97 protein-coding genes, 1 tRNA gene and 4 pseudogenes (2 of these 102 cut by a window edge) are annotated in these 113,703 nt (G+C 71.2%); 59 read left to right on the top strand and 43 right to left on the bottom strand.

All coding sequences use genetic code 11. The features are described 5' to 3' along the window. The 4 genes in view from ACFPIH_RS06550 to ACFPIH_RS06535 are tightly spaced (at most 33 nt apart) and all read left to right on the top strand, a layout consistent with a single transcriptional unit that may run on beyond the window. Positions 1-83 carry the end of an acetyl/propionyl/methylcrotonyl-CoA carboxylase subunit alpha gene (locus ACFPIH_RS06550; protein ID WP_381182152.1) on the top strand. The gene continues 1,717 nt to the left of window position 1, outside the view, so only the last 83 of its 1,800 coding nucleotides appear in the window; its start codon lies beyond the left edge, outside the window; its stop codon occupies positions 81-83. A 7-nt stretch (positions 84-90) separates the two neighbouring features. Further along, positions 91-1,470, top strand: a complete 1,380-nt coding sequence (locus ACFPIH_RS06545; RefSeq protein ID WP_381182150.1) for a class II 3-deoxy-7-phosphoheptulonate synthase — start codon at positions 91-93, stop codon at positions 1,468-1,470. A 2-nt stretch (positions 1,471-1,472) separates the two neighbouring features. Beyond that, complete coding sequence (locus ACFPIH_RS06540; protein WP_385876355.1) at positions 1,473-1,826, top strand: winged helix-turn-helix transcriptional regulator; 354 nt, start codon at positions 1,473-1,475, stop codon at positions 1,824-1,826. A gap of 33 nt (positions 1,827-1,859) precedes the next feature. Then, positions 1,860-2,831 carry an o-succinylbenzoate synthase gene (locus tag ACFPIH_RS06535; RefSeq protein WP_381182304.1) on the top strand — a complete coding sequence of 324 codons (972 nt, stop codon included), beginning with the start codon at positions 1,860-1,862 and terminating at the stop codon, positions 2,829-2,831. 11 nt (positions 2,832-2,842) lie between these two features. Here the strand turns inward: ACFPIH_RS06535 and ACFPIH_RS06530 are convergent, their stop codons facing one another. Together ACFPIH_RS06530 and ACFPIH_RS06525 are read right to left on the bottom strand one after the other, a co-directional pair. Beyond that, on the bottom strand, positions 2,843-4,246 hold the full coding sequence (locus ACFPIH_RS06530; protein WP_381182146.1) for a nitrosuccinate lyase: 1,404 nt from the start codon (positions 4,244-4,246) through the stop codon (positions 2,843-2,845). Continuing rightward, positions 4,243-6,183 carry an FAD/NAD(P)-binding protein gene (locus ACFPIH_RS06525; RefSeq protein WP_381182144.1) on the bottom strand — a complete coding sequence of 647 codons (1,941 nt, stop codon included), beginning with the start codon at positions 6,181-6,183 and terminating at the stop codon, positions 4,243-4,245. The genes ACFPIH_RS06530 and ACFPIH_RS06525 overlap by 4 nt, the downstream gene beginning before the upstream one ends. A gap of 234 nt (positions 6,184-6,417) precedes the next feature. Here ACFPIH_RS06525 and ACFPIH_RS06520 point away from each other — a divergent pair, with 234 nt between their 5' ends. From ACFPIH_RS06520 to ACFPIH_RS06490, 7 genes are read left to right on the top strand one after another with little or no spacing between them, the layout of a single operon-like run. After that, complete coding sequence (locus ACFPIH_RS06520; protein WP_381182142.1) at positions 6,418-6,975, top strand: NAD(P)H-dependent oxidoreductase; 558 nt, start codon at positions 6,418-6,420, stop codon at positions 6,973-6,975. After that, on the top strand, positions 6,975-8,537 hold the full coding sequence (locus ACFPIH_RS06515; RefSeq protein ID WP_381182140.1) for a class I adenylate-forming enzyme family protein: 1,563 nt from the start codon (positions 6,975-6,977) through the stop codon (positions 8,535-8,537). The genes ACFPIH_RS06520 and ACFPIH_RS06515 overlap by 1 nt, the downstream gene beginning before the upstream one ends. Next, complete coding sequence (gene menD / locus ACFPIH_RS06510; protein ID WP_381182138.1) at positions 8,527-10,242, top strand: 2-succinyl-5-enolpyruvyl-6-hydroxy-3-cyclohexene-1-carboxylic-acid synthase; 1,716 nt, start codon at positions 8,527-8,529, stop codon at positions 10,240-10,242. The genes ACFPIH_RS06515 and menD overlap by 11 nt, the downstream gene beginning before the upstream one ends. Before the next feature lie 17 nt (positions 10,243-10,259). After that, a complete protein-coding gene (locus ACFPIH_RS06505) occupies positions 10,260-11,231 on the top strand; it encodes a 1,4-dihydroxy-2-naphthoyl-CoA synthase (RefSeq protein WP_381182136.1) in 972 nt (323 codons plus the stop codon). 10 nt (positions 11,232-11,241) lie between these two features. Then, on the top strand, positions 11,242-12,420 hold the full coding sequence (locus ACFPIH_RS06500) for an AMP-binding protein (protein ID WP_381182134.1): 1,179 nt from the start codon (positions 11,242-11,244) through the stop codon (positions 12,418-12,420). 1 nt (position 12,421) lies between these two features. Continuing rightward, the gene (locus tag ACFPIH_RS06495; protein WP_381182132.1) at positions 12,422-13,468 is read left to right on the top strand and encodes an oxidoreductase; all 1,047 of its coding nucleotides are present in this window, start codon (positions 12,422-12,424) and stop codon (positions 13,466-13,468) included. Beyond that, positions 13,425-14,609: a chorismate-binding protein gene (locus ACFPIH_RS06490; protein ID WP_381182130.1), complete on the top strand. Its 1,185-nt coding sequence runs from the start codon at positions 13,425-13,427 to the stop codon at positions 14,607-14,609. Before ACFPIH_RS06495 ends, ACFPIH_RS06490 begins: the two co-directional genes overlap by 44 nt. Positions 14,610-14,699: 90 nt before the next feature. Here ACFPIH_RS06490 and ACFPIH_RS06485 read toward each other — a convergent pair whose 3' ends face one another. Beyond that, on the bottom strand, positions 14,700-15,149 hold the full coding sequence (locus tag ACFPIH_RS06485; protein ID WP_381182128.1) for a nitroreductase/quinone reductase family protein: 450 nt from the start codon (positions 15,147-15,149) through the stop codon (positions 14,700-14,702). 38 nt (positions 15,150-15,187) lie between these two features. After that, complete coding sequence (locus tag ACFPIH_RS06480; protein ID WP_381182126.1) at positions 15,188-15,913, bottom strand: response regulator transcription factor; 726 nt, start codon at positions 15,911-15,913, stop codon at positions 15,188-15,190. A gap of 294 nt (positions 15,914-16,207) precedes the next feature. Between ACFPIH_RS06480 and ACFPIH_RS06475 the strand changes: the two genes are divergently transcribed. The 8 genes from ACFPIH_RS06475 (at position 16,208) to ACFPIH_RS06440 (ending at position 24,205) form a co-directional block, all read left to right on the top strand. Beyond that, on the top strand, positions 16,208-17,011 hold the full coding sequence (locus tag ACFPIH_RS06475; protein ID WP_381182124.1) for a methyltransferase domain-containing protein: 804 nt from the start codon (positions 16,208-16,210) through the stop codon (positions 17,009-17,011). After that, the gene (locus ACFPIH_RS06470) at positions 17,008-17,448 is read left to right on the top strand and encodes an ester cyclase (protein WP_381182122.1); all 441 of its coding nucleotides are present in this window, start codon (positions 17,008-17,010) and stop codon (positions 17,446-17,448) included. The genes ACFPIH_RS06475 and ACFPIH_RS06470 overlap by 4 nt, the downstream gene beginning before the upstream one ends. 47 nt (positions 17,449-17,495) lie before the next feature. Further along, complete coding sequence (locus ACFPIH_RS06465) at positions 17,496-19,169, top strand: NAD(P)/FAD-dependent oxidoreductase (protein WP_381182120.1); 1,674 nt, start codon at positions 17,496-17,498, stop codon at positions 19,167-19,169. A gap of 18 nt (positions 19,170-19,187) precedes the next feature. Beyond that, positions 19,188-19,475, top strand: coding sequence for a DUF6059 family protein (locus ACFPIH_RS06460; protein WP_381182118.1), 288 nt, complete (start codon positions 19,188-19,190; stop codon positions 19,473-19,475). Positions 19,476-19,487: 12 nt separating this feature from the next. Continuing rightward, positions 19,488-20,711, top strand: a complete 1,224-nt coding sequence (gene metK / locus ACFPIH_RS06455) for a methionine adenosyltransferase (protein WP_381182116.1) — start codon at positions 19,488-19,490, stop codon at positions 20,709-20,711. Positions 20,712-20,765: 54 nt separating this feature from the next. Continuing rightward, a complete protein-coding gene (locus ACFPIH_RS06450) occupies positions 20,766-21,749 on the top strand; it encodes a carbohydrate kinase family protein (RefSeq protein WP_381182114.1) in 984 nt (327 codons plus the stop codon). 111 nt (positions 21,750-21,860) lie between these two features. Further along, the gene (locus tag ACFPIH_RS06445; RefSeq protein WP_381182112.1) at positions 21,861-22,019 is read left to right on the top strand and encodes a hypothetical protein; all 159 of its coding nucleotides are present in this window, start codon (positions 21,861-21,863) and stop codon (positions 22,017-22,019) included. 311 nt (positions 22,020-22,330) lie between these two features. Beyond that, the gene (locus tag ACFPIH_RS06440; RefSeq protein ID WP_381182302.1) at positions 22,331-24,205 is read left to right on the top strand and encodes an ABC transporter ATP-binding protein; all 1,875 of its coding nucleotides are present in this window, start codon (positions 22,331-22,333) and stop codon (positions 24,203-24,205) included. 20 nt (positions 24,206-24,225) lie between these two features. Here the strand turns inward: ACFPIH_RS06440 and ACFPIH_RS06435 are convergent, their stop codons facing one another. After that, on the bottom strand, positions 24,226-24,402 hold the full coding sequence (locus ACFPIH_RS06435; RefSeq protein WP_381182110.1) for a hypothetical protein: 177 nt from the start codon (positions 24,400-24,402) through the stop codon (positions 24,226-24,228). Between the two features lie 388 nt (positions 24,403-24,790). After that, the gene (locus ACFPIH_RS06430; protein ID WP_381182108.1) at positions 24,791-26,164 is read right to left on the bottom strand and encodes an amidohydrolase; all 1,374 of its coding nucleotides are present in this window, start codon (positions 26,162-26,164) and stop codon (positions 24,791-24,793) included. Between the two features lie 125 nt (positions 26,165-26,289). Here ACFPIH_RS06430 and ACFPIH_RS06425 point away from each other — a divergent pair, with 125 nt between their 5' ends. Continuing rightward, positions 26,290-27,240 carry an endonuclease/exonuclease/phosphatase family protein gene (locus ACFPIH_RS06425; RefSeq protein WP_381182106.1) on the top strand — a complete coding sequence of 317 codons (951 nt, stop codon included), beginning with the start codon at positions 26,290-26,292 and terminating at the stop codon, positions 27,238-27,240. Between the two features lie 9 nt (positions 27,241-27,249). Here ACFPIH_RS06425 and ACFPIH_RS06420 read toward each other — a convergent pair whose 3' ends face one another. The 5 genes from ACFPIH_RS06420 to ACFPIH_RS06400 form a co-directional block, all read right to left on the bottom strand. Next, positions 27,250-29,124, bottom strand: coding sequence for an FUSC family protein (locus tag ACFPIH_RS06420; protein WP_381182104.1), 1,875 nt, complete (start codon positions 29,122-29,124; stop codon positions 27,250-27,252). Positions 29,125-29,653: 529 nt separating this feature from the next. Further along, positions 29,654-30,385 (bottom strand): DUF7873 family protein, encoded by a 732-nt coding sequence (locus ACFPIH_RS06415; RefSeq protein ID WP_381182102.1) that lies wholly within the window; start codon positions 30,383-30,385, stop codon positions 29,654-29,656. A 41-nt stretch (positions 30,386-30,426) separates the two neighbouring features. Continuing rightward, positions 30,427-31,206 carry a nucleotidyltransferase domain-containing protein gene (locus tag ACFPIH_RS06410; RefSeq protein WP_381182100.1) on the bottom strand — a complete coding sequence of 260 codons (780 nt, stop codon included), beginning with the start codon at positions 31,204-31,206 and terminating at the stop codon, positions 30,427-30,429. 94 nt (positions 31,207-31,300) lie between these two features. Next, positions 31,301-32,038: an aspartate/glutamate racemase family protein gene (locus ACFPIH_RS06405; protein ID WP_381182098.1), complete on the bottom strand. Its 738-nt coding sequence runs from the start codon at positions 32,036-32,038 to the stop codon at positions 31,301-31,303. A 5-nt stretch (positions 32,039-32,043) separates the two neighbouring features. Continuing rightward, positions 32,044-33,510 (bottom strand): NCS1 family nucleobase:cation symporter-1, encoded by a 1,467-nt coding sequence (locus ACFPIH_RS06400; RefSeq protein ID WP_381182096.1) that lies wholly within the window; start codon positions 33,508-33,510, stop codon positions 32,044-32,046. A 162-nt stretch (positions 33,511-33,672) separates the two neighbouring features. Between ACFPIH_RS06400 and ACFPIH_RS06395 the strand changes: the two genes are divergently transcribed. Beyond that, the gene (locus ACFPIH_RS06395) at positions 33,673-34,350 is read left to right on the top strand and encodes a GntR family transcriptional regulator (protein ID WP_381182094.1); all 678 of its coding nucleotides are present in this window, start codon (positions 33,673-33,675) and stop codon (positions 34,348-34,350) included. A 12-nt stretch (positions 34,351-34,362) separates the two neighbouring features. Here the strand turns inward: ACFPIH_RS06395 and pip are convergent, their stop codons facing one another. After that, entirely contained in the window at positions 34,363-35,331 is a 969-nt protein-coding gene (gene pip, locus ACFPIH_RS06390) for a prolyl aminopeptidase (protein ID WP_381182092.1), read from the bottom strand. A 102-nt stretch (positions 35,332-35,433) separates the two neighbouring features. Between pip and ACFPIH_RS06385 the strand changes: the two genes are divergently transcribed. Next, complete coding sequence (locus ACFPIH_RS06385; RefSeq protein ID WP_381182090.1) at positions 35,434-35,709, top strand: DUF6343 family protein; 276 nt, start codon at positions 35,434-35,436, stop codon at positions 35,707-35,709. 22 nt (positions 35,710-35,731) lie between these two features. On the opposite strand, the gene ACFPIH_RS06380 is transcribed toward ACFPIH_RS06385, so the two are convergent. From ACFPIH_RS06380 to rpsA, 5 genes are all read right to left on the bottom strand, one after another. Beyond that, positions 35,732-36,112, bottom strand: coding sequence for a tetratricopeptide repeat protein (locus ACFPIH_RS06380; protein ID WP_381182088.1), 381 nt, complete (start codon positions 36,110-36,112; stop codon positions 35,732-35,734). Between the two features lie 62 nt (positions 36,113-36,174). Further along, a complete protein-coding gene (gene coaE, locus ACFPIH_RS06375) occupies positions 36,175-36,795 on the bottom strand; it encodes a dephospho-CoA kinase (protein WP_381182086.1) in 621 nt (206 codons plus the stop codon). 63 nt (positions 36,796-36,858) lie between these two features. Then, positions 36,859-37,797, bottom strand: a complete 939-nt coding sequence (locus ACFPIH_RS06370; protein ID WP_381182084.1) for a PAC2 family protein — start codon at positions 37,795-37,797, stop codon at positions 36,859-36,861. Positions 37,798-37,904: 107 nt separating this feature from the next. Next, a complete protein-coding gene (locus ACFPIH_RS06365) occupies positions 37,905-39,434 on the bottom strand; it encodes a flavin monoamine oxidase family protein (RefSeq protein WP_381182300.1) in 1,530 nt (509 codons plus the stop codon). A 276-nt stretch (positions 39,435-39,710) separates the two neighbouring features. After that, complete coding sequence (gene rpsA / locus ACFPIH_RS06360) at positions 39,711-41,219, bottom strand: 30S ribosomal protein S1 (RefSeq protein ID WP_381182082.1); 1,509 nt, start codon at positions 41,217-41,219, stop codon at positions 39,711-39,713. Positions 41,220-41,604: 385 nt separating this feature from the next. Here rpsA and ACFPIH_RS06355 point away from each other — a divergent pair, with 385 nt between their 5' ends. Next, positions 41,605-42,426 carry a class I SAM-dependent methyltransferase gene (locus ACFPIH_RS06355; RefSeq protein WP_381182298.1) on the top strand — a complete coding sequence of 274 codons (822 nt, stop codon included), beginning with the start codon at positions 41,605-41,607 and terminating at the stop codon, positions 42,424-42,426. A 115-nt stretch (positions 42,427-42,541) separates the two neighbouring features. Then, positions 42,542-45,067, top strand: a complete 2,526-nt coding sequence (hrpB, locus tag ACFPIH_RS06350; RefSeq protein WP_381182296.1) for an ATP-dependent helicase HrpB — start codon at positions 42,542-42,544, stop codon at positions 45,065-45,067. On the opposite strand, the gene pgfA is transcribed toward hrpB, so the two are convergent. The 3 genes from pgfA to ACFPIH_RS06335 form a co-directional block, all read right to left on the bottom strand. Beyond that, the gene (gene pgfA / locus ACFPIH_RS06345) at positions 45,057-46,049 is read right to left on the bottom strand and encodes a cell envelope lipid trafficking protein PgfA (RefSeq protein ID WP_381182080.1); all 993 of its coding nucleotides are present in this window, start codon (positions 46,047-46,049) and stop codon (positions 45,057-45,059) included. The two genes, hrpB and pgfA, sit on opposite strands and share 11 nt — an antisense overlap. Positions 46,050-46,076: 27 nt before the next feature. After that, positions 46,077-46,211 carry an SPW_0924 family protein gene (locus ACFPIH_RS06340; protein WP_381182078.1) on the bottom strand — a complete coding sequence of 45 codons (135 nt, stop codon included), beginning with the start codon at positions 46,209-46,211 and terminating at the stop codon, positions 46,077-46,079. 133 nt (positions 46,212-46,344) lie between these two features. Further along, complete coding sequence (locus ACFPIH_RS06335) at positions 46,345-48,144, bottom strand: lytic transglycosylase domain-containing protein (protein WP_381182076.1); 1,800 nt, start codon at positions 48,142-48,144, stop codon at positions 46,345-46,347. 340 nt (positions 48,145-48,484) lie between these two features. On the opposite strand from ACFPIH_RS06335, the gene ACFPIH_RS06330 reads away from it, so the two are divergent. The 5 genes and pseudogenes from ACFPIH_RS06330 to ACFPIH_RS06310 form a co-directional block, all read left to right on the top strand. Further along, positions 48,485-49,336: a DUF4184 family protein gene (locus ACFPIH_RS06330; protein ID WP_381182074.1), complete on the top strand. Its 852-nt coding sequence runs from the start codon at positions 48,485-48,487 to the stop codon at positions 49,334-49,336. A 342-nt stretch (positions 49,337-49,678) separates the two neighbouring features. Beyond that, positions 49,679-49,882: pseudogene (locus ACFPIH_RS06325) on the top strand (Tn3 family transposase); the annotation flags it as partial. 28 nt (positions 49,883-49,910) lie between these two features. Beyond that, positions 49,911-50,196: pseudogene (locus tag ACFPIH_RS06320) on the top strand (Tn3 family transposase); the annotation flags it as partial. A 121-nt stretch (positions 50,197-50,317) separates the two neighbouring features. After that, a pseudogene (locus tag ACFPIH_RS06315) lies at positions 50,318-50,392 on the top strand (hypothetical protein); the annotation flags it as partial. Between the two features lie 67 nt (positions 50,393-50,459). Then, positions 50,460-50,531: pseudogene (locus ACFPIH_RS06310) on the top strand (hypothetical protein); the annotation flags it as partial. 60 nt (positions 50,532-50,591) lie between these two features. On the opposite strand, the gene ACFPIH_RS06305 reads toward ACFPIH_RS06310, so the two are convergent. Beyond that, positions 50,592-51,497 carry an NADP-dependent oxidoreductase gene (locus ACFPIH_RS06305; RefSeq protein WP_381182072.1) on the bottom strand — a complete coding sequence of 302 codons (906 nt, stop codon included), beginning with the start codon at positions 51,495-51,497 and terminating at the stop codon, positions 50,592-50,594. Between the two features lie 271 nt (positions 51,498-51,768). Between ACFPIH_RS06305 and ACFPIH_RS06300 the strand changes: the two genes are divergently transcribed. Together ACFPIH_RS06300 and ACFPIH_RS06295 are read left to right on the top strand one after the other, a co-directional pair. Next, positions 51,769-52,146, top strand: coding sequence for a winged helix-turn-helix transcriptional regulator (locus ACFPIH_RS06300; protein WP_381182070.1), 378 nt, complete (start codon positions 51,769-51,771; stop codon positions 52,144-52,146). A 114-nt stretch (positions 52,147-52,260) separates the two neighbouring features. Next, entirely contained in the window at positions 52,261-52,743 is a 483-nt protein-coding gene (locus ACFPIH_RS06295) for a resolvase (protein WP_381182069.1), read from the top strand. Between the two features lie 480 nt (positions 52,744-53,223). Here ACFPIH_RS06295 and ACFPIH_RS06290 read toward each other — a convergent pair whose 3' ends face one another. After that, positions 53,224-53,790 (bottom strand): TetR family transcriptional regulator, encoded by a 567-nt coding sequence (locus tag ACFPIH_RS06290; RefSeq protein ID WP_381182067.1) that lies wholly within the window; start codon positions 53,788-53,790, stop codon positions 53,224-53,226. A 129-nt stretch (positions 53,791-53,919) separates the two neighbouring features. Here ACFPIH_RS06290 and ACFPIH_RS06285 point away from each other — a divergent pair, with 129 nt between their 5' ends. Then, a complete protein-coding gene (locus ACFPIH_RS06285) occupies positions 53,920-54,849 on the top strand; it encodes an SDR family oxidoreductase (protein WP_381182065.1) in 930 nt (309 codons plus the stop codon). Positions 54,850-55,106: 257 nt separating this feature from the next. On the opposite strand, the gene polA is transcribed toward ACFPIH_RS06285, so the two are convergent. After that, complete coding sequence (polA, locus tag ACFPIH_RS06280; protein ID WP_381182063.1) at positions 55,107-57,833, bottom strand: DNA polymerase I; 2,727 nt, start codon at positions 57,831-57,833, stop codon at positions 55,107-55,109. Positions 57,834-58,432: 599 nt separating this feature from the next. Between polA and ACFPIH_RS06275 the strand changes: the two genes are divergently transcribed. The 8 genes from ACFPIH_RS06275 to ACFPIH_RS06240 all read left to right on the top strand — a co-directional run bounded on the left by ACFPIH_RS06275 (position 58,433) and on the right by ACFPIH_RS06240 (position 68,149). Next, positions 58,433-60,727: an FdhF/YdeP family oxidoreductase gene (locus ACFPIH_RS06275; RefSeq protein WP_381175165.1), complete on the top strand. Its 2,295-nt coding sequence runs from the start codon at positions 58,433-58,435 to the stop codon at positions 60,725-60,727. A 51-nt stretch (positions 60,728-60,778) separates the two neighbouring features. Next, complete coding sequence (locus ACFPIH_RS06270) at positions 60,779-61,243, top strand: PaaI family thioesterase (RefSeq protein ID WP_381175167.1); 465 nt, start codon at positions 60,779-60,781, stop codon at positions 61,241-61,243. 260 nt (positions 61,244-61,503) lie between these two features. After that, positions 61,504-62,142, top strand: a complete 639-nt coding sequence (locus tag ACFPIH_RS06265) for a Tat pathway signal sequence domain protein (RefSeq protein ID WP_381175169.1) — start codon at positions 61,504-61,506, stop codon at positions 62,140-62,142. Positions 62,143-62,433: 291 nt separating this feature from the next. Next, positions 62,434-63,663, top strand: coding sequence for a branched-chain amino acid ABC transporter substrate-binding protein (locus ACFPIH_RS06260; RefSeq protein ID WP_381175171.1), 1,230 nt, complete (start codon positions 62,434-62,436; stop codon positions 63,661-63,663). Between the two features lie 109 nt (positions 63,664-63,772). Beyond that, on the top strand, positions 63,773-64,705 hold the full coding sequence (locus ACFPIH_RS06255; protein WP_381175173.1) for a branched-chain amino acid ABC transporter permease: 933 nt from the start codon (positions 63,773-63,775) through the stop codon (positions 64,703-64,705). Positions 64,706-64,710: 5 nt separating this feature from the next. Next, positions 64,711-66,534 carry a branched-chain amino acid ABC transporter permease gene (locus ACFPIH_RS06250; protein WP_381175175.1) on the top strand — a complete coding sequence of 608 codons (1,824 nt, stop codon included), beginning with the start codon at positions 64,711-64,713 and terminating at the stop codon, positions 66,532-66,534. Positions 66,535-66,539: 5 nt separating this feature from the next. After that, the gene (locus ACFPIH_RS06245; RefSeq protein WP_381175177.1) at positions 66,540-67,436 is read left to right on the top strand and encodes an ABC transporter ATP-binding protein; all 897 of its coding nucleotides are present in this window, start codon (positions 66,540-66,542) and stop codon (positions 67,434-67,436) included. Then, the gene (locus tag ACFPIH_RS06240; protein WP_381175179.1) at positions 67,433-68,149 is read left to right on the top strand and encodes an ABC transporter ATP-binding protein; all 717 of its coding nucleotides are present in this window, start codon (positions 67,433-67,435) and stop codon (positions 68,147-68,149) included. Before ACFPIH_RS06245 ends, ACFPIH_RS06240 begins: the two co-directional genes overlap by 4 nt. Positions 68,150-68,224: 75 nt before the next feature. Here the strand turns inward: ACFPIH_RS06240 and ACFPIH_RS06235 are convergent, their stop codons facing one another. Then, positions 68,225-68,881, bottom strand: a complete 657-nt coding sequence (locus ACFPIH_RS06235) for an ANTAR domain-containing response regulator (RefSeq protein ID WP_381175182.1) — start codon at positions 68,879-68,881, stop codon at positions 68,225-68,227. A gap of 102 nt (positions 68,882-68,983) precedes the next feature. Between ACFPIH_RS06235 and ACFPIH_RS06230 the strand changes: the two genes are divergently transcribed. Next, a tRNA-Leu gene (locus tag ACFPIH_RS06230) sits at positions 68,984-69,067 on the top strand. A gap of 83 nt (positions 69,068-69,150) precedes the next feature. Next, entirely contained in the window at positions 69,151-69,924 is a 774-nt protein-coding gene (locus tag ACFPIH_RS06225; RefSeq protein WP_381175184.1) for a helix-turn-helix domain-containing protein, read from the top strand. Positions 69,925-69,930: 6 nt separating this feature from the next. Here the strand turns inward: ACFPIH_RS06225 and pyk are convergent, their stop codons facing one another. Beyond that, a complete protein-coding gene (gene pyk, locus ACFPIH_RS06220; protein WP_381175186.1) occupies positions 69,931-71,367 on the bottom strand; it encodes a pyruvate kinase in 1,437 nt (478 codons plus the stop codon). 137 nt (positions 71,368-71,504) lie between these two features. After that, positions 71,505-72,209: an SIMPL domain-containing protein gene (locus ACFPIH_RS06215; protein ID WP_381175188.1), complete on the bottom strand. Its 705-nt coding sequence runs from the start codon at positions 72,207-72,209 to the stop codon at positions 71,505-71,507. A 163-nt stretch (positions 72,210-72,372) separates the two neighbouring features. Here ACFPIH_RS06215 and ACFPIH_RS06210 point away from each other — a divergent pair, with 163 nt between their 5' ends. After that, on the top strand, positions 72,373-74,187 hold the full coding sequence (locus tag ACFPIH_RS06210; protein WP_381175190.1) for a bifunctional metallophosphatase/5'-nucleotidase: 1,815 nt from the start codon (positions 72,373-72,375) through the stop codon (positions 74,185-74,187). Here ACFPIH_RS06210 and ACFPIH_RS06205 read toward each other — a convergent pair. From ACFPIH_RS06205 to ACFPIH_RS06185, 5 genes are all read right to left on the bottom strand, one after another. Next, positions 74,184-74,963 carry an inositol monophosphatase family protein gene (locus tag ACFPIH_RS06205; protein ID WP_381175192.1) on the bottom strand — a complete coding sequence of 260 codons (780 nt, stop codon included), beginning with the start codon at positions 74,961-74,963 and terminating at the stop codon, positions 74,184-74,186. The two genes, ACFPIH_RS06210 and ACFPIH_RS06205, sit on opposite strands and share 4 nt — an antisense overlap. A 60-nt stretch (positions 74,964-75,023) precedes the next feature. Then, entirely contained in the window at positions 75,024-76,445 is a 1,422-nt protein-coding gene (locus ACFPIH_RS06200; protein ID WP_381175194.1) for a lysine N(6)-hydroxylase/L-ornithine N(5)-oxygenase family protein, read from the bottom strand. After that, a complete protein-coding gene (locus ACFPIH_RS06195) occupies positions 76,442-77,818 on the bottom strand; it encodes a pyridoxal phosphate-dependent decarboxylase family protein (RefSeq protein ID WP_381175196.1) in 1,377 nt (458 codons plus the stop codon). The genes ACFPIH_RS06200 and ACFPIH_RS06195 overlap by 4 nt, the downstream gene beginning before the upstream one ends. Positions 77,819-77,939: 121 nt before the next feature. After that, entirely contained in the window at positions 77,940-80,432 is a 2,493-nt protein-coding gene (gene pepN, locus ACFPIH_RS06190; RefSeq protein WP_381175198.1) for an aminopeptidase N, read from the bottom strand. A 113-nt stretch (positions 80,433-80,545) separates the two neighbouring features. Next, positions 80,546-80,890, bottom strand: coding sequence for a chorismate mutase (locus ACFPIH_RS06185; protein ID WP_381175200.1), 345 nt, complete (start codon positions 80,888-80,890; stop codon positions 80,546-80,548). 93 nt (positions 80,891-80,983) lie between these two features. On the opposite strand from ACFPIH_RS06185, the gene ACFPIH_RS06180 reads away from it, so the two are divergent. Next, the gene (locus tag ACFPIH_RS06180) at positions 80,984-81,880 is read left to right on the top strand and encodes a hypothetical protein (protein WP_381175202.1); all 897 of its coding nucleotides are present in this window, start codon (positions 80,984-80,986) and stop codon (positions 81,878-81,880) included. 3 nt (positions 81,881-81,883) lie between these two features. Here the strand turns inward: ACFPIH_RS06180 and ACFPIH_RS06175 are convergent, their stop codons facing one another. The 3 genes from ACFPIH_RS06175 to ACFPIH_RS06165 form a co-directional block, all read right to left on the bottom strand. Next, positions 81,884-83,134 (bottom strand): serine hydrolase domain-containing protein, encoded by a 1,251-nt coding sequence (locus ACFPIH_RS06175; protein ID WP_381175204.1) that lies wholly within the window; start codon positions 83,132-83,134, stop codon positions 81,884-81,886. 73 nt (positions 83,135-83,207) lie between these two features. Beyond that, the gene (locus ACFPIH_RS06170) at positions 83,208-84,113 is read right to left on the bottom strand and encodes an SDR family oxidoreductase (protein WP_381175206.1); all 906 of its coding nucleotides are present in this window, start codon (positions 84,111-84,113) and stop codon (positions 83,208-83,210) included. A 1-nt stretch (position 84,114) separates the two neighbouring features. Next, entirely contained in the window at positions 84,115-84,855 is a 741-nt protein-coding gene (locus tag ACFPIH_RS06165; RefSeq protein ID WP_381175208.1) for an SDR family oxidoreductase, read from the bottom strand. A gap of 54 nt (positions 84,856-84,909) precedes the next feature. On the opposite strand from ACFPIH_RS06165, the gene ACFPIH_RS06160 reads away from it, so the two are divergent. From ACFPIH_RS06160 to ACFPIH_RS06140, 5 genes are read left to right on the top strand one after another with little or no spacing between them, the layout of a single operon-like run. After that, entirely contained in the window at positions 84,910-85,683 is a 774-nt protein-coding gene (locus tag ACFPIH_RS06160; RefSeq protein WP_381175210.1) for an enoyl-CoA hydratase family protein, read from the top strand. After that, positions 85,684-86,496 (top strand): CoA transferase subunit A, encoded by an 813-nt coding sequence (locus tag ACFPIH_RS06155; protein ID WP_381175212.1) that lies wholly within the window; start codon positions 85,684-85,686, stop codon positions 86,494-86,496. After that, on the top strand, positions 86,493-87,212 hold the full coding sequence (locus ACFPIH_RS06150) for a CoA-transferase subunit beta (protein WP_381175214.1): 720 nt from the start codon (positions 86,493-86,495) through the stop codon (positions 87,210-87,212). Before ACFPIH_RS06155 ends, ACFPIH_RS06150 begins: the two co-directional genes overlap by 4 nt. Beyond that, positions 87,209-88,276, top strand: coding sequence for an NAD(P)H-dependent flavin oxidoreductase (locus ACFPIH_RS06145; RefSeq protein ID WP_381175216.1), 1,068 nt, complete (start codon positions 87,209-87,211; stop codon positions 88,274-88,276). Before ACFPIH_RS06150 ends, ACFPIH_RS06145 begins: the two co-directional genes overlap by 4 nt. After that, entirely contained in the window at positions 88,273-88,401 is a 129-nt protein-coding gene (locus ACFPIH_RS06140; RefSeq protein WP_381175218.1) for a hypothetical protein, read from the top strand. The genes ACFPIH_RS06145 and ACFPIH_RS06140 overlap by 4 nt, the downstream gene beginning before the upstream one ends. A 24-nt stretch (positions 88,402-88,425) precedes the next feature. Here ACFPIH_RS06140 and ACFPIH_RS06135 read toward each other — a convergent pair whose 3' ends face one another. From ACFPIH_RS06135 to ACFPIH_RS06125, 3 genes are read right to left on the bottom strand one after another with little or no spacing between them, the layout of a single operon-like run. Next, the gene (locus ACFPIH_RS06135) at positions 88,426-89,583 is read right to left on the bottom strand and encodes an acetyl-CoA C-acetyltransferase (RefSeq protein WP_381175220.1); all 1,158 of its coding nucleotides are present in this window, start codon (positions 89,581-89,583) and stop codon (positions 88,426-88,428) included. Between the two features lie 17 nt (positions 89,584-89,600). Continuing rightward, a complete protein-coding gene (locus tag ACFPIH_RS06130) occupies positions 89,601-90,212 on the bottom strand; it encodes a TetR/AcrR family transcriptional regulator (protein ID WP_381175222.1) in 612 nt (203 codons plus the stop codon). Positions 90,213-90,227: 15 nt separating this feature from the next. Continuing rightward, positions 90,228-91,013: an SDR family oxidoreductase gene (locus ACFPIH_RS06125; protein ID WP_381175224.1), complete on the bottom strand. Its 786-nt coding sequence runs from the start codon at positions 91,011-91,013 to the stop codon at positions 90,228-90,230. A gap of 66 nt (positions 91,014-91,079) precedes the next feature. Between ACFPIH_RS06125 and ACFPIH_RS06120 the strand changes: the two genes are divergently transcribed. Beyond that, positions 91,080-92,219 carry an acyl-CoA dehydrogenase family protein gene (locus ACFPIH_RS06120; RefSeq protein WP_381175561.1) on the top strand — a complete coding sequence of 380 codons (1,140 nt, stop codon included), beginning with the start codon at positions 91,080-91,082 and terminating at the stop codon, positions 92,217-92,219. Next, positions 92,219-93,169, top strand: a complete 951-nt coding sequence (locus ACFPIH_RS06115; RefSeq protein WP_381175226.1) for an acyl-CoA dehydrogenase family protein — start codon at positions 92,219-92,221, stop codon at positions 93,167-93,169. The genes ACFPIH_RS06120 and ACFPIH_RS06115 overlap by 1 nt, the downstream gene beginning before the upstream one ends. 2 nt (positions 93,170-93,171) lie before the next feature. On the opposite strand, the gene ACFPIH_RS06110 is transcribed toward ACFPIH_RS06115, so the two are convergent. After that, positions 93,172-93,669: an FBP domain-containing protein gene (locus ACFPIH_RS06110; protein WP_381175228.1), complete on the bottom strand. Its 498-nt coding sequence runs from the start codon at positions 93,667-93,669 to the stop codon at positions 93,172-93,174. Positions 93,670-93,754: 85 nt separating this feature from the next. On the opposite strand from ACFPIH_RS06110, the gene ACFPIH_RS06105 reads away from it, so the two are divergent. Then, positions 93,755-94,324, top strand: coding sequence for a TetR/AcrR family transcriptional regulator (locus ACFPIH_RS06105; RefSeq protein WP_381175230.1), 570 nt, complete (start codon positions 93,755-93,757; stop codon positions 94,322-94,324). Beyond that, positions 94,321-95,490: a GDSL-type esterase/lipase family protein gene (locus ACFPIH_RS06100; protein ID WP_381175232.1), complete on the top strand. Its 1,170-nt coding sequence runs from the start codon at positions 94,321-94,323 to the stop codon at positions 95,488-95,490. The genes ACFPIH_RS06105 and ACFPIH_RS06100 overlap by 4 nt, the downstream gene beginning before the upstream one ends. Here the strand turns inward: ACFPIH_RS06100 and ACFPIH_RS06095 are convergent. After that, positions 95,487-96,212 (bottom strand): vWA domain-containing protein, encoded by a 726-nt coding sequence (locus ACFPIH_RS06095; RefSeq protein ID WP_381175234.1) that lies wholly within the window; start codon positions 96,210-96,212, stop codon positions 95,487-95,489. The genes ACFPIH_RS06100 and ACFPIH_RS06095 overlap by 4 nt on opposite strands. 78 nt (positions 96,213-96,290) lie before the next feature. On the opposite strand from ACFPIH_RS06095, the gene ACFPIH_RS06090 reads away from it, so the two are divergent. Continuing rightward, positions 96,291-97,094: a chitosanase gene (locus ACFPIH_RS06090; RefSeq protein ID WP_381175236.1), complete on the top strand. Its 804-nt coding sequence runs from the start codon at positions 96,291-96,293 to the stop codon at positions 97,092-97,094. Positions 97,095-97,120: 26 nt separating this feature from the next. Here ACFPIH_RS06090 and ACFPIH_RS06085 read toward each other — a convergent pair whose 3' ends face one another. After that, positions 97,121-97,807, bottom strand: a complete 687-nt coding sequence (locus tag ACFPIH_RS06085; protein WP_381175238.1) for an ABC transporter ATP-binding protein — start codon at positions 97,805-97,807, stop codon at positions 97,121-97,123. Positions 97,808-97,974: 167 nt separating this feature from the next. Between ACFPIH_RS06085 and ACFPIH_RS06080 the strand changes: the two genes are divergently transcribed. From ACFPIH_RS06080 to ACFPIH_RS06070, 3 genes are read left to right on the top strand one after another with little or no spacing between them, the layout of a single operon-like run. Continuing rightward, positions 97,975-101,214 (top strand): FtsX-like permease family protein, encoded by a 3,240-nt coding sequence (locus tag ACFPIH_RS06080; protein WP_381175241.1) that lies wholly within the window; start codon positions 97,975-97,977, stop codon positions 101,212-101,214. A 1-nt stretch (position 101,215) separates the two neighbouring features. Then, positions 101,216-103,921, top strand: coding sequence for an ABC transporter permease (locus tag ACFPIH_RS06075; protein WP_381175243.1), 2,706 nt, complete (start codon positions 101,216-101,218; stop codon positions 103,919-103,921). Continuing rightward, positions 103,918-104,874, top strand: coding sequence for an ABC transporter ATP-binding protein (locus tag ACFPIH_RS06070; RefSeq protein ID WP_381175245.1), 957 nt, complete (start codon positions 103,918-103,920; stop codon positions 104,872-104,874). Before ACFPIH_RS06075 ends, ACFPIH_RS06070 begins: the two co-directional genes overlap by 4 nt. A gap of 132 nt (positions 104,875-105,006) precedes the next feature. Here ACFPIH_RS06070 and ACFPIH_RS06065 read toward each other — a convergent pair whose 3' ends face one another. The 3 genes from ACFPIH_RS06065 to ACFPIH_RS06055 form a co-directional block, all read right to left on the bottom strand. After that, positions 105,007-106,470 carry a glutamate synthase subunit beta gene (locus tag ACFPIH_RS06065; RefSeq protein WP_381175247.1) on the bottom strand — a complete coding sequence of 488 codons (1,464 nt, stop codon included), beginning with the start codon at positions 106,468-106,470 and terminating at the stop codon, positions 105,007-105,009. Beyond that, complete coding sequence (gene gltB / locus ACFPIH_RS06060; RefSeq protein WP_381175249.1) at positions 106,463-111,070, bottom strand: glutamate synthase large subunit; 4,608 nt, start codon at positions 111,068-111,070, stop codon at positions 106,463-106,465. Before gltB ends, ACFPIH_RS06065 begins: the two co-directional genes overlap by 8 nt. Positions 111,071-111,442: 372 nt before the next feature. Next, the gene (locus tag ACFPIH_RS06055; protein WP_381175251.1) at positions 111,443-112,174 is read right to left on the bottom strand and encodes a VIT1/CCC1 transporter family protein; all 732 of its coding nucleotides are present in this window, start codon (positions 112,172-112,174) and stop codon (positions 111,443-111,445) included. 270 nt (positions 112,175-112,444) lie between these two features. Here ACFPIH_RS06055 and ACFPIH_RS06050 point away from each other — a divergent pair, with 270 nt between their 5' ends. Together ACFPIH_RS06050 and ACFPIH_RS06045 are read left to right on the top strand one after the other, a co-directional pair. After that, positions 112,445-113,488, top strand: coding sequence for an ADP-ribosylglycohydrolase family protein (locus ACFPIH_RS06050; protein WP_381175253.1), 1,044 nt, complete (start codon positions 112,445-112,447; stop codon positions 113,486-113,488). Further along, positions 113,485-113,703 carry the beginning of an ADP-ribosylglycohydrolase family protein gene (locus ACFPIH_RS06045; RefSeq protein WP_381175255.1) on the top strand. 1,035 nt of this gene lie beyond the right edge of the window, so only the first 219 of its 1,254 coding nucleotides appear in the window; the start codon lies at positions 113,485-113,487; its stop codon lies off the right edge, out of view. The genes ACFPIH_RS06050 and ACFPIH_RS06045 overlap by 4 nt, the downstream gene beginning before the upstream one ends.

Below are 113,703 nucleotides of genomic sequence, written 5' to 3'. Positions count from 1 at the left end.
TCCGCCGGATCGCGGTGGAGACGGGCGCGAGCGTGACCCGCGGCGCCTCCTTGTGCGAGGTCCACGACCCGGACGACAAATGAGGCGGCCATGCCAGTCACAGCAGAGGGCACCCATCGGATGCCGGCGGCTCAGCAGCCCGACTGGCCGGACGCGGACGTGCTGCGTGCGGTGACCTCCGAACTGGCCGCCTGTCCCCCGCTCGTGTTCGCCGGTGAATGCGACCGGCTGCGCCACCGGCTGGCCGCGGTCACCCGCGGCGAGGCCTTCGTGCTGCAGGGCGGCGACTGCGCGGAGACCTTCGACGGGGTGTCCGCCGACCAGGTGCGCGACAAGGTCAAGACCCTGCTGCAGATGTCGGTCGTGCTGACCTACGCCTCCTCGGTTCCGGTGATCAAGGTCGGCCGGATGGCGGGCCAGTACGCCAAGCCGCGCTCCAGCCCGGTCGAGGTACGGGACGGCGTCGAACTGCCCGCCTACCGCGGGGACGCGGTCAACGGGCTCGCCTTCACCCGTGAGGCACGCACCCCGGATCCCCGGCGGCTGAAAGGGATGTACCACGCTTCTACGGCGACCCTGAACCTGATCCGGGCCATCACCACGGGCGGCTACGCCGATCTGCGCCAGGTGCACGAGTGGAACCGGGACTTCGTGGCGAAGTCCCCGGTCGGTGAGCGCTACGAGCGCATCGCCCAGGAGATCGACAACGCGCTCGCCTTCCTGACGGCCTGCGGAGCGAACCCGGCGAAGTTGCACTCCACCGACTTCTTCACCAGCCACGAGGCGCTGCTGCTCGACTACGAGGTCGCGCTCACCCGCGTCGACTCACGCACGGGACTGCTGTACGACACCTCGGGCCACATGGTCTGGATCGGTGAGCGCACCCGCCAACTGGACGGCGCCCACATCGAGTTCGCCGCACAGGTGCACAACCCCGTCGGGGTCAAGCTGGGCCCCTCCGCCACCTCCCGGGACGCCCTCGCCCTGGTCGAGCGGCTGAACCCGGACAACGTGCCGGGCCGGCTGTCCTTCATCGTGCGCATGGGCCGGGACCGGGTCCGCGACGTGCTCCCCGGGCTCGTCGAGTCCGTGAAGGCCGCCGGCGCGCAGGTCGCCTGGATCTGCGACCCGATGCACGGCAACACCTTCAAGGCGTCCTCCACCCACAAGACCCGCCGCTTCGACGACATCCTGGACGAGGTCAAGGGCTTCTTCGAGGTACATCGGTCGCTCGCCACCCACCCCGGCGGCATCCACATCGAACTGACGGGGGACGACGTCACGGAGTGCGTGGGCGGCGGCGACGAGATCCTCGTGGACGATCTGCACCAGCGCTACGAGACGGCCTGCGACCCCCGTCTGAACCGCTATCAGTCGCTCGACCTGGCTTTCCAGGTCGCTGAGCTGTACCGGGACCGGAACGTCTCGGTCCCGCCACGCCCGTCGTTACCGACCTGGGAGCCGACATGACCATGACCATGACTACCGACGACGCTCCCGTACGGGCACGGTGGCTGCTGGAGATCCTGGCCACCAAGTGGACGCCCATCGTCCTCTACCTGCTGAACCAGCAGTCCCCCATGCGCTCGGGCGAGTTACGCCGGTCGGTGCCGGGGGTCAGCCGGAAGGTGCTGACGGCGACGCTGCGCAATCTGGAACGTGACGGCCTGGTGACGCGGGAGAACTACCCCGAAACCCCGCCGAGGGTGGAGTACCGCATCACCGAACTCGGCGAGAGCCTGATACCCATCATCTTCTCCCTGGAGGCCTGGGCCGAGGAGAACATCGCGGAGGTACTCGCTCGCCGCACACCGCACGCCGCGTAGAGAGGACCCGGTCCCTTGGAAACGGCTGATTCCGTGTTCGCCACGGCCCACGTCTATGCCATCCCCATGCGCACCCCGTTCAGGGGAATCACCGTCCGCGAAGGCATGCTGCTGCGCGGCCCGCTCGGGTGGGGCGAGTTCTGCCCCTTTCCCGAGTACGGCGACCACGAGGCCGCGGCCTGGCTCGGCACCGCCGTCGAGCAGGTCACCCTCGGCTGGCCGGAGCCGGTCCGGGACCATGTTCCGGTCAACGCCATCGTGCCGGCGGTCGGCCCGGAGCGTGCCTTCGAGATCGTCGCCCGCTCCGGGTGCCGGACGGCGAAGGTCAAGGTGGCCGACCACCCGGACTCGCTCTCCGAGGACCTCGCCCGGGTGGAAGCCGTCCGCGCCGCTCTCGGACCCGGCGGCAACGTCCGCGTCGACGCCAACGGCCGCTGGGACGTCGACACGGCCGTCGCCCGCATCAGACGGCTCGACCGCGCCGCCGGCGGCCTGGAGTACGTCGAACAGCCCTGCCCGACCGTCGACGAGCTGGCAGCCGTACGCCGCAGGGCCGGTGTGCGTATCGCGGCTGACGAGTCCATCCGACGCGCCGACGACCCGCTGAAGGTGGCCCTCGCCGGCGCCGCCGACATCGCGGTGCTCAAATGCGCCCCGCTCGGCGGCGTGCGCCGTGCCCTCCAGGTGGCCGAGGCCTGCGGACTGCCCTGCGTCGTGTCGTCCGCGCTGGAGACGAGTGTCGGTCTCGCCGCCCAGCTCGCCCTCGCCGGTGCCCTGCCGGAACTCGACTTCGCCTGCGGGCTGGGCACCCTGAGCCTGCTGGACGGCGACAGCGTGTCCCCGGCCGACGCGGTGCGGCCCGTCGACGGCCTGCTTCCGGTTCCTCGTACGCCCCCGGTGCCCGACCCGGTGCGGCTCGACACGTTCCGGCCCGCCGATCCCCGACGGACCGCGTGGTGGCACGACCGTCTGGCCCGGGTGCGGAGTGTGCCGCCGGCGGCTTGAGAGGACCGGGCTCAGCCCAACGCCCGGTCCACCAGCTGCCCCGCGGCTCCCGTGTAGTCCGTCGGATCGCACAGGGCGTCCAGTTCCTCACGCGGGAACAGACCGGCCGACTCCGGCGCCTTCGCCAGTTCCTGCGCCAGCGACGTGCCGTACCGCGCGGCATCCGCCGATGCCGCCGCCAGCATCTTCCTGGCGGCGTCCTTGCCGAGCCGGGGCGCCAGCAGGGCCGTCAGCCGCTCGGAGACGACCTGGCTGCCGGTGATGTCGAGGTTGGCGCGCATCCGGTCCGTGGACACGACGAGCCCTTCGGCCAGTTCGACCGCCGTGTGCGCGGCGCCCCCGGTCAGCCGCAGCGCCTCCCGCAGGAGCTGCCACTCCGCGTGCCACATCCCGCCGGACCGCTCGTCCTCGGACACCAGGCACTGGGTGAGACCGGTCGCGATCACCGGCACCTGGAGCGCCGCGCTGCGGATCAGGGTCGCCAGCACCGGGTTGCGCTTGTGGGGCATGGCGGACGACGCGCCCCGCCCGGCGGCGAACGGCTCCGCCACTTCGGCGATCTCCGTACGCCCCAGGGTCTGCACGTCCACCGCCAGTTTGCCGAGCGCACCCGCGGTGAACGCGAGCGCCGCCGCGAGATCGGCGATCGGCGTGCGCAGGGCGTGCCAGGGCAGCGGCGGACGGGCGAGGCCGGTCTCCGCGGCGAATCCGTCGAGGAGCCGGTCCGCGTACTCCCCTGACCGCACGGCATCCGCGTCGGCCCCGTCGACCTTCGCGTACTCCACATAGCCGGCGAGTGTTCCCGCCGCCCCGCCCAGGGAGACCCACAGCCCGTCCTCCAGCAGCCGGCCGAGCCGGACGTCGGCCTGGAGCAGCAGCTCCCGCCAGCCCGCCGCCTTCAGACCGAACGTGGTCGGCACCGCCTGCAGCGCGAGGGTCCGTCCGGCCATCGGTGTGTCGCGGTGCCGTCGGGCCAGTACCGCGAGGGCGTCGGCCGTGCGCCGCAGATCGCCCCGGATGATGCGCAGGGCCCGCGCCGCGACCAGCATCGCGCCCGTGTCGAAGATGTCCTGGCTGGTCGAGCCGCGGTGCACGTACTCGGCCGCGGCGGGGTCGACGGCCGCGACCAGCCGGGTCAGCGTACGGATGATCCCCACCACGGGGTTCGCCGTCTCCCGGGACTCGACCGCGATGGCCCGTAGGTCGAACCCCTCCGCACGCGCCGCCGCACCGATCGCGGCCGCAGCCGAGGGCGGCACCGTGCCGAGCGCGGCCTGGGTCCGCACGAGCGCGACCTCCGCGTCCAGCATGGCCTGGAGCCATGCGCGATCACTCACCGCGGACTCCACCTCCGTACCGGCCCGTACGGGCGAGAGCAGGCCGGTGTCGCGCTGCGCGTCGAACGACGTGATCATGAACGTATCTCCATGTGGTTGTCCTCGGTCCGGTCGACGGCCGGGGGCACGGCGAGCACGGCGCGGGCGATGGCATCGGCGTCGCCCAGACTCACGGAGTCGACGCCGGGCCGTACCGCGGCCGCCGTGACCCAGTGCACGGACTCCGTGGGCACTCCGTACGCGAACAACCGCCCGTTGACCCGGCCCTGGGCGTCGACCACCCGGCAGGGGCGCCGGGTCACCGCGAGACCGCCGGTCTCGTAGAGGACGGCGCAGCTCCCCTCGATCCGGAAGGGCGTGATGTACCCGTCCTCCAGGAGCTGCCGCAGGAGCGGGTCGGCGGGTCGCCGCACGTCGGGCTCGGGCAGCCGGGCCTCGACCAGTACGCGCGCCTCGATCGGCGGCCCGGCGACCTCGGGCGAGTCGCACACGAACGCCTCCCGCGCGGAATCGACCCGGATCCCGGCCCCCGGGCCGGTCAGGCGCAGCACCCCGGCCTTGACCAGCGCGATCATCTGCCTGATCCGGAAGGCCGGCGGGCCGATCGACAGGAAGGCGTTGAGCGGCGTGTACCACCCGTCGAGCTCGTCGCGGTGGGAGTTGCCGTCGAGACCACCGTGGTCCACGGCGAGCCGGACCTCGTTGCGCAGATCGCGCAGCACATCGAGGGCGGCCTTGAGCGGGTTGCTCACATTGCCGTCCAGGGCGTGCCGTACGTCCTCTTCCAGGTGGTCCGTCAGCCAGGCGTGGAACTCGTCCCGATCGGCGAACCGCCGTCCCTGGTAGGGGCGTGAGACCGTCTCCCAGTCCCAGCGGCTCTCTCCGGGGAAACCGTAGGCGTCCAGGATCTCGACCCTGTGCTCCTCCTGCGCGGCGGCCAGATACAGCTCGGCGAACGCCTCCCGGTCCGCGCTGCGTCCCCATCTCCCGAGGAGGGTGCTGTAGTAGACGCTCTCCACCTCACGGGCGATGAGGGGCCAGATGTCGACCCCGAAGTACACGCGGTCGCCGTCCTCGGCCCGTTTGCGCAGCTCCGCGAGGAACGCCTCGGTGAGCAGCCGGGGAAAGTACCGTCCGTGGGGGCCCTTCTCGTTCTCGCCCCGTGCCTGGTACGGAATGCCTCGCCGCGAGGTGGCGAACAGCCTGGGTTCGCGACCGGACGGCTCGTAGACCAGTTCCTCGCCGTGCGGCACGAACCGGCCGCCGCGTCCGCTCGTGAGCAGGGCCATGTGGTCGAAGAAGCACAGCCCCAGGCCGCGCAGCAGAACGTTCTCGCCGGCCCCGATGAAGTCGAGGTCCAGATCGGCCGGGTTGGCGGGTGGGACGTAGGTGAGACCGTGCCCTTCCGCCTGCGTGGCCAGGAGTCGCTCCTGTCCGCCCGGCTCGGCGCCGACGTGACCCTGCGAGAGAACCACCGCGTCGAGGCCCTCGATCAGCCGGCCGTTCTCCAGCAATACGCTCTGCGCCGCCGCTCCGTCCCGGCCCCCGTTCAGTGCGACGGCACGCGTGGAGTGCGTGATGATGTCGACGTGCGGCGGGGAACCCACGCATATCCGGGCGAACATCTCCCGCAGATAGCTGCCGAAGAAGGCACGGGTCGGATATGAGTTGGGACCCAGGTCCCGCGCTTCGGCAAGGGTGTGTTCGCCCCCGGGAGGCGCCGCCCCGGTGGATTTCCTCAGCTCCTCGGCCCACTCGTACAGGCTGGGGCCGGGTTCCACCGGCCCTTCGAGGGAGACGCTGTCGTCCGTGAACACGGTGATCTGGCAGGCGACGGTGTTCATCAGCAGCAGCCGGGACTGATCGGTGCGCCAGACGGCACCCGCGCCGGCCGGATAGGGATCGACCAGGTACACCCGCACGTTCGAACCCGGTGGCAGATGGCGGGCGTTGGCGCAGAGCCGCTCCAGTACCGACAGGCCGCGCGGTCCGACTCCGACGATGCAGAGCGACAATTGAATTCGGTCAGCAGAAGTCAATGGAGTTCCTCGGAACGGCCAACCCGAAGTGTCATTCCCTCATGCTCAGCAGATTCCGGACGTCCGACAAGTAGGCACTTCCAAGTACCTATGGCAGCGGCGGGCAGGCACTTGAAAGTACCTACTTGCCGAACACTTCGCGCTCACCAATCATCTTGACCAAAACATCCCTCGCGATTCACGACGCCTGTAATTCAGGGAGCCATCTCAATGAAAATCGCGATCATTTACCACAGCTTCACCGGCAATGTGCACCAGCTCGCCCGGGCGGGTGCCGATCACGCCGAGGCGCTCGGCCATGACGTCGCGGTCCACCGCCTGTGCGAGATCGACGAACTGGACCGCGCGACGGAGATCCACAAGGTGGCTCTCGCCGACCTGGCCGACGCCGACATCGTCCTGTGGGGCACGCCGGGGCGCTACGGGAGCATGTCGGCTCCGATGAAGTACTTCATCGACCAGACGCTGGACCTGCACATGGCGGGGCAGCTGGCGAACAAGTTCATGACGACGTTCGTCTCCACCGCCACCAACCACGGCGGGCAGGAGTCCACCGTCCTGTCGCTGAACAACGTGTTCTACCACTGGGGTGCGGTCATCGTGCCGGCCGGAGTGACCCGGCCGGAGCAGCTGACACCGCTCAACCAGAACCCCTACGGGATCTCGTCGGTCTCGGGACGTCAGCCGGACAACGTACCCGAGGAGAACCGGGTGGCCATGCGCTATCTCGTCGACCGCATCGTGTCCATCGCCGGAGGTACCCGCTGATGCTCACGCTCAAGGAACTCCTCAAGCCCAGGTCCACACCGCTCTACCTGTTCGAGAACTTCCGTACGGCGGCGGAGGCGCACCCCGCCTCGATGATCCACCTCGACGCGTTGCAGCCGGCGTTCCCCGAGCTGGGACTGCACGTGACCTACGCCGACGCGGCCGTAGCCGTCGCCCGGTGCGGCGATCAGGTCATCGCGCGGGGCATCGAGCCGGGTGACCATGTCGTCATCTACAAGTCCGCGCTGTTCGACAGCTACCTCCTGGCGGTGGCGGTCTCCTACGCGGGCGCCGTACCCGTCATGATCTCCCCCCACCTGGACGCCGGCACGGTCACCGTGATGGCGGCCCGGCTGAAGCGGCCGTGGCTGATCCACGACGCCGAGACCGTGAAGAAGGCCGCGGACATCTCGTCGGTCGAGGAGTCCCGGAAGCTCGACGCCCGGGACATCAGGGACGTCGTGGTGGAGCGTTCGACGGGCTCGGGACAGAAACCGGGCGTGCTCGACATCGCCTATATGACGCACACCTCGGGGACCACGGGCATCCCCAAGCTCATCGCCCACTCCCCCACCTCGATGGGCTGGCGGGTCACCTGGCAGCGCCGCGTCCTGTCCTTCGTCGACTCCAAGGGCCTGGTCGCCTTCCACATCTCCCCGGTGCACAGCCGGTTCAACATCGGTGTCTCGTCGCTCATGTCCTACGGGCACTCGTTCCTGAACATCGGGGATCCCCAGGAGGACAACGTCGAGGCCGTCCTGCGCAAGTACCGGCCCATCGCCCTGGAGTCGCACCCGAACCACCTCGTGCGGTGGACGTCCATCCTGGACCGCGACCCCTCGGTCTTCGCCAGCGTCAAGTACCTGCACTCGACCTTCGACGCCGTCAACAAGGGCACGATGCTCAAGTACCTCAGTGCGTCGTCCCATCGGATACCGGTCTATCTCCAGGTCTACGGGCAGAGCGAATGCGGTCCCATGGTGCTGCGCGCGCACACCCGGACAACGCTGCGCTTCAGTGACGCCCGCTGGATGGGCATCGGCATGCCGAAGCTCACCCGCGTCCGGGTCGTCGACGGGACGGGCAACCCGCTGCCGCGCGGTGAGCAGGGCGCCATCGAGATGTTCTCCCGCGGTCGCGCGGTCACCTACTACGGCGAGGAGGAGCGCTTCGCGCAGAACCTGCGTGACGGGTGGTGGAACAGCGGTGACCAGGGCGAGCTCGGACGGGCCCGCCAACTCGCCCTGCACGACCGCCAGGTGGACCTGATCGACGACGTCCGCAGCACCCTGGCCATCGAGGACGCGCTCCTTGACAAGCTGTCGTTCCTGAACGAGGTCGTCGTGGTCCGCACACCGGACGGTGACCCGCAGCCCGTGGTCTCGGTCGCCACGGGGCACGAGATGGACTGGGACGCGTGGTGGACCTGTGTGGCCGACCTGCCGAGGCTCGAGGCGCCGGTGGTCCTGCCGTTCGACCGGTTCCCGCGCACCGCCACGATGAAGATCCAGCGCAATCGGCTGGAGCAGCTGCTGCGGACCGAGACCACCCATGTGGGCTGAGTCCACCACCGCACAGGCCTCGGGGCCGTCCGTGATCGCGGCGGTCGTGGTCGACGAGCTGGTCCGGGGCGGGATCGAGACGTTCGTCTACTGCCCCGGATCCAGGAACGGCCCCATCGGGTTCGAGCTGTCCCGGCGGGAAGCCGCGGGAGACCTCAGACTCCATGTCCGTCTGGACGAGCGGTCGGCCGCCTTCCTCGCCCTCGGCATGACGAAGGCGACGGGCCTTCCGACCGCGGTCGTGACGACGTCGGGTACGGCGGTGGCGAATCTGCTGCCCGCCGTGACGGAGGCCCACTACTCGCGGATCCCGCTCGTTCTGGTCACGGCGAACCGCCCGCTCGCCGAGCTCGGTACCGGGGCGTCGCAGACCGTCGAGCAGACCCAACTGCTCGCCTCGCAGGTGCTCCACGTCCAGCACCTCCAGGTCGGGACGGAACCGGACCCGGCCATGAACGGCAGCGTGCGCTCGCAGATCTGCCACACCCTGGCGATCGGACGCGGGCGGCTGCGCGGGCGCCCCGGACCGGTGCAGATCGATGTGCCCCTGTCGTCCGGACTCCCGCCGGCGAGCAGGGTCGTACCGTTCCCGAGCGGTCGTCCGGAGGGGCGGCCGTGGATCCGGACCGCGCCCCGCGACCGCGCGGCGGCGGCACCGCACGCCATCGACCTGACCCGCGGAACGATCCTCGTCGCCGGTGACGGCGCGGACCTCGACGCCGTGCCCGCGACCGTCCCCTGCGTCGTGGAACCGACCGTCGACGCCGGTGGCCGCAGGACCCTGCACCCCTGGGTGCTGGACCACATACGACCGGAACAGGTCGTGGTGTGCGGCCGTCCGACACTGCACCGGCAGGTCGGGGTGCTGCTGGCCCGCCGCGACGTCTCCACGGTCCTCGTCAGCGACGGGGACGACGACTGGGTCTACGCGGCACCGCACATCGACGTGGTGACCGCGCACCCGGTGTTCGGCGGCGCGGTGAGTCCGTCCTGGGCCGAGCAGCTGGAGCACGTGGACCGGACCGTACGCCGCGCGTGGTCGGACACCCTGCGCGACGACGGTCATCGGCGCACCGGTCTGGGCGTCGCGAACGCGGTGCTCGACGCGCTCGAACCGGATGACCTGCTCTGGCTCGGGGCCTCGAATCCGGTCCGGGACGTGTCGCTGACCGGTTGTCCGCCCTTCGGGGTCCGGGCCCTGTCCAACCGCGGGGTGGCCGGTATCGACGGCACCGTCAGCGCCGCGGTGGGCGCCGCGGTCGCCTCCCCCGACCGGACGGTCGTCGCGCTCGTGGGTGATCTCACCTTCGCCCACGACTCGGCCGCCCTGCAGACCGGTGTTCTCGAACAGGTGCCGGACAACCTGATCGTCGTGGTCTCGAACGATGCCGGCGGCGGCATCTTCGAACTGCTGGAACAGGGCCACCCCTTGTACAGGTCGGCTCCCTTCGACAACACCTTCGAGCGCATCTACGGAACTCCGCAGAACGTCGACTTCGCGGCTCTGTGCGGGGCCTACGCGGTCTCCCACCGAACGGTGGACACCGACGAACTCGGCGCCGCGCTGCGGGTGGCCCGCCGCGCGAAGCGACCGGTCGTCCTCGAGGTTCCCGTCACCCGCACGACGCTGCGCGGCATTCACGCGGCCGCACGACAGCGGGTCGGCGCGAGTCTGAACGCCGACGCGTCCGCCCTGATCAGTTGAGCAGCGGAGGTTCGAAGATGTCTGTCACCACCACGGCCCCCACCAGCGCGGCGGCCCCGGTCACCAACCCGTTCGACCCCTCGTGCTGGCGGAACGTCGAGGGCTTCGAGGATCTGCGCGACACGACCTACCACCGCGGTGTCGAACGCGACGCCCGGGGCGCCGTCGTGCGCGACCTTCCCTGGGTGCGGGTCGCCCTGGACCGTCCGCACGTGCGCAACGCGTTCCGCCCCGGGACGGTCGACGAGCTGTACCGCGTCCTGGACCACGCCCGTATGTCCTCCGACGTCGGTGCGGTCGTCCTGACCGGCAACGGCCCCTCCCCCCGGGACGGCGGCTGGGCGTTCTGCTCGGGAGGCGACCAACGCGTCCGGGGGCGCGACGGCTACCGCTACGCCGACGGCGAGACCGCGAAGGACATCGACCCGGCCCGCGCGGGGCGGCTGCACATCCTGGAGGTGCAGCGGCTGATCCGCACCATGCCCAAGGTCGTCATCGCGGCGGTGTCGGGCTGGGCGGCCGGCGGCGGGCACTCACTGCACGTCGTCTGTGATCTCACCATCGCCTCCCGGGAGTTCGGCAGGTTCAAGCAGACGGACGCCACCGTGGGTTCGTTCGACGCCGGCTACGGTTCCGCGCTGCTGGCCCGCCAGGTGGGCCAGAAGTTCGCCCGTGAGATCTTCTTCCTCGCACGCGAGATCGACGCCGACCGCATGCGTGAGATGGGGGCGGTCAACGAGGTCGTCCCCCACGCGGACCTGGAGCGCACGGCGATCGGGTACTGCCGTGACATCACGGCTCAGTCCCCGCAGGCGATCCGGATGCTGAAGTTCGCCTTCAACCTCCCCGACGACGGGATGGTCGGCCAGCAGGTCTTCGCCGGAGAGACGACCCGGCTGGCCTACATGACGGACGAGGCCGCCGAGGGACGCAACGCCTTCCTCGAGAAGCGCGCACCCGACTGGTCCGGCCACCCCTACTTCTTCTGACGGAGGCGCTGTGCCGGCTGTCTCCCTGCGGGCCGTCGTACTGCCCGGCCATCCCGCCCGGGCCGTCGACATCCTCATGCCCGCCATCGAGCGGATGTACGAGAACGGTCCCCCGGTCGCCCCGGTCGCCGACGCCGCAGCGGCGCGGGACCTCCCCGGGACCGTTCCGGACGGCACCGGAGTGGTGCTGTCGACGTCGGGCTCGACCCGTGCTCCCAAGCGGACGGCCCTGCCGCGGAGCGCGCTGCTGGCCTCCTGTTCCGCGTCGCTGGGCCGGCTCGGCGGAGCGGGCGACTGGCTGCTGTGTCTCCCGGTCGGATTCGTGGCCGGATTCCAGGTCGTCTCCCGCGCGGTCGTCGGCGGGACCCGGGTGACGACGCTCGACGGCGGCCGGTTCGACGCCGCGGCCTTCGTGGCCGCCGCCGGCCGTATGGGGCCCGGCAGACGCTACACCGCGCTGGTCCCCACCCAGGTCAAGCGGCTGCTCGCGGACGCCGACGCCAGGGCCGCCCTGTCGGGCTTCGACCAGGTCCTGGTGGGCGGGGCACCGCTGGACCACCACACCGCGGCACAGCTCCGGGACGTCACCCACTTCGTGGCCACGTACGGCATGACGGAGACCGGCGGCGGCTGCGTCTACAACGGGGTGCCCCTCGACGGGGTGCGGGTGCGGATCGTGGACGAGATCGTGCACATCGGCGGCGACACGGTGGCGAGTACCTATCTCGGCGCCACCGAGGAGGAGCAGAGCAGGTTCCACACCGACGGCGGCCGGCGCTGGTACCGCACCTCCGACCGCGGCCGGTGGGACGCCGCCCACCGGCTGGTCCCCCTCGGCCGGACCGACGACCTCATCAACACCGGCGGGGTCAAGATCTCCGCGGGCGAGGTCGAACAGGCCCTGCTCGGCGTCGGCTGGGTCGACAGTGCCGTGGTCATGGGTCTTCCCGATCACGAGTGGGGCGAACTCGTCGCCGCCCATGTCGTCCCCCGGGCGGGGACGTCACCACCGGACGGGGACGTCCTCAGGGACCGGGTACGCCGGCGGCTGGGCCCGGCCGCGATCCCCAAAAGGATCGTCTTCCACGACGACGTCCCCCTGCTGCCGAATTCGAAGATCGACCGATCCGCGGTCCGTGAGCGGCTGAGCGCCGCCGCGTACGCCCGAGCGCGAGGCAGGGAAGAGTGACATGCCAGGAGACCTGTTCTCACCGGTGACCTTCGGCGACATCTCCGCCAACTCCCGGATCGTCATGTGCCCCATGACGCGACGGCGGGCGGACGCCGACGGAACGCCCAACGACCTGATGCGCGAGTACTACCGGCAGCGTGCCTCGGCCGGTCTCATCGTGACGGAGAGCGTCCACCCCTCGCTCATCGGCAAGGCCTACCCCGGCAGTCCGCACCTGATCGACGGACGTGATCTGGCGGCCTGGGCCCGGGTGGTCGAAGCCGTCCACGGTCGAGGAGGGCGCATCGTCCTGCAGTTGATGCACGCCGGCAGCCTGGCCCGGCCCCGGGTCAACGGCGGCAGGACACCCCTGGCGCCCTCGGTACCGCGGGCGATGACGGGCGGCGAGATCGACGCCACCGTCGAGGAGTTCGCACGCGGCGCCGCGATGGCCCTGGAGGCGGGCTTCGACGGTGTGGAGATCCACGGCGGCAACAGCTATCTCCTGCACCAGTTCCTCGGCTCGGGGACGAATCTCCGTACCGACGCCCATGGCGGACCGGCCGAGAACCGCTGCCTGTTCCCCGTCCGCGTCGTCGAGGCCGTCGCGGGAGAGATCGGCCACGGCCGGGTGGGGCTCAGGCTGTCCCCCGGTTTCTCCGCGGACCGCACCGTGCGGGGCGACGGGCTGGACGTGTACAGCGCTCTGCTGTCCCATCCTTCGGTACGGCGTCTCGCCTACCTCCACACGTCCTCGAGCAGCGACCCGGACGCGCTGGCCTGGATCCGTTCCCATTGGACGGGCGGATGGATCCACAACCTGGGCACGGAGCCGGCGTGTTCCTCCCCGGAACTCCTGAGCAGGATCGAAGCCCGGCTCGGCGCGGGGCCGTCCGCCGTGTCCCTGGGACGCCTCTTCATCTCCAACCCGGATCTGCCCGAGCGTCTGCTCCACCGGGCACCCCTGGCCGTTCCGAACCCCAAAACCTTCTACGAGGGCGAGAGCGAGGGATACACCGACTATGAAGGGTGGACCGACACAAGCCGGCAGCCGATCCACACCTGACCGGCATCTCCGGGAAGAGCGTCCCTCGTTTCTTCTGCACGGCCCGAGCAGTTCCGTCGGGCTCACCGGCACGCTGACCCGTTTCACGGACCTGTCCGAGGCGGAGGACGCGGTGCGCAAGGGCGCCCACGGGAATCTCGTCGCGGGCGCGGTGCCGTTCGACCACGGCCCGGGGACCTCGTCGTTCTTCCTGGGGCGGCGCGGTACCGGCCGGCCTGCCCGCTCCGCGCGCGGCGCCCGGAGCGGTGGCCATTTCCTCCCGGACGTCGGATTCAACGACGCCGAGACAGCCAACTACATACGCCTGGTCGAGCGTGTGCTGCCCATGCTCCGCTCGCCGGAGAGTGCCCTGGAGAAGATCGTCGTGGCGCGGGCCGAACGGTACTTCCCCACCGAGTCCGTCGATCCGACGCAGCTGTACGGGCGCATAGTCGACATGTTCCCCGGGGTGCACAGCTATCTCGTCGAGCACCTGGAGAAACCCGGCGTCTACACCCTGGGGGCGAGCCCGGAGCTCTTCATGAGGAAGACCGGCGATGTCGTCACGATGACGCCGCTGGCCGGGACGATTCCGCGCAACCCCCTGCTCCCCGCCGTGGAGGACGAGGAGCGGGCCCGTGCCGAACTGTTCACCGCCAAGTACCTGGCCGAGCATCGTCACCTGGTCGATTTCATGCTGAAGGGTCTGGCGCCCTTCTGCACCGGCCTTGACCGCCCCGACGAACCCGAGTTGCTGGGTGTGCCCGGCGTATGGCACCTGGGAACCCCCATCCGCGGCCGGCTGGTCGATTCCGGGGTACGTGTGGCCGATCTCGTGTCGGCGCTGCACCCGTCACCTGCGGTCTGCGGTGTCCCCCAGGCCGAGTCGCTCCACCTGATCACGAAGAACGAATCGACGCGTGGGTACTACGGGGGACTCGTCGGCTGGGCGGATGCCTACGGTGACTGCGCGTTCTACATGGCGTTGCGGGGTCTCGACTTCGACTCACGGGAGCACGGCAGCCTGAGTCTGCGGGCCGGAGGCGGTGTGGTGGCCGGCAGCCGCCTGGACATCGAGTTCGCGGAGACCACGGCGAAACTCACGACGATGCGTCTGGCGCTCGGTGTGGAGCCGTCTCCGGGTGTCCGTCCACGGGCGTAGGGCACCCGAAAACCACTCCCCCCGCCGGTGCGAACCCGAGCGGGGGGAGTCGGCGACGGTGGCCCCGGAGTACCGGGACCTGGGCGCTCTTCAGTAGGGGACCACGCGGAAGATCGGGATGCCGGGGGCGGCCTGCTCGAAGCTCGCCGGGGACTTGTCGGCGACGACATGGTTCTTCACGAAGATGCCCGTGCCCATCGGCACCTGCTTGGGGAACTCACGGGCGATGGCGGCCCGTTCCTGCGGCGGCACCTCGACCAGCTTGACGCGCTGGGCCTTGCGGCCGCGCACCAGGGTGCCCTGGCCCGCCGCGCGCACGTTCTTCACCCAGTCGGACGCGGGGAACGCCTGGAGGATGTACTGCGTGCCGTCGATCTTCACCGGCGCGACCGGGTTGGTGAACTCCCGGCCGGACACCCGGCCCTTGACCTTCAGCAGGTGCATGGGGCCGACCGGCATACCGATGCCGTGGAACAGCTCCATCATCTTGTTGCCGAACTTCAGGAACGGCGATACCGGGGGGCGTGTGGACGTGGGCATGGTCTCGCTCCGCTTTCTGTTCTCTGTGGTGGATGACGTCAGGCCGTGCTTGCCGTGAGGCGGGGGTGCCAGTTCGGTTTGGGAACACCCGGACGTACGAGGCCGGTGGTGTAGGCCGTCGTGATGATGTCGATGCGGCTCCGGAGTTCCAGCTTGTTCATGAGGCTGTGCACATGGCTCTTGACGGTGGCTCCGCTGAGCATCAGGGCGTCGGCGATCTCCCCGTTGCTCCACCCTCGGAGCATCAGGTGCACCACCTCGACCTCGCGCTCGGTCAGCTTGTCGAACCGCTCCCAGACGGGGGGCTGCCGCTGTCTGCCGAGTGAGCCCTGCTCGCGGTGTTCCGGGTGTGCCGCGGCCACCTGGTAGCCGGACCGCAGCAGTCGGACGGTCGGCAGCAGGGTGGCCGTCGTCGCGAGACTGACCCGGATCCCCGGAACGCGCAGGTGCGCGCCTTTCCAGGTGGCGTGCTTGCGGGACGACACGACGACCAGCACGCGCGGCGCGGGGGCACTGGTGACCACGGCGCGCAGGGCCGGCATGGGATCGGCGTCGCCGTTGAGCACCACGAGATCCGGCTGTCGTTCGGTGATGAGCTGCTTGAGGTCGGCGGAGTGGGAGCCGTGTCCCACCACGGTGAATCCGTCCTCCTGATCGAGGAGGGAGACAAGCCCGATCCTGGAGAACAGATGGCCGCCGGAGACCAGGATCGAAAGGGACCGGTCCGTCGGCGCGTTCTTGGGCGGGCAAATGTCGACCTGCATGGTGGCCCTCTTCCCCCTGCCTGTTTACGTAGCAAGCTACCTAATCATCTCGCGGCGCGGCCTCACGTGTCAACGCGGCCCGGCTGCGGCCGTGTGCACGGCACACCCTCCTGGGACGACCGGGTCAACCGACAAGCGAAGCACGGGCGTGCCCCGGGCGCAGGACAGTGCCCACTTCAGGCCAGCCAATGGGCTTACATTCGCCCACCCCCCTGCTTTCTCTCTGCTTTATCGGCCGTCCGTACGGTCGTTGCGTCATGACGGATTCATGGACATGTCTCTTGGAGCGAATCGATGACAGCCGGAACCGACCAGGTCAAGCCCGCCGATGTGTGGCGCGAAGCCGACGACGCGAAGAAATTCCTTGATCAGGCAGCCATTGAATTAGCCGCCGTCAAGAAAGAGCTCGACGCCCTGCTCCAGGTCGAGGCCGGCAGCCATGTGCTCGACGTCGGCTGCGGTACGGGGGCCGATGTGCGGGCGCTGGCGGTCCGCGTGGGACCCGGCGGCAGGGTCGTGGGCCTCGACTCCAGCGAGCAGCTGATCGGGCGGGGGCGGCCCGCCGGCCCCGGAGCCGCCCCGGTGGAGTTCGTGCACGGCCAGGCCGGGGCGCTCCCCTTCCCCGACGCCGCCTTCGACGTCGCGCGGGCGGAGCGGGTCATCGAGCATGTGCCGGACCCGCAGGCAGCCGTCGCGGAGATGCTGCGCGTGGTCAAGCCGGGCGGCCAGGTGCTCGTCACGGACCCCGACCACGGGCTGTGGGCCCCCGATCTCGACGACCGCCGGCTGACCCGCACCATCATGAACTGGTGGAGCGACCACGTTCCCAACCCCTGGGTGGCGCGTCAGCTGCGCGAACTGTTCGTCCGGGCCGGCGCCCAGGACGTCCGCGTGAAGCTGCAGCCCGTCGTGCTCACCAGCCTCGCCGCCGCGGACGCCCTGACCTGGATCGGCAAGGCCGCCGCCGCGGCGGGCGCCCAGGGGATCGCCGACGCCGAGGCGGCCCGGGCCTGGGGCGAGGAGATCCTGCGGCGGGACGCCGAGGGCCGTTTCCTCATGTTCGGCACGTTCGTCGTCGTCACGGGGACCAAGAAGTGACCGGCGCGACGGATCACGCCACGGACCACGCCACGGACCACAGGAAGCTCGCCGAGTACTGGTTCGCCCGGGGCTGGGCCGGCGGGGACGCGAGCATCGCCGATGAGGTCTTCGCCGAGGAGTTCGTCCTCAACGGAAGGCAGGTCGGGCCGGCCGGGCCGCGGCGCAGCGTCGCCGCCGTGCACAGCGCGTTCTCCGACATCGGCGTCGACCTCGACCTGGTGCTCGTGGACGGCCCCTACGTGGTGACGCACTACACCACCACCGCGCGGCACACCGGTAACTACCGCGGAGTCGCCGCGTCGGGGCGCTCCATCCGGGTGTCCGGAATCGTCATCTGGAAGATCGCCGACGGCAAGGTCGTCCAGGACTGGAATTCCTTCGACACCGCGGAAGTCGTCGCGCAGATCAGCGCTCCGCAGGACTCAGAAAAGTAGCCGACGAACAGCCGACAAGTAGCCGACCAAAAAAGGGAGAGGCCGAAATGACGGAATCCGCTGCGCTCGAACCGGACTTCGATGTCATCATCCTGGGCGCGGGAATGGCCGGAACCGTACTCGGCGCCATTCTGGCGCGCCACGACGCCCGTGTGCTGATCATCGACGCGGGGGTGCACCCGAGGTTCGCGGTCGGCGAGTCGACCACCCTGTACACCCTCAAGGGATTCCGGCAGCTGGCGGCCCGCTACGGTGTGCCCGAGCTCGAGTACCTCACCTCGTACGAGGGCTGCCTGACGAAGATCGGCCCGACCTCCGGCGTCAAGAAGCACTTCGGGTTCATGCTCCACCGGGACGGCGAGGAGCCCGACCCGCTGGAGGTCAACCAGTTCAGCCCGCCGTCGAAGGCACTGCAGACCGGCCATCTGTTCCGGCAGGACACCGACGCGTTCCTCCTGCACACCGCGATCCAGTACGGCTGCTCGGTCCGGCAGGGCTTCCGGGTCGCCGACCTGGAACTCGGCGAGGACCAGGTCTCCGTCGCGGACGCCTCGGGCGAGCGGTTCACCGCCAAGTACCTGGTGGACGGCAGCGGGTTCCGCTCCCCGATCGCGGACAAGCTGAACCTGAGGGAGCCTGCGGACGCGCTCAAGCACCACTCCCGCTCGATGTTCACGCACATGATCGGCGTGAAGCCGACCGACGACGTGCTGCACATGGCGGCCGAGGACCTCCCGCCGCTGCCGTGGGTCGAGGGCACCATGCACCACATGTTCGAACGGGGATGGATCTGGTCCATCCCGTTCAACAACGAGCCGCGGTCGAACAACCCGCTGGTGAGCGTGGGGCTGACCTTCGACGAGCGGCTCTACCCGAAGCCCGAGGGCATGAGCCCGGAGCAGGAGTTCCGCCACCACATATCCCGCTTCCCCGCCGTGGAGCGGATCTTCGCCGACGCCGTCACGGTGCGGCCCTGGGCCTCCACCGGCCGGATGCAGTACACCTCCAAGGAGACGGTGGGCCACCGCTGGTGCCTGATGTCGCACGCGGCCGGCTTCCTGGACCCGCTGTACTCGCGGGGTCTGACCAACACGACCGAGGTCGTCAACGCCTTCGCCTGGCGGCTCCTCGACGCCCTGCGCGAGGACGACTTCGACGTGGCGCGCTTCACGTACGTCGACACCCTGCAGAAGGGGCTCATCCGGTACAACGACGAGCTGGTCAACGCCTCGTTCATCGCGTTCTCCGACTACCAGCTGTGGAACGCGGTCTACCGGGTGTGGGCCGCCGCCGAGGTGCCGATCAACCTGCGCTTCGACCGCTTCATCGAGCGGTTCCGCGAGACCGGTGACGACCAGGTCTTCCGCGACATGGAGGACGTCGAGTTCCCCGGGCTGCTGCTGCCCGACCAGCCCACGTACAAGGCCGTGTTCGACGAGATGGTCGTCGTGTGCGACGCCGTGGAGCGGGGGGAGATCACCGCGGCCGACGGCGGGCGCAGGCTGATGGCGGCCATCGAGGCCTCGCCCGGCATGCTCCAGGGCTTCGGCCTGCAGGACGCCAACCGCCGCTTCATGTTCCCCGGCATCCCGGAACTGAAGGCCATGACGGCCTGGCTCTCCGACACGGCCCCGCAGGAGATGCGCTATCTGGCCCCCCGCACCCCCGCGTCCGCGCAGAGCGGCGCGCCGGGCGTGCGCGAAGTCATCATCCCGGAGTAGCGAGGCACAGGTCACGCCATGCCGAACGAGTTCACGAACAAGGGCGGGGGCGGAGACAGGAGATTCCTCCCCCGCCTGCTCCGGGGAGCCGTCCGCACCGGCACGTTCGTGCTGAAGACGCTCTACGACGGCCTGAAGGCCATGGGCTCCCAGTGGGCACATCCGCCCCCGCCCGACCCCTGCTGCGACGCACCGCCCGCCGAACTGCTCGACGTTCCACCGGACGGCCACCCGGAACGGCTTCCCGACCTCCCCATGACCGACGAGGAACTGGACCTCTGGGCGCGCCTGTACGCCGACCCCTGATCGGAGAACACGATGGCCAAACGGCTGTTCACCTCGGAGTCCGTGACCGAGGGACATCCCGACAAGATCGCCGACCAGATCAGCGACACCATTCTCGACGCGATACTGAGCGAGGACCCGGCCGCCCGGGTCGCCGTCGAGACCCTGATCACCACCGGTCTGGTGCACGTCGCCGGTGAGATCAGCACCACGGCGTACGCGCCGATCGCCCAACTCGTACGCGCCAGGATCCTGGAGATCGGCTACGACTCGTCGACGAAGGGATTCGACGGCGCGTCCTGCGGCGTCTCGGTGTCGATCGGCGCCCAGTCGCCGGACATCGCGCAGGGCGTCGAAACGGCGTACGAGGCCCGTGTCGAAGCCGCCTCCACCGGGGGCGGAGTGACCGAACTGGACCGGCAGGGCGCCGGCGACCAGGGGCTCATGTTCGGCTACGCGACCGACGAGACACGGGAGTTGATGCCGCTGCCCATCCATCTGGCCCACCGGCTCTCGCACCGGCTCACCGAGGTCCGCAAGAACGGCACCGTCCCCTACCTGCGCCCCGACGGCAAGACCCAGGTCACCATCGAGTACGACGGTGACCAGGCGGTCCGGCTGGACACGGTCGTGGTCTCCTCGCAGCACGCCGGCGACGTCGACCTGGACTCCCTGCTCGTCCCGGACGTCCGCGAGCACGTCGTCGAGCACGTCCTCGGGCGGCTCGTGGAGGACGGCATCAAGCTGGACACCGAGGGCTACCGGCTGCTCGTGAACCCGACGGGGCGTTTCGAGACCGGCGGTCCGATGGGCGACGCCGGTCTCACCGGCCGGAAGATCATCATCGACACGTACGGCGGTATGGCCCGCCACGGCGGCGGTGCCTTCTCCGGCAAGGACCCCTCCAAGGTCGACCGCTCGGCGGCGTACGCGATGCGCTGGGTCGCCAAGAACGTGGTGGCGGCGGGCCTGGCCAGGCGCTGCGAGGTCCAGGTCGCCTACGCCATCGGCAAGGCTGAGCCGGTCGGCCTGTTCGTCGAGACGTTCGGGACCCACACCGTCGACACGGCGAAGATCGAGGACGCCATAGAGGAGGTCTTCGACCTGCGCCCCGCGGCCATCATCCGTGACCTGGACCTGCTGCGCCCGATCTACGCGCAGACCGCCGCGTACGGCCACTTCGGCCGCGAACTGCCCGACTTCACCTGGGAGCGGACCGACCGGGTGGAGGCCCTGCGCGCGGCGGTAGGGCGCTGAAGCCGGTCCGGCGGATCACGCGGACCGCGATGTCCGCATCGAGGAGGGACCGTTGTGCGTATCGCCGTTACCGGCTCCATCGCGACCGACCATCTGATGACGTTCCCGGGCCGCTTCACCGAGCACCTCATCGGTGACCGGCTCGACACGGTGTCCCTGTCCTTCCTCGCCGACGGGCTCGTGGTCCGGCGTGGCGGGGTGGCGGCCAACATCGCCTTCGGCCTGGGCTCGCTGGGGCTCGACCCGGTGCTCGTCGGCGCGGCGGGCTGCGACTTCGCCGACTACGGCGAGCACCTGCGGGCCCACGGGGTGGACATCCGAGGTGTCAGCGTCAGCCGGACGCTGCACACCGCGCGCTTCGTGTGCACCACCGACCTGGCGCAGAACCAGATCGCGACCTTCTACCCGGGTGCCATGACCGAGGCGCGTCACATCGACCTCGCGGAGGTGGCCCGCGGCACGGGCGGCCTCGACCTCGTCCTTGTCGGCGCCGACGACCCCGAGGCCATGGTGCGGCACACCGAGACCGCGCACGCGCTCGGTGTCGACGTCGCCGCCGACCCCTCCCAGCAACTGGCCCGGCTCGACACCGGGCAGACCCGGCGTCTGGTCGACGGGGCGCGCCTGCTGTTCACCAACGCCTACGAGTCCGCGCTGCTGCGGGAGCGCACCGGCTGGAGCGAGGACGAGGTGCTGGAGCGGGTCGGCACCTGGATCGTCACGCGAGGAGCCGAGGGGGTCTCCATCGGCCGGAGCGGCCGGGCCCCCGTGCACATCGACGCGGTGCCCACGGACAAAGCGGTCGACCCCACCGGTGTGGGCGACGCCTTCCGCGCGGGCTTCCTCGCCGGCCTCGCCCGGGAGTGGCCGCCCGAGCGGGCGGCCCGGCTCGGCGCGGCGCTGGCCACGGTGGCCCTGGAGTCGGTGGGGACCCAGGAGTACAGGCTCGTCGCCGCCGACCTGACGGCCCGTGTCGAAGCGGCCCACGGCCGGGTGGCCGCCGGGGAGGTGGAAACCGCGCTGACGGCCGTGCGATGACAGCACCGGCCGGTCGCTCCTGACACCGAGCACCGAGGAGGAAGCATGTCCGTGGAAGCGTCCCTGGAACCGTCCGTGGAAGTGTCCGTAGAAGCGTCTGTGGAAAAACCCGTGGCGTTGCCCATGGCGATGCCCGCGGAAGTGGACCTCGCCGCCCCGCACCCGGCCGCGGAGTTCACGGCCGACGACGCCACATCGGCGCCACCGCTCGCGCTGGCCGGGGCGGACGACGATCTGCCGGAACCCCACATCGTCCGGGGCATCGACTGACCGGCGTCCCGAGGCGGCCGGAGCGGCGCCGCCCTGCGCGGACCTCCAGGCCGGGGCACAGGACGCACAGGACGCACAGGACGTCGTACCCGTCGCGCCCGGAAACCCGCCGCCCCCGGCGTGCGCCCGCGCGTAACCCCTTCCCCGTCCCGCGCCCTGTCCTCACTTCTCCCGTCCCGCGATAGTGGCCGTTCGTACACGCCCGGGGGAGGTCGGTAGGAGTGGGCAAGGCGCACGAGCCGCAGGAGACCGGCGAGCGCGAGGTGTCGGAGTCGGAGCGGCTGCTCTTCGGCGGCCCGCTCCGCTACGACATGGGCTGGAACCAGCACCGGGACGCCTTCCTGGAGCTGGGCTTCCGCGCGATGGTGACCCGGCTGCCCGCCCTGCTGGGCGCCAGTCTGCGGCTGGCCCGGCAGGCCGACCCGCGGGCCGCCAGAATCGTGCTGGTCTCGGAGGTGGTCCGGGGCGCGGCACAGGCGGTCAGCCTGCTCGCGGTGAACGCCGTGCTGGGCCGGCTGGTGGGGGGCGGCCCGATCGAGGACCGGTTGCGCGGCGCCGCCCCCGCGCTGGCCGCGATGGCCGTCGTCCTCCTGGTCGGGGCGCTGCTGCGGGCCGCGTCGACGTATGCCACCGGGCGGCTCGAGCCCAAGGTGGAGCGGGTGGCGACCGAGTTGTACCTGGAGCGGGCGGCGGCGGTGGAGCTGGCCGCGATCGAGGACCACGCCTTCCACAAGCTGCTGGACACCGCGCAGTACGGGGCCGCCTCCGCCCGCCGGATGATCATGTACGGCACGCGCGTGGTGAACGCGATGATCTCGCTGGTCGCGGCGGCCGGCGTGCTGACGGTGCTGCATCCGCTGCTGCTGCCGCTGCTGGTGACGATGACGCTGCCGAGCGCCTGGAGCGCCCTGACGAACGCCCGGCGTCGCTACGAGTCCTTCCACACCTGGGTGCAGCACGCGCGTGCCGGTCACCTCATCGCGAGCCTGCTCACCGAGCCCGCCGCGGCCCCCGAGATCCGGGTGCACGGCGTCGGACCGTTCCTGCTGCGGCACTTCCGCGCGATGTCGGAGACGGCTGAGGCGGAGCAGGCCCGGCTGGCCGGGCTCTCCGCGCGGACCGGTCTGATCGCGGCCACCTGGACGGGCCTGGCGACGGCGGCGACGTACGCCACGCTGGGCGGGCTGCTGCTGACGGGGACGATGGCGCTGGCGGTGGCGGGCACGGCGGTGATCGCGATCCGCAGCGGCTCGACCAGCCTGAACACGCTCGTCCTGGAGCTCAACACGCTCCACGAGGAGGGCCTGTTCGTCGGCGATCTGGAGCGGCTGTACGTCGAGGCGGCCGAACGGGCGATCCCGGTGGGCGGCGTGGCCCTGCCGGAGGACCCGCGGGAGATCCGCTTCGAGAACGTCACCTTCGGCTATCCGGGCGAGTCGGCCCGCCCCGCCCTCGACGACGTCACGCTCTCCCTCCCGCTCGGCCGGATCATCGCGCTCGTCGGCGAGAACGGCTCGGGCAAGACAACCCTGGTGAAGCTGCTGGCCGGGCTGTACCGGCCGGACCGGGGGCGGATCCTGTGGGACGGTGTGGACGCCGCCGAGGCGGACCGGCACCGGTTGGCCGAGCGCATCGCGATGGTGGCGCAGGACTTCAAGCGCTGGCCGTTCACGGCCCGCGTGAATGTGGCCGTGGGCCGTTCGTCGGCGCCGCTGACCGAGGAGCGGCTGGCCACGTCGGTCGCGGAGGCGGGCGCCGAGGAGGTCGTCGCGGACCTGCCGCGCGGTCTGGACACCCTGCTGGCACGGGGGTTCAGCGGCGGACACGAGCTGTCCGGCGGCCAGTGGCAGCGGCTCGGCATCGCGCGGGCCGCCTATCGGCGCGGGCGCATCCTGATCGTGGACGAGCCGACGGCGGCCCTGGACGCCCGGGCCGAACTGGAGGTCTTCGAGAAGATCCGCGCGCTGGCCGGCAGCGGTCAGACGGTCGTACTGATCACCCACCGGCTGGCGTCGGTCCGGCAGGCGGACCTCGTGCACGTCCTGGACCAGGGCCGGCTGGTGGAGTCCGGAACGCCGGACGAACTGCTGGCGGGCGGTGGGGTGTACGCCGAGCTGTACGCGCTCCAGGCCGAGCAGTTCACCGGGCGGATCCCCGCGCAGACACCGCCGTCGAAGGTCGGCTAGGACCCGCGGCCTCGCGAGGCTCAGTCGGTCGTCGCGCCACCGCGGACGATCACCAGGAACGCGTCCGTGGCCAGGTCCATGACGACCTCCGCGGGCAGCCCCTCCAGGCGACGCGCCTGGGCGAACTCCTCCGCGGGCCACGATCCGCGCGGCCCGCCCGCGGGAAAGCGTTCGAGCACTGTTCGCCCGTTCACCATCTCGCACCTCCTGAAAACGTCGCACTCCGTCGCACTCGTAGGAGTTAACGCTCTCCAGGGACGGAACGGCCCGCTCAGTGGCGTTACTGAGACGTAGTTGACACGAGACGGGAGCGGACTGTGACGTTCCGGTCACTTTCCGAACGCCTCGCGCACGGTTCGTGTCAAACGTCGTACTCGTCGTGATATTGAACGCGCCCGCCACCCAGTCCTCCCGGCGCAGTGAGGTCCAGAAGGCTGGAGGTGGAGCCGATCCCGTCGAGTTCGCCCTCGTGCGCCGAGTAGGTGTGGAAGATCCGCTCGCCGTCGGGGCAGGGTGCGGCGCTCGGTGGCTGGCGGGCTGCGCGGAACTCATCGCCGGCGCGGGACGTATTTTCAGGTGTCGTGGTCAGGTGTCGTAGTCCTGGATGCGGCGGCCGTGGCTGCGGTCGAGGAGCGCGGGCATCCGCCGGCCCAACTCCTCCACCACCGCCGGTACGTCGATGGTCAGGAGTTCGCGGTCGCGCATCAGGATCCGTCCGTCGACGATCGTGGTGCGTACGTCGGCGGCGCGGGCGCTGTGCACCAGGGTCGCGGCGAGGTCGTGGACGGGCTGGGTGTGCGGTCCGGTGAGGTCGACGAGGACGAGGTCGGCCCGCCGTCCGGGGGCGAGGGTGCCGAGGCGGTCGCCGAGTCCGACGGCCCGCGCGCTCTGGAGGGTGGCGTGGTGCAGGGCCTGGCGTGAGGTCAGCCAGCGGGGGTCGCCGGTGGTGGACTTCTGGACGAGGGAGGTGAGGGCCATGGACTCCCATACATCGAGGGAGTTGTTGGAAGCGGCGCCGTCGGTGGCGAGACCGACGGGGATGCCGAGCTCGCGCAGGGCGCGGACGGGGGTGGTGGTGGGCCAGGCGAACTTGAGATAGCCGCGGGGCGCGCTCGCCACGGCCGTACGTCCCCGCGCGCGGGCGAGGACGGGCAGGTCGCGGTCGAGGATGCCGGTGCCGTGGGCGATGAGGAGGTCGGTGCCGAGGAGGCCGGTGCGTTCCAGGACCTCGATGGGGGTGACGCCGTGCCGGGCGAGGCTGGCGTCGGTCTGGTCGCGGTTCTCGGCGGCGTGCAGATGCACGGGCAGGCCGTGGGCCAGGGCGAGTTCGGCGGTGGCGGCGAGATCGGCGTCGGTCACGGTGTAGGGGGCGTGCGGGGCGAGCGCGGTGGTGATGCGGCCGTCGGCCGTGCCGCGGTGGCGCAGCGCGAACTCCAGTGACTCCTCGCGCCCCTGGTCCCCCTGGGAGGAGAAGTACGCCTGTCCCAGATGGGCCCGCATCCCGCATTCCCCGACGACGGCGGCGACCGCGTCCATGGCGAAGTAGTGGTCGGCGAAGCAGGTGACCCCGGCGCGGATCATCTCGGCGCAGGCGAGCCGCGCGCCCAGGTCGACGTCGGCCGGGGTGAGGTTGGACTCGACGGGCCAGACGACGTCGTTGAACCACTCCTCGGTGGGCAGATCCTCGGCGAGGCCGCGCAGGGCCACCATGGGCGCGTGGGTGTGGCAGTTGACGAGCCCGGGCATCGCGACCTGCCCGCGCGCGTCGATCCGCTCGGCGGCGGGAACGCCGGCCGCTTCGGCGGCGCCGAGGACGGCCTCGACGACACCGTCCCGGACGACGATCGCGGCGTCCTCCCGGAAGCCGGCTTCCTCGCGTTCGTCATGCACGAGGACGGTGCAGCCGACGATGACGAGATCGGCGGCGACCCGGGACGGTTCGGGCGGAGAAGGCGTCATCGCGTCAACGTACGACGATGTGATGCCCGTGGATGAGCCGTGGCCCGCATTGTGTCCCGAACCTGTCGCCGGAAGGGGGCTGCCGGGCACCCTGGCGCCAGGAACACCTCCTGGAGGGACGCGGCATGCTCCTCGGCACCTGGAACCTGGAGAACCTGTACCGGCCCGGCGGACCGTTCGGCCCGAAGGACAAGGCGGCGTACGAGGCGAAGCTCGCCGCGCTCGCGGCCGTCGTCACCGCGCTCGATCCGCAGGTGCTCGGAGTGCAGGAGGTCGGCGAGCCGGACGCGCTGACGGATCTGCTGGAGACGGTGGGCGGCACCTGGCACGCGGCGCTGTCCGCGCACCCCGACGGCCGGGGCATCCGGGTCGGGGTGATCAGCCGTACGCCCCTGGAGGTGCTGGCCGACACGCGCGCGTTCCCGGGAGAACTGCACCCGGTGCAGCTGGACGATGCCGGGGCGACCGCGGACGGTTCGGGCCGCGGTCTGTTGGCGGTGGAGACGGTGACGGAGGCCGGGCCGCTGCGGGTGGCGGTGGCGCATCTGAAGTCGAAGCTGCTGTCCTATCCGGGTGATCGTTTCTTCCCGCACGACGAGGGGGAACGGGCCCGTTACGGCGCCTACGCGCTCTACCGCAGGGCCGCCGAGGCGACGGCGCTGCGGGCACTCGCCGACGACCTGCTGGCCGGCGACGGCCGGGAGCGTGACGTGGCGGTGCTCGGCGACCTGAACGACGAGGTACAGGCGGCGACCACGCAGATCCTGCTCGGCCCGCCCGGCTCGGAGATCGGCACGGCCGGCTACGACAGGCCCGACAAGGGCGACGCGGCCCGGCTGTGGGACGTGGCCCCGCTGATCCCCGCCGAGCGCCGCTACTCGCGCGTCAACTCGGGGCGCCGCGAACTGATCGACCACATCCTCACCAGTCACCGCCTGGTCCACCGGCTCACGGAGGCGGGCACGGGCACACCCGGCGAGCAGGAACTGCGGCTCCCGTCGGTGGACGCGGACCCGGCGCCCCGCCGGAACGAGCCGGCCTCGGACCACGCACCGGTGTGGGTGCGAATCGGCTGACGCGCGCTTCTAGGCGGCGGGTGCCGAGAGCCCCGCCCGCTCCCGCTGTACGGCGAGTTCGGCGAGGAGTTCGGCGAGCCGGGCGCGGTGCCCGGGGGCGAGCCGGCCGGTGTCGTCGAGGTGCACGGCGCAGGCGGTGGTGGTGTCGACGAGCCGTTCGAGGACGGCGGCGACCTCGTCCGTGCCCTCGGTGTGCCGGGCCAGGGCGGGCAGTTCGTGGGCGGCGAGCGCGATGGCGGTGCGGGCCTCGGCGAGGGTGCGGTAGGCCTCGCGGCGCAGGGTCCAGCGGGCGGCGCGGTCGTCGGAGCCGGCGGGTCCGTCCCGTCCGTCGAGGACATGGCTGAGGTAGGCGTTCGCGGCGCCGGCGGCCACGGCCAGCCGGGCGCGCACCTGGCCGCCGCGCTCCCCCGGCATGGGCAGATGGCCGACGATCAGCACGATCGCGCAGGCCAGCAGGGTTTCGACGATCCGGCTGACGGAGGCCTGGGGTTCCCCGCCGACCATCACGAGGGCGAGCACGAGGACGGTGACGACGGCGGTCTGGGCGGCGAAGTGCCGGGTGGAGACGGGGACGAGCGCCGCGCAGACGGCGACGAGGGCGATGAGCCCCTCCGGCCGGGGCAGTACGGCGGCGAAGGCGGCGAAGAGCAGCGCCCCGAGCACGGTTCCGGCGGCCCGGCACAGCACCCGGGACACGAGGGGCCCGAGGTCGGGCTTGACCAGGAAGACGGCGGTGGCGGGCAGCCAGTACCAGTGCGAGTGCTGCCCGTACCAGTGGGAGTGGTGCAGGGCCTGCGCGATGGCGGCGCTGGCCCCGAAGCAGAGGGCGACCCGCAGCCCGTACTCGCGCCCGCCGGCTCCGAAGGCGGCCCGCAGCAGATCGCGGGCGCCGCGCCGCCGGGTGTGCAGATCGGCCCCCTGTCCCTGGTCGAAGGCGTCGGCGGCGTGCAGCAGGGCGTCGTCGAGGGCGCGAAGCGCGGGCGCGGACCGGGAGGGCGCGGGCAGCGGCCCGGTGGGCGTGTTCTCGCGTACGGCGGCGGCGAGCCGGCGGGGGCCTTCGGCGGCGCGTTCGGCGACGGGTTCCCCGGCCCAGGCGAGGGCGGTCGCGGCCTCGGCCAGCGGGAGGGCGGAGGCGTACTGGGCGCGCAGCCGGCGTTCGGCGGCGGAGCCGGCCCTGCTGCGCAGCCGGGGTCCGGTGAGGGCGTCCTGGGCGTGGTCGAGGGCGGCGGTGAGTGCGGCGCGGCGGGCGAGGGCGTGCTGAGTACCCGCGGCGCCGAGGAGCGCGGCGACGGCGTCGTACACCCCGGCGACGGCGTCGCGTTCGCCGTCGAAGCGGAAGTCGCCGGTCATGGAGCCGGGCGTGGGCAGTACGAGCCGCAGCGCGAGCAGCCATCCGGCACCGGCGAGGAAGGCGAGGGCCCGCGCCCAGCCGGCCTCGGGCACCGGCATCCCGGCCCCGATCGCCGCCGCGACGAGCAGCTGCGTCCCGGCACCGGAGGCGACGGGCCCGATGGCGCTCATCCCGCCGGCGAGGAGCCCGAGCCCGGTGAGGACGACGGTCAGCGCGACGGCTCCGGCGTGGTCCCCGGCGTACGTCCCGACGAGGATCCCCGCGGCTCCGGCGAGCGCGGGTGCCCCGAGCCGCCTGACGGAGGCCCGCCGGCTGCCGGGCCGGTCGTTGATCCCTGCGAGCATGGCGGCGATGGCCGCGACGACCCCGAGACCGACCCGGTCGACGAGGACCGCGGCAAGCAGCAACGGCCCGGCGGCCAGCGCCCCGCGCGTGACGGCGCTCCAGGGAACGGGCCCGCGCTGGGTCCGCAGCGCGTGGGCGAGCCAGGGGGGCAGAACTGTGCGAACGGCAACGGCGGAACGCGGGGACACATAGCTCCTGTCGTGTCGAGGGCGGGGTGTGCCTTCGGGCGACGGCGGCCGGGGCGGTCAGCTGGTGAGCTGTGCTGTCCACGGTACGGGGCGGTCCTGGAGGAAGCGGGACGATCGCGTTTCCGCCGGGTGACGGACGGCCCGAATCCCGCGTTCTTTATGAACGCAACGCCGGAAGAGCGCTTCTCGTGCCGAAAAGGGTGCGGATACGGGAGCGGGGCCGGAGGCGTAGCCTGCCCCCGGCCCCTGTCGATGCCACCCAAGTCGCACGCCGGCACGCTTGAGGACCCAGGTCAGTCGTGATGTCGTCGCGTCCTGCCTTTGGACCACCGCGCATCGAGCTGTGCGGGCTGGACTTGAACCAGCATTTCGACGTCCGGGGGCCTGGGCCCGGTCGATCCGGCGATCGGCGGCGAATGCTGAGTCTGGAGCGAGAGTCTGAGATTAAAAAAACCATCACGACAAGCTTCAGCTTCAGCTTTGCGCTCCTCGCGCACCCCGGCCACAAAGGACCGGGGGGTCTGGGGAATTACTCGAAGAGATAGCCGAACACCGCGTCCCCGACACGCTGGTCGACGACCTCGACGCCGTTCGCCTCTTCCCGCGCGAATTTCACGGCCTGCTGCAGCTTCTCCACGCGGGCGATTATCTCGTTGATCCGGCGGGCCGGCAGGGCTCCGGAGAACTTCACGGTGGTCCAGTAACCGACCGGGATGTCCTCGTAGTACACCTCGACCTGGGCCGGGTGCTTTTCGGTCGCCTCCGCCTTCACATGGTTGCGGGGCACCTTCTTGGTGCGCAGGGTCCGCACCGGCTCGGTCTTCCACGCGTCGGTGGAGGGGTCCTGCACCCAGGCCTCGGAGGCGTCGAGGACGGGCAGCTTCCGCACGAAGGTGTTGAGGTCGACGAGCTGCTTCTCGAGGAAGAGCAGGTAGGACACGGGTACGTCGGCGACGAGGAGCCGTCCGTCCACCGTGACGTCCGCGCGGGCGGTGCAGTTGGCCCAGTCCTTGGTGGCGGTCACGTCGAACAGCCGGGTCAGTGTGGCCGCGGTGTCCCGCAGCACGTCCTCGGCCTGCACCTGCACGCGGGTCGACTCGGGCGGCAGTTGCTCGCCCTCCTCGTCCTTGGGCTGGTAGGTACGCGAGATACCGGCCAGCAACGCGGGCTTCTGCAGCCCGTGATGGGCTGCGGACAGGTCCTGGTGCGCCTTGGACTTGATGCCCTTCTCGACTGCGATGATCTGATTGAGTTTCGCCACGAGAAGGACAGTAGCAACGGCAACTCGCCTTTCTCCAACGATTATTCGAGAGCGGCTGCGACGCATTCCGCGAAGAGCGACTCGGCGTCTTCGAGTACGGTCACCAGCCGCCCGGAATCGGCGCTCCCGAGACGGGCCACGAGTTCGTCGACGCCTCGCAGTCCCGCCCGCTCCAGCAGCCGTTTCTCATTCGTCACCCATTCTCCTCGCGCCGCCAGCACGGCGTGCCCCGCCTGGATCGCCGCCACGGCGAGCGCACCGGCCGTCTCGGTACGCCGTCCGGCAGCGGCGTGGCTGGCCCTGGCGTAGGCGAGGGTGGCCACCGCGGTGCCGTGCCACCGCTCCCGGGCCGCTCGGCGCAACGCCCCCGGATACGACACGGGACGCGGCGACTCACCTCGCACCACCCGGTTGAGGGCCAGCTCGGCGACGACCAGATAGCTGGGGATCCCCGCGAGGTGGAACATCAACGGCTCCACCCGAAACCGTCCTTGCTCCGCCTCCGCCCACTCGTGTTCGACGGCGTCCAGGTCCCGGTAGTGCACATCGACCCGCCGCCCGTCGACCGTCAGCCACGCACCCCCGTTGAACACCCCGCCGCCCCACCCGCCGATCTCCGACACCTCGCCCTCCCAGCCGACGGCACGCAGGTCGTCGGGGTCGAAGGTGCCGCGGTAGTAGACGGCCAGGTCCCAGTCGCTGTCGGGACGGTGGGTGCCCTGGGCACGGGAGCCGCCGAGCGCCACGGCACGCACACCGGGGAGCACGGCGAGCCGGTCCGCGACGGCGTCGAGGAACGCGGTGTCACCGGGTACGTGCATCGGTCGGGCTCTCCCGGAGGTCGCGGCGGCGGTGGTCTCCGGTGCGGAGGCAAGCGTCTCCGCGCGCGCCGCCCGCTGTCGAACGGTTATCGGCTCACACTCGCGCCGGATCCGTCGCGCCCCACGTCCTCCGCTTCGGCTCCGGCTTCGCGAGGCTTCCCGCCCTGCTTGTCCTCAGCCCCAGCGCCACCAGCGTCTCCGCCAGCTTCACCGCCGCCGCGACCCCGTCGACGACCGGGAGGTCGAGTCTGTCGGTCAGGGTGCGTTGGAGGCCCGTCATGCCGGCGCAGCCCAGGACCAGGACCTCGGCGCCGGCGTCGCGGGCGCGTTCGGCTGCGGCCAGGAAGGCGGCCCGGGTGCGGTCGGGGTCGCCGAGGTCGAGGACACCGAGGCCGGTGCCGATGACGGCGGCGCAGTTGCGGGCGACGCCGGCCAGTTCGAGGCTGTCCTCGATCTGGCCGCAGGAGCGTTCCAGGGTGGTGACGACGCCGTAGCGGCGGCCGAGGAGGCAGGCGAGGTGGGCCGCGGCCTCGGTGATGTCCACGACGGGTACGTCCACCAGTTCGCGGACGCCCTCTCGTCCGTGCTCGCCGAAGCCGGCCATGACGACGGCGTCGTAGGGCGGGCCGTCGTAGGTGCGGAGGGTGTCGATGACGGCCGCCGCCGAGAGGTAGCTGTCCAGCCAGCTCTCCGCCGACTCGGGGCCCCATGCGGGGGTGAGTCCGAGCACGGCGGTGCCCGGGCCGGCCGCGGCCCGGGCACCTCGCACGATCTCCTCGGTCATCTCCTGCGTGGTGTTGCAGTTGGTGACGACGATCCGTACGTTCCGCACGCTGCTCAGACCTCCACGGGCTGCTCGGGCACGGCCGCCCGCTCACTGCGGGTCAGCAGGACGTACAGGCCGGCCGCGAGGGCCGTGCCGATGAACCAGGAGTAGGGGGCGATGTCACTGAAGGTCTTCACCAGGGCGAGGACCGCAGCGAGAGCGGCCGAGGGCAGGAACGCCCACAGCGCCTTGGGGTTGACGCCCTTGCGGTAGTAGTAGCGGGAGCCGGGGGCGGCGTCGAAGAGTTCGTCGACGTCGACCCTGCCGCGCTTGACCCAGTAGTAGTCGACCATGATCACGCCGAACAGCGGGCCGAGGAAGGCGCCGAGGCCGCCGAGGAAGTAGTTGACGACGGTGGGGTTGGAGAAGAGGTTCCAGGGGGTGACGACCAGCGCGGCGACCGTGCTGATCATGCCGCCGATCCTGAAGGTGATCTTCTGCGGCCAGACGTTGGCGAGGTCGTACGCCGGGGAGACGAAGTTGGCGACGATGTTGACGCCCATGGTGGCGACGGCGAAGGTGAGCGCGGACAGGACCAGCACCCAGGTGTTGCCGACCTTGGCGACCAGTTCCGCCGGGTCGGTGATGGCCTCGCCGAACACCTCGAGGGAGCCGGCGGTGACGATCACGGAGACCACCACGAACGCGGTCGAGTTGATCGGCAGGCCCCAGAAGTTGCCGCGCCGGACGGTCCTGTAGTCGGGTGCGAAGCGGGAGAAGTCGCAGAAGTTGAGCATCAGCGTGCCGTAGGTGGCGAGGATCAGTCCGATCGCGCCGAACCACTGCCGCCACTGCTCGCCGACGGAGACCGGATGCGGGGTGGTGGTGAGGGAGATGGTCCAGCCGGCCTTGGCCAGCACCCAGACCGCGAGCGCGATCATGACGAGCCAGATCGCCGGGCCGCAGAAGTCCTGGAACTTGCGCACCGACTCCATGCCCTGGCTGATGATCACCGCCTGGATCAGCCACAGCGACACGAAGGACACCCAGCCGAGGGCGTCCAGGCCGAGGAAGGAGTGGTGCGTCCAGGACTCCAGGCCGGGCCAGGCGGCCAGCAGCATCACGTTGACGGCGACGGAGGCCAGGTAGGTCTGGATGCCGTACCACATGATGGCGATCACGGCCCTGATCAGCGCCGGGATATTGGCACCCCAGACACCGAAGCTGATCCGGCCGATCACCGGGAAGGGCACTCCGTGCCGCTGGCCGATCCTCCCCATCCAGTTCATGCCGACGTAGATGAGCACGAAGCCGACCAGGAGGGAGGTGAAGACCTGCCAGACGTTCATGCCGAGGACGAACAGACCGGCCGCGAACGTGTAGTTGCCGAGGTTGTGGACGTCGGACATCCACATGGCGAAGAGGTCGAAGACCTTCCAGTTGCGCTTCTGGGCGGGCGCGAGGTCTTCGTTGGTGAGCCGGGGGTCGGGGACGAACGCTGGTGCGCCGGTGGCTTCGGCGCTGTCGGCGAGGGACACGGGGCCTCCATGGACGACGGGAGCGGGAGGTGGCGGAGGGCTGACAACCGAGTCGTTTGGTATACCAAACTGCCGTCATGGTCCTCCCGTCAAGCGTTCCGACCGATGTCCGCCCCGTTACGGCTCAGTAAAAGCACCCGCGCGTCGGCGAAGATGGCACTCATGAGCTCCACGGCCAAGATCGAACCCCTCGGCGCGGTGCGCGAACGCGTCCTGGCCACCCTGCGGCAGGACATCATCGCGGGCCGCCTGCGCCCCGGCGACCGGCTCGTCGAACGCGAACTGGCCGACCGGTTCGGGGTCTCCCGGGTACCGGTCCGGGAGGCGATCCGGTCCCTGGTCTCCGAGGGCTTCGTCCACTTCGAGTCCGCCCGCCGCACGGTCGTCCGCCGGCTCACCCCCGGCGACGTCAAGGAACTCTTCGAACTGCGCGAGGCCCTAGAGGTCTACGCGGCCGGGCTGGCCGCGGCACGGGCCACCCCGGAGTCCCTCGCCGAACTGCGCGGACTGCTCGACCAGGCGGCCACGGCCACCGCGGCCGGAGACGCCGACACCATCACCGACGTCAACACCCGCCTCCACGACGCCATCCTGGCCATGGCCGGCAACAGCCTGCTGAGCTCGGTGATGGAACCGGTCGACGGCCGGCTCCGCTGGCTCACCCGGCAGAACGAGGAGTGGCCCCAGCTCCTCACCGAACACCGCGAGCTGTACGAGGCCATCGCCTCCGGCGACCCCGACCGCGCCCGTACCCACGCCCTGAACCACGTCCAGGCCAACTACCGGTCGACCATCCGCCATCTCTTCGGCGACCTGGCGGAGCAACCGCCCTCCGCGTAGCGACCGCCGGCTTCAGCGACGGGCGTACCCGTCCGTCGCCGCCACCAGCGCCTCCACCATGCTCGGTGCGCCCGCGTTGTGGCCGACCTGGTCCACGGTCACCAACTCGCTGTCCGGCCAGGCGTGGTGGAGCTGCCAGACGATGCCAAGCAGGTTGCCGAAGTCGAGGCTGCCCTGCACGAGGGTGCCGGGGATCCCCTTGAGAAGGTGCGCGTCACGCAGGACCACGCCCTGCCCGTCGGTCTCCTCCCCCAGGAAGTGGCCCTTGCCCCAGTAGTGCGTGACGGTGCGGGCGAATCCCATGCGGAACTCCGGGTTCTCGAACCGCGGCACGGACCGCGGCGGTGCGGGAATGATCGCGGTCTCCCAGTCGGTCCACGCCCGCGCCGCCCGCTCCCGCACCCCCGGGTCGGGCGACTCCAGCAGCCGGTTGTACGCGGCGGCGAGGTTGCCCTCCCGCGCCGCACCCTCCGGCAGCCCGTCCAGAAACCGCTCGAACGCCTCCGGGAAGACCTGCCCGAGCCCCCTGGTCAGCAGCTCCACCTCCGCCTCGGAGCCGGTCGCCACCCCGGTCAGCACCAGCTCGCTCACAACCCCGGGATGCGTCTGCGCGTACCGCAGCGCCAGTATCGACCCCCACGACACACCCCACACCAGCCACCGCCCGATCCCCAACCGCCCGCGCAGCAGTTCCAGATCGGCCAGCAGGTGCGCCGTGGTGTTGACGCTCATGTCGGTGTCGTACGCGCTCGCCCGCGGCACGGACCGGCCGCAGCCGCGCTGGTCGAGCAGCACGATCCGGTACGCCTCCGGATCGAACAGCCGCCGCGCCCAGGGCGTGGCCCCGGATCCCGGTCCGCCGTGCAGCACCAGCGCGGGCTTGCCGCGCGGGTTCCCGCAGGTCTCCCAGTACATGAGGTTGCCGTCGCCGACGTCGAGCATGCCGTGGTCGTACGGTTCGATCTCCGGATACAGGCCCATCCGGGCACCCTAGGGCGCGGGCGCCCCGCAGGGAGAGTCAATTTCCCGCTATGTGAACTTTCCCCGCTCAGGGCCGGGGAGTACGTTTCAGGAGAGGGAGTGATGGACCCGATGCGTACGGGCAGTGAGCCGACGACAGCGCGCAGTGCACTGAGGATGCGTCTCTGGCTGAGCGTGTGGGGGCTCGTGTGGGCGGTCTTCGGGACAGCCGCGTTCGCCCTCGCCGGGCGTCCTGGGTGGGCCGCCGCGTGCGGGGTGCTCTGGCTGGTGGTCACCGTCGACCTGACGAGGATCGTCAAGCACATCCGCCAGGGCCCGCACTACCAGCCGGGCCGGGACATTCCGCCGTACCGGCCGCCGGAACGCCGCCACCCCTGAGGCCGACCGGAAGGGGGCGCGCTCATGTCTCGAAGCGCGCGGCCTTCAGGTACTGCGGATTCGGGTCCAGCGCCGCCGCCAGCCGGAAGTGCCGCTTGGCCTGGTCGCCGCGCCCTTGGCGCTCGTAGGTCCGGGCGAGCGCGAAGTGCGCGAACGCGTTGTCCGGCTCCCGCTCCAGGACGACGGTGAACTCCAGCTCGGCGGGCCGCAGTTGCGCGGCGGCGAAGAAGGCACGCGCGCGCAGCAGACGGGCGGCGGTGTTCTCGGGGTGCGCGGCGATGACACCGTCGAGCAGTTTCACCGCGCCCCGCGGGTCCCGTGCGGCGAGCAACTGCTCAGCGGCACGGAAGTCGATGACATGCGTCTCCGGAGTACGTCCGGTCGAACCGCTGGTATCGGGCACGGAAAGTTCCTTCCCTTGCTGGGCGGCTTCAACGCACGGAGCGCGCCCCCCTGTTCCTCGGCCTACTCCTCGGCGGACTCCTGTCGGCCGTGGGCCCTGCGCGCCAGGCCGGCCCACACCTCCGCGACGCGTCGTCGCAGTTCCGGCAGGGGTACGTCGTTGTCGATCACGATGTCCGCGATCTTCCGGCGCTGCTCCCGGGTCGCCTGCGCGGCCATACGCGCGCGTGCGTCGTCCTCCGTCATACCGCGCAGCCGGACCAGCCGGTCGAGCTGGGTCGCCGTATCGGCGTCGACGACGACCACGAGGTCGTACAGCCCGGAGAGGCCGTTCTCGGTGAGGAGCGGGACATCGTGGACGACGACGGCGTCCTCGGGGGCGGCGGATTCCAGTGCGCGGGAGCGGGCGCCGACCAGGGGGTGCACGATCGAGTTGAGCACGGCGAGTTTCTCGGGGTCGGCGAAGACGATCGAGCCGAGGCGGGGACGGTCGAGGCTGCCGTCCGGGGCCAGCACATCCGTGCCGAAGGCCTCGACAACCGACGCCAGGCCGGGTGTGCCGGGGGCGACGACCTCACGCGCGATGCGGTCCGCGTCGATCAGTACGGCGCCGCACTCGACGAGCAGCCGCGACACCTCGCTCTTGCCGGCGCCGATCCCACCGGTCAGGCCCACCTTCAGCATGAGCCGAAGCTTAGGGCCTGCCGGCGTCGACGCACCCGGCAGGCCCCGAGCTGTTCAGGCCGTTCAGTTGTCGCCCTCCCGCTCCGCCAGGAACTTCTCGAACTCCAGCCCGATCTCGTCCGCCGACGGGATGTCCACCGGCTCGGCCAGCATGTTTCCGCGGACCTCCGCGCCCGCCGCGGCGTCGTACTGGTGTTCAAGACCCTGGACGAGCGCGGTGAGCTCCTCGTCGCCCTCCTGGATCTGCCGGTCGATCTCCGTCTGCGTACGGTGCGCGTCGGTGCGCAGGGCGTGGGCGATGCCCGGCAGGACAAGACCGGTCGCCGCCGTGATCGCCTCCAGGACCGTCAGGGCCGCGTCCGGGTAGGAGGAGCGGGCGATGTAGTGCGGGACATGCGCGGCGACGCCCAGGACGTCATGGCCGGCCTCCATCAGGCGGTACTCCACGAGCGCCTCGGCACTGCCGGGGACCTGCGCCTCGTCGAAGGGGCTGCGGTGGCCCGGGACGAGGTCGTTGCGGTTGCCGTGCGGGGTGAGGCCCACCGGGCGGGTGTGCGGGACGCCCATCGGGATGCCGTGGAAGTTCACGGCCAGGCGGACGCCGAGCCGCTCCACGATCTGCTTCACGGCCACGGCGAAGCGCTCCCACTCCACGTCCGGCTCGGGGCCGGACAGCAGCAGGAAGGGCGCTCCGGTGGTGTCCTGGACGAGCCGCACCTCGATGGAGGGCTCCTCGTACTCCGTCCAGCGGTCACGCTTGAAGGTCAGCAGCGGTCTGCGCGCGCGGTAGTCCACCAGCCGGTCGTGGTCGAACCGTGCGACGACCTGGTGCGGCAGCGTGTCGAGAAGCCGGTCGACGATCTGGTCGCCGGTCTCGCCCGCGTCGATGTACCCGTCGAAGTGGTAGAGCATGACAAGTCCGGCCGACTCCTGGGCCAGCGCCATGTCGACGACAGCCAGCCCCTTCGGCTCCCATGCGTACAAACCCTGCGGATCAAGCACTTGGACCGCTCCTCCTCGTGTTCGTACATCACAACGCGCGGCGGGGCGTGGGCATTCCCGGCCCCACGCCCCTGATCAGGTGACTCCCGGCGACTATCGACGACCTCTCATTCGGCGAGCACACGCGTGTGCAGCGCGGTCACGGCCCGGCGGGCCGAGGTGAAGGCGCCGTGCTGCCAGGCGTCGGTGTAGCTGAGCCAGTCTCCCGCGAAGTGGACACGTCCGGTGGGTTCGTTCAGCGGCCGGTAGCGGGGGTCGTCGGGGCCGCCCGGGGTGCTGTGCCAGGCCGCTTCCAGGTGCGGGGTCTGACGCCAGTGGTGGGAGAAGGAGGAGACGAGTTCGGTGCGGTACTTGGCGCCGTAGATCTTCACACCGGCGGCCACGGCCCGCCCCTCGCGCCCCTTGGGGGTGAGCCTGGCGTAGGAGTCGGCGTCGGCGCCGTAGTTGTAGTAGCCGATGAGGACGCCGCGCTCGCCGTGGAAGCCGTACGACGGATGCCAGATGTGCGTGACGTCCTGGTCGGTCTCGGTGATGCCGCCGTAGATCCGGTGGTCGAGCTCCCACCAGCGCGAGCGGTACTCCAGTCCGATCTTGGCGGCGGACGACGGGGTGATCGCCTCCAGGGCGCTCTGCACGCCGGAGCCCAGGTTGTGCGGCACCTTGGCGAGGATGTTGGGCGGAAGCGCGGCGACGCAGTAGTCGGCCTCGACGACTCTCGTACGGCCACCCTGGGTGTACGTGACGCTGACGCCGCTCCCGGTGTCGGTGATCTTCGAGACCACCGCTCCCGTACGGATCCGGCGCGCGCCGCCGATCGCCCGCGTGAGCGCCGCCGGTATCCGGTCCATGCCGCCGACCGGCTGGAACATCAGCATGGCCTGGTCGAAGCCGAACTCGAAGGAGAAGTAGCGCCCGACGCCGCTGGCGAAGACCTCCGAGGCGGCCGGCACGTCCCCGAGCAGCACGCCCGGGGTCCCGGCCGCGGCGGGGACAGTCGTGTAGCCGCGGCGCTCGCCGCCCTCGTACGTCAGTGTGTCGCCGAGTTCGCCCCAGTCCTTGAGGAACTCGACGAGCCGTTCCCGGTCGTCGGCCGTCAGCTCCGCGTCGAGGGCGCCGGTGTCGGTGGCCTTGGCGAGCAGCTCCGAGACATAGCCGTAGACGTCGGCCTTGGCGGTGCGGTGGCGCTGCGGTCTCGTCATGCCGGCGGACTCGTTGTACAGATAGGCGTCCGCGTTGACGTTGGTGAACACCTCGATGGGGACACCAAGTTCACGGCAGTAGTCGAGGGTGACCATCCACTGGGGGATGCGGGCGGGCCCGGCGTTCATGTAGTGCCCGTCGGCGAAGCGGGCGGTCTGCCGGTTGCCGTAGAGGTCGGTGGTGGTGTCGCCGCCGCGTACGGTGAAGTTGCGGCCTCCGGCGCGGTCCCTGGCCTCCAGGACCGTACAGTCGTAGCCCGCCTTGCCCAGTTCGTAGGCGGCGGTGAGGCCGGCGATACCGCCGCCGACGATGACGACCCTGGCGGCGGCCCGGCCGGTGAGGTGGAAGTCGCTCGTGCTGGGCGCCCGGAAGGGCGTCTCGCGCGGGGCGGCCTGGGCGGTGGGGGCGAGGCCGAGGGCTCCCATGGTGGCGAACATGGTCCCGGCGCCACCGGTGAGGCCGACGTTCCGCAGGAACGTCCGCCGACTCGTTCCCGACCCGTGCTGAGGCTGTGGCATGACCGCTCTCCCCTTCCGATCTTGAACGAAGACCGGGGAAGCGTCCCAACTACGCGTTACGGAGCGGCAGTTACTCGTGTATCCCGCACGTTTCCACAAGGGCTCCCGTCCAGCGGGCTGGACGGGAGCACGGCTGAGGGCCCGTACCTCGAAAGGTACGGGCCCTCAGCTCAGGAGCTACTGCTCAGTCGGGCGTCAGCTCTGCCCGCCCGCCAGCTTCTCGCGCAGAGCGGCCAGCGCCTCGTCCGAAGCGAGGGCACCAGAGGTGTCCGCGCCCTCGGAGGAGTACGAGCCACCACCGCCGCCGCCGGACGCGGCCGGAGCCGCACCCGCCGCGTCGCCGCCCTCGGCGGCAGCCGCGGCGTCCGCCTCGCGGGACTTGATGACCTGCTGCTGGTGCTGCTCGAAGCGGGTCTGCGCCTCGGCGTACTGGTTCTCCCACACCTCCCGCTGGGACTCGTAGCCCTCGAGCCAGTCGTTGGTCTCGGGGTCGAAGCCCTCGGGGTAGATGTAGTTGCCCTGGTCGTCGTACGACGCGGCCATGCCGTAGAGCGTCGGGTCGAACTCGACCGAGGCCGGGTCGGAACCGAACGACTCGTTGGCCTGCTTCAGCGAGAGGCTGATGCGACGGCGCTCGAGGTCGATGTCGATGACCTTGACGAAGATCTCGTCGTTGACCTGGACGACCTGCTCCGGGATCTCCACGTGGCGCTCGGCCAGCTCGGAGATGTGCACCAGACCCTCGATGCCCTCGTCCACGCGGACGAACGCACCGAACGGAACCAGCTTCGTGACCTTTCCGGGCACGACCTGGCCGATCTGGTGGGTGCGGGCGAACTGCTGCCACGGGTCTTCCTGGGTCGCCTTCAGCGACAGGGAGACACGCTCGCGGTCCATGTCGACGTCGAGGACCTCGACGGTGACTTCCTGGCCGACCTCGACAACCTCGGAGGGGTGGTCGATGTGCTTCCAGGACAGCTCGGAGACGTGCACCAGACCGTCGACGCCACCCAGGTCCACGAAGGCACCGAAGTTGACGATCGAGGAGACGACGCCGGAACGGACCTGACCCTTCTGCAGGGTCGTGAGGAACGTCTGGCGGACCTCGGACTGGGTCTGCTCCAGCCAGGCACGGCGGGACAGGACCACGTTGTTGCGGTTCTTGTCCAGCTCGATGATCTTGGCCTCGAGCTCCTTGCCCACGTAGGGCTGGAGGTCGCGGACACGGCGCATCTCGACGAGGGAAGCCGGCAGGAAGCCACGGAGGCCGATGTCGAGGATGAGACCACCCTTGACGACCTCGATGACGGTACCGGTGACGATGCCGTCCTCTTCCTTGATCTTCTCGATGGTGCCCCAGGCACGTTCGTACTGGGCGCGCTTCTTCGAGAGGATCAGGCGGCCTTCCTTGTCCTCCTTCTGGAGAACAAGGGCTTCGATCTCGTCACCGACGGCGACGACCTCGTTGGGGTCGACGTCGTGCTTGATCGAGAGCTCGCGGCTCGGGATGACACCTTCGGTCTTGTAACCGATGTCGAGCAGGACCTCGTCCCGGTCGACCTTCACGATGACGCCGTCGACGATGTCGCCGTCGTTGAAGTACTTGATCGTCTCGTCGATCGCGGCGAGGAAAGCTTCCTCGTTACCGATGTCGTTGACCGCTACCTGCGGAGTGGTAGAGGTGGTCTCGGTGCTGCTCGTCATGTGGGAAAGGGCTCCGGTACGGACAGTGAGTCGTAGGTACTGCTACGCCGGGAGCCCGTATCGCTCTGAAGAAGCCGGACAGCCAAGGAAGCGCCCCGCCGGTGAACCGACGACGGCGCCTCGAAAACCGAGGGGACTACAACAGATGCGAGCGCAGCCTGCTATGTCTGAGGTGCGCAGGCCCGCAGCGCAACTTGTAGCATACGGGGGCAGCCGGACAGGGTCAATGCGCGAAGGCGCACACCCGGGGCGGATCGCCGCATACCCGGCACACAACCTGTCTCCTGAGGCCACGCGGGCCGCAGGAACGCTCTCCGGTGACACCCCGGCGGCACCGCCGACGGGTTGCACGGAAGAGCCGCAGACTAATACGAGGGAGCCGATCATCCAAGAGCCCGCATCGTCCGACGCGGCTTTCGAGCCGGAGGCCACCCGACGCGACGCCGACGTCGCGGAGAGCGCCCGGGCCAACCGGGGCTGGTGGGACCGCAACGCGGACGAATACCAGATCGAACACGGCACGTTCCTCGGCGACGACCGCTTCGTGTGGGGCCCCGAGGGCCTGGACGAGGTGGAGGCGGAGCTGCTCGGCCCGCCCGAGGACCTCAAGGGCCGCGCGGTCCTGGAGATCGGCGCCGGCGCCGCCCAGTGCGCGCGCTGGCTGGCCGCCCAGGGCGCGCGTCCGGTGGCCCTGGACCTCTCCCACCGCCAGCTCCAGCACGCGCTGCGCATCGGCGGCCCCTTCCCGCTGGTGTGCGCCGACGCGGGCGCGCTGCCCTTCGCGGACGGCTCCTTCGACCTGGCCTGCTCGGCGTACGGGGCGCTGCCCTTCGTGGCCGATCCGGTGCTGGTGCTCAAGGAGGTCCACCGCGTCCTGCGCCCCGGCGGCCGGTTCGTGTTCTCGGTGACCCATCCGATCCGCTGGGCCTTCCCGGACGAGCCGGGCCCCGAGGGCCTGTCCGTCTCGGCCTCCTATTTCGACCGCACGCCGTACGTCGAGGTGGACGAGCAGGGCGACGCGGCCTACGTCGAGCACCACCGCACCGTCGGCGACCGGGTCCGTGACGTCGTGGCCGGCGGTTTCCGTCTGGTCGACCTGGTCGAGCCGGAGTGGCCGGCCTGGAACACCGCCGAGTGGGGCGGCTGGTCCCCGCTGCGCGGGAATCTGATCCCGGGCACGGCGATCTTCGTCTGCGAACGGGACTGAGGGACCGGACACATCCGTCGCCCTCGCGCGCGTGCACCTTATGTTCGCACGCGCGCGTGGGCGCGGTACGCGCGCGTAGGGCGCGTTTTCGGCGGCGTACGACACTAGGGGCGTGATCCTCCGTTACGACGCCCTCGACGCGTTGCCCGTCAGGGCCGCCCTGCCCGCCCTGACCGCCGCTCTGGACGGGCCCGGCACCGCCGTCCTGGCCGCGCCGCCCGGCACCGGCAAGACGACGCTGGTGCCGCTGGCGCTGGCCGGGCTGCTGGACGGGGGTCCCGCGCGGCGGGTGGTCGTGGCCGAGCCGCGGCGGATCGCGGTGCGGGCGGCGGCGCGGCGCATGGCGTGGCTGCTGGGCGAGCGGCCCGGGGAGAGCGTGGGCTTCACGGTGCGCGGCGAGCGGGTCGTCGGCCGGCACACGCGCGTGGAGGTCGTCACGACCGGTGTACTGCTGCAACGACTCCAGCGCGACCAGGAGCTGACGGGCGTCGACGTCGCCATGCTCGACGAGTGCCACGAACGGCACCTGGACGCGGACACGTCGGCCGCGTTCCTGTGGGACGTACGCGAGACACTGCGGCCCGAGCTGCGGCTGGTGGCCGCCTCCGCGACGACCGACACGGAGGGGTGGGCGCGGCTGCTGGGCGGGGCGCCGGTGGTCGAGGCCCGGGGGACGGCGTACGACGTCGAGGTGGTCTGGGCGCCGCCGGCCCGTCCGGTACGGCCGCCGCACGGGATGCGGGTGGATCCGGCGCTGCTCGCACACGTGGCCTCGGTGGTGCGGCGGGCGCTGGCCGAGCGGTCGGGGGACGTGCTGTGCTTCCTGCCGGGCGTCGGGGAGATCGCCCGGGTCGCGGGGCAGCTCGGGGACCTGGGCGGGGTGGACGTGCTCCAGGTGCACGGGCGGGCGCCGGCGGCCGTGCAGGACGCGGTGCTGGTGCCGGGCGAAAGGCGCCGGGTGGTGCTGGCCACCGCCGTCGCGGAGTCCTCGCTGACGGTTCCGGGTGTGCGCGTGGTCGTCGACTCGGGGCTGGCTCGCGAGCCCCGGGTGGACCACGCGCGCGGGCTGAGCGCGCTGACGACCGTACGGGCCTCGCAGGCGTCCGGGCGGCAGCGGGCCGGGCGCGCGGGGCGTGAGGCGCCGGGTGCGGTGTACCGGTGCTGGGCGGAGGCGGAGGACGGGCGTCTGCCGCGGTTCCCGGCACCGGAGATCAAAGTGGCCGACCTCGCCTCGTTCGCCCTCCAGGCGGCCTGCTGGGGCGATCCCGGGGCGTCCTCGCTGGCGTTGCTGGATCCGCCGCCGGGCGGCGCGATGGCGGCGGCGGGGCGTCTGCTGACGGCCGTGGGGGCGGTCGACTCCGCCGGCCGGGCCACGGGCAGGGGGCTGCGGCTGGCCCGGCTGGGGTTGCACCCCCGGCTGGGGCGGGCCTTGCTCGACGGGGCCTCGCGAGTGGGGGTGGAGCGGGCCGCGGAGGTCGTCGCCCTGTTGAGCGAGGAGGCTCCGCGGGAGTACGGCGATGATCTGGCGGGTGCGTTGCGCGGCGCTCGGCGTGGGGGTGACGCCTATGGTGCGCGGTGGCGTGCTGAGGTCCGGCGACTGCGGGCCGTCGCCTCCGAGGGCATTTCCCACCCACCCGCCCGTGACTCCCGGCTGCAAAGCGAGGTAGAGCCACATCAAGTTGCCGGACTTGTCGCCGCCCTCGCGTATCCGGAGCGGGTCGCCAAGTTCGACAGCGGGTCGTATCTCATGATCTCCGGTACCCGGGCCGAGGTCTCCGACGGGTCCCCGCTGCGCGGGGCGCCCTGGCTGGCCGTCGCCGTGGCGGACCGGCCCGTCGGGAAGGGGCACGCGCGGGTGCGGCTCGCCGCGGTCGTGGACGAGGAGGTCGCGCGGCTCGCGGCCGGCGCGCTGCTCGACGAGCGGGACGAGGTCCACTGGGCCGACGGGGACGTCGTGGCGCGGCGGGTGGAGCGGCTGGGGGCGGTGGAGCTGGCGGTGCGCCCGCTGCGGAACGCCGACGCCGGGCTCGTACGCGAGGCGCTGCTGGACGGGCTGCGGCAGGAGGGGCTGCGGCTGCTGCGGTGGTCGGCGGATGCCGGCGTACTGCGGCAGCGGCTGGCGTTCCTGCGGCTGCACCTGGGCGAGCCGTGGCCGGACGTCTCGGACGCGTCGCTCCACGCGCGCGTGGAGGAGTGGCTGGAGCCCGAGCTGAGCCGGGCCCGGCGGCGGGCCGATCTCGCGCGGATCGACGCCGGTCAGGCGCTGGGGCGGCTGCTGCCGTGGGCCTCGGGCGAGGCGGCGCGGCTGGAGGAGCTGGCGCCCGAGCGGATCGCCGTACCGAGTGGGTCCAGGATCCGGATCGACTACGGGGATCCGGAACAGCCCGTTCTCGCGGTGAAGTTGCAGGAGATGTTCGGACTGCAGGAGTCGCCACGGGTCGCGGGGGTGCCGCTGCTGGTGCATCTCCTCTCCCCCGCCGGTCGGCCCGCGGCCGTCACCGCCGATCTCGCGTCGTTCTGGAAGGACGGCTACAAGGGGGTGCGGGCGGAGCTGCGGGGGCGGTATCCGAAGCATCCGTGGCCCGAGGACCCGGCCTCTGCCGAGCCGACCCGGCACACCAACGCGCGGCTCAGGCGGTGACCGGCTCGGGGTCGGGGGCCCGGGCGGGCTCGCGCGGAACCGGACGGCGGCTGCGGGCCTCCAGGCAGAGGGACAGGACGAGCAGCAGGGCGCCGAGGGCGAGGAAGGCCTTGGGCAGGTAGGACGTCAGCAGCAGGACCAGGGTGCGGTTGTGCTTGACCAGGGCGACCGTGCTCTCGACGTAGTCCTCGCGCATCTTCACATGGCCCGCGAACGCGGTGACCTTGGCCCGGCCGCCGAGGAGGGTGCCGCCGCGCAGTTCCTCCTTGTGGATCTCCTCGCCGTTGACGGGCGCTCCGGTGAGCGGTTCGACCCAGAACTTGCGGACCGTGGTGTACCAGCGGGTGGTGCCGGTCGCGGCGACGTCCTCGGGGGTGATGCCGGCGACGGGCATGGCCTTCGGCATGGAGACCTTGGTCCAGGGGATGGTCTGCTCGAAGTAGTAGACCTTCACGCCGCGGAAGTTCTGGGTGCCCTTGTAGTGGATGGGGTTCGTGGTGCGGGTCTGCGCGTCGAAGTACTGGTAGTCCCGTTTCTCGGTCATGAAGGGCCACTTGAACTCGATGCCCTCGCGGCGGACCGGGTCGCCGTCGACCATCTCGCCGGCGGCGTGGACGGGTTCCTGGCTGTGGGCGTCGAAGATGTAGCGCTCGGGGAGCTTGGAGACCATCTTGCCGTCGGGGCCCTGGATGTAGGACAGGCCGTCCCAGACGACGACGTCCCGCCCCGCGGTCTTCTCGATCTTCTCGGAGGCCTCCACGTTGCCCTTGAGGGTCTGCACGATGGTCACCTTGGGCACCGTGCGGGCGGTGAAGCCGTTGTAGTCGAGGAGGGTCGCGTTCTTCGCCTCCAGGACCATGGTCTGGTACTCGTTCGGCGGGATCTTGGCCAGGCGCGGGAAGGCGTACCAGCGCAGCAGCGGGGACAGCGCCGCGAAGAACACGGCGAGGGCGAGCAGGACCAGGCTTGCCTTGCGGCGCATCTCGGCCTCCCTACGGCGGTGCGGCGGTTACGGGTGTGCGGGCACCGTCGTGAGCAGCGGCTTCGGCGAGGTCTTCCCGGCCGGTGTGCCGATCGCGGAGACGGTGAGGACGAGGGCGAGCGCGACGGCGAGGCCGGTCGCGGCGGCGATCAGGGCGCGCATACGGGCCTCCTGAAGCTGACGGGACGTCAGGTGGCGGCACCGTAGCAACGGGCGGCCGAGATGAGAACACGTCGGACACGACTGCGGCGCCCCTCCCGCAGGAAGGGCGCCGCAGTCGTCGTACGGAGACCGGCTAGGAGCCGGAGGTGGAGGCGGTCGACTCGCTCGCCGAGGCGCTCGTGCTGGCGCTGGCGCTCGGTGAGGCGGACGCGCTCCCGCTCGACGTCTCGGTGGGCGTCGGGTCCGGCGTCGGGATGATCACGGGCGCGGTGACGGTCAGTTCGACCGTCAGGGTGGCGCCGCCCGCGGTGGTGATGCGCAGCAGGAACGTGCCGGCGGTGTCGTCCGCGTACAGCCTGGGCAGCTGGAGCAGGCCGTTTGCGTCCGTCTGGAGGCCGGTCAGGGTGCGGACCGGGTTGCCGGAGGCGTCCTTGAAGTAGGGGCCCTTGTCGTTCGCGGTCGTGTCACCGGCCGACTCGACGAGGGTGGCGGTGGCGGCGACCTTGTCGGCGACGGCGCTCTGGTAGGTGGCCTTCACCGCGACCTGGGTGGCGAACTCGCCTCCCGCGACGACGGTCAGCGCACCGGCGCCGGTGTTGGTGAGGGCGTCGGCGGCACGCTCGGTGACGGTGGCCGTGTAGTCGAAGGCGGTGACCGTACGGCCCACGACCGTGGCACGGACCTTGAACGTGCCGGTCTTCTCGCCCGCCTTGAGCGCGGGGGCCACGGCGACACCCTTGCTGTCGGTCTGGGCCGTGGCGACGCTCTCGCCGCCGGTGAACGTGGCGTCGGTGTCGCCGACGATGGTGAAGCGGACCCGGACCTTGGCGACGGCCTTCCCGGCCTTGGTCTCGGTGCGGGCGCTTATCTTCCCGGTGAACGCGTCACCGGCCATGGCGGTGAGCTTGGCCGTGGCCGCGCCCGCGTTCTCCAGGTGGTCGACCGTGTCGGTCGGGGTGACGGGCGGGGCCGGGGTGGTCGGCGGGTTCGGGAGCGAGGGCGTGGTGGGCTTCGACGGGGTGGTGCTCCCGGAGCCGCTGCTCGCGTTGTCGTCGTCACTGCTGCTGTTGGACGGCAGGGTGCCGGTGCCGTCCGGGATCTCGTGGGTGCCCCTGCGGTAGTACTCCAGCCACGACATGACGGTGTTGTAGTAGTCCGTCGAGTTGTTGTAGCTGAGGATCGCGCTGCGCAGACCCGAGTCGGTCGCCATGTTCCAGTTGAAGCGGCACAGATAGTGGCCGGCGGCGAGCGCGGCGTCGTAGATGTTGTTGGGGTCCTTCTTGCCGTCGTTGTTGCCGTCGCGGCCCGCCCATGCCCAGGTGGAGGGGATGAACTGCATGGGGCCGACGGCGCGGTCGTAGGTGCTGTCGCCGTCGTAGAGGCCGTTGTCGGTGTCGCTGATGTTGGCGAAGCCGTTGCCGTTGAGGACCGGGCCGAGGATCGGGGTGATGGTGGTGCCGTCCGCGGTGACGTTGCCGCCGCGGGCCTGGCCGGACTCCACCTTGCCGATGGCGGCGAGGAGTTCCCAGGGCAGGTTGCAGCCGGGCTTGGAGGCCGCGAGCGAGACTTCCGCCTTCTTGTAGGCGTCCAGGACGGTCGCGGGGATGCCCGCCTCGGAGCTGCCGGTGCCGACGACCGGGCCGGTGGTGGCGGAGCTCTGACTGGGGGCGGGGTTCGGGCTGTTGAGCGGCGGGAGGTCCGTGTAGTACGGCGAGTTGCCGGTGGCGCTGTCCCCCGTGCCCGTGCCGGTGCCCGTACCCGCGTCGGCGACGGGGTCGGTGGACGGGGCGTCGGCGGTGGTCGTCCGCCTGCCCGCGTCGTCGGCCGTGACGTCCGGTGCCTGGGAGGCGGCCAGCGCCGCCACCGCCAGTGCGGCCACGGTGGTGTTGACCGCCCCCTTGCGCAGCCTGCTGCCGAAATGCGCCGACGACATGAAGTGAACCCCTCCCGTGGACGATCGAGCGCCCTTGCCCTTGTCTGCTGCCCCTGCGTGCGCCACGTCGGCGGCTGGTGACGTCGTGGCTCGTGACGCCGCCTGTGGCTGGTGTGACGATCGACGTGCCCCGACGGTTGCGTCCGGCGGCACAGCAACCCAAGCGACCCTACGACAACTTCTTTTGCACCGGCACCCGTTCGAGCGCCGTTTTCACCGGTTGGCCGGGTTCCGTTCGCCTCTCGACCACGCTCCGCTCGCCGGGGAACCGGGTCCCGCATACTGGCGTCCTCGATCATCGGGCCGCATATGCCCGCCCACCTGCGCCCGAGGAGCCGCGTTGCCGTTCACCCTCAGCCACGCGGCGGCCGTACTGCCCGCGGTACGCGGCGACGGCACCGGCCGCGGACGACTGGTTCCGGCCGTCCTCGTGGCGGGCTCCTTCGCCCCCGACATGACCTACTACGCGGCGAGCGTGCTGGACGGAGCCATGGAGTTCGGCGACGTCACCCACTCCTTCCCGGGCGTGTTCACCGTCGACGTGCTCACCGCGTGGGCGCTGGTGGGGCTCTGGCTGCTGCTGCGCGAACCGCTGGTCGCGCTGCTGCCGCGGTCCCGGCAGGCCCGGACGGCCGCCCTGACCCGCTGCGGAACGCCACGCGCGCGTGTACGTGCGGCCACGGTGGCGCGGTGGTACGTCTCGGCGGCACTCGGCGCGCTGACGCACGTCGTGTGGGACGCGTTCACCCACCACGACCGCTGGGGCACCCGGCTCTTCCCGGCCCTCGGCGAGACCGTCGCGGGCTCCCCGCTGTACTGGTATGTGCAGTACGGCAGTTCCGCGGTCGCCGCGGTCGTGATCGCCGCGTTCGTGACACACGCCGTGCGCCGGGCACCGGACACCGAGCCGGTCGGGGTGCCCCTGCTGTCGCGGCGGGACCGGTGGGCGGCCGGGATGGTGATCGGCGCCTGCGCACTGGTCGGCGCGGTACGGCGGGCGACCCGCTGGTGGGACTACTGGGGGCCGCGGGACGCCAGACTCTGGGAGCTGATCCCCACCCTGTGTTTCGGCGCGGGCGCGGGCCTGGTGCTCGGCCTGCTCCTGTACGCCGTCGGCGTGCGCGTACGGCGTCCCGCCGCCCCGGACGCCCCCGCCGTCACCGCCGGGCAGAGCCGTCAGGGCGTTCGCTGAGCGGACGTACGGGCACGACGAAGACGTCGATACGGCGGGTTGGGCGGGGTCGGCGCAGCCGGCCCACCGGCGCCAGGTGCCGGCCCGGGGGACTAGCTCCGTACTTCGCGGGTCACCCGTTAGGAGCGCCTCAATTCAAGATGGGGCACGACCCAGTGTCGTTGGTGGTGACGTTGGCTTTCGTCTGGGGCGGGGTGGGCTTTGACCTCGATTGAGAGGACCGCGTATCCGCGGTTCAAGCGGCTGATCACCGCGCATGAGCTGCATCTGTTCTTCGCGCCGAGCCGCGACGAGGTCGAGTGGGCCGCGGCGAAGGCTCTGGAGCAGGAGATCAAGGCCCGGATGCCGGAGCGCTCGCTGATCGGGATCATCTCCCGCACGGCGTACTGGGTGGAGTGGTGGCGCCGCTTCGGGCCCGCGTCCGGCAACGAGCCGAAACTGAAGGACCCCTTCGGCCGGTACGTGATCACCATCTTCGTGAAGGGCACCAACATGGGCCCCTACGAGGCCGCCCGGCACATCCCGGGCGTGAGCGGGCACGAACTGTCGCTGGCCACGAACCCGTCACTTCTCCATCCCGCCCCTGAACGAGGCGATCGCCGACCTGGTCAACGCGCACGCCCGCCCGGACATCTCACAGGCGTGGGGCGACGGTTCCACGGCCGCCGCGGACGGCACCCACATGGACACGCGGGGTATGGGAGGCCGTCGACATCATCGAGGGCCTGCTCAAGAACACCTCCGAGGTGAAGCCGACCACCGTGCACGCGGACACACAGGGCCAGAGCTTCCCTGTCTTCACGCTGGCCCATCTGCTGGGCTTCGACCTCATGCCCAGAATCCGGAACTGGAAGGACCTGACCTTCTACCGGCCGTCGAAGAGCGCCGAGTACGTACACATCGACGCCTTGTCCGGGGAGCCGGGCCGCAACGTCATCGCAGCTGCTGCGCTACCTCTCCGATGCCCCGCTGCGCCGGCGGGTGACCGCCGCGACGGACAAGGCCGAGGCATTCAACGGTTTCTCCCAGTGGATCGGCTTTGGCCAAGGCGGCGTCATCACCGACAACGACCCAGTCGAACAGGAGAAGACCGCGAAGTTCAACGCGCTGCTCACGAAACGCGGTGATCTTCCACAACGCCCTCGACATCGCCGAGATCGTCCGCCAGGTCCAGGAGGAGGGCCACGTCGTCGACCCCGACGACCTGGCCCGCATCTCGCCGTACCTGACCGAGCACATCCGCCGCTTCGGCGAGTCAGATGCAGATCACGATCTTTCCGCGTGTGCGTCCGCGCTCGGCGTGCGCGTGGGCGTCGGCGATCCGCTCCAGGGGGTAGGTCTGTTCGATACGGGGTGTGTAGCGGCCTTGCCGGCCCAGTTCCGCGGCCGCGGACAGGAGGGTGGAGTCGTTCTCCGCGTTGACCACATGCGTGCCCAGGCGCTGCCCGCCTGCGTGGTCGGCGACCGTCGCGACGCGTGTCGGGTCGCCCGTGATCGCGACGAGGTCGTCCAGGGATCCGGAGGCCGCGGTGTCGAGCGCGATGTCGACGCCGTGCGGAGCGAGAGCGGAGAGGCGCCGCGCGAGGCCGGGGCCGTAGGTGGTGGGAACGGCGCCGAGAGAGGTGAGGAACTCGTGGTTGCGTTCGCTGGCTGTCCCGATCACGGTGGCACCTTGTGCCACAGCTATCTCGACTGCCGCGCCGCCCACGCCTCCGGCGGCGCCCTCGACGAGAAGGGTGCGCCCCGCCAGGGAGCCGAGCGCGTGCAGGCCACGCATCGCGGTCACGGACGCGAGGCCGGCGCCCGCGGCCTGCTCATCGTTCCACGTGTCGGGGGCGTGGGCCCAGGCTGAGAGGATGACCAGCTCTGCGGTTGCGCCGGTGACACCGCCCAGCCCGAAGACGCGGTCGCCGATGCTCACCCCCTGCACTCCGTCACCGATTTCGTCGACCACGCCGGCGGCGTCGCGCCCGGGGATGGCGGGTAGCTCCAGGGGAATCAGCTGGTGCAGGGTGCCGGCGCGCAGCTTCCAGTCGATGGGATTGACGCTGGCCGCCGCGACGCGGACACGGATCTCACCAAGTCCGGGGTGGGGGTCGGAGGCCTGCTCGATCACCAGGCTCTCCGCTCCGCCGTATTCATGGAAGCGGGCTGCACGCATAATGTCCTGCCTTACCTTTATAGGTCGAAATAACGGTGTTCATTCGATGCCCGTTACTGCAAATCTGACGTTGACTTGAGGTGCGGCAAGCCGACTTCCTCCCGGCCAGAGGAGGACGGGTGCGAATCGGTGAGGCTGTCGAGCAGCCACCCGCCCCGACAACCACGATCCTGCCCATCGTCGGAATACCTCCCGTTGAGTCGATGCTCCAGAAGATATCCAGAGGGTCGGTCACCAACTGGATACCAAGACCTGAGACGGGAGACCCTCAATGACGCAACGGCCACCGCTGCCACCCGACTTGTTCGACGAGCTGTGCCCGTCCGCGCTGCTGCCTTTCCGCTTCGGTGACAAATGGGCATCCATGGTCCTCCGCTGCCTGGACGACGGCCCGCGCAGATACTCCGAACTCCGCGTACCACTGAGTCGCGTCACCCCGAAGGCGCTCACCCAGTCGCTCCGCGGCTTGGAGCGGAACGGGTTCGTGTCACGCACCGTGCACGCCGACCCGAAACTGCGGGTGGAGTACGCGCTGACACCGCTGGGCCGCAGCACGCTGGAGCCGCTGGCCGCCGCGTGCCAATGGGCTGCCGAGCACTGGGACGAGCTACTCGACGCCCGCGAGGGCGGCATCTCCTCCATCGGCTGACTCGAACCTGCGTTGACGCGTGCCGCACCGGACGAGCCGCACCTCTGTGTCGACTCGGGGAATCGCCAACAGCGGTGTCCGCGGCACCGGGAGCTGCTGTCCACCGTGAAGTTCATGGGGCAGACCCTCGCCGCCGCCGGGGACCTCCAGCGTGACCTCCAGCGCGAACTGACTTACGACGGGCTGAGGGCGGCCGAGGCCAAGGGCAACAAGGGCGGCCGCCGCCCGGCCGTAGTGGCGAGGAAGGTGGACGCCGTGCGCACCGCGTATCTGGAAGGCCGCTCCATCGCCGCCCTCGCCCGCGACCACGACGTCAGCCGCGGCGCCATCCGAACCGCCGTCGCCGACCTCCTGCCCGAGTACACGGCCGCTGCTCCGGACGCCCCGGCCCCGGAGCTGGCGGTCGCCCTCGACATGCCTGGCAAGGTCGCCGACTTCCTCCGCGCGGCCGACCTGAAGCCCGCCGAGCGTGCCACGCTCGACCAGGGCGTCACCGTACGGCGCGGCCAGGGCTATACCCTGCGCCCAGGAACCTCGGCGGTCCCGGCACAGCGCAAGGCCCGCCGCGAGTACGAGAACCGCGTCAGCACCCCGTAGCGGGCCATCCGGGCTCGTCGGATCGCAGGGCGCACCGTGCCCAGTGGCGACTCATTGTTACCGGTTGATCTTCACGAATGGGTGGCCTGCGGAAGAGGGGCTGCTCCTCGATCGCCGCGTAGGGCACCGCCGGATACGGAGGATCGTCGACGGCTCGGGCCTGAGTCTTCAAGTCCGAGATGTGCACCAGCGCCCCGCCGGGCTGGAGCATGTCCCGGATGGTTTGCCGCCACCAGGTCACGATTCATCCAGAAGCCTCCCGTGCTGGTAATAGGCGGCAGTATCCGAGAACAACGCGTCGTCTCACTCCCAGCCGGCCGCCATGCCCGCCCACCACCTTCGCAGAGATCCGCAACCGCCCGGCTGCCGATGATTCCACGGAGTGACGAACGACTGCATACGTCAACCGAATGCGGGGGACACAGTCAACCAGGCCAGTTGGGAAGCGGCTTCATAGAGGTGACAGTCCATGGCACTGGCTCAACCCTCTGCGATGGTCGCCGCCAGCTCCTCCATCGACTCCCTGACGACTTGCGTCAGCGGCCCCTCCGCGGAGTTCGCGATCCAGCGGGCGAACGCGACCCGGAATGCGGCCATGCCCGCCTCCGCGACCAGGCGCGCGAGCCACGCGTCGAGTCCGCGCCCTCGCAGCGCCGCGGCGATGTCCCGGGCGAGCGCGGCGAGCTTGACCAACTCGCGTTCCTGCAGTTCGAGATGCACATCGATGACGGCCTGACGCATCTTCACGTCCTCGGGCCGCTCCTGGATCATCTCTGCCGCCGTCTCGAGCCCCAGGGAGACCACCGCGAAGGGGGTCAGTGACGCCGGCGCCTCGGCGACCGCGCGCACGACCACCTCCCGCAGCGGGGCCATGCCGGCGAACAGCACGTCGCGTTTGTCGGCGTAGTGGCGGAAGAAGGTCCGCTTCGTCAGGCCGGCCCGTTCGGCGATCTCCGCGACCGTGGTGCGGTCGAAGCCGCGCTCCACGTACAGCTCCATCGCCGCCCGCCCCAGGCGGCCGCGCGCGTTCGGCTCCCATCGACCCATGCCCCCATCCTAGTGATGACACCTGGTGTCGTCACTTGCTAGGGTGATGACACCAAGTGTCATTGATGCGTTCCGCCCCCGCACCCGCGCGGCGGCACCGGGACGGTCAGCTCTTTGGAGGTTTCTCTCATGCGCGTATTCGTCACCGGCGCTTCCGGCCACCTGGGCTCCGCGGTCATCCCGGAGCTGCTCGCCGCCAGCCACCACGTCACCGGCCTGGCCCGCTCCGATTCCTCCGCCGCGGCGGTCGCCGCGCTCGGGGCCGAGGTCCGCCGCGGCGACCTGGACGACCTCGACGGCCTGCGCGAGGCCGCCGCTTCCGCGGACGGCGTCATCCATCTCGCGTTCAAGCACGAGGCGATGCGCTCCGGTGCCTTCCTCGACGCTGTGGACGCCGACCGGCGCGCCGTCGAGGCGATGGGCGACGCGCTGGCCGGCTCCGGCACCGGCAAACCGCTCGTCATCGCCTCGGGCACGCTGATGCTCGCGCTCGGCGGCATCAGCGGACGGGCAGGCACCGAGGCCGACTTCCTACCGGCCGGGCCGCGGATCGACACCGAGAACGCGGTGATCGCGATGGCCGAGCGCGGCGTGCGCTCCTCGGCCGTGCGGCTGCCTCCGCTGGTGCACAGCGACCTCGACCATCACGGCTTCACCCCCGCGCTGATCGGCTTCGCCCGCGCCAAGGGCTACTCCGGCTACCCCGGCGACGGCGCCAACCGCTGGCCGGCCGGCCACACCCTCGGCGCCGCCCGCCTGTTCCGCCTCGCGCTGGAGAAGGCCCCCGCAGGTTCCCGCCTGCACGCCGTCGGCGACGAGGGCATCCCGCTGCGCGAGATCGCCGAGGCCATCGCCCGCAACCTCGACGTCCCCGCCAAGTCCGTCCCCGCCGAGGAAGTGCCCGACTACTTCCAGTTCCTCGCCGCCTTCATAGGCCTCGACAACCTCACCTCCAGCGCCCGCACCCGTGAGCTCCTCGGCTGGGAGCCGGCCCACCCCGGCCTCATCGCCGACATCGACGCAGGCCACTACTTCGCCCCCAAGGCCCTTCACGGGTAATCCATTGAGGTCTCTGGCCAGCGGGGATGTGTTGGTTCCCCGAGTAGGCCGAGGAGGCGGAGCTGGATGCCTCGGCTGATGACGATGGTGGGCGGGTCGGTGGCGTTGCCGACCCGCAGTCGCAGGTCGGACAGGTGGTAGAGGATCATCCGGCCGGTGGGCCGTACGGCCTGGTTGCCCGGATACAGGTCGCGGCGGAGGAGGGGTGCGGGGAGGCCCCCGGTGCCGTGCGGGGGCCTCCGTTCCGCCGCCGGAGGCTAGTGCGCTGCCGACTCCCAGTCCGGGCCGACGCCCACCGAGACGTCGAGCGGGGCCCTGAGGTGGACCGCGTCGGCCATCTCGCGGCGGACCAGCTCCTCCACGGCCGCGCGCTCGCCGGGGGCGATCTCCAGGACGATTTCGTCGTGGACCTGGAGCAGCATGCGGGAGGTGAGGTCCGCCGCCCGCAGCGCGTCGCCCACCTTGAGCATGGCGATCTTGACGATGTCCGCCGCGGTGCCCTGGATGGGCGCGTTGAGGGCCATCCGCTCGGCCGCCTCGCGCCGCTGGCGGTTGTCGCTGTTGAGGTCGGGGAGGTAGCGGCGGCGGCCGAACAGGGTCGCCGTGTAGCCCGTGGCCCGCGCCTCGTCGACAGCCCGGCGCAGATAGTCGCGGACTCCGCCGAAGCGCTCGAAGTAGGTGTCCATCAGGCCCCGGGCCTCACCCGCGTCGATGTTCAGCTGCTGGGAGAGACCGAACGCCGACAGGCCGTACGCCAGGCCGTAGGACATCGCCTTGATCTTGCGCCGCATCTCCGCGTCCACGTGGTCCGCGTCGACCGTGAAGACCTGGGAGGCGACCGTGGTGTGCAGGTCCTCGCCGGAGGTGAACGCCTCGATCAGGCCCTCGTCCTCGGAGAGGTGGGCCATGACGCGCAGTTCGATCTGGCTGTAGTCGGCGGTCATCAGGGACTCGAAGCCCTCGCCGACGACGAAGCCGCGGCGGATCGCCCGGCCCTCGTCCGTACGGACCGGGATGTTCTGCAGGTTCGGGTCCGTGGACGACAGCCGGCCGGTGGCGGCGACCGTCTGGTTGAACGAGGTGTGGATACGGCCGTCGGGGGCGATCGTCTTGATCAGGCCCTCCACGGTGACGCGCAGCTTCGCCTGCTCGCGGTGGCGCAGCATGATGACCGGCAGTTCGTTGTCCGTCTGGCCGACCAGCCAGGCCAGGGCGTCCGCGTCGGTGGTGTAACCGGTCTTCGTCTTCTTGGTCTTCGGCAGGCCCAGTTCACCGAAGAGGATCTCCTGGAGCTGCTTGGGCGAGCCCAGGTTGAACTCGTGCCCGGCAGCCGCGTGCGCCTCCTTCACGGCCTGCTGGACGGCGCCCGCGAACATCTGCTCCATCGCCTCGAGGTGGGCGCGGTCGGCGGCGATGCCGTGCCGCTCCATGCGGGCCAGCAGGGCCGAGGTGGGCAGCTCCATGTCGCGCAGCAGGTCCGCCGCGCCGACCTCCTCCAGCCGGTCGCGGAACGCCTCACCCAGGTCGAGGATGGTGCGGGCCTGCACCATCAGGGCCTCGGCCTCGGCGCCCTCGTCCGCGCCGAAGGCGAGCTGGCCGTCGGCGGTGGCCGCGGGGGCCAGCTCGCGGCTCAGGTACTCCAGGGACAGGGCGTCCAGGTCGAAGGAGCGGCGGCCCGGCTTGACCAGATAGGCGGCGAGCGCGGTGTCCATGGAGACACCGGCGACGCTCCAGCCGTGCTCGGTGAAGACCCGCATCGCGCCCTTGGCGTTGTGCAGGACCTTGGGCCGGTCCTCGGCGGCCAGCCAGTCGCCCCACGCGCGCTCGTCGGCCTCGTCCAGCTGCGAGGGGTCGAACCAGGCGGCCGGCCCCCCGGCGGCGGCCAGCGCCACCTCGGCGACGGAGCCGGAGCCCAGCGCCCAGGTGTCCACCGTGGCGACGCCCAGCGTCTGCGTGCCGTGCTCCCCGAGCCAGCCGGACAGCTCACCGGTGCCCAGCACCGCGCCGTCCAGCTCCACGCCCGCGGTGTCGATGGGGGCCGCCTCGGCCTCCACGCCGCCCGGGTCCACGGCCAGCAGCCGCTCGCGCAGCGAGGGGTTCCTGATCTCCAGGGTGTCCAGGACCATCGCGACGGCCGTGCGGTCGTAGGGCGCCCGCTCCAGGTCGGTGACCGACTTCGGCAGCTCCACGCGCCGCTCCAGCTCGGTGAGCCGGCGATTGAGCTTCACCGTCTCCAGGTGGTCGCGCAGGTTCTGACCGACCTTGCCCTTGACCTCCTCGACCCGCTCGACCAACTCCGCGAACGAACCGAACTGGTTGATCCACTTCGCGGCCGTCTTCTCACCGACGCCGGGGATGCCCGGGAGGTTGTCGGACGGGTCGCCGCGCAGCGCCGCGAAGTCGGGGTACTGGGCAGGGGTCAACCCGTACTTCTCGACGACCTTCTCCGGAGTGAACCGGGTCAGCTCCGAGACGCCCTTCGTCGGATACAGCACGGTCGTGTGCTCGGTGACCAGCTGGAACGAATCCCGGTCGCCGGTGACGATCAGCACGTCGAAGCCCTCGGCCTCGGCCTCGGTGGCGAGCGTGGCGATGACGTCGTCGGCCTCGAAGCCGTCCACCGCGAAGCGCTGCGCGTGCATCGCGTCCAGCAGCTCGCCGATCAGCTCGACCTGGCCCTTGAACTCGTCCGGGGTCTTCGAGCGGTTCGCCTTGTACTCGGTGAACTCCTCGGAGCGCCAGGTCTTGCGGGAGACGTCGAAGGCGACCGCGAAGTGCGTGGGCGCCTCGTCACGCAGGGTGTTGGCCAGCATCGACGCGAAGCCGTAGATCGCGTTCGTCGGCTGGCCCGTCGCGGTGGTGAAGTTCTCCGCGGGCAGCGCGAAGAACGCGCGGTAGGCCAGCGAGTGCCCGTCCATGAGCATCAGGCGGGGCCGGCTGCCGCCGGGGGAGGTCTCGGTCTTCTTCGCTGCTGTCTCTGCCACGCCCCCGATCCTGCCACGCCCCACTGACACTCCGACCCCAGCGCCCGGCAACCGAGCCCCCGGCTGCGCCCCGCCCACGGCCACCGACCCCAGGGCGGCAGCCCAACAGCGTCAGCCCACGGTGACCGGACATGGCGACCGGCCCACGCCGGCAGCCCGACGGCGCTCAGCCCCACGGCAGCGGCCCGACGACGCTCAGCCCCACGCCGGCAGCCCGACGCCACTCGGACCCACGGCGATCGGACCGGTGGCGCTCGGGCCGGCGGCGCTCGGGCCGGCGGCGCTCGGGCCGGCGGCGGGCGCGGCCCTCCCGGAATCGGCGGGCCTCGTCGGCCACGGGCTCCGCTCCCCCGCTCCCCCGCTCCCCGCACGCACTGCGCCCGGCGCCCGCACCCGTGTCCGCCGCCCAGGCCCCCGCACCCGGCCCACACCCCCGCCCGTGCCCCTTCGCCCGCCCGGGAGGGCAGCGGTGTGCATCCTCAGTGCGTGTGGTCCGTGGCAGGTGGGCCGTGATTGTTGTCGGTGTCGCGTGCGAGGATCGGACGGGAGTCGAGGGTGTATCGCGGTCTCGGCAGGTCGACGGTGAAGGAGAGCGTGCGATGGCGAGCAAGCCGCCCAAGGCGGACCCGGTGCAGGACGCGCCGCGAGTCGGCGAGCCGAAGCATGTCGCGGCAGGGCTGCCGGCCGTCGGTCACTCCCTGCGCATGGCTCAGCAGCAGATGGGCGTGAAGCGCACCGCCCTGACCCTGCTGCGCGTCAACCAGAAGAACGGCTTCGACTGCCCGGGCTGCGCCTGGCCGGAGCCGGACCACCGGCACGCCGCGGAGTTCTGCGAGAACGGCGCGAAGGCGGTGGCGGAGGAAGCCACGCTGCGCCGGGTCACCCCGGAGTTCTTCGCCGCCCACCCCGTCGCCGACCTGGCCGGCCGCAGCGGCTACTGGCTGGGCCAGCAGGGGCGGCTCACCCACCCCATGTACCTCCCCGAGGGCGGCACGCACTACGAACCGGTCGACTGGCAGCGCGCCTTCGACATCATCGCCGAGGAGACCGCCGCGCTCGCCTCCCCCGACGAGGCCGTCTTCTACACCTCGGGCCGCACCAGCAACGAGGCCGCGTTCCTCTACCAGCTCTTCGCGCGCCAGCTCGGCACGAACAACCTGCCGGACTGCTCCAACATGTGCCACGAGTCCTCCGGCTCGGCCCTGTCGGAGACCATCGGCATCGGCAAGGGCAGCGTCCTCCTGGAGGACATGTACCAGGCCGACCTGATCATCGTCGCCGGACAGAACCCGGGCACCAACCACCCGCGCATGCTCTCCGCCCTGGAGAAGGCCAAGGCCGCCGGGGCGAAGATCATCAGCGTCAACCCGCTGCCCGAGGCCGGCCTGGAGAAGTTCAAGAACCCGCAGACGGCCAAGGGGCTCACCGCGGGCGCCGCCCTCACCGACCTGTTCCTGCAGATCCGCCTCGGCGGCGACCAGGCCCTCTTCCGGCTCCTCAACAAGCTGATCCTCGAAGCGCCCGACGCCGTCGACCAGGCCTTCGTCGACGAACACACCCACGGCTTCGAGGAGTTCGCCGCGGCGGCCCGCGCCGCCGACTGGGAGGAGACGCTCACCGCGACCGGCCTCACGCGCGCGGAGATCGAGCAGACCCTGCGCATGGTGCTCGCCTCCGAGCGCACCATCGTCTGCTGGGCCATGGGCCTCACCCAGCACAAGCACTCGGTGCCCACCATCCGCGAGGTCGTCAACTTCCTTCTCCTGCGCGGCAACATCGGCCGCCCGGGCGCGGGCGTGTGCCCGGTCCGCGGCCACTCCAACGTGCAGGGCGACCGCACCATGGGCATCTTCGAACGGCCCGCCCCGGCCTTCCTGGACGCCCTGGAGAAGGAGTTCGGCTTCGCGCCGCCGCGCGAGCACGGCCTCGACGTCGTACGCGCCATCCGCGCCCTGCGCGACGGCGAGGCGAAGCTGTTCTTCGCCATGGGCGGCAACTTCGTGTCGGCCACCCCGGACACGGACGTCACCGAGGCCGCCATGCGACGCGCCCGGCTGACCGTGCACGTCTCGACGAAGCTCAACCGCTCGCACGTCGTCACAGGCGCCCGTGCGCTGATCCTGCCCACCCTGGGGCGCACCGAGCGCGATCTCCAGGTCAGCCCGAACGGGAAAAACACGGAGCAGTTCGTGACCGTCGAGGACTCCATGGGCATGGTGCACGCCTCACGCGGCCGGCTGGCGCCCGCGAGCGCCCACCTGCTGTCCGAGCCGGCCATCGTCTGCCGGCTGGCCCGCCGGGTGCTGGGCGAGGACAGCACGGTGCCCTGGGAGGAGTTCGAGAAGGACTACGCGACGATCCGCGACCGGATCGCACGCGTGATCCCCGGCTTCGAGGACTTCAACGCGCGCGTGGCCAAGCCGGGCGGCTTCACCCTCCCGCACGCCCCGCGCGACGAGCGCCGCTTCCCGACGGCCACCGGCAAGGCCAACTTCACCGCCGCGCCGGTCGAGTACCCCCGGCTGCCCGAGGGCCGTCTGCTGCTCCAGACGATTCGCTCGCACGACCAGTACAACACCACGATCTACGGCCTCGACGACCGCTACCGGGGCATCACCAACGGCCGCCGGGTCGTCCTGGTCAACGCCGAGGACGCGCGCGAGCTGAAGATCGCGGACGGCTCGTACGTGGACCTGGTGAGCGAGTGGCGGGACAACGTGGAGCGGCGGGCGCCCGGCTTCCGGGTCGTCGTCTACCCGACCGCGCGGGGCTGCGCAGCCGCGTACTACCCGGAGACCAACGTCCTGGTGCCGCTGGACGCCACCGCCGACACGAGCAACACCCCGGCCAGCAAGTCCGTCGTGGTCCGTCTGGAACAATCGTCGACCGACTGAGCGTTTGCTCAGTCGTCGCTTGAGTCGGACCGACGAACGGAAGCAGGGCCCATGGGCGAGCAGCAGCATGTGAAGTTCCCGCAAGAGGTCATCGACGAGTACGCCGCACTCGGCGTCGACCTCCCGGCCCTGTTCTCCGCCGGACACCTCGGCGCCCGGATGGGCGTCCAGATCGTCGAGGCCTCGGCGGACCGGGTCGTCGGCACCATGCCGGTGGAGGGCAACACCCAGCCCTACGGCCTGCTGCACGGCGGCGCCTCCGCGGTGCTCGCCGAGACCCTCGGCTCGGTCGGCTCCATGCTGCACGCCGGCAGCTCGAAGCTGGCCGTCGGCGTCGACCTGAACTGCACACACCACCGCGGCGCCCGCTCCGGCCTGGTGACCGGTGTGGCCACACCCGTGCACCGGGGGCGGTCGACGGCGACGTACGAGATCGTGATCAGCGACGAGCAGGGGCGGCGGGTGTGCACCGCCCGGCTGACCTGTCTGCTCCGGGACGCCAACGCGGCCGGCTGACCACGCAGCGAGGGAGCGGAACACGGGATGCCCGTTGCCCCCGCCGCCCCGGCGCCCTAGCGTCGGGGCATGACAGCGGGAGGGCCCCCAGGGGCACACGCGGCGGTGGCACGGCTGCTCGGACCGGCGTTGCCCGTGGGCACCTTGGGCGCACCGGGCACACCGACAACCGCCTCCGGTCAACTCCCGCGAGGGCCGCGCCGGCCGGTACCGCCCGGGCGGCCCCGGCGAAGGCCCCTGGCAGTGAAGGGCCGTCGACGGTGAGCGGCGTCGGCCCGGTCGAGCCCGGCGAGGGCACCAGCGCGTGGGACACCGCCGCCCCCGAGATCACCCCGGCGCCGAACCCGTCCCTGCCCCCGGCACACGGCCGCCGGCTCACGCGTCTCTACCGCGCCCACCGACGCGCCACACTCGCCGCCCTCACCGCCGTGCTCGTCCTCGCGGGCGGCACCTACCTCTACGCGACCCGACCCCAGCCCCGCCAACCTGACACCCCCGAACCGCCGTTCCCCGCCCAGGCCGTCGACGTCGCCTATCTCGGCGGACACACCGTGCCGCCCGGCACCGGGCCACGGACGTTCGCCTTCGAGGTGCTGTTCGGCGTGGAGACCGGCCCCCCGGTCACGGTGACCCGGGTGAGCCAGCCCTACGCGGGGCTCTCGCTGACCGCGGACCCGCGCCCTCCGTTCCGGACCAGGGCGGGATCGGCCCACACGATCGTCGTCACCATGCAGGTGACGGATTGCGGGAAAGTGCCGGAGAATGCCGGGCTCCCTTTCCTGGACGTAACTCTACGTAATGCACGCGCAATACAGGTGCAGAGTTTCATCCTCGGTTCACGCTATGCGCACGACCTCTCCCAGGCCCTGCAGGTCGCCTGTAGCAACGATTTCACGTAATCACCAAAACGCCCGAGACGCCTGAACCGACCACGCTTCGTCCTGCGCGTTCTCAGCATGCGGACAGGGCGAATCGGCCTGAATTCGACCGTTCCACCCACCAAGTACCGCTCTGCATAACCTCGTGTCATAACAAGAGCGTCACATCATCGGCCAGACCCTCCTCCCCGTAACCTCCACGCGCCTAGAGTCACGCCCAGTGACCGCGCGGCTGAATTGGACAACTCCTCGGCCCAGCGCAGTACTCGGCCCCTTCCAGGGGGGAGGGCCGCCCACGGAAAGGACTGGAACGTGCGTCAACGTTCGCTCATCGCCATCACCGCCGCGCTGTCCGCCGGAGCGCTCACTCTCACCGCCTGCGGTTCGCGCGACAGTGACGACAAGGGCTCCGACAGCGGCGGCACCACCGTCACCATCGGCGTGGACGCCCCGCTCACCGGCGACCTGTCCGCACTGGGCCTCGGCATCAAGAACTCCGTCGACCTCGCCGCCAAAACGGCGAACAAGGAGAAGTACGTCGACGGCATCACCTTCAAGGTCGTCTCCAAGGACGACCAGGCGCAGCCCTCCTCCGGCCAGCAGAACGCCGTCTCCCTGGTCGCCGACAAGAGCGTCCTCGGCGTGGTCGGCCCGCTGAACTCCTCCGTCGCCGAGTCGATGCAGAAGGTCTTCGACGACGCCGGCCTGGTCGAGGTCTCCCCGGCCAACACCAACCCGGCGCTCACCCAGGGCACCGACTGGCAGACCTCCAAGAAGCGCACGTACAAGTCGTACTTCCGCACCGCGACCACGGACGCCATCCAGGGCCCCTTCGCCGCGCAGTACGTCTACAACGACGCCAAGAAGAAGAAGGTCTTCGTCATCGACGACAAGAAGACCTACGGCGCCGGCCTCGCGGGCACCTTCACCGAGGAGTACAAGAAGCTCGGCGGCACCGTCGTCGGCACCCAGCACATCAACCCGGACTCCAAGGACTTCTCCGCCGTCGCCACCGAGGTGAAGAACTCCGGCGCCGAAGCCGTCTACTACGGCGGCGAGTACCCGCAGGCCGGCCCGCTCAGCAAGCAGATCAAGGCCGCCGGCGCCAAGATCCCGCTCATCGGCGGCGACGGCATCTACGCCGAGGACTTCATCAAGCTCGCCGGCACCGACGCCACCGGCGACCTCGCCACCTCCGTCGGCGCCCCGGTCGAGACCCTCGACTCCGCCAAGGAGTTCGTCGCCAACTACAAGGCCGGCGGCTACAAGGAGGCCTACGGCGCGTACGGCGGCTACTCCTACGACTCCGCCTGGGCCATCATCGAGGCCGTCAAGAAGGTCGTCGAGGACAACGACGGCAAGCTCCCCGACGACGCCCGCGCGAAGATCACCGCCGCCACCCAGAACGTCTCCTTCGACGGTGTGACCGGCAAGGTCTCCTTCGACGAGTACGGCGACGCCACCAACAAGCAGCTCACCGTCTACGCCGTCAAGGACGGTGCCTGGGCAGCCGTCAAGTCCGGCACCTACTCGGCCAGCTGACCCTCCCGCACCACTCTCTGAGCCGCGCGGGGCGCTGTTCCACTGGCGCCCCGCGCGGACTCACATCCGGCCCCCGTCGAAACATCCGAACCGTCTCGGAGGACATGCGGTGAACGAACTGCCGCAGCAGCTGGTCAACGGCCTGCTACTGGGATCCATGTACGGCCTGGTCGCCATCGGTTACACAATGGTCTATGGCATCGTCCAGCTCATCAACTTCGCCCACGGCGAGATCTTCATGACCGGAGCGTTCGGCGCTCTCACGGTCTACGTGTACATACTGCCCGACGGCACCTCCATGGCCATCGCCCTGCCACTCATGCTGGTCGGCGCCGTCCTGGTCTCCGTCACCATCGCCGTGGGAGCGGAACGGTTCGCCTACCGTCCCCTCCGAACCGCACCACGCCTCGCCCCGCTCATCACCGCCATCGGACTCTCCCTCGCCCTCCAGCAGGCCGTCTGGGCCTGGTACCCCGAGGCCAAGTCCGCGCGCGTCTTCCCCCAGATCGACGGCGGCCCCTTCACACTCGGCGACGTCACCATCCAGACCGGTGACGTCTTCCTGCTCATCGCCGCCCCCATCAGCATGGCCGTCCTCGGCTACTTCGTCATGAAGACCCGCACCGGACGCGGCATGCAGGCCACCGCCCAGGACCCCGACACCGCCAAGCTCATGGGCGTCAACACCGACCGCATCATCGTGATCGCCTTCGCCCTCGGCGCCACCTTCGCCGCCGTCGGAGCCGTCGCCTACGGCCTCAAATACGGCCAGATCAGCTTCACCATGGGCTTCCTCCTCGGCCTCAAGGCCTTCACCGCAGCCGTCCTCGGCGGAATCGGCAACATCTACGGCGCCATGATCGGCGGCGTCGTCCTCGGCGTCGCCGAAACCCTCGCCACCGCCTACATCGCCGACATCCCCGGAATGGACAAGTTCGGCAGCAACGCCTGGGCCGACGTCTGGGCCTTCGTACTCCTCATCCTCGTGCTGCTGTTCCGGCCCCAGGGCCTGCTCGGCGAGCGCGTCGCGGACAGGGCGTGACACCGATGACGACACAGACCAGCGCACCCGAGACCCCTGGCAAGACCCCCACCACCCAGGCCGGCCTCATCGCCATCCCGCCACACCTCGGCCGCGCCCTCGCCACCGGCGGCGCCGTCCTCACCATCATCTCCACCTTCCTCGCCTGGACCTGGACCTCCGCCTTCCCCGGCGACCTCACCGTCTACGGCTACCCCGGCGGCCTCCAGGTCCTCGTCCTCATCGGCGGCGCCCTCACCACCCTCTTCTGCCTCGCCTCCTACGGCATCAAGGGCCTCGGCTGGCTCACCCCCGCCGGCCCCGACGGCGCCATCAAGTTCGCCGCCCTCGCCACCTTCGCCACCAGCTGGTACACGGTCATCGCGATCAGCGCCGACCTCGGCGGCGTCGTCAACCTCGAACCCGGCGCCTACGTCGTCGCGATCGGCAGCCTCGCCGCCTTCCTCGGCGCACTCTCCCTGCCCTTCGAACACCCCGCGCCCGACCCGATCGACCCCGACGACACCTCGTGGGAGCACACCAGGCACAAGGCAGCCCACAAGTGGGAAACCACCAAGGCCGCCTTCACCTCCAGCACGCCCCGCCCCGTCGGCCAGCTCCCCGCCTACGCCGAAATCCTCATCATCGTCGCCGTCCTCGCCCTCGGCCTCACCGTCTTCACCTACGGCATCGGCACCGAGTACGACGAACTCTTCGTCGGCTTCCTGATCACCGCCGGCTTCGGCTTCGCCGCCCTCAACAAGGCCGGCCTCGTCGCACAAGCCAGCCAGATCACCGCCCGACACCAGAACATCACCATCTGCGGCGCCTTCGTCGCCGCAGCCGCCTTCCCCTTCACCCAGACCGACGACCAGTACGCGACCCTCGGCGTCTACATCCTCATCTTCGCCACCGTCGCCCTCGGCCTGAACATCGTCGTCGGCCTCGCCGGCCTCCTCGACCTCGGCTACGTCGCCTTCCTCGGCGTCGGCGCCTACGCCGCCGCCATGGTCTCCGGCTCCCCCAGCTCACCCTTCGACGTGCACTTCCCCTTCTGGGCCGCCGCACTCGTCGGCGCCGCCGCCTCGCTCGTCTTCGGCGTCCTCATCGGCGCCCCCACCCTGCGACTGCGCGGCGACTACCTCGCCATCGTCACCCTCGGCTTCGGAGAGATCTTCCGAATCACCGCCAACAACCTCGACGGCACCTCAGGCCCCGACATCACCAACGGCTCCAACGGCATCTCCTCCATCCCGAACCTCGACATCCTCGGGTTCGACTTCGGAGTCGTCCACAACATCCTCGGCGTCGACATCGGCCGCTTCGCCAACTACTTCTTCCTGATGCTGATCATCACCGCCGTCGTCGTACTCGTCTTCCGACGCAGCGGCGACTCCCGCATCGGCCGCGCCTGGGTCGCCATCCGCGAAGACGAGACCGCCGCCCTCGCCATGGGCATCAACGGCTTCCGCGTCAAACTCATCGCCTTCGCCGTCGGCGCCTCACTCGCCGGCCTCGCCGGCACCGTGCAGTCCCACGTCACCTACACGGTCACCCCCGAGCAGTACCTCTTCGCCGGCCCCATCCCGCCCAACTCCGCCTTCCTCCTCGCCGCGGTCGTCCTCGGCGGCATGGGCACCATCGGCGGCCCCCTCATCGGCGCCTCACTGCTCTTCCTCATCCCCAACAAACTCCAGTTCCTGGGCGACTACCAGCTGTTCGCCTTCGGCGTCGCGCTCATCCTGCTGATGCGCTTCCGCCCCGAAGGCATGATCCCCAACCGCCGCCGCCAGCTCGAGTTCCACGAAGAGGCGGAAGCGCCCACCGTCCTCACCAAGGCAGGGGCCTGACCACCATGACCACCGACACCACCACCAAGGTCGCCCCCGCCGGAGAGCGCGTCCTCGACGCAACAGGCGTCACCATGCGCTTCGGTGGCCTCACCGCCGTCCGCAACGTCGACCTCCACGTCAACAGCGGCGAGATCGTCGGCCTCATCGGCCCCAACGGCGCCGGCAAGACCACCTTCTTCAACTGCCTCACCGGCCTCTACATCCCCACCGAGGGAGAGGTCCGCTACAAAGGCAACGTCCTGCCGCCCAAATCCTTCAAGGTCACCGCCGCCGGCATCGCCCGCACCTTCCAGAACATCCGGCTCTTCGCCAACATGACCGTCCTGGAAAACGTCCTCGTCGGCCGCCACACCCGCACCAAAGAAGGCTTCTGGTCCGCCGTCCTGCGCCTCCCCGCCTTCCACAAGGCAGAGGCCGCCTCCCGCGAACGCGCCATGGAACTCCTCGAGTTCGTCGGACTCGACAGCAAGGCCGACCACCTCGCGCGCAACCTCCCCTACGGTGAGCAGCGCAAGCTCGAGATCGCCCGAGCCCTGGCCAGCGAACCCGGCCTGCTCCTCCTGGACGAGCCGACCGCCGGCATGAACCCCCAGGAGACCCGCACCACCGAGGAACTCGTCTTCGCCATCCGCGACCAGGGCATCGCCGTCCTCGTCATCGAGCACGACATGCGCTTCATCTTCAACCTCTGCGACCGCGTCGCCGTCCTCGTCCAGGGCGAGAAGCTCGTCGAAGGCGACAGCGCCACCGTCCAGGGCGACGAACGCGTCGTCGCCGCCTACCTCGGCGAACCCTTCGAGGGTGCCCCCGGTTCCGCGGAGGCCGCCGAAGTCGAGGCCGCGGAGGCGAACGCCGGGGCCCCGACCGACGCCGCGCCCGGCAAGGAGAACGACCGATGACCGCACTGCTCGAAGTCGAGGACCTCCGGGTCGCCTACGGCAAGATCGAGGCCGTCAAAGGCATCTCCTTCAAGGTCGAGGCCGGCGAAGTCGTCACCCTCATCGGCACCAACGGCGCCGGCAAGACGACGACTCTGCGTACCCTCTCGGGCCTGTTGAAGCCCGTCGGCGGGCAGATCAAGTTCAACGGCAAGTCGCTCAAGAAGACCGCCGCCCACGACATCGTCTCCCTCGGACTCGCCCACTCCCCCGAGGGGCGGCACATCTTCCCCCGCATGACCATCGAGGACAACCTCCGCCTCGGCGCCTTCCTCCGCAGCGACAAAGCGGGCATCGAGAAGGACATCCAGCGCGCCTACGACCTCTTCCCCATCCTGGGCGAACGCCGAAAGCAGGCTGCGGGCACCCTCTCCGGCGGCGAGCAGCAGATGCTGGCGATGGGCCGCGCCCTCATGTCCCAGCCCAAGCTCCTCATGCTGGACGAGCCCTCCATGGGCCTCTCCCCCATCATGATGCAGAAGATCATGGCGACCATCGCCGAACTCAAGTCCCAGGGCATCACCATCCTGCTCATCGAGCAGAACGCCCAGGCCGCCCTGTCTCTCGCGGACCACGGCCACGTCATGGAAATCGGCAAGATCGTCCTCTCCGGCAGCGGACAGGACCTCCTCCACGACGAGTCCGTCCGCAAGGCCTACCTCGGCGAGGACTAAGCAGCATCAGCTACGACGAGGCCCGCGCCCCTTCTTCTCCGGGCGCGGGCCTCGTCGTCTGTGCCGTACGGGGTTCTACCCCTTGTTGGCCTTCTTCTCCTCGGCGTCCAGGATGACGGCCTCGGCGACCTGCTGCATCGACATCCGCCGGTCCATCGACGTCTTCTGGATCCACCGGAACGCGGCCGGCTCCGTCAGCCCGTACTCCGTCTGGAGGATGGACTTCGCCCGGTCGACCAGCTTCCGCGTCTCCAGCCGGAGCGTGAGGTCGGCGACCTCCTTCTCCAACTCCTTCAGCTCATTGAAGCGGCTGACGGCCATCTCGATCGCCGGCACGACATCGCTCTTGCTGAACGGCTTCACGAGATACGCCATCGCACCGGCATCCCTGGCCCGCTCGACCAGATCCCGCTGCGAGAACGCGGTGAGCATCAACACCGGGGCGATGCGCTCTTCCGCGATCTTCTCGGCGGCGGAGATCCCATCGAGCTTCGGCATCTTCACATCGAGAATCACCAGGTCAGGCTGGTGCTCGCGGGCAAGCTCGATCGCCTGCTCGCCGTCACCGGCCTCGCCGACGACGCTGTAGCCCTCCTCCTCCAGCATCTCTTTGAGATCGAGCCGGATCAGGGCCTCGTCCTCGGCGATGACGACACGGGTCGTCAGCGGAGGCACGTGCGACTTGTCGTCGTCGGGCGCGTCTACGGGCTGTGGCGACTCGGGGGCGGTCACGGGGGCTCCTTGTTACGGGCCGGGCAGGTGCTGCTCCCCTAGAGCCTACCTAGCTGCAGCATCACGCGGTCACCCGGTACACTTCCGAGAGTTCCACGACCTGCCCGGTTGGAGGAATCTGGTCAGACTCGCGGTGCTCAAACCACCGTGCCTTCGGGCATGTGGGTTCGAATCCCACACCGGGCACATTCAAAAAGCGGAGGCTCACATTCTCGTGAACCTCCGCTTTTTGCTGCACACGGCCACGACCAGTGACACAGAGTTGCCGCATGGCTGTTCATGGAACTGAGGTACGGCAGAAGGCCCTCACCCTGCTGCATGGCGGTGTACGCAACGCGGATGTCGCCCGGCGTCTCAACATCCCAGCGGGCACGATCGGCAAGTGGCTCCACGAAGACCGGGCGAAACGCGGAGCGTGTCCCGGAAAGCAACCCCCGAAATGCCCCCGGTGTGATGGCCGCCCGCTCGACGATGCCGCCTACGCCTATCTACTCGGCCTCTATCTCGGTGATGGATGGATCAGCGAGCACCGAAGGGGTGTCCACTTCCTCCGCATCGCGTGCGCCGACGCATGGCCCGGTCTCATCGACGCCTGCGAGGCCGCAATTCGCGCCGTACACCCAGACAACTCTGTTTGCCGGGTACAGAACGTGGGCTACGTGGCAGTGACCAGCTCCAGCAAGCACTGGCCCTGTCTCTTTCCTCAGCACGGCCCGGGCAAGAAGCATGAACGCCAAATCGCCCTCGAACCCTGGCAGCAGGACATCGTCGACACTCACCCCTGGGACTTCATCCGGGGCCTCATCCACTCTGACGGATGCCGCCTCACCAATTGGACGACCCGTCTTGTCGCCGGCAAGCCGAAGCGCTACGAGTATCCCCGCTACTTCTTCACCAACGTGTCGAGCGACATCATCCGTCTCTTCACCAAGACCCTCGACAGCGTGGGCGTCGAATGGAAGCAGGCGAATGCCAAGAACATCTCCGTCGCCAAGAAGGCCTCCGTCGCTCTACTCGACGCCCACGTCGGCCCCAAACACTGACTCGCCCTACTTCGGGCTGTCGTCCTCGCCCACATGGTGGACTCGGACCAGGTTCGTGGAGCCCGACACCCCCGGAGGCGAGCCGGCCGTGATCACCACCACGTCCCCCTTCTCGCACCGTCCGTACTTCAGCAGCAGCTCGTCCACCTGGTCGACCATCGCGTCCGTGGAGTCCACGTGCGGGCCCAGGAACGTCTCCGCGCCCCACGTGAGGTTCAGCTGGGAGCGGGTTGCCGGTTCCGGGGTGAAGGCCAGGAGGGGGATCGGGCTGCGGTAGCGGGACAGGCGGCGGGCTGTGTCGCCGCTCTGGGTGAAGGCGACCAGGAACTTGGCGCCGAGGAAGTCACCGATTTCGGCTGCCGCGCGGGCCATCGCGCCGCCCTGGGTGCGGGGCTTGTTGGCTTCGGTCAGGGGCGGGAGGCCCTTGGCCAGGATGTCTTCCTCGGCCGCCTCGACGATCTTCGACATCGTGCGGACCACGTCGATCGCGTGCTTGCCGACGCTCGTCTCCCCGGACAGCATCACCGCGTCCGTGCCGTCGATGACGGCGTTGGCGACGTCGGAGGCCTCGGCGCGCGTCGGGCGGGCGTTCTCGATCATGGAGTCGAGCATCTGGGTGGCGACGATGACCGGCTTGGCGTTGCGCTTCGCCAGTTTGATCGCTCGCTTCTGGACGATCGGGACCTGTTCCAGTGGCATCTCGACGCCGAGGTCGCCCCGCGCGACCATGATGCCGTCGAACGCGGCAACGATGTCGTCGATGGCCTCGACCGCCTGGGGTTTCTCCACCTTGGCGATGACGGGGAGGCGTCGCCCCTCCTCGTCCATGATGCGGTGGACGTCTTCGATGTCCTTGCCGCTGCGGACGAAGGAGAGGGCGATGACGTCGGCGCCGGTGCGGAGCGCCCAGCGCAGGTCGGCTTCGTCCTTGTCGGAGAGGGCCGGGACCGAGACCGCCACACCGGGGAGGTTCAGTCCCTTGTGGTCGGAGATGATGCCCCCTTCCACCACTCGGGTGTGGACGCGGGGGCCGTCGACCGAGGTGACCTCGAGGCAGACCTTGCCGTCGTCGACGAGGATGCGTTCGCCCGTACGGACGTCCGTCGCCAGGCCGGCGTATGTGGTGCCGCAGCGGGCGCGGTCGCCCGCGACGCCCTCCTCGACCGTGATCGTGAAGGTGTCGTCGCGTTCAAGGAGTACGGGGCCTTCCGCGAAGTGGCCGAGGCGGATCTTCGGGCCTTGAAGGTCGGCGAGGATGCCGACGCTGCGGCCGGTTTCGTCGGAGGCCTTGCGGACGCGGTGGTAGCGCTCCTCGTGTTCGGCGTGGGTGCCGTGGCTGAGGTTGAGGCGGGCGACGTCCATTCCGGCGTCGACCAGGGCTTTGATCTGGTCGTAGGAGTCGGTGGCGGGGCCCAGGGTGCAGACGATTTTTGCTCGGCGCATGTGTCGAGCCTATGACTTACCGGTCGGTAGCGAATTGGGGGAGCATGACTGTCCAACAACCTTTGCGTGAAAGGTAGTTGACAAGTGTTTAAGTGTGCGGGGTGCCGCTCTTATGAGCATTTCGTATACGGGTGAATTCACAGGGCCGGTGGGACCATCGTGAATTGCGCGCGTACCTCCGCCTGTACCCGCATCCGCTGCGGTTCGAGGTCCAGGGGCTCGGGTGCGGATTCGATCTCCTCGGCGGCTGCCGACATGCGGCGCATACGGCGGCCGAAGCCGCGTCGGGGCTGCCCGGCGGCCGAGCCGGTGCCGGTGTCGGCCAGTTCGGTCAGGGCGGCGACCGTCGTGCCCAGGGCTTCCGCGTACTCCTTGGCGCGTTGCACGGCGTCCCGTACCGCCCGCTGACGTGCTTGGCGGTAGACGGGTGACTCGGTGCGCAGGGCCCACCAGGGGCCGTCGACTCTGGTCAGGTCCAGGTCGGCCAGTCGGGTGGTGAGTTCTCCGAGGGCGGTGAAGTCCGTGAGCTCGGCGGTGAGGTGGACGCTGCCCTGGTAGGCGCGGACGCGTTCGCCCCGGCCGTGCTGGCCGAGTTCGGGGGTGATGGACAGCACGCCTGTCGACAGGTCCTCGACGGCGTCGCCGTAGGACTTCACGAGTTCGACGACGGTGGCGTTGCGGCGGGTGAGGTCGTCGAGGGTGGTGCGGCGGTCCTTGCCTCGGGCGGTGACGGTGATGCCGATGCGGGCGAGGTCGGGGTCGGTTTCGAGTTCGGCCTCGCCGCGGACCGCGAGGAGGGGGGTGTCGGGGGTGCCGTACGGCTGGATCTGCGGGGAGGTCATACGCCCCACCTTGTCATGCGTTTCCCGTTTCCCGGGCCGGAGTTGAGCGTTCTGGTCATCAGATCGAAACCTTCGCGACCTGTTGCGGTCGGTCATGCGCGGGTCAGAATCTACGCGCGTTTGTCTACGCGCGTCGTTGACCATTCCCCTAGGAGCCCGAGACATGCCGTTGAACCGCCGGAAGTTCCTGAAGAAGTCCGCCGTGACCGGGGCGGGGGTGGCGATCGCGGGTGCGGCTGCGGCTCCGGCGGCGCAGGCCACCGAGGCGAAGAAGCCGGGGAAGCCCGCCAAGCAGCCGAAGCGGTACTCGCTGACGGTGATGGGGACGACGGATCTGCATGGTCATGTCTTCAACTGGGATTACTTCAAGAACGCGGAGTACAGGGACACGGCGGGCAACGCGCAGGGGCTGGCGCGGATCTCGACGCTGGTGAACCAGGTGCGGGCGGAGAAGGGGCGCGCGAACACGCTGCTGCTGGATGCGGGCGACACGATCCAGGGCACTCCGCTGACGTATTACTACGCGAAGGTGGATCCGATCACTGCCAAGGGTGGTCCGGTGCATCCGATGGCGCAGGCGATGAACGCGATCGGGTATGACGCGGCGGCGCTGGGCAACCACGAGTTCAACTACGGCATCGAGACGTTGCGGAAGTTCGAGTCGCAGTTGCGTTTTCCGCTGCTTGGCGCGAACGCGGTGGATGCCAAGACGCTCAAGCCGGCGTTTCCTCCGTATGTGATGAAGACGTTCTGTGTGAAGGGTGCGCCGCCGGTCAGGGTCGCCGTTCTCGGTCTGACCAATCCTGGTATCGCGATCTGGGACAAGGCGTATGTGCAGGGGAAGCTGGCGTTCCCGGGGCTTGAGGAGCAGGCGGCGAAGTGGGTGCCGAAGCTGAGGTCGATGGGTGCGGATGTGGTGGTGGTGTCGGCGCATTCGGGGTCGTCGGGGACGTCGTCGTACGGTGATCAGTTGCCGTATGTGGAGAACTCGGCGGCGTTGGTGGCGCAGCAGGTGCCGGGGATCGACGCGATTCTGGTGGGGCATGCGCATGTGGAGATTCCGGAGCTGAAGGTCACGAACACGAAGACCGGGAAGACGGTGGTGTTGTCGGAGCCGCTGGCGTATGCGGAGCGGTTGTCGCTGTTCGACATCGAGTTGGTGCTGGAGCGGGGGCGGTGGTCTGTCGAGTCGGTGTCGTCGAAGGTGTTGAACTCGAACACGGTGGCCGACGATCCGAAGATCACGAAGCTGTTGGGTGATGAGCACGCGAAGGTCGTGGAGTACGTCAATCAGGTGGTCGGTACGGCGACCGAGACGCTGACGACGGTGGACGCGCGGTACAAGGACGCGCCGATCATCGATCTGATCACGAGGGTGCAGGAGGACGTGGTGAAGGCGGCCCTGGTGGGTACGTCGTATGCCTCGCTGCCGGTGATCTCGCAGGCGTCGCCGTTCTCGCGCACGTCGGAGATTCCGGCGGGTGAGGTGACGATCCGGGATCTGTCGGGTCTGTATGTGTACGACAACACGCTGGTGGCGAAGTTGCTGACGGGTGCGCAGGTGAAGGCGTATCTGGAGTATTCGGCGGAGTACTTCGTGCAGACGGCGGTGGACGCGGTGGTGGACGTGGAGAAGCTGACGAATGCGAACAACCGGCCGGACTACAACTACGACTATGTGTCGGGGTTGTCGTACGAGATCGACGTCGCGCAGGCGGCGGGGTCGCGGATCAGGAATCTGACGTACAACGGCGCTGCGCTGGACGATGCTCAGCAGTTCGTGTTCGCGGTGAACAACTACCGTGCGAACGGTGGTGGCGCGTTCCCGTTTGTGGCGTCGGCGACCGAGGTGTGGTCGGAGTCGACGGAGATCCGGACGCGGATCGCGGAGTGGGTGACGGCGAAGGGTGTGCTGGACCCGGCGGACTTCGCGTCGGTGGACTGGAGGCTGACGCGGAACGGTACGCCGGTGTTCTAGCGCACCACGGTGCGTTCCCAGAGGGCGGTGGCCTCGGCTGCCGCGCCTGGGGCGACGAGGAGCAGCGGGGTGTCGTAGGGCGGGAGTTCGGGGATGGCGAGGGCTCCCGCCTCCGTTGCGATGAGCAGGGGTGGCAGGCCGTCGACGGGGTGGAATTCGCCGATGGCGGCTGCGGTGGCGCGGCCGGCGGCGACCTGGGCCAGGGAGAGGGCTGTGGAGCCCATGACCCGGACGGTGCAGTGGCGGGCGGCGAGTTCTCGCAGGAGGTCGTCCATGCCGGGCCAGTGGGCGTGGGCGGCCCATTCGGTGAGGAAGGTGTGGCCGGTGAGGGTGGTGTGGGTGGCGGCGTGGATGGGGTGGCCGTTGAGGTGGGCGCCGCCGCCTTTGGTGGCGGTGTAGATCTCGTGGCGCCAGGGGTCGGCGACGATGCCGAGCAGGGGTGCGCCCTGTGGGGTGGCGAGGCCGAGGGAGAAGGAGCACCAGCCGATGCCGTGGGCGTAGTTGGTGGTGCCGTCGACGGGGTCGATGAGCCAGTGGGGGGCGCCGGGTGTGCCGTGGTGGACGCCGTGTTCCTCGCCTTCGATGCCGTATTCGGGGAATTCGCGGCGTAGGACGGCGCGGACGTGGGTTTCGACGGCTTCGTCGGTGGCGGTGACGATGTCGGCGGGGCCGGCTTTCTGGCGTATGTCGCTGTCGTCGTGGGTGGCGCGTGGGCGGCGGATCTGTTCGGAGGCCCATGCGGCGAGTTCTGTCGCGATGGTCAGTTCGCGGTCCATGTGTTGGCCTCGGCCTCTCTCGTCACCGTCTCTGATCATCGTACGGTCAGTCCGGGCGGGTCAGTCTTTGAGGCGTACGAAGGTTCCCCGTTGGGTGCCGATGGTGGTGCTGTGGGTGGTCTGGCGGGGTGGGGTGGGTTCGAGGCCGAAGGTGGTGAAGGCGGTGCGGGTGGGGAGGGGGTAGTTCTCCTTGCCGGTGAGGGTGTTGAGGATGGTGGCGCTGCGGTGGGCGGCGAGGCCGAGGTCGGGGGCGCCGACGCCGTGGGTGTGGCGTTCGGCGTTCTGGACGTAGGCGTGGCAGCCGGTGGCGGTGACGGAGGGGTCGAGGAGGAGGCGGAAGTGTTCGTCGACGCGGGGGCGTTCGGCGCTGTCGCGGCGGAGGTAGGGGTCGAGTCCGGCGAGGATGAGGTCGAGGTTGCGTTCGCGGTGGCCGGTGGCGAGGACGACGGCGTCGGTGGTGAGGCGGGAGCGGGTGTTCTGTTCGGTGTGTTCGAGGTGGAGTTCGATTCTGGTGGTGGCGATGCGGCCGGCGGTGCGGACGCGGACGCCGGGGGTGAGGACGGCGTCGGGCCAGCCGCCGTGGAGGGTGCGGCGGTAGAGCTCGTCGTGGATGGCGGCGAGGGTGCCGGCGTCGATGCCTTTGTGGAGTTGCCAGTGTGTGGTGACGAGGCGGTCGCGGGTGGGTTCGGGGAGGGCGTGGAAGTAGCGGGTGTAGTCGGGGGTGAAGTGTTCGAGGCCGAGTTTGGAGTACTCCATGGGGGCGAAGGTGGGGGTGCGGCCGATCCAGTGGAGTTGTTCGCGGCCGGTGGGGCGGCTTCGGAGGAGGTCGAGGAAGATCTCGGCGCCTGACTGTCCGGATCCGACGACGGTGATGTGTCCGGCGGTGAGGAGGGTGTCGCGGTGGGTGAGGTAGTCGGTGGCGTGGACGACGGGGACGCCGGGGGTGTCGACGAGGGGGCGCAGGGGGTCGGGGATGTGGGGTTCGGTGCCGATGCCGAGGATGACGTTCCTGGTGTAGGTGCGTCCGAGGGCTTCGGCTTCTCCGTCGGTGTCGAGTTGGGTGAAGTCGACTTCGAAGATGTCGCGTTCGGGGTTCCAGCGGACGGCGTCGACCTGGTGGTGGAAGTGGAGTCCGGGGAGGTTGTCGGCCACCCAGCGGCAGTAGGCGTCGTATTCGGCGCGGTGGGTGTGGAACTGCTCGGCGAAGTAGAAGGGGTAGAGGCGGTCGCGGGTTCTGAGGTAGTTGAGGAAGGTCCAGGGGCTGGTGGGGTCGGCGAGGGTGACGAGGTCGGCGAGGAAGGGGACCTGGACGCGGGCGCCGTCGATGAGGAGGCCGGGGTGCCAGTCGAAGTGGGGGCGTTGTTCGTAGAAGACGGTGTCGAGTTCGGCGAGGGGGTGGGCGAGGGCGGCGAGGGAGAGGTTGCTGGGGCCGATGCCGATGCCGACGAGGTCGCGGGGGGTGTCGGGGTCTTGGGGTTTCATGTGCGGGGGTGTCCTTTTGTGTGCGCTTCCTGGTGCCCTTCCAGTGTTTTCAGGAGGGCGGCCAGGTCGTGGGGGCTGGTGTGGGGGTTGAGGAGGGTGGCCTTGAGCCAGAGGCGGCCGTCGAGGCGGGCGCGGCCGAGGACGGCGCGGCCGTCGGTGAGGAGGCGGCGGCGTATCTCGGCGACGGTCTTGTCGGTGGCGTGGGTGGGGCGGAAGAGGACGGTGCTGATGGTGGGCGGGGAGTGGAGTTCGAGGTGGGGGTGGTCGGTGATGAGTGCGGCGAGTTCCCGTGCGCGTTGGCAGACCTGGTCGACGAGGGCGCCGAGGCCGTGTCTGCCGAGGGTTTTGAGGGTGACGGCGATTTTGAGGACGTCGGGGCGGCGGGTGGTGCGCAGGGAGCGGCCGAGGAGGTCGGGGAGGCCGGCGTCGGTGTCGTCGTCGGCGTTGAGGTAGTCGGCGTGTTGGTGGAGTGCGCGGAGGTCGGCGGGGTCGCGGACGGCGAGGAGTCCGGCGGCGACGGGTTGCCAGCCGAGTTTGTGCAGGTCGAGGGTGACGGTGTGGGCGGCGTCGAGGCCGGTGAGTTTGTTGCGGTGCCGGTCGCTGAAGAGGAGGCCGCCTCCGTAGGCGGCGTCGATGTGGAGGCGGGCGCCGCGGTCTCGGCACAGGGCGGCGATGTCGGGGAGGGGGTCGATGAGGCCGGCGTCGGTGGTGCCGGCGGTGGCGGCGACGAGGGTGGGGCCGTCGGGGAGGGCGGCGGTGAGGGTGGCGGGGTCGAGGCGGCCGGTGGGGGTGGGGACGATGACGGGTTGGGGCAGTCCGAGCAGCCAGGCGGCGCGGGTGAGGGAGTGGTGTGCGTTGGCGCCGCAGACGAGCCGGACGCTTCCGCCGTGTGCTTCCCGGGCGAGGAGGAGGGCGAGTTGGTTGGCTTCGGTGCCGCCGGTGGTGACGAGGGCGTCGGTGAGCCCGGCGAGTCGTGCGATGGCGCCCGTGACGAGTGTTTCCAGTTCCGAGGCGGCCGGGGCCTGGTCCCAGGAGTCCAGGGAGGGGTTGAGGGCGGAGACCGCGAGGTCGGCGGCGGTGGCCACGGCGAGGGGCGGGCAGTGGAGATGGGCGGCGCAGAGGGGGTCGGCGGGGTCTGCGGAGCCTGCGGCGAGGGCGTGGACGAGGGCGGCCAGGGAGTCGGGTTCGCCGTCGTCGGGCAGTACGTCCCCGATCGCGTCGCGCAGCCGGGCGGCGACCGCTTCGGGGCCGCCGGCGGGGAGCGGGCCGCCACGCGCGCGTGTGCCGGTGTCGAGCGCGTCGAGGACGACGGGGAGCAACGACCGCAGCGCGTCGGCGCCTTGGGGTCCTGAGGCGAGCGGCGGGGTGCTCATGAAGTCCTCCGGGCGGGCCGCGCATGGCTGGGGGTTCCAGCTTGTACGCGGTGGTGAGGACACGCCCGGTGAGAGCGGCGATCGGTACCCGAAAGTGGGTACCGATCGCGGCGGGCCGTGGTTATGCGCCGTGTGCGGAGCGGACGTTCAGGGCGCGGGTCAGGTCGTCGAGTTGGTCGGTGAGTTTGCGGCGGAGGGACGGGGCGGGGTCGGCGTCGTTCAGGCAGGTCTCGCCGAGGCGGAGGGTCTCGGGGTCGACGGCGTCGGCGGGGAAGCCGAACTGGCCTGCGGCGAGGGCGATGGCGGGGCCGCGGCGGGCGGCGACGGCGACGGCGTCCTGGTAGTAGCGGGGGACGTACTCGCGTACCAGGTCGGCCTGTTCGGGCTGCCAGAAGCCCTGGGCGGTGGCGGTGAACAGGTAGTTGGAGAGGTCGTCGCTGTCGAACATGGCGGCCCAGGCGGCGCGCTTGGCCTCGGGGTCGGGCAGGGCGGCGCGGCAGCGGGCGGCGCCCTCGCGGCCGGTGGCGGAGGGGTCGCGGGCGAGTTCGGCGGCGATGGCGGTCTCGTCGGTGGCGCCGAGGACGGCGAGCCGGGCGAGGACGCGCCAGCGCAGGTCGGGGTCGAGTTCGGGGCCGCCGGGGACGGTGCCGTCGGCGAGCCAGGCGGCGATGGTGTCGGGCTGGGCGGCGACGCGGATGAAGTGGCGTACGGCGATGAGGCGCAGGCTGGGCCGGTCGCCGTCCTCGGTGCGGCGGATGAGGTCGCGGCAGAGGGAGGTGAGGGTGGCGAGGGCGGCGGGGCGCTGTTGGGGGGTGACGTAGCGGTCGGCGACCTGGGTTCCGGCGAAGGCGAGGACGCCCTGGACGAGGGCGAGGTCGGTTTCGTGCGGGAGGTGGGTGCGGGCGGTGTCGAGGTAGGCGGTGGGGGCGAGTTGGCCGTCGCGGACGGCGTCGCGCAGGGCGTTCCAGACGACGGCGCGGGTGAGCGGGGCGGGGAGGCCCGAGAGGCCGTCGGTGACGCCCTGGAAGGAGCGGTCGTCGAAGCGGATCTTGGCGTAGGTGAGGTCGTGGTCGTTGAGGAGGAGCAGGGCGGGGCGTTTGCCGATGGGCAGGGGTTCGTTCTGCGGGATGTCGAGGTGGAGGCGTTCGCGCAGGACGAGGCCGCGGGCGTCGTCGGCCGGGTTGTGGTCGTAGAGGCCGACGGCGATGCGGTGGGGGCGGCTGCCGGTGCGTTCGACGGTGAGGGTGTGGTGGCCGTTTGCGCCGGCGAGGGTGGGGGTGAGGGTGTCGACGCCGGTGGTGCGCAGCCAGGTGTCGGCCCAGGCGTGGACGTCGCGTTCGGTGGTGGTGGCGAGGGAGTCGATGAAGTCGGCGAGGGTGGCGTTGGCGAACCGGTGCCGGGCGAAGTGGGTGTTGATGCCGGCGAGGAAGTCCTTCTCGCCGAGCCAGGTGACGAGTTGGCGGAGGGCGGAGGCGCCCTTGGCGTAGGAGATGCCGTCGAAGTTGAGGAGGGCGGAGGCGGTGTCGGGGACGGCTTCGGGGGCGACGGGGTGGGTGGAGGGGCGCTGGTCGGCGTCGTAGCCCCAGGCCTTGCGGACGACGCCGAAGTCGGTCCAGGTGTCGGTGAAGCGGGTGGCTTCGGTGAGGGTCTGGTAGCCCATGTACTCGGCGAAGGACTCGTTGAGCCAGATGTCGTCCCACCAGCGCAGGGTGACGAGGTCGCCGAACCACATGTGGGCCATTTCGTGGGCGATGACCATGGCGCGGGTCTGGCGTTCGGTGTCGGTGACGGCGGAGCGGTAGACGAACTCGTCGCGGAAGGTGACGAGTCCGGGGTTCTCCATGGCGCCGGCGTTGAATTCGGGGACGAAGGCCTGGTCGTAGGAGTCGAAGGGGTAGGGCTCCTCGAACTTCTCGTGGTAGCGGTCGAAGCACGCGCGGGTGATGTCGAGGAGTTCGTCGGCGTCGGCGTCGAGGTGGGGGGCGAGGGAGCGGCGGCAGTGGATGCCGAAGGGCAGGCCGCGGTGTTCGGTGCGCACGGTGTGCCAGGGGCCGGCGGCGACGGCGACGAGGTAGGTGGAGATGAGGGGGGTGGGGGCGGCCTGCCAGCGGCCTTCGCCGAGGTGTTCGGTGATGCCGTTGGCGAGGACGGTCCAGGCTTCGGGGGCCTTCACGGTCAGCTCGAAGACGGCTTTGAGGTCGGGCTGGTCGAAGGCGGCGAAGACGCGTTGGACGTCGTCCATGAACAGCTGGGTGTAGAGGTAGGTTTCGCCGTCGCTGGGGTCGGTGAAGCGGTGCATGCCCTCGCCGGTGCGGGAGTAGCGCATGCGGGCGTCGAGGCGGAGTTCGTGTTCGCCCGCGCGGAGGTCCTTCAGGGCGAGGCGGTTGTCGGTGAGGCCGGCGGGGTCGAGGGGGTGTCCGTCGAGGGTGGCGGAGCGCAGTTCGGCGGGCTTGAGCTCGACGAAGGTGTCCCCATCGGTGCGGGCGGTGAACCTGATGGCGGTGTGGGAGAGGAAGGTCTCCTCGCCGGTGGTCAGGTCGAGCTCGATGGTGTAGCGGTGGACGTCGAGGAGCTGGGCACGGCTTTGCGCTTCGTCGCGCGTCAGTACGGACATGCGTGACATGCTGCCCGATACCGCAGGCCGGGCACAGGGGCGAGTCGGTACGCGGTGTATGTCCTGCCTGTGCTCCTCCTGTGCGCCGGAGCCGCCGCGGCCCGCCGGGCGGGTCAGCGGACGGCGTTGCGGCCGGCGTCCTCCGCGATGCGTTCGTGGTGGCGGATGACCTCGCCGATGATGAAGTTCAGGAATTTCTCGGCGAACGCGGGGTCGAGTTTGGCGTTCTCGGCGAGGGTGCGCAGCCGGGCGATCTGGCGGGCCTCGCGGGCCGGGTCGGCGGCGGGCAGTTGGTGGCGGGCCTTGAGGTGGCCGACCTGCTGGGTGGCCTTGAAGCGTTCGGCGAGCATGTGCACGACCGCTGCGTCGATGTTGTCGATGCTGTCCCGCAGCCGGGCGAGCTCCTCGCGGACGGCCGGGTCGACGTCGCCGGTGCCGGGGGTGTTGCTGGTGGTCATGGGCGATCACCCTAGTGCGCGGTGTCCTCGTACAGTGGTACCGGGTGTAGTGAACCGGGCGTACTGGGGTGCACGGCGTCTTGGGGGTGCTGCGTGGCAGGCGGCGGACCGGTCGAGCACGGATACCCGCATCTGGAGACGGTGCGGGCCGCTGTGACGGCCCTGTACAGACGGTTGTCGTACGACACCATCCACCAGTTCGCGGGCAGTGTGCCGCCGGCCGACGTGGCGTTCTGCGACGGGGACGATCTGCATCTGGGGGCGCAGCGGGTGGCGCGGGAGCTGGTGCGGCACTTCCGGCTGCCGGACGCCCGGATGGTGGTGGCGTTCCGGGAGATGGAGCATGCGGCGAATGTGGAGCTGACGGCGGGCCCGGAGTACTTCGTGGAGCTGAACGACCGGTTCCGTACGCATCGACGGGACATCGGCGCTGCCCTGGCGCACGAGATCATGCATGTCTATCTGCACCGTATGGACCTGTCGTTCCCGGGGACGCGGGACAACGAGATCCTGACGGACACGGCGACGACGTATCTGGGGGCGGGCTGGCTGCTGCTCGACGCCTATCGGGAGGACGCGGCGTCCTCGCAGAAGCTGGGGTATCTGACGCCGGAGGAGTTCGGGTACGTGCTGGCGAAGCGGTCGCTGGTGTTCGGTGAGGATCCGTCGCCGTGGTTCACCAGTCCGCAGGCGTACACGGCGTACGTACGGGGTCTGGAGCGGGCCCGGCACGACGGGCGGCAGCCGCCGCTGACGGCGGCCGGCTGGGCGGGGCGCCGCCGGTACGCGCGCGACCGGCGGCACGCCCAGGACCACCGCCCGGCCGCGGCGCCCTCGGACTCCCCGTACGCGTTCGCCCCCGGCCCGGAGGGTCCTTTGCGGGTGACGTTCCCGTGTCCGACCTGTCACCAGCGGATCCGGGTGCCGGTGAAGGGCCGGGTGCGTGCCCGGTGCGCACTGTGCCGGTCGGTGCTGGAGTGCGACACGTAGGGGTCAGGGCAGGAGCGTGGGCTCGGCTCGTGGCAGGGTGGCCGGGGCGAGGCCGGGTGACTGTGCGGGGCACAGCGCGCCCACCAGGTAGTCGTTGAAGGCGTAGTCGATGGCGTGGGGTTCCACGGCCGTGCCGTCGTCGGTGGGCTCCTGGTACTTCTGCCGGTTGAGCGCGGCCGCGACCTGCCGGGTGCCGTCGGCGCTGGACAGGACGACGGTGCCCGCGCCGAACACCGAGCCGTCGTGGCCCCAGAACCGTCCGCACCCGGGGATGTCCAGGGTGTAGATGCCGAGGCCGTAGTCGATGCCGTCCATGTTTACCGTGCGCTGCATCTCGGAGAGTTCGGCCGGTCCGACGAGCCGGCCGCCGAGGAGGGCGCGGTAGAAGCGGTTCAGGTCGTCCATGGTCGAGATCAGCGCCCCGGCGGTGCCGGCCCAGGACATGTCGTAGACGCTGTAGTCGCGGGGCGGGTCGATGAGGCCGTACAGGGACTCGTACATCTTGGAGTGCGGGCCCTGGATGCGGGGTGTGGTCGGGAAGTAGGTGTGGCGCAGGCCGGCCGGGCGGATCACGTGGTCGGTGATCCAGCGTTCGGGGTCCTGGCCGGTGACGCGGCGCAGGATCTCGCCGGCGATGACGTAGTTGGTGTTCGAGTAGTGTCCGGGCGTCTGGCCGGGGCTGCCGGTGGCGGTCGCGTCGAGGCCGAAACGGATCAGCTGCCCGGGGGTGAAGCGGCGGAAGCGGTTGTCGTCCAGGCTCGCCGGGGAGTTGTGCGGCAGCGAGGGGAACGCGGCGAGGACGTAGTCGCCGATGCCGCTGGTGTGGTTGAGCAGCATCCGTACGGTGATGGCCCGGCCGCGTTCGCCGGGGACGAGGTCGGGGACGTAGTCGGCGACCGGGGCGTCGAGCGCGATCCGCCTCTTGCCGACCAGTTGCAGGACGGCGGTCGAGGTGAACGCCTTGGTGACGCTGCCGACCCGGTGCTCCATGTCCGCCGTCACCGGCCGGCCCGTGTGCACGTCGGCGACTCCGGAGGCGCCCGCCCACCGTGATCCGCCGTCCCGGACGGCGGAGAACGTGCCGTACATCCCGGCGTCGCGGACGGCGTCCAGCGACTGCCGCAGGGCCTCCCGGTCGAGGCCCGCGGAGGTGCCCGCCGCCGACGCCCCCGGCGCCGTGACGACCCCCGCGATCAGCACGGCTCCCAGTCCGATTCCGGCGATTGCCGTACGTAACCTGTGCAAGCGGCGCATGGCACGCTCCCCCTCTGCTCGTCTGCGGTCGGTGATCATCGTATGACCCGCCGCGAACGCCCGACAGGCTGATCTAAGCCCCGTACACCGCCCCCGGAACCTCTGCTTCCGCCAGCAGTTTCCGTACGGCCTCCCCGGCTTCCGCCGGGTTCCAGCGGGCGCCCTTGTCGGCGGTGGGGCCCGGGCGCCAGCCCTCCATGACGGTGATCCGGCCGGCCTCCGCCTCGAAGACGCGTCCGGTGACGCCGGCGCTCGCGGCGGAGCCGAGCCAGACGACGAGGGGCGAGACGTTGTCCGGGGCCATGGCGTCGAATCCGGTGGCGGGGGCGGCCATGGTCTCGGCGAAGGTCCGTTCGGTCATCCGGGTGCGGGCGGCGGGTGCGATGGCGTTGGCCTGGACGCCGTAGCGGGCGAGTTCGGCGGCGGCGACGAGCGTCAGGGCGACGATCCCGGCCTTGGCGGCGCTGTAGTTGCCCTGTCCGACCGAGCCGAGCAGTCCGGCCCCGCTGCTGGTGTTGACGATCCTGGCCACCGGGGTGCGGCCCGCCCTGGCCTCGGCCCGCCAGTGTGCGGCGGCGTGCCTCAGCGGCAGGAAGTGGCCCCTGAGGTGGACGTGTACGACGGCGTCCCAGTCGTCCTCGTCGAGGTTGACGAGCATGCGGTCGCGCAGGAAGCCGGCGTTGTTGACGAGGGTGTCGAGCCGGCCGTAGGCGTCCAGGGCGGTGGTGACGAGGGAGGCGGCGCCCTCGGGGGTGGCGATGTCGCCGCCGTGGGCGACGGCCTCGCCGCCGGCCGCGCGGATCTCGGCCACGACGCGTCCGGCGGGGCTGTCGGGTCCCGGTGTGCCGTCGAGTCCGACGCCGAGGTCGTTGACGACGAGCCGGGCGCCCTCCGCCGCGAAGGCGAGCGCGTGTGCCCGTCCGAGGCCGCGTCCGGCGCCGGTGACGACGACTACCCTGCCGTCGCAGATTCCTGTCATCTCAGGCCTCCTTGTTGGCGGTCGCGGCGTCGAGGAACGCGGGCCGTTCCCCTCCCCCGTGCACGAGCAGGCTCGCCCCGCTGATGTACGCGGACGCGTCGGAGGCGAGGAAGACGGCTGCCGCGCCCACGTCGGCGGGCTGGGCGAGGCGGCCGAGCGGGACGGTGCGCGAGACGGCCTCGACGCCCTCGGCGCCGCCGTAGTGGAGGTGGGCCAGCTCGGTGTGGACCATGCCGACGACGAGGGTGTTGACCCGTACCTCGGGCGCCCACTCCACGGCCATCGAGCGGGCGAGGTTCTCCAGGCCCGCCTTGGCGGCTCCGTAGGCGGCCGAGCCGGGCGAGGGGCGGCTTCCGCTGACGCTGCCGATCATCACGACGGAGCCTCCGGCGCGTCTGAGGTGCTCGTGGGCGGCGAGGGAGACGGTGAGCGGGGCGAGCAGGTTGAGTTCGATCACGCGCGCGTGGCGCTCGGGTTCCGCGTCGGCGAGTCGGCGGTACGGCGCGCCGCCGGCGTTGTTGACGAGTACGTCGAGCCGGGGCAGCCCGGCGAAGAACTCCCGTACGGCGTCGGCGTCCCGTACGTCCAGTGCCCTGAACTCGGTTCTGGGCAGGGGGACTTCCGGTGGTCTGCGGGCGCAGACGACGACCTCGGCGCCCGCCCGCGCGAAGGAGCGCGCGATACCGGCGCCCACGCCCCGGGTGCCGCCGGTGACGACGGCGACCTTCCCGTCCAGCTCCATTCGCTGCTACCTTTCACCTAACAAACGTTTGGTGGAAAGGTAGCTGATGCTTCCATGGGTGTCTCCACCTCGTCCCCGGAAAAGGGGCCGGAAAAAGGAATCGCGGTCGTCACGGTCGACGTTCCGCCGGTCAACGCGCTGCCGGTGAGCGGCTGGTTCGCGCTGGCCGACGCGGTGCGCGCGGCCGGCCGCGACCCGGAGACCCGGTGTGTACTGCTGACCGCCGAGGGCCGGGGCTTCAACGCGGGCGTGGACATCAAGGAGATCCAGGCGCGGGGGCAGAGCGCGCTGGCCGGCGCCAACCGCGGCTGCTTCGAGGCGTTCGCGGCGGTGTACGAGTGCGAGGTGCCCGTGGTCGCGGCGGTGCAGGGCTTCTGTCTGGGCGGCGGCGTCGGGCTCGTGGGGAACGCGGACGCGATCGTGGCGAGCGAGGACGCCGTGTTCGGGCTGCCCGAGCTGGACCGGGGCGCGCTCGGCGCGGCCACCCATCTGGCCCGGCTGGTCCCCCAGCATCTGATGCGCGTCCTGTATTTCACCTCGCGCACGGTCACGGCGGCGGAGCTGCACGCGCACGGCTCGGTGTGGCGGGTGGTGCCGCGGGAGGAACTGACCGCCGCCGCCCTGGAGCTGGCGCGCGAGATCGCCGCCAAGGACGGAGAGCTGCTCCGGCTCGCCAAGGCGGCCATCAACGGCATCGACCCGGTCGACGTGCGCCGCAGCTACCGCTTCGAGCAGGGCTTCACCTACGAGGCGAGCGTCGCCGGGGTGGCCGACCGGGTGCGGGACAGGTTCGGCAAGGAAGACAAAGAAGCGGAGGAGGGGGCGTAGGTGACCGACAAGACGATGACCGCCGAGGAGGCCGTCTCCCGGCTGCGCAGCGGGATGACCCTCGGCATCGGCGGCTGGGGCTCGCGCCGCAAGCCGATGGCCCTGGTACGGGCGCTGCTCCGGTCGGAGATCACCGACCTCACCGTCGTGTCGTACGGCGGCCCGGACGTCGGCATGCTGGCGGCGGCGGGGCGGATCCGCAAGCTGGTGGCCGCCTTCGTCACCCTGGACTCGATCCCCCTCGAACCGCACTACCGCGCGGCCCGTGAGCGCGGCGCCCTCGAACTGACGGAGATCGACGAGGCGATGTTCATGTGGGGGCTGCGCGCCGCCGCGAACCGGCTGCCGTTCCTGCCGGTGCGGGCGGGTCTGGGCTCGGACGTGATGCGGGTCAACCCCGGCCTGCGCACGGTGACTTCGCCGTACGACGACCAGGAGACGTTCGTCGCCATGCCCGCCCTGCGGCTGGACGCGGCGCTGGTGCACGTCAACCGGGCGGACCGGCTGGGCAACGGGCAGTACCTGGGCCCGGACCCGTACTTCGACGACCTGTTCTGCGAGGCGGCGGACACCGCGTACGTGTCGTGTGAACGGATCGTCGACACGGCCGAGTTGACGAAGGAGGCGGCCCCGCAGACCTTGCTGGTCAAGCGGCATGTGGTGACGGGGGTGGTGGAGGCCCCCGGCGGCGCGCACTTCACGTCCTGCGCCCCCGACTACGGCCGCGACGAGGCATGGCAGAAGCGGTACGCGACCACGCCCTGGCCGGAGTTCGCGGCGGGCTATCTGGCAGCGGTCGAGGAGGAGTCATGAGCGAGGTCACCCGCGCCGAGTACTGCGTCGTGGCCTGCGCGGAGGCCTGGCGCGGCGCGGGCGAGATCCTGGCCAGCCCGATGGGCGCCGTGCCCTCCGTCGGCGCCCGGCTGGCCCGGCTCACGTTCGCGCCGGACCTGCTGCTCACCGACGGCGAGGCGACGATCGTCCGCCCGGACGGCACCGCCGAGGGCTGGCTGCCGTACCGCAAGCACCTGGAGATGGTCACGGGCGGCCGGCGGCACGTGATGATGGGCGCGAGCCAGATCGACCGGTTCGGCAACCAGAACATCTCCTGCATAGGCGACTGGGCGCAGCCGAAACGGCAGCTGCTCGGGGTGCGCGGGGCGCCGGTCAACACGCTGAACAATCCCACCAGTTACTGGATCCCGAAGCACTCCCGGCGGGTGTTCGTGGAGAAGGTCGACATGGTGTGCGGGGTGGGCCACGACCATGCGGCGGGCGCCCGGTACCACCGCATCCCCCGGGTCGTGTCCGACCTGGGCGTCTTCGACTTCGCCACGCCCGACCGCGGCATGCGGCTGGCCGCGCTGCATCCCGGGGTGAGCGTCGAGGAGGTCCGGGAGGCGACGGGGTTCGACCTCGTGGTCCCGGACGAGGTGCCCTACACGCGGGAGCCGACCGGCGGCGAACTGCACCTCGTCCGCCAGGTGATCGACCCGGGGAACCTGCGGCTCCGGGAGGTCCCGGCGTGACGGAGACCGCGCTGACCCGGCTGGTCGGGGTCCGGCACCCGGTCGTGCAGACCGGGATGGGCTGGGTGGCCGGACCACGTCTGGTGTCGGCGGTGGCGAACGCGGGGGCGCTGGGTGTGCTGGGCTCGGCGACGATGACCGTGGACGGGCTGCGGGAGGCGATCCGTGAGGTGAGATCCCGTACGGACGCGCCGTTCGGGGTGAATCTGCGGGCCGACGCGGCGGACGCCGGGGACCGGGTGCGGATCATGGTCGAGGAGGGTGTGCGGGTCGCGTCGTTCGCGCTGGCGCCGTCCCGGGAGCTGATCGCGGAGCTGAAGGAGGCCGGGGTCGTCGTCATCCCCTCCGTCGGGGCGCGCCGGCACGCCGAGAAGGTCGCGGCGTGGGGCGCGGACGCGGTAGTGGTGCAGGGCGGGGAGGGCGGCGGGCACACCGGTGAGGTGGCGACGACCGTGCTGCTGCCGCAGGTGGTGGACGCGGTGGACATCCCGGTGGTGGCGGCGGGCGGCTTCTTCGACGGACGGGGCCTGGTCGCGGCGCTGGCCTACGGCGCGGCGGGGGTGGCCATGGGGACACGGTTCCTGCTGACCTCGGACTCGACGGTGCCGGACGCGGTGAAGGCCCGCTATCTGGCGGCGACGGTCCGCGACGTCACGGTCACCCGGGCGGTGGACGGCCTCCCGCACCGCATGCTGCGCACGGACCTGGTGAGGGCACTGGAGGACTCCGGCCGTACGAGAAGACTCCTGCACGCGGTCCGCCGGGCGGCGGCCTTCCGCAGGCTCTCCGGTCTGACCTGGCCGCAGCTGGTGCGGGACGGCCTCGCCATGAAGCACGGCAAGGAACTGTCCTGGAGCCAGGTCCTGCTCGCCGCCAACACGCCCATGCTGCTGAGGTCGGCGATGGTGGACGGCCGTACGGATCTCGGCGTCATGGCCTCCGGACAGGTCGCCGGCCTGATCGACGACCTGCCGTCGTGCGCGGAGCTGGTGACCGGGATGATGTCCCAAGCGGCCGAAATCATCGGCGAGTTGACGGCCACGGGTGCTTCAATGCGCGCATGACGACGCAGACGATCAGAGAGCCCTGGGGGCTCAGCGTGTTCGGGGCGGGAAGCGTCCGCGATCTGGTGCCGGGCATGGTGGAGGTGCAGGCGGGCGTGGTGCTGGGGTTCTCCCTGGAACACTGACGCCCGCCCCGAAACCCGGTGGTCTCAGATCCGCTCGATGATCGTCACGTTCGCCTGGCCGCCGCCTTCACACATGGTCTGCAACCCGTACCGGCCGCCCGTGCGCTCCAGTTCGTGGAGCAGGGTGGTCATCAGCTTGACGCCGGTCGCGCCGAGGGGGTGGCCGAGGGCGATCGCGCCGCCGTTGGCGTTGACCTTGTCCGGGTCGGCGCCGGTCTCCTTCAGCCAGGCGAGGACGACGGGCGCGAAGGCCTCGTTGATCTCGACGAGGTCGATGTCGTCGATGGTCAGGCCGGTCTTCTTCAGGGCGTGGGCGGTGGCCGGGATCGGCGCGGTCAGCATGCGGATGGGGTCCTCGCCGCGCACGGAGAGGTGGTGCACGCGTGCGCGTGGCGTCAGCCCGTGCTCGCGCACCGCCTGCTCGGAGGCGATGAGCATGGCGGCGGCGCCGTCGGAGACCTGCGAGGAGCAGGCGGCGGTGACGGTCCCGCCGTCGATGACGGGCTTCAGCGCGGCCATCTTCTCCAGGGAGGTGTCCCGGCGCGGCCCCTCGTCGGCGGTCACGTCCCCGTAGGCCACGGTCTCCCGCGCGAACCGGCCCTCGTCGATCGCGCGCACGGCCCGCTGGTGCGAGCGCAGCGCGAACTCCTCCTGGTCCTGCCTGGTGACGCCCCACTTGGCGGCGATCATCTCGGCGCCGGCGAACTGGTTGACGGGCCGGTCGCCGTAGCGGGCGCGCCAGCCCTCGCTGCCGGCGAAGGGGCCCTGGGTGAAGCCGAGGGGTTCGGCGGCCTGGCGGGTGGCGTAGGCGATGGGGATCTGCGACATGTTCTGCACGCCGCCCGCGACGACGAGGTCCTGGGTGCCGGACAGCACGGCCTGCGCGGCGAAGTGCACGGCCTGCTGGGAGGAGCCGCACTGGCGGTCCACGGTCACGCCCGGCACCTCCTCGGGCAGCCCGGCGGCCAGCCAGCAGGTCCGCGCGATGTCGCCGGCCTGCGGTCCGACGGCGTCCAGGCAGCCGAAGACGACGTCCTCGACGGCCGCCGGGTCGACGCCCACGCGCGCGACGAGTTCCTTGAGCACATGGGCGCCGAGGTCCGCCGGATGCACCCCGGCGAGTCCTCCCCGGCGCCGCCCGACGGGCGTGCGGACCGCTTCGACGATGTAGGCCTCGGCCATGACAACTCCCCAGTGGGTTACGTACGTACGGCGATTCCGTCCAGCACCATCGACAGGTACTGCCGGGCGATCTCCTCGGGGCTGTGCTGTCCGCCGGGCCGGTACCAGGAGGCGGCGACCCAGACGGTGTCGCGGACGAACCGGTAGGTGAGGCGGACGTCGAGGTCGGCCCGGAAGACCCGGTCCTCGACCCCGCGCTCCAGCGTGGACAGCCACGCCTTCTCGAACCTGCGCTGCGACTCGGCGAGGAACGCGAACCGTTCCTGCGCGACCAGCTGCTTGCTCTCCTTCTGGTAGATCGCGACGGCGGCGCGGTGCCGGTCGATCTCCCGGAACGACTCGGTGACCAGTGCTTCCAGGGTCTCGCGGGGGCCCTTCCCGGCGTCCAGGACGGTGTCGTAGCCGTCCCACAGCTCGTCGAGGAAGGTGCGCAGGATCTCCTCCAGCATCGATTCCTTGGAGTCGAAGTGGTAGTAGAGGCTGCCCGCGAGCATGCCCGCGTGGTCGGCGATCTTGCGCACGGTGGTGGCGTTGTAGCCCTGCTCGGCGAACACCTCGGCAGCGGTGTTCAGGAGCTCGCCACGGCGGGCGGGCACGGCGGTCACCTGGGGCTTCTTCTTGGTCGGCACGAACACATTGTGGTCCTAGGCGTGCTGGCTGCTGACGGAGACGGCCTCGCCGGTCATGTACGAGGAGTAGCCGGACGCCAGGAACACGATCACGTTGGCCACCTCCCAGGGCTCCGCGTACCGCCCGAAGGCCTCGCGGGCGGTGAGTTCCTCCAGCAGTTCGGGGGTGGTGACCTTCACCAGGTGCGGATGCATGGCGAGGCTCGGCGAGACGGCGTTGACCCGCACCCCGTAGGCGGCGGCCTCGATCGCCGCGCACCGGGTCAGGGCCATCACGCCCGCCTTCGCGGCGGCGTAGTGCGCCTGCCCGGCCTGGGCGCGCCAGCCGACGACGGAGGCGTTGTTGACGATGACCCCGCCGCCGGTGTCGCGCATGTGGCTCAGGGCGGCGCGGGTGCAGCGGAAGGTGCCGTTGAGTGTCACGTCGAGCACGCGGGTCCACTGCTCGTCGGTCATGTCCACGAGGTCGGCGGTGCCGCCGAGTCCCGCGTTGTTGACGACGACGTCCAGCCGGCCGTGTTCGCGCGCGGCGGTGTCGAAGAGGGCCCGTACCTGGGTGTCGTCGGTGACGTCGCAGGGCTGGGCGGTCACGGCGCCGGGGAACTCGCGGGCCAGTTCGGCCTCGTACTCCTTGAGCCGGCGGGTGTGCGCGTCGCTGATGAGCACGCGCGCCCCCTCCTCCAGGAAGCGGCGGGCGGTCGCCCCGCCGATGCCCGCGCCGGCCGCCGCGGTGACGACGGCGGTGCGGCCCTTCAGCAGCCCGTGTCCGGGCTCGTATGCCGGACTCTCGACGCCTGTCATAGGGCCACGCTAACCTACCAAACACTTGTTAGGGAAGAAGGAGACGGACGGGGAAGGGTGGCTGCGATGGACCTCGCCTTCACACAGGCGGAGGAGGCCTTCCGCGCCGAGGCGCGCGCCTGGCTCGCCGCGCATGTCCCGCGCGTGCCCCTGCCGTCCCTGGAGACCGCGGAGGGTTTCGTCGCGCACCGCGCGTGGGAGGCCGAACTGGCCGCGGACGGCTGGTCGGTGGTGAACTGGCCCGCGCGCTACGGCGGCCGGGACTCGGGGCTGGTCCGCTGGCTGCTCTTCGAGGAGGAGTACTGGGCGGCGGGCGCCCCCGGCCGCGTCAACCAGAACGGGATCAGCCTCCTCGCCCCCACCCTCCTCGACCACGGCACGCAGGAGCAGCGGGCGCGGGTCCTGCCCCCGATGGCCGCGGGCGAGGTGGTGTGGGCGCAGGCCTGGTCGGAGCCGGAGGCGGGTTCGGACCTGGCGTCGCTCAGGTCGCGGGCGGTGCGCACGGCCGGCGGCTGGCTCCTGAGCGGTCAGAAGACCTGGTCCTCACGCGCGGCCTTCGCCGACCGCGCCTTCGGTCTCTTCCGCAGCGACCCGGCCGCGCCGAAGCCGCACCAGGGGCTGACCTACGTCATGTTCGACCTGCGCGCCCCGGGCGTCACGGTCCGTCCGATCGGCCGCCTGGACGGCAAGCCGGCGTTCGCGGAGCTGTTCCTGGACGAGGTGTTCGTGCCGGACGAGGACGTGATCGGGGAGCCCGGCGCGGGCTGGCGGATCGCGATGTCCACGGCGGCCAACGAACGCGGCCTGACCCTGCGCTCCCCCGGCCGCTTCCTCGCCGCCGCCGACCGTCTGCACGCCCTCTGGCAGGCGCAGGGCAGCCCCGCCTGGGCGGCGGACCGGGTGGCCGACGCCCTCGTCGGCGCCCGCGCCCACCAGCTGTTCACGCACGCGGCGGCGTCCCGCTTCCTGGCGGGCGAGCCGCTCGGCCCGGAGGCGAGCCTGAACAAGGTCTTCTGGTCCGAGTTCGACATCGCGCTGCACGAGACGGCGCTGGACCTCCTCGGCGAGGAGGGCGAGCTGTCGGACACCGAGTGGGCGGAGCGGTACGTGTTCTCGCTGGCGGGGCCGATCTACGCGGGGACGAACGAGATCCAGCGCGACATCGTCGCCGAGCGGCTGCTCGGCCTGCCGAAGGGACGCCGCTGATGCGCTTCCTCCTGGACACCGAGCAACGGGCGTTCGCCGACTCCCTGGACGCCCTGCTGACCGCCGCCGGCACCCCGCGGCTGATACGGGAGTGGAGCCGGGGCGAGCACGCGGGCGGGCGCGCGCTGTGGTCCCGGCTGGCCGACGCGGGGGTGTTCGCGCTGGCGGTGCCGGAGGCGTACGAGGGGCTCGGGCCGCGTCCGGTGGAACTCGCCGTGGCCTTCGTCGAGCTGGGGCGGCACGCGGTACCGGGGCCGCTGGTGGAGACGGTGGCCGCGGCGGTCCTGGTCCGTGAACCGGGCCCGGCGAAGCGGCTGTTGCCCGCGCTGGCCGCGGGCGAGTCGGTGGCGACGGTGGCGTACGAGGGGTCGTACGCGCTGGACGGCGACCTGGCGGACGTACGGCTGTCGCTGGCCCCCGACGGTCTGCGCCTCGCCCCCGGCCACGACGCCGTACGCCTCTCCCTGGACCCGGCGCGGCGGCTGGCGCGGCTGCGGCCGGGCGGGGAACTGCTCGCCGCGCGGCCGCCCGTGCGGGAGGCGCTGCTCTGGGCGCGGCTGGCCACCGCCGCGCAGGCCCTCGGGGTCGGCCTTGCGCTGCTGGAGCGGACGGTGGCGTACGTCGGGCAGCGCACGCAGTTCGGGGTGCCCGTCGGCTCGTTCCAGGCCGTCAAGCACCGGCTGGCCGACGCGCGGATCGCGCTGGAGTTCGCCCGGCCGCTGGTGCTGGGCGCCGCCGTGACGATGGCGCCCGCGGACGTGGCGGCGGCGAAGGTGAGCGCCTGCGAGGCGGCGTACGCGACGGCCCGTGCGGCGCTCCAGCTGCACGGCGCGATCGGCTACACGGCGGAGTACGACCTCTCGCTCTGGCTGACCAGGGCCCGTGCCCTGCGCACGGCGTGGGGCACGCCGCGGGAGTGCCGGGCCGAGGTCCTGGCGGCCCGCGCCTGACCTCAGCTCGTGACCTTGGCGACGAAGGCGGCGAGGTTGGTCACGGTCCGCCGGATCTTCTCCTCCAGCGTGATCGTCTCGTGCAGCCGGGCGCCGACGCCCGCGTCGCGCTTGCCGCGCAGGTAGAGCGAGCAGGCGAGGTCGCTGCAGAGGTAGGCGCCCACCGAGTTGCCCTGCTGTCCGGCGCGGCCCGCCTTCGGCGCGACCATCAGCGAGACACCGCCGGAGTGGGTGGTCAGACACACGGAGCACATGCTGCGCCGCGTCTGCCCGACAGCCGCTGAGCCGTTGGCCCGCAGGACGAGCGCGGTCGGGCCGGCGTCGTCCAGCTCCGCGACGAGGTAGGCCCGGTCGGGGGCCTGGGGGTCGCGCCAGCCGAGGTAGTCCAGGTCGTCCCAGGGCAGCTCGGCCAGGTCGCGCGGCACGGACAGACGCCTGGCCTCGCCTTTCGTGCAGTTCACGAAGGCGGCGCGGATCTCTTGCTCGGTCAGCGGCTTCATAAGGGTGAGGCTAATTTGCCTAAACCTTTTAGGCAAATGCATAATCATCACTCCACACTTACTACAGTCGAACGGGAGGATGGCGATGGTGCGCGTGGGGCTGACCCCGGAGCGTCTGACGAGAGCGGGCGCGGAGCTGGCCGACGAGGTCGGCTTCGACGAGGTGACCGTCTCGGCGCTGGCCAGACGGTTCGACGTCAAGGTGGCGAGCCTGTACTCGCACGTGCGGAACTCCCAGGACCTCAGGACCCGGATCGCCCTGCTCGCCCTGGAGGAGCTCGCCGACCGGGCCGCCGACGCGCTTGCCGGACGGGCCGGCAAGGACGCCCTGACCGCACTGGCGAACGTCTACCGCGACTACGCCCACGAGCACCCCGGACGCTACGCCGCCGCCCAGCTCAGACTCGACCCGGAGACGGCGGCCACCAGCGCGGGCGTCCGCCACGCCCAGATGACGCGGGCGATCCTGCGCGGCTACGACCTGACGGAGCCGGACCGCACGCACGCGGTGCGCCTGCTCGGCAGCGTCTTCCACGGCTATGTCAGCCTGGAGCTGGGCGGCGGCTTCAGCCACAGCGCCCCCGACTCCGAGGAGACCTGGACCCGGGTCCTGGACGCCCTCGACGCCCTGCTGCGCAACTGGCCCGCCGTATGAGCGCCCCCGGATGGGTGACGACACCCGTCACCGCCGGTCTCCTGCGCGGCGCCCTCGACCTGGAGCGCACCGAGCACGGCCTGCTGCCGCACCGGCTGCCCGCACGCGCGCGTGCCCAGTGCTCCGACCCGCAGCTCGCCATGGCCGAGTCCCAGCCGTCGGGCGTACGGCTGGTGTTCCGCAGCCGCGCCACCGCCGTGGAACTGGACGTGCTGCCCACCCGCCGGTCCTATGTGGGCGCCCCGGACCGCCCGCACGGCGTGTACGAGCTGCTCGTGGACGGCCGCCCGGCCGGCCGGGGCAGTGTGCCGGACGCCGGGCGCGTCCTGACCGTCGACCTGTCCACCGGCGCCACCACCACCCGGTCAGGACCGGTCGGCACCGTGCGCTTCACCGGCCTGCCGGACCGGCCGAAGACCGTGGAGATCTGGCTCCCGCACAACGAGACCACCGAACTCGTCGCCCTGCGCACCGACGCCCCGGTGGCCCCCGCCCCGGCCGGCGACCGCAGGACATGGCTGCACCACGGCAGTTCGATCAGCCACGGCTCCGACGCCGCGAGCCCCACCGGCATCTGGCCGGCGGTCGCCGCGTCCCTCGCCGGGGTGGAGCTGGTCAACCTGGGGCTGGCGGGCAGCGCGCTGCTCGACCCGTTCACCGCCCGCGCGCTGCGGGACACCCCCGCCGACCTGATCAGCGTCAAGGTCGGCATCAACCTGGTGAACCTCGACCTGATGCGGCTGCGCGCCTTCACCCCGGCCGTGCACGGCTTCCTCGACACCATCCGCGAGGGCCACCCCACCGCACCCCTGGTGCTCGTCTCACCGATCCTGTGCCCGATGCACGAGGACACCCCGGGCCCGACCGCCCTCGACTTCACGACCGTCGCCGAGGGCCGCCTGTGGTTCCAGCCGATGGGCGACCCGGCCGAGGTCGCGCAGGGGAAACTCACCCTGCGCGTCGTCCGCGAGGAACTCGCACGGATCGCGGCCGAGCGCACGCCCGACGACCCGAACCTCCACCACGTCGACGGCCGCACCCTCTACGGCGAGGCCGACGCCGCCGAACTCCCCCTCCCCGACGGCCTCCACCCGGACGCGGCGACCCACCGGCGCATGGGAGAACGCTTCGCCGACATCCTCCGCGGCATCGCCCAAGGCGCCTAGGCGGCCGGTACGATCCCCGCCGCGCGGGCCGCCACCAGCCACTTCGGGAACTCGCCGACCAGGCGGTCGTAGAGCTCCGCGTCGGACACCTTGCGCGGGTCCGTGCCGGCGTGGAAGTAACCGGCGTTGTCGACCACCCGCCTGCCCGGCACGGGCAGTTCGTCGAGCTTGCGCAGGAAGTCGAACTGCTTGCTGCCCCGGTCGCCGAAGCCGACGAACTGCCAGAACAGCGGCAGTCGCGCCGCCTTGCACAGGTACCGCTCGGCGGCGAGCTTGTTGATCGGGCCGCCGTCGGTCTGGAAGACGACGAGCGCGGGTTCCCGGGAGCCGCTGTCGAGGTAGTGGTCGATGACGGCGTCCATCGCCAGGTGGTAGCTGGTCTTGCCCATGTGCCCCAGCCCGGCCACGATCCGCTCCACCCGCCCCTGATGGCCGGCCAGTTCGATGTCCGTGACGGCGTCGACGTCGGTGGAGAAGAACACGACGGGGACCCGGCCGTCGTCGTCGAGGTGCGCCGACAGGCCCAGCACCCGGTCGGCGAGCGCCTGCACGGTCCCGTCCCGGTAGTACGGCTTCATCGACCCCGAGTAGTCGACGACCAGGTAGACGGCCGCCCGCTGTCCGTCCAGGCCGTGCTTCGTGAGGGACACCCCGGCGGTCTTGTAGAGGCTCACCAGCGCGGGAGCCGTCTCCTGGACCTTGCTGAGACTGATCGCGACCATGGCCCTACCCTCCCACACCCACCCAACTCCCCCCGTACAGCGCCCTGAAGGGGACATTCCGGCCGTAAGGTGGACGTCATGAAGCGTGCCGCCGCCCTGGCCGGAGCCGCCCTCGCGGCAACGGCCTACCTGCTCGTCCCCGCCCACGGCGAGAACCGTTCGACGAGCGCGTCCCTCGCCCTCGACTCCCCCACGAAGAAGGAACTCGCCCAGAAGCTCGTCGCGAGCGCCGAGAACGGCACCCTCGACTGGCGCAGCGCCTACGGCTACGTCGAGGACATCGGCGACGGCCAGGGCTACACGGCGGGCCTGATCGGTTTCTGCACCGGCACCCACGACCTGCTCGCCCTCGTCGAGAAGTACACCCGCGCCCACCCGCACAACGCCCTCGCCCGCTATCTGCCCGCCCTGCGCCGGGTCGACGGCACCGACTCGCACGCGGGCCTGGACCCCGGTTTCCCGGCGGCCTGGCGGGCGGAGGCGCGGGTGCCGGCCTTCCGCGCGGCGCAGGACGCCGAGCGCGACCGCGTCTACTTCGACCCGGCGGTCCGCAGCGCCGAGAGCGACGGCCTGGGCGCGCTGGGCCAGTTCGTCTACTACGACGCGCTGGTCTACCACGGCCCGGGCACCGGTTCCACCAGCTTCGACGGCATCCGCGCCCGGGCCCGCGCACACGCCCGCACCCCCGCCGACGGCGGCGCCGAGAAGACCTACCTCGCCGCCTTCCTCGACGCGCGCCGCGCCGCCATGCGCGCCATGCACCCCGGCGTCGACACCAGCCGCGTCGACACCGCCCAGCGCCGCTTCCTGCGCGAGGGCAACCTCGGTCTGCGCACCCCGCTGGAGTGGCGGGTGTACGGGGAGACGTACCGGGTGCACTGATCGGCCCCGGGTATCAGCCGGGGGTATCAGCCTTCGGTGACGTCCCCGTCGCTCAGCTCCAGCACCCGGTCGGCCAGGCCGAGGAGCTGGGGGTCGTGGGTGGCGACCAGGGCGGTGAGTCCCTCGCCGCGGACCACCGCCCGCAGGAGTTCCATCACCGCGAGACCGGTGGCGGCGTCGAGCTGGCCGGTGGGCTCGTCGGCGAGCAGCAGGGCCGGGCGGTTGGCGAGGGCGCGGGCGATGGCGACCCGCTGCTGCTGCCCGCCGGACAGTTCCGCGGGCCGCTGCGCCTCGTGCCCGGTGAGCCCCACCAGGGCGAGCAGCAGGGCCACCCGCTCCTCGCGCTCGCGCGGCTCCTCCCGGCGCAGCCGCAGCGGCACGCCCACGTTCTCGGCCGCGGTGAGGATGGGGATGAGCCCGAAGGACTGGAAGACGAACCCGATCCGGTCGCGGCGCAGTTCCAGCAGCTCGCTCTCGCCGAGCGCCGACAGTTCGGTGCCGTCGAGGACGATCCGTCCCTCGCTCGGGGTGTCGAGCCCGCCGATGAGCTGCAGCAGCGTCGTCTTGCCTGAGCCCGACCGGCCCTTGAGGGCGACGAGTTCACCGCGCCGGACGGTGAAGGAGGCCCCGCGCAGCGCGTGCACCGCGGCGGCGCCGGTGCCGTAGGAGTGGTGCAGGTCCTCGACGCGCAGCATCGCGGTGTTCTCCGTCATCGCTGCATCCCATCCGCTGACGGTCCGCAGCGTCAAGTGCCGTACGGCTCCAGCCCCGAACGTGTGTACCCGCACACATGTACCTGCCCGGTAACTCCATGATATTCATGCCGCACAGGGGACTTCGGGGGAAGCACAGGGGACTTCGGGGAAGCAGGGGGGGAAGAGTGACGGGCTTCTTGCTGCTGCGCGTGCGCGCGCACCGGCTGCTGCTCGTGGCCGCCCTGCTCGCGGTGGTGCTGACCGCCTCCGTGCTCGCCGCGCTCGCCGCGTTCTCCGGTTCCGTCGGCGACGCGGCCCTGCGCTCCACGCTGACCGGCCGGGCGGCGGCCTCCGCGGCGCTGGTCGTCGAGGCCGACGGACCACGGGAGGAAGTGGCCCGCGAGGCGCGCGAGGCGTTCGACGGGCTCCCGGTGACCGTGCGGACGCTGGAGCGCTCGACGGCGTACGCGCTGCCCGGCTCCCCGCAGGGGGAACAGCCGGACCTCACCTTCCTGGCCGCCCTGGACCGGTCCCGGATCCGGCTGGTCTCGGGCACCCTGCCCGGCCCGGCCCCGGCGTCCCGTACGGCCCCGGTGCCGGTCGCCCTGCCGGAGGCGGCGGCCGACCGGCTGGGGCTGCGGGCCGGAGCGCGCGTCGAACTCACCGACCGGCTGAGCGAGCGGCCCCTGACGGTCCGGGTGACCGGGGTCTACCGGCCGGCCGACACCTCCGACCCGTACTGGCAGGCGGACGCCCTCGGCGGCCACGGAGTACGCACCGTCGTCTTCACCACGTACGGGCCGCTGCTCGCCGACGCGTCCGTGCTCGCCTCGACCCGGATCTCCGCCGACGACACCACCTGGGTGGCGACGGCCGACTACCGGACGCTCACCACCGACGGCATCGCCCCTCTCCGCGCGGCGAACACCAGGGCGGCCGAGGCCCTGCGCAAGCAGCTGGGGGAGGACGCGACCGTACGCACCGAGCTGCCGGACGTCCTCGACCGGACCTCGCGGGCCCTGCTGGTGTCCCGGTCCACGCTGCTGATCGTCTCCGTGCAGCTGGTGCTGCTCGCCGGGTACACGCTGCTGCTGGTGGCCCGGCTGCTGGACGCCGAGCGGGCGGGCGAGACCGGGCTGCTGCGGGCCAGGGGCGCCTCGCGCGGCCGGATCGCGGGCCTCGCCGCGCTGGAAGCGCTGCTGCTCGCCGTGCCGGCCGCCGTGTGCGCCGCACTGCTGGCCGGCCCGCTGACCCGGCTGCTTGCCCACTGGTCCTCGCTCGACCGGGCCGGGCTGCGGCTCGACACCACCGCGCCGGGCCGGGTCTGGCTGGTCGCGGGCGGGGTCGCGGCAACCTGCGCGGTGGCGGTCGTCGCGCCCGCGCTGACCACGACGGCGAACGGCCCGATACGGCTGCGGCGGGTGCGGGCCGCGACCTCGGCCGCGCCGGTGCGCGCCGGGGCCGACATCGGGCTGCTGCTGATCGCGGGCGTGGCGTACTGGCAGCTCGACCGGCAGACCGGCGGGCTCAGCCGCGACGCGGCCGGGGGCCTGGGCATCGATCCGCTGCTGGTCGTGGCGCCCTCGCTGGCGCTGCTGGCGGGCACGGTGCTGACGCTCCGGCTGCTGCCGCCGGCGGCGTGGCTCGCGGAGCGGTGGTCCGCGCGCGGGCGGGGGCTGCCCGGGGCGCTGGCGGGCTGGCAGTTCAGCCGGCGTCCGCTGCGGGGGGCGGGGCCGGTGCTGCTGCTGGTGGTCGCCGTGTCGACCGGCCTGCTGGCGATCGGCCACGGCGCGTCCTGGGACCGGTCGCAGAACGACCAGGCCGACTTCCGGGCGGGCGCCTCGGTGCGGGTGCTGGACAACCGCCCCGGCGGCCCCGGCGAGACCGGCAGCTACGCCGACCTGCGCGGCGCCCGGGACGCGGCACCCGCAAACCGTTCCGCCCTGGACCTCTCCGGCGGCCGTACGGCGACCGTGCTCGCCCTCGACACCGCGCACGCCGACGAACGGCTGCTGCTGCGCCGCGACCTCGCCGGCGAACCCCCGGCGAAGCTGCTGAGCGCCCTCGCCCCGCCGGCTCCGGACGCGGACCGTGCCGTACGGCTGCCCGACGGCACCCGGCGGCTCGCCCTCGACGTGCGGATCGGTGACGCGCGGTCCGATCTCTCCCCGCGGCTCACGGTGGTCGTCGAGGACCGGTACGGCATCGCCTACCGGCTGGCCGCCGGACGGATCCCGGTGGACGGCCGCGTCCACCGGGTCGCCCTCGACCTGGACGTGACGGCGACCGGCCGCCGCGCCGCACCGGCCGGACCGCTCCGGCTGACCGGGCTGCAACTCGACGGCACCGCCCCCGTCGACCGTCCCAAGGCACACCGGTTCACCGTCGAACGGCTGCTGGCCACCGGCGCCGACGGTGCCGCACGCACGGTCCCGGCCCCGGCCGGGCTGCGCTGGGCGGGCGGCTGGACCGTGACCAAGGACGGCGAGACCGCCGCGCGTACGAGCCTGGAGCCGGCCGCGTCGCAGGCGGCGCCGCTGTCCGTCGAGTACGGCACGGGCGTCACGCCCGCCGAGGCCGCCGACTATCCGACGCAGTACACCGTCCGCGTCGACACCGAGGGCGCCGTCGCTCCGAAGAGCCTGTCCGCCGTCGCCACCAGGGACTTCCTGCGGGCGGCGGGGGCGAAGACCGGCGACAGCATCGACGTGCCGCTGTCCGGGGAGATGCTGCGGGTGCGGATCGTACGGGTGGTCGAGGAGCTGCCGACGACGGGAGACGGCGACGGCGGAGCGCTGCTGGTGGACCTGCGTGCCGTCGACTCCGTTCTGGCCCAGCGGGCGAGCGCGCCGCTCACCCCCAACGAGTGGTGGGTGAGCACCGCCCCCGGAAAGGCCGCCGAGGTCGCCGACGCGCTGCGGGCGCGCCCGGACGTCGAGCCGGACCAGGTGCTGGTACGCGACGAGTTCGCGGCAGAGTCGGTACGGGACCCGCTCGGGGCCGGGCCGCGCGCGGCGCTGACGGCGGTCGCGGTGGCCGCGGTGGGGCTCGCCGCCGGGGGCTTCGCGGTGAGCGCCGCCGGGGCGCGGCGGGAGCGGTCCGCGGAGTTCGCCGTGCTGCGCGCCCTGGGCGCGCCGCGCCGGGACCTGGCCCGGCTGGTCGCGACGGAGCAGAGTCTGCTGGTCGGGGCCGGGCTGCTGGCCGGGCTCGGCCTGGGGACCGTGCTGACCCGGGCCGTGGTCCCGCTGATCGTGCTGACCTCCGACGCCACCCGGCCGGTCCCGCCCGTCCTGGTCGAACTCCCGTTGTCCCGGGTGGCCCTGCTCCTCGCGGGCGTCGCCGTCCCGCTGCTGCTGATCACCGCCGCGTCGGCGCTGCGCCGCGCCGAACCGGCGGTCGCGCTCCGCCACCAGGGGGAGGACTGAGATGCCCCGGCACGATCCCGGCGCGCCCTGGGTGCGGACCCGGCTGCGGACCGCGCCGACGGCCGCCGTCGCCCTCGGGGTGCTGGTGCTGCTCACGGCGTTCCTGGCCGCCCTGCTGCCCCGGGCCGTGGAGTCGTACGAGTCACGGGCGCTGCGCGAGGCCATCGCCGCCGCTCCCCCGGACTCCACGGTGCTGGAGATGACCGCGCCGCAGCCGGGCCTCGAGATGACGCAGGACGCCCGGGAGGAGGCGTTGCGGCCGAAGGCGCTGGCGGCCGTCCAGGACGCGGCGCTGTCCCGGCTGCCCGCGCCGCTGCGGGCGGATCCCGCGGAGTCGGCGTACGGGGTGCGGACCGGGAAGAGCCTGACGGCGGAGGACACCTATCTGCCCCGGCCCGACGGTGTGCCACCCCGGTTCACCCTGGCCGCGCAGTCGGGACTCGCCGCCCACGCGACCGTACGGCAGGGGCGGCTGCCCGTCGTCGAGGCACCGGTGGCGCAGGGGGCGCGGGAGATCGAGGCCGCCGTGACCGTGGAGACGGCCCGGACGCTGAAGCTGAGGGCCGGTTCCACGCTCACCCTGTCCGGCTTCCCGGCCGGGACGCTGACCGTGCGGATCACCGGGATCCTCGAACCCCGGCGTCCGCAGGGGAGTTACTGGTCGGCGCAGCCGGTCCTGCGCACCCCCGACCTCGCCTACATCGCGGCCAAGCCGCCGCTCTTCTACTGGGAGGCCGGCCTGCTGCTGGCGCCCGACGCGGCCCCGGCGCTGCTCGGCAGCCAGGGGCAGCCGGAGAAGTACTGGCGGTTCGCCCCCGCCACCGGACAGCTCACCGCGCCGGACGCGCCGACGCTCGTCGAGCGGGTCGCCTCCCTCGAAGGCGGGCCCGATCTGCTGCGGATGCGCGACGTCGCCGGGCCCACCGCACAGCTCTCCACCGGCCTGGAGAAGGTCCTCGGCACGTATACGACGACCCGCGCGGCCATCGCACCGGTCGTCGCCGTCGCCGCGTTCGGGATCGCGGCGGTCGCCGCCGTCGTCCTGGTCATGGCCGGTGGACTGGCCGCCGCCCGCCGGGACACCGAACTCGCCCTGCTGCGCGCCCGGGGCGGCTCCCTGCGCGGCATCGCCGGACGGCTGCTCGCCGAGACGGCGGTGGTGGTGCTGCCCGCAGCCGGCTGCGGTCTGCTGCTCGCGATGCTCGCCGTGGACCGGGCCCGGCTGCTGCCCTCCCTGCTGGGTTCGGCCGCCGTGGCCCTGCTCGCCTGCGGCACGCTCCCGGTGCGCGCAGTCGTGGCGCACCGCCGGCCCCGGGCGCACCGGGAACGCGACGACCTCGCCCACGCCCGGCCCGGCGGACGCCGCACGGTCGCCGAACTCACCCTGCTGGTGCTGGCCGTCGGCTCGGTGGCCGCGCTGCGCCGGCGTGGTACGGCCGACGCGGGCGATCTGCTGGTGAGCGCGGCTCCGGTGCTGGTCGGGCTGGTGGCCGCGCTGATCCTCGTACGGCTGTATCCGCTGCCGCTGCGGTGGGCGGCGAGGCCGGCGGCGCGGCTGCGCGGGGTGGTGGGGTTCCTGTCGCTGGCCCGCGCGGGCCGTGCCCCGGCGGCGGTCGCCGCGCTGCCGCTGCTGGCCCTGCTGACGGCGCTGACGACGGCGGCGTTCGGGGGGTCGGTGCTGGCGGGCGTCGCGGACGCCCGGGACCGGGCCGCGCTGCTGGCGACCGGTGCGGACGCCCGCGTCGCCACGGCCGACGGGACCCCGCTGCCGGCGGCGGTGACCCGGGCGGTGCGGGACGTGCCGGGGGTGCGGAAGGTGACGGGCGTCCGTGTCGAGCGCGCCACCTACGGCGGCGAGGAGAACACGGTCACCGTGGTCGGGGTCGAGCCGGACTCCTATGCCGGGCTGGCCCGGGAGGCGGGACTCGGGGCCTTCGCGGCCGACGTGCTGAAGGGCGGGGGCCCGGCCGCCTCGCCTGCGGTCGCCTCGCCCGGGGTCGCCGAGCGGCTGGGGCGGGAGCCGCGCCGGATCGTGACGCCGGACGGGGCGGTCACGGTGCGGATCACCGCCGTACGACCGCGCACTCCCGCCGTGCCCGACGGGGACTTCCTGCTGGTCGACGCGGCGGCGCTGCCCGGCGGGCCCACCGTGCTGCTGGCCACCGGCACCGGGCTGGAGACGAAGGCGCTGCGCCGCGCCGCGAAGGGCCTCGATGTGACCCTGCGCGGCGAGGAGCGCGCGGCGCTGTCCGACGCGCCGTTGCAGACGGGCGCCGAGCGGATCTACGGGTGGACCGTGGCCGCGGGCGCCGGATACGCCGTACTCGCGCTGGTGCTCTCGCTGCTGCGGGCCGCACCGGAACGGGCCGCGCTGCTGGCCCGGCTGCGCACCCTGGGCCTGACCACCCGCCAGGGCCGTCGGCTGCTCGGTCTGGAGGCGCTGCCGCAGGCGCTGCTCGCGGCCGGCGGGGGTGTGGCCGCCGGCTGGGCCACGGTCCTGCTGCTCGCCCCCGGTATCGACCTGGACCGGCTGGCCCTGCCCGGCGCCGGCGCCGCGCAGGGCGCGGCGCTGCGGGCCGACGGGTGGTCGCTGCTGGTGCCGGCGTTGGCGACCGTGCTGCTGGCGGGCGCGGTGGCCGTCGCACAGGCCTGGTGGGCGGGGCGCCGGACACCGATCACCCATCTCAGGGCGGGAGACATGCGTTGAGCGGTACCAGTGAGTCCTTGGCGGAGCTGGAGCAGCGGGCGACGGCACACCGCGACCGGCCCGCCTACGGGCACGACGCGCTGATCGCCTGCGACCGGCTGGTGCGGATCTTCGCCAAACAGGGGGGTGGCGACGCCGTGGAGGTGCAGGCGCTCCAGGGGCTCGATCTCCTCGTCCGGGAGGGCGAGTTGATGGCACTGGTCGGAGCGTCCGGCAGCGGCAAGTCGACGCTGATGAACATCCTGGCGGGCCTGGACGTCCCGACGGCCGGTGCGGCCAGGGTGGCGGGGTGCGATCTGCTGACGATGGACGCGAGGTCGCGGCTGCGGTACCGCCGTGAGGTGGTCGGGTTCGTCTGGCAGCAGACGGCCCGCAATCTGCTGCCGTATCTGACGGCTGCTCAGAATGTGGCGCTGCCCATGCAGTTGGCGGGCGGGCGGCGGAGGAAACGGGCCGGGCGGGCGGACGAGCTGCTGGCCCTGCTCGGTGTCGCCGACTGCCGGGACCGCCGTCCGCCCCAGTTGTCCGGCGGTCAGCAGCAGCGGGTCGCGATCGCCGTCGCCCTCGCCAACGCGCCCTCGGTGCTGCTCGCCGACGAGCCGACCGGCGAGCTGGACTCGGCGACCGGGCAGGAGGTGTTCGCGGCGTTCCGCCGGGTCAACGAGGAGCTGGGCACGACGATCGTCGTCGTCACGCACGACCAGGCGGTGGCCGGTGAGGTCCGCCGTACGGTCGCGATCCGCGACGGCCGCACCTCGACGGAGGTACTGCGCCGCACGGAGGTCGACGAGGCGGGCGAGGAGTCCCTGGTGGCCCGGGAGTACGCGATGCTCGACCGGGCCGGCCGGCTCCAGCTCCCGGCCGAGTACACGACGGCGCTGGGCATGGAGCACCGGGTGCTGCTCGAGCTGGAGGAGGACCACATCGGGGTGTGGCCGGACGAGCACGGGTGAGGGCATACGGCGGCGCCTGCCAGGTCGTCCGGTCGGGGACAGTGAGGCAGGCGCCGTCTGGGGGGTTCTGGGGGAAGTCCCCCCAGATGACCCGCCCGTACGCCTTTGTACGGGACGTTCTCGGTGGGGCCGTCAGACCATCAGGGACCGGTCCGTCGGCCGGATCGGCGCCGGCAGGTCGCTGGCGCCGGTCAGGAAGCGGTCGCAGCCACGCGCGGCCGAGCGGCCCTCGGCGATCGCCCACACGATGAGCGACTGGCCGCGGCCCGCGTCACCGGCGACGAAGACGCCCGGGATGTTGGTCTGGAAGTCGGCGTCGCGGGCGATGTTGCCGCGCTCGTCGAGGTCCAGGCCGAACTGGTCCACGAGGCCGTTCTCGCGGTCGGTGCCGGTGAAGCCCATGGCGAGGGTGACCAGCTGGGCGGGGATCTTGCGCTCGGTGCCCGGCTTGGGGGTCAGCCTGCCCTCGATGAACTCGACCTCGGTGAGGTGCAGCCACTGGACGTTGCCGTCCTCGTCGCCCTCGAAGTGGGTGGTGGAGACGGAGTAGACCCGCTCGCCGCCCTCCTCGTGCGCGGACGTGACCTTGTAGAGCATCGGGAAGGTCGGCCACGGCTGGGAGGCCGCGTTCCGCTCGTCGCCCGGGCGGGGCATGATCTCCAGCTGGGTGACGGAGGCGGCGCCCTGGCGGTGGGCGGTGCCCACGCAGTCCGCGCCGGTGTCGCCGCCGCCGATGACGACGACGTGCTTGCCCTCGGCCGAGACCGGGGCGGTGACGTAGTCGCCCTCCTGGACCTTGTTCGCCAGGGGCAGGTACTCCATCGCCTGGTAGACGCCCTTGAGCTCCCGGCCGGGGACGGGGAGGTCACGGGCGGTCGTGGCGCCGGCGGCGATGACGATCGCGTCGTACCGCTTCTTCAGGTCGGTCGCCCTGATGTCGTGGCCGATCTCGATGCCGGTGCGGAAGCGGGTGCCCTCCGCGCGCATCTGCTCGATACGGCGGTTGATGTGCCGCTTCTCCATCTTGAACTCGGGGATGCCGTACCGGAGGAGGCCTCCGATGCGGTCCGCGCGCTCGTAGACGGCGACGGTGTGGCCGGCCCGGGTGAGCTGCTGGGCGGCGGCCAGGCCCGCCGGGCCCGAGCCGATGACCGCGACGGTCTTGCCGGAGAGCCGCTCGGGGGCCTGCGGGGCGACGTCACCGGTCTCCCACGCCTTGTCGATGATCGAGACCTCGACGTTCTTGATGGTGACGGCCGGCTGGTTGATGCCGAGCACACACGCCGACTCGCACGGCGCCGGGCACAGCCGGCCGGTGAACTCCGGGAAGTTGTTCGTCGCGTGCAGCCGCTCGGAGGCGGCGGTCCAGTCCTCGCGGTAGGCGTAGTCGTTCCACTCGGGGATGAGGTTCCCCAGCGGACAGCCGTTGTGGCAGAACGGGATGCCGCAGTCCATGCACCGGCTGGCCTGCTTGCTGATGATCGGCAGCAGGGAGCCGGGGACGTAGACCTCGTTCCAGTCCTTCAGCCGCACGTCGACGGGACGGGACCTGGCGACCTCGCGCCCGTGGTTCAGAAAGCCCTTCGGGTCAGCCATTGATCGCCGCCTCCATCATCTTCTCGGTGATCTCGGACTCGGAGAGTCCCGCCTGCTCGGCGGCGTCCTTGGCGGCGAGCACTGCCTTGTACGTACTGGGGATGATCTTGCTGAAGCGCTCCGCGGACGCGTCCCAGTCCACGAGGAGCTTCTCGGCGACCGTGGAGGCGGTCTCCTCGGCGTGGCGGCGCACCACGTCGTGCAGCCACCGCTTGTCCGCGTCGTCCAGCGCCTCCACGGCGTCCAGGTTGCCGGCGTTGACGTTGTCGCGGTCGAGGTCGATCACGTAGGCGATGCCGCCGGACATGCCGGCCGCGAAGTTGCGGCCCGTCGTGCCGAGGACCACCGCGTGACCGCCGGTCATGTACTCGCAGCCGTGGTCGCCCACGCCCTCGGAGACCACCAGCGCACCGGAGTTGCGGACGCAGAACCGCTCACCGGTCCGGCCGCGCAGGAACAGCTCGCCGCCGGTCGCGCCGTAGGCGATGGTGTTGCCCGCGATCGTGGAGAACTCGGCGAGGTGGTCGGCGCCCCGGTCGGGACGGACGATCACCCGGCCGCCGGAGAGGCCCTTGCCGACGTAGTCGTTGGCGTCGCCCTCCAGGCGCAGCGTGACACCGCGCGGGAGGAAGGCGCCGAAGGACTGGCCGGCGCTGCCGGTGAAGGTGATGTCGATGGTGTCCTCGGGCAGGCCCGCGCCACCGAACTTCTTCGTCACCTCGTGGCCGAGCATGGTGCCGACCGTGCGGTTGATGTTGCGGACCTTGATCTGGGCGCGCACCGGCTGGGCCTCGGTGGCGTCGGAGGCGGCGAGGGCGTCGGCGGCGAGCTTGATCAGCTCGTTGTCGAGCGCCTTCTCCAGGCCGTGGTCCTGGGCGACGACCTGGTGCAGGGCCGCGCCCTCGGGCAGGTCGGGCACGTGGAACAGCGGGGCCAGGTCCAGGCCCTGGGCCTTCCAGTGGTCGACGGCACGCTCCACGTCGAGCAGCTCGGCGTGACCGACGGCCTCCTCGATGGACCGGAAGCCCAGCTCGGCCAGCAGCTCGCGGACCTCTTCGGCGATGAACCGGAAGAAGTTCACGACGTACTCGGCCTTGCCGGCGAACCGGTCGCGCAGGACCGGGTTCTGGGTGGCGATGCCGACGGGGCAGGTGTCCAGGTGGCAGACGCGCATCATGACGCAGCCGGAGACGACGAGCGGCGCGGTCGCGAAACCGAACTCCTCGGCGCCGAGCAGCGCGGCGATGACCACGTCGCGGCCGGTCTTCAGCTGGCCGTCCGTCTGGACGACGATCCGGTCGCGCAGACCGTTGAGCAGCAGGGTCTGCTGGGTCTCGGCGAGGCCGAGCTCCCAGGGGCCGCCGGCGTGCTTGAGGGACGTCAGCGGCGAGGCGCCCGTGCCGCCGTCGTGGCCGGAGATCAGGACGACGTCCGCGTGGGCCTTGGACACACCCGTGGCGACCGTGCCGACGCCGACCTCCGAGACCAGCTTCACGTGGATCCGCGCCTGCGGGTTCGCGTTCTTCAGGTCGTGGATCAGCTGGGCGAGGTCCTCGATGGAGTAGATGTCGTGGTGCGGCGGCGGGGAGATCAGACCGACACCGGGGGTGGAGTGCCGGGTCTTGGCGACCCACGGGTACACCTTGTGGCCGGGCAGCTGGCCGCCCTCGCCGGGCTTGGCGCCCTGGGCCATCTTGATCTGGATGTCGTCCGCGTTGACCAGGTACTCGCTGGTCACGCCGAAGCGGCCGGAGGCGACCTGCTTGATGGCGGACCGGCGCGCCGGGTCGTAGAGCCGGTCGGCGTCCTCGCCGCCCTCACCGGTGTTGGACTTGCCGCCCAGCTGGTTCATGGCGATGGCGAGGGTTTCGTGCGCCTCCTTGGAGATGGAGCCGTACGACATGGCGCCGGTGGAGAAGCGCTTGACGATCTCGGAGACGGGCTCGACCTCGTCGACGGAGATCGGCGTACGGCCCTCGGGACCGGTCTTGAAGCCGAAGAGCCCGCGGAGGGTCATCAGCCGCTCGGACTGCTCGTTCACGCGGTCCGTGTACTTCTTGAAGATGTCGAAGCGGTTGGCACGCGTGGAGTGCTGGAGGCGGAAGACCGTCTCCGGGTCGAACAGGTGCGGCTCGCCCTCGCGGCGCCACTGGTACTCGCCGCCGATGTCGAGGGCGCGGTGGGCCGGCGCGATGCCGGAGGCCGGGTAGGCCTTGGCGTGGCGGGCGGCGACCTCCTTGGCGACGACGTCGATGCCGATGCCGCCGATCTTGGTGGCCGTGCCGCTGAAGTACTTGGCCACGAAGGCGTCGTCGAGACCGACGGCCTCGAAGACCTGGGCGCCGCGGTAGGAGGCGACGGTGGAGATGCCCATCTTGGACATGACCTTCAGGACGCCCTTGCCGAGCGCGTAGATCAGGTTGCGGATGGCCTGCTCGGGCTCTATGTCCGACAGGAAGGTGCCGGCGCGGACCAGGTCCTCGACGGACTCCATCGCCAGGTACGGGTTGACCGCGGCGGCGCCGAAGCCGATCAGCAGGGCGACGTGGTGCACTTCGCGGACGTCGCCGGCCTCGACCAGCAGGCCCACCTGGGTGCGCTGCTTGGTGCGGATGAGGTGGTGGTGGACGGCCGCGGTGAGCAGCAGCGAGGGGATCGGCGCGTGCTCGGCGTCGGAGTGACGGTCCGACAGGACGATCAGACGGGCGCCGTTGTCTATCGCGGCGTCGGCCTCGGCGCAGATCTCGTCGATGCGGGCGGCGAGCGCGTCGCCGCCGCCGTGCACCCGGAACAGTCCGGAAAGGGTCGCGGCCTTGAAGCCGGGCATGTCGCCGTCGGCGTTGATGTGGATGAGCTTGGCCAGCTCGTCGTTGTCGATCACCGGGAAGGGCAGCGTGACGGTGCGACAGGAGGCGGCCGTCGGCTCGAGGATGTTGCCCTCGGGGCCGAGGGACGAGCGCAGGGAGGTGACCAGCTCCTCGCGGATCGCGTCCAGCGGCGGGTTGGTGACCTGCGCGAACAGCTGGGTGAAGTAGTCGAACAGCAGACGCGGACGCGAGGACAGCGCGGCGATCGGCGAGTCGGTGCCCATCGAACCGAGCGGCTCGCCGCCGGTCTTGGCCATCGGCGCGAGGATGACCCGCAGCTCCTCCTCGGTGTAGCCGAAGGTCTGCTGGCGGCGGGTGACCGAGGCGTGGGTGTGCACGATGTGCTCGCGCTCGGGCAGGTCGCCCAGCTCGATCTCGCCGGCCTCCAGCCACTCGGCGTAGGGGGCCGCGGCGGCGAGCTCCGCCTTGATCTCGTCGTCCTCGATGATGCGGTGCTCGGCGGTGTCGACGAGGAACATCCGGCCGGGCTGGAGACGGCCCTTGCGGACGACCTTGGCGGGGTCGATGTCGAGGACGCCGACCTCGGAGCCGAGGACGACGAGGCCGTCGTCGGTGACCCAGTAGCGGCCGGGGCGCAGACCGTTGCGGTCGAGCACGGCGCCGACCTGGATGCCGTCGGTGAAGGTGACACAGGCCGGGCCGTCCCAGGGCTCCATCATCGTGGAGTGGAACTGGTAGAAGGCGCGCCGGGCCGGGTCCATGGAGTCGTGGTTCTCCCACGCCTCCGGGATCATCATCAGCACGGAGTGCGGCAGCGAACGCCCGCCGAGGTGGAGCAGTTCGAGCACCTCGTCGAAGGACGCCGAGTCGGAGGCGTCCGGCGTACACACCGGGAAGACGCGCTCGATGGCCTTCTCGTCCGCGCCGAACAGGTCCGAGACCAGCTGCGACTCACGGGCGGTCATCCAGTTGCGGTTGCCCTTGACGGTGTTGATCTCACCGTTGTGCGCGACGAAGCGGTAGGGGTGGGCGAGCGGCCACGACGGGAAGGTGTTCGTGGAGAAGCGGGAGTGGACGAGCGACACGGCCGAGGCGAAGCGGCGGTCGGACAGGTCCGGGAAGAAGGGCTCGAGCTGGCCGGTGGTCAGCATGCCCTTGTAGACGATCGTCCGCGCGGACAGCGACGGGAAGTACACGCCGGCCTCGCGCTCGGCGCGCTTGCGCAGCACGAACGCCTTGCGGTCGAGGTCGATGCCCTCGCTCTCGCCGTCGCTGACGAAGATCTGCCGGAAGGCGGGCATGGTGGAGCGGGCGGTGGAGCCGAGCAGCTCGGGGGCGACCGGGACCTCGCGCCAGCCGAGGACGGTGAGGCCCTCGTCGTCGGCGATCGTCCCGATCTGCGAGACGACGTCCTCGATGCCGTCCTCCGGGAGGAAGGCGATGCCCACGGCGTAGGAGCCGGCCTCGGGCAGTTCGAACCCGGTGACCTCGCGGAGGAAGGCGTCGGGGACCTGGGTCAGGATGCCCGCGCCGTCGCCGGAGTCCGGCTCGGCTCCGGTGGCGCCGCGGTGCTCAAGGTTGCGCAGAACAGTCAGCGCCTGCTCGACCAGCGTGTGGCTCGCCTCGCCGGTGAGGTTGGCCACGAAGCCGACGCCACAGGCGTCGTGCTCGTTGCGGGGGTCGTACATACCCTGCGCAGCAGGGCGAGCATCCATGAAGGACCAGTTTCGGCCATTCGCGGAGTGCTGGGACGGCTGGCGCGGCGTACGCATCGGCTCTCCCGTCGTCGTCTCTAGTGGCATATCTGCGTGCGAAGGGACGACGTTGGCCCTCTGCGTGAGTGCAAAATTTCGTGCAGGTTACATGATGGAGCGGTTCTCGGGAACCGGATATTCCGTTCCAACATGCGGACGCCATGCGCGCACGGTGGGGGTGCCGCGCGCATGGCTGGAAGTATGTGGGGGCCGAACAGGACAGATCGATGTCCGTCGGTCCGCGAGGCGGAGGGAGCGTCGTCGCCCACCCCGCGAGTGCGCCGCAGGCCTCATTGCCCACAGCGCTTACGGCTCATGCCCACTGGTTAAGCCGCCGAAACCAGTCGGTAACGGCTACTTATGCGACCCAACGTATAAGTAGCGGTCGCACTATCCTACGGCCGTCCCGAACAGACTGCCCAGGGCGTACGTCACACCGGCCGCCGCACCGCCCAGTGCCAGCTGCCGCAGCCCGCTGTACCACCAGGTCCGCGCGGTCACCCGGGCCACCACGGCACCACAGGCGAACAGCCCGAACAACGCCAGCAGCACGGCCGGCCACAGCGCGCTCGCGCCCAGCAGATACGGCAGTACGGGCAGCAGCGCGCCGAGCGCGAAGGAGCCGAAGCTCGACACCGCGGCGACCAGCGGCGACGGCAGATCGGAAGGGTCGATGCCCAGCTCCTCCCGGGCATGGATCTCCAGCGCCCGCTCAGGATCGCGCGACAGCTGCCCGGCGACCTGCCGGGCCAGCGCCGGCTCCACCCCCCGCGCCTCGTACAGCGCGGCGAGCTCTGCCTCCTCCCCCTCCGGATGCCTGCGCAGCTCCCGCCGCTCGACGTCCAGCTCGGCCTCGATGAGCTCGCGCTGCGAGGCGACGGAGGTGTACTCGCCGGCGGCCATGGAGAAGGCGCCGGCGGTGAGCCCGGCCAGTCCGGTCAGTACGACGGTGTGCTGACTCACGGCCCCGCCCGCGACACCCGTCATCAGGGCGAGGTTGGAGACGAGCCCGTCCATCGCGCCGAAGACGGCGGGGCGCAGCCAGCCGCCGTTCACATCGCGGTGGGTGTGGTTGTCACGGTGCGCCTCGTGCAGCGGCGCTTCGATGTCGATGATGGCCACGAGATCCCCCAGATAGCTAAGGCAAAGCTAACTTTAGACTGATTCCAATATCCGACAACGCCCAAGATACCCCTCCGCATTCCCGCCCACCAGGAAGGCGAGGATGCCCTAACCTGCACCTTTACCCTCGATCGCTCATTCGATCGGGAGGCCGCACAAATGTCGACCGGGTGACATGAGGGGGTTTCAGGCTCGGGTCAACCGCCGATGGTGGGACACATCCGCAAAGGGTTCCGCTCCCGTGCGGAGCCCCCGGAGGAGAGGCCTCGTATGGCATCGATCCGTGAACGGGCCCGCGGCGCCCTGCTGGGCCTGGCCGTCGGGGACGCGCTCGGCGCACCGGCCGAGAACATGAAGCCCTCCGAGATCCGCGCCCGCTGGGGCCGTATCACCGGCTATGTGACCGACACGCCGACCGGCACGGACGACACGGAGTACGCGATCTTCTCCGGCCTGCTCCTCGCCCGCCACGGCTCGGCCCTCACCCCGGCACATGTCGAGGCGGCCTGGCACCAGTGGATCGCCGACCGCGACGAGGGCGCCTTCCGGGGCGCCGGCTTCAGCGAACGCGGCACCCTGGAGAACCTCCGCCGGGGCCTGGCCGCCCCCATTTCCGCACAGCACCGGCACGCCTGGAGCGACGGCCTCGCCATGCGCGCGGCCCCCTTCGGCGTGTTCGCGGCGGGCCGCCCCGCCGAAGCGGCCCGCCTGGTCGCCATCGACGGCTCGGTGAGCCACGACGGCGAGGGCATCTACGGCGGCCAGGCGGTCGCGGCGGGGGTGGCCGCGGCGATGGCGGGCGCCTCGACCATGGCCGTCGTCGCCTCCGCGCTGGCCGTGATCCCGGACGACTCCTGGACGGCCCGCTCCCTGCGCCGGGCGGTGACGGTCGCCCACCGCGGCGAACGCGCGGTCCGCTCCGCCGTCGTCATCGGCGGCTACCCCTGGACCGACCTCGCCCCCGAAGCCGTCGCCCTCGCCTTCGGCGCGTACGCGGCGGCCGACGGCGACTTCACGGAGGCGGTCCTCACGGCCGTCAACATGGGCCGCGACGCCGACACGACGGCGGCGGTGGCAGGCGCCCTGGCCGGCGCGACGAGCGGTGCGACGGCCGTCCCGCCGGCCTGGGCGGCGGCCATCGGCCCGGCCCGCGGCAGCTGCCTCCCCTCCATGGCGGGCCACCACGTCCTGGACGTGGCGGAACTACTGGTCCCGGAGGAGGGCGGCAAATGGGGCGAGGGCGTGATCGCGGAGGCCCTCCTCTCCACCTTGGTGGGCACTCCGGCAGACGATGAGACGGAGGTACACGCATGAGACCGACGATTGCCGCGGATCCGTACGCGCCCGCAGCCGCCGACGGCGGGGAGGTACCACTGGGGCCACCCGCACCTGCCCCTCATAGCCGCACAGGTGGTGCGGGTGGGAACACACCGGCCGAAGGCGAAGCCGAGGCCGGACGGATCCTCGGCCTCCTCCTGGGCCTCGCCGCGGGCGACGCCGCCGGCTGGCCCGCCGCCCGCCACAGAGCC

The sequence above is a fragment of the Streptomyces vulcanius genome (assembly GCF_042653945.1).
GTDB lineage: Bacteria > Actinomycetota > Actinomycetes > Streptomycetales > Streptomycetaceae > Streptomyces > Streptomyces mangrovi.
Note: the sequence above shows the minus strand (reverse complement) of the source record. Positions and strands in the feature narration are given on the sequence as shown.

Bases quoted from the DNA above. Each gene is read 5' to 3' on its own strand.
- ACFPIH_RS06545 (WP_381182150.1), top strand. From the start codon at position 91: ATGCCAGTCACAGCAGAGGGCACCCATCGGATGCCGGCGGCTCAGCAG.
- ACFPIH_RS06540 (WP_385876355.1), top strand. From the start codon at position 1,473: ATGACCATGACTACCGACGACGCTCCCGTACGGGCACGGTGGCTGCTG.
- ACFPIH_RS06530 (WP_381182146.1), bottom strand. From the start codon at position 4,246: ATGATCACGTCGTTCGACGCGCAGCGCGACACCGGCCTGCTCTCGCCC.
- ACFPIH_RS06520 (WP_381182142.1), top strand. From the start codon at position 6,418: ATGAAAATCGCGATCATTTACCACAGCTTCACCGGCAATGTGCACCAG.
- ACFPIH_RS06515 (WP_381182140.1), top strand. From the start codon at position 6,975: ATGCTCACGCTCAAGGAACTCCTCAAGCCCAGGTCCACACCGCTCTAC.
- menD (WP_381182138.1), top strand. From the start codon at position 8,527: ATGTGGGCTGAGTCCACCACCGCACAGGCCTCGGGGCCGTCCGTGATC.
- ACFPIH_RS06505 (WP_381182136.1), top strand. From the start codon at position 10,260: ATGTCTGTCACCACCACGGCCCCCACCAGCGCGGCGGCCCCGGTCACC.
- ACFPIH_RS06495 (WP_381182132.1), top strand. From the start codon at position 12,422: ATGCCAGGAGACCTGTTCTCACCGGTGACCTTCGGCGACATCTCCGCC.
- ACFPIH_RS06490 (WP_381182130.1), top strand. From the start codon at position 13,425: ATGAAGGGTGGACCGACACAAGCCGGCAGCCGATCCACACCTGACCGG.
- ACFPIH_RS06485 (WP_381182128.1), bottom strand. From the start codon at position 15,149: ATGCCCACGTCCACACGCCCCCCGGTATCGCCGTTCCTGAAGTTCGGC.
- ACFPIH_RS06480 (WP_381182126.1), bottom strand. From the start codon at position 15,913: ATGCAGGTCGACATTTGCCCGCCCAAGAACGCGCCGACGGACCGGTCC.
- ACFPIH_RS06475 (WP_381182124.1), top strand. From the start codon at position 16,208: ATGACAGCCGGAACCGACCAGGTCAAGCCCGCCGATGTGTGGCGCGAA.
- ACFPIH_RS06465 (WP_381182120.1), top strand. From the start codon at position 17,496: ATGACGGAATCCGCTGCGCTCGAACCGGACTTCGATGTCATCATCCTG.
- ACFPIH_RS06460 (WP_381182118.1), top strand. From the start codon at position 19,188: ATGCCGAACGAGTTCACGAACAAGGGCGGGGGCGGAGACAGGAGATTC.
- metK (WP_381182116.1), top strand. From the start codon at position 19,488: ATGGCCAAACGGCTGTTCACCTCGGAGTCCGTGACCGAGGGACATCCC.
- ACFPIH_RS06440 (WP_381182302.1), top strand. From the start codon at position 22,331: ATGGGCTGGAACCAGCACCGGGACGCCTTCCTGGAGCTGGGCTTCCGC.
- ACFPIH_RS06435 (WP_381182110.1), bottom strand. From the start codon at position 24,402: ATGGTGAACGGGCGAACAGTGCTCGAACGCTTTCCCGCGGGCGGGCCG.
- ACFPIH_RS06430 (WP_381182108.1), bottom strand. From the start codon at position 26,164: ATGACGCCTTCTCCGCCCGAACCGTCCCGGGTCGCCGCCGATCTCGTC.
- ACFPIH_RS06425 (WP_381182106.1), top strand. From the start codon at position 26,290: ATGCTCCTCGGCACCTGGAACCTGGAGAACCTGTACCGGCCCGGCGGA.
- ACFPIH_RS06410 (WP_381182100.1), bottom strand. From the start codon at position 31,206: ATGCACGTACCCGGTGACACCGCGTTCCTCGACGCCGTCGCGGACCGG.
- ACFPIH_RS06395 (WP_381182094.1), top strand. From the start codon at position 33,673: ATGAGCTCCACGGCCAAGATCGAACCCCTCGGCGCGGTGCGCGAACGC.
- pip (WP_381182092.1), bottom strand. From the start codon at position 35,331: ATGGGCCTGTATCCGGAGATCGAACCGTACGACCACGGCATGCTCGAC.
- ACFPIH_RS06385 (WP_381182090.1), top strand. From the start codon at position 35,434: ATGGACCCGATGCGTACGGGCAGTGAGCCGACGACAGCGCGCAGTGCA.
- coaE (WP_381182086.1), bottom strand. From the start codon at position 36,795: ATGCTGAAGGTGGGCCTGACCGGTGGGATCGGCGCCGGCAAGAGCGAG.
- ACFPIH_RS06365 (WP_381182300.1), bottom strand. From the start codon at position 39,434: ATGTTCGCCACCATGGGAGCCCTCGGCCTCGCCCCCACCGCCCAGGCC.
- rpsA (WP_381182082.1), bottom strand. From the start codon at position 41,219: ATGACGAGCAGCACCGAGACCACCTCTACCACTCCGCAGGTAGCGGTC.
- pgfA (WP_381182080.1), bottom strand. From the start codon at position 46,049: ATGCGCCGCAAGGCAAGCCTGGTCCTGCTCGCCCTCGCCGTGTTCTTC.
- ACFPIH_RS06340 (WP_381182078.1), bottom strand. From the start codon at position 46,211: ATGCGCGCCCTGATCGCCGCCGCGACCGGCCTCGCCGTCGCGCTCGCC.
- ACFPIH_RS06335 (WP_381182076.1), bottom strand. From the start codon at position 48,144: ATGTCGTCGGCGCATTTCGGCAGCAGGCTGCGCAAGGGGGCGGTCAAC.
- ACFPIH_RS06305 (WP_381182072.1), bottom strand. From the start codon at position 51,497: ATGCGTGCAGCCCGCTTCCATGAATACGGCGGAGCGGAGAGCCTGGTG.
- ACFPIH_RS06300 (WP_381182070.1), top strand. From the start codon at position 51,769: ATGACGCAACGGCCACCGCTGCCACCCGACTTGTTCGACGAGCTGTGC.
- ACFPIH_RS06295 (WP_381182069.1), top strand. From the start codon at position 52,261: ATGGGGCAGACCCTCGCCGCCGCCGGGGACCTCCAGCGTGACCTCCAG.
- ACFPIH_RS06290 (WP_381182067.1), bottom strand. From the start codon at position 53,790: ATGGGTCGATGGGAGCCGAACGCGCGCGGCCGCCTGGGGCGGGCGGCG.
- ACFPIH_RS06285 (WP_381182065.1), top strand. From the start codon at position 53,920: ATGCGCGTATTCGTCACCGGCGCTTCCGGCCACCTGGGCTCCGCGGTC.
- ACFPIH_RS06275 (WP_381175165.1), top strand. From the start codon at position 58,433: ATGGCGAGCAAGCCGCCCAAGGCGGACCCGGTGCAGGACGCGCCGCGA.
- ACFPIH_RS06270 (WP_381175167.1), top strand. From the start codon at position 60,779: ATGGGCGAGCAGCAGCATGTGAAGTTCCCGCAAGAGGTCATCGACGAG.
- ACFPIH_RS06250 (WP_381175175.1), top strand. From the start codon at position 64,711: ATGACGACACAGACCAGCGCACCCGAGACCCCTGGCAAGACCCCCACC.
- ACFPIH_RS06245 (WP_381175177.1), top strand. From the start codon at position 66,540: ATGACCACCGACACCACCACCAAGGTCGCCCCCGCCGGAGAGCGCGTC.
- ACFPIH_RS06240 (WP_381175179.1), top strand. From the start codon at position 67,433: ATGACCGCACTGCTCGAAGTCGAGGACCTCCGGGTCGCCTACGGCAAG.
- ACFPIH_RS06225 (WP_381175184.1), top strand. From the start codon at position 69,151: ATGGCTGTTCATGGAACTGAGGTACGGCAGAAGGCCCTCACCCTGCTG.
- pyk (WP_381175186.1), bottom strand. From the start codon at position 71,367: ATGCGCCGAGCAAAAATCGTCTGCACCCTGGGCCCCGCCACCGACTCC.
- ACFPIH_RS06215 (WP_381175188.1), bottom strand. From the start codon at position 72,209: ATGACCTCCCCGCAGATCCAGCCGTACGGCACCCCCGACACCCCCCTC.
- ACFPIH_RS06210 (WP_381175190.1), top strand. From the start codon at position 72,373: ATGCCGTTGAACCGCCGGAAGTTCCTGAAGAAGTCCGCCGTGACCGGG.
- ACFPIH_RS06205 (WP_381175192.1), bottom strand. From the start codon at position 74,963: ATGGACCGCGAACTGACCATCGCGACAGAACTCGCCGCATGGGCCTCC.
- ACFPIH_RS06200 (WP_381175194.1), bottom strand. From the start codon at position 76,445: ATGAAACCCCAAGACCCCGACACCCCCCGCGACCTCGTCGGCATCGGC.
- ACFPIH_RS06195 (WP_381175196.1), bottom strand. From the start codon at position 77,818: ATGAGCACCCCGCCGCTCGCCTCAGGACCCCAAGGCGCCGACGCGCTG.
- pepN (WP_381175198.1), bottom strand. From the start codon at position 80,432: ATGTCCGTACTGACGCGCGACGAAGCGCAAAGCCGTGCCCAGCTCCTC.
- ACFPIH_RS06185 (WP_381175200.1), bottom strand. From the start codon at position 80,890: ATGACCACCAGCAACACCCCCGGCACCGGCGACGTCGACCCGGCCGTC.
- ACFPIH_RS06175 (WP_381175204.1), bottom strand. From the start codon at position 83,134: ATGCGCCGCTTGCACAGGTTACGTACGGCAATCGCCGGAATCGGACTG.
- ACFPIH_RS06170 (WP_381175206.1), bottom strand. From the start codon at position 84,113: ATGACAGGAATCTGCGACGGCAGGGTAGTCGTCGTCACCGGCGCCGGA.
- ACFPIH_RS06165 (WP_381175208.1), bottom strand. From the start codon at position 84,855: ATGGAGCTGGACGGGAAGGTCGCCGTCGTCACCGGCGGCACCCGGGGC.
- ACFPIH_RS06160 (WP_381175210.1), top strand. From the start codon at position 84,910: ATGGGTGTCTCCACCTCGTCCCCGGAAAAGGGGCCGGAAAAAGGAATC.
- ACFPIH_RS06150 (WP_381175214.1), top strand. From the start codon at position 86,493: ATGAGCGAGGTCACCCGCGCCGAGTACTGCGTCGTGGCCTGCGCGGAG.
- ACFPIH_RS06140 (WP_381175218.1), top strand. From the start codon at position 88,273: ATGACGACGCAGACGATCAGAGAGCCCTGGGGGCTCAGCGTGTTCGGG.
- ACFPIH_RS06135 (WP_381175220.1), bottom strand. From the start codon at position 89,583: ATGGCCGAGGCCTACATCGTCGAAGCGGTCCGCACGCCCGTCGGGCGG.
- ACFPIH_RS06125 (WP_381175224.1), bottom strand. From the start codon at position 91,013: ATGACAGGCGTCGAGAGTCCGGCATACGAGCCCGGACACGGGCTGCTG.
- ACFPIH_RS06120 (WP_381175561.1), top strand. From the start codon at position 91,080: ATGGACCTCGCCTTCACACAGGCGGAGGAGGCCTTCCGCGCCGAGGCG.
- ACFPIH_RS06115 (WP_381175226.1), top strand. From the start codon at position 92,219: ATGCGCTTCCTCCTGGACACCGAGCAACGGGCGTTCGCCGACTCCCTG.
- ACFPIH_RS06110 (WP_381175228.1), bottom strand. From the start codon at position 93,669: ATGAAGCCGCTGACCGAGCAAGAGATCCGCGCCGCCTTCGTGAACTGC.
- ACFPIH_RS06105 (WP_381175230.1), top strand. From the start codon at position 93,755: ATGGTGCGCGTGGGGCTGACCCCGGAGCGTCTGACGAGAGCGGGCGCG.
- ACFPIH_RS06100 (WP_381175232.1), top strand. From the start codon at position 94,321: ATGAGCGCCCCCGGATGGGTGACGACACCCGTCACCGCCGGTCTCCTG.
- ACFPIH_RS06095 (WP_381175234.1), bottom strand. From the start codon at position 96,212: ATGGTCGCGATCAGTCTCAGCAAGGTCCAGGAGACGGCTCCCGCGCTG.
- ACFPIH_RS06090 (WP_381175236.1), top strand. From the start codon at position 96,291: ATGAAGCGTGCCGCCGCCCTGGCCGGAGCCGCCCTCGCGGCAACGGCC.
- ACFPIH_RS06085 (WP_381175238.1), bottom strand. From the start codon at position 97,807: ATGACGGAGAACACCGCGATGCTGCGCGTCGAGGACCTGCACCACTCC.
- ACFPIH_RS06075 (WP_381175243.1), top strand. From the start codon at position 101,216: ATGCCCCGGCACGATCCCGGCGCGCCCTGGGTGCGGACCCGGCTGCGG.
- ACFPIH_RS06065 (WP_381175247.1), bottom strand. From the start codon at position 106,470: ATGGCTGACCCGAAGGGCTTTCTGAACCACGGGCGCGAGGTCGCCAGG.
- gltB (WP_381175249.1), bottom strand. From the start codon at position 111,070: ATGCGTACGCCGCGCCAGCCGTCCCAGCACTCCGCGAATGGCCGAAAC.
- ACFPIH_RS06050 (WP_381175253.1), top strand. From the start codon at position 112,445: ATGGCATCGATCCGTGAACGGGCCCGCGGCGCCCTGCTGGGCCTGGCC.